This window comes from Streptomyces sp. NPDC048417 (assembly GCF_040651615.1).
In the GTDB taxonomy this organism is placed as follows: Bacteria; Actinomycetota; Actinomycetes; order Streptomycetales; family Streptomycetaceae; genus Streptomyces.
In genome coordinates this window covers 1-107,528 of record NZ_JBEZKI010000036.1, presented here as the reverse complement: position 1 = coordinate 107,528, position 107,528 = coordinate 1, and the positions used below count along the sequence as shown (strand labels likewise).

The window sequence follows — 107,528 nt, the reverse complement described above, 5'->3', positions numbered from 1 at the left end:
CGCGGGTGACCGCCTCTTCGGATCGCGGGTGACCGCCTCTTCGGATCGCGGGTGAGCCCGTCCCTGGCCGGGACGGGCTCACCCGCGATCACTTCGTCTCCGCCTCCCGTGCCATCGCGTCGATGGCCGCCAGCGACTTCCGGATCTGGTTACGGTCCGTGGTGTACCAGAAGTCGGGCAGTGACGACTTCAGATAGCCGCCGTACCGCGCGGTGGCCAACCGCTGATCGAGTACGGCGACCACACCCCGGTCCCCTGACGCCCGGACCAGCCGGCCCGCGCCCTGGGCCATCAGCAGCGCGGCGTGGGTGGCGGCGACCGCCATGAACCCATTGCCGCCGGCGTCCTCGACGGCCTTCTGCCGGGCGCTCATCAGCGGGTCGTCCGGGCGCGGGAACGGGATCTTGTCCATGACGACCAGCTGGCAGCTGGGGCCCGGGACGTCGACGCCCTGCCACAGCGACAGCGTGCCGAACAGACAGGTCTCGGGGTCCGCCGCGAAGTTCTTGATCAGTTCGCCGAGGGTCTCCTCGCCCTGGAGGAGTATCGGGAACTCGGGAATCCGGACACGCAGCTCCTCTGCGGCCTGCTGGGCGGCTCGCATCGAGGAGAAGAGGCCGAGGGTGCGGCCCCCGGCCGCCTGGATCAGTTCGGTCAGTTCGTCCAGCATGTCGGCACGGTCGCCGTCGCGCGCGGGGCGCGACAGGTGCTTGGCGACATAGAGGATGCCCTGCTTCGGGTAGTCGAAGGGGGAACCGACGTCGACACCCTTCCACTGCGGGAGGTCATCGCCCTCGATGCCCTCCGGAGCGAGGCCCAGGGAGGCTCCCACGCCGTTGAAGTCGCCGCCGAGCTTGAGAGTCGCCGAGGTGAGGGTGACCGAGCGGTCGGCGAAGAGCTTCTCCCGGAGCAGGCCCGACACGGACATCGGGGCGACCCGCACGGAGGCGCCGAAGCGGTCGTGGCGTTCGTACCAGACGACGTCCCACTCGGAGCCGTTCACGATCCGCTCCGCCACGTCGTGCACGGTCTCCACCGAGGCCAGCGCCTGTTTGCGGACCGCGTCCTCGTCCTGGACCGACTTGTCACGGGTCGTGCCGATCGCCGAGATCACGGTGCGGGCGGCGTCCCTGAGGGCCGCCAGGGCATAGCCGAGGTCTTCCGGGATCTCCTCCAGTCGGCCCGGCAGGGCCAGCTCCATCAGCCGCTCGAAACCCTCCGCGGCGGTCTGGAGCTGGTCGGCGGCCTTCTCGTCGACCAGCTTGGCGGCGCGCCGGACCGCGCGGTTGACCTGACCCGGGGTGAGCTCGCCGGTGGCCACGCCGGTGACCCGCGAGACCAGCTCGTGCGCCTCGTCCACGATCAGCACCTCGTGCTGCGGCAGCACCGGGGCACCCTCGATGGCGTCGATCGCGAGCAGCGCATGGTTCGTGACGACGACATCGGCGAGCTTCGCGCGCTCGCGGGCCGTCTCGGCGAAGCACTCGGCGCCGTAGGCGCACTTGGAGGCGCCGAGGCACTCCCGGGAGGAGACCGAGACCTGGGCCCAGGCCTTGTCGGAGACGCCCGGGGTGAGGCCGTCACGGTCACCGGTCTCGGTCTCGTCCGCCCAGTCACGCAGCCGCAGCAGATCCTGGCCGAGCTTGCTGCTCGGCGCCGCCGCCTCGAACTGGTCGAAGAGGCCCTCCTCCTCGTCCTGCGGCACGCCCTCGTGCAGCCGGTGCAGACACAGGTAGTTCGACCTGCCCTTGAGCATCGCGAACTCCGGGCGGCGGCGCAGCAGCGGGTGCAGGGCGTCGACGGTGCGCGGCAGATCCCGCTCCACCAGCTGTCTCTGCAGGGCAAGGGTCGCCGTCGCCACGACGACCCGCTCCCCGTGGGCCAGCGCGGGCACCAGATAGCCGAGCGACTTTCCGGTGCCGGTGCCGGCCTGGACCAGCAGATGGGATCCGTCGTCGATCGCTTCGGCGACCGATTCGGCCATGGTCACCTGGCCGGGGCGCTCCGTACCGCCGACAGCTGTGACAGCGGCATGCAGGAGTTCAGGGAGTGAGGGCTTCGTCATAGCGCGACCACCCTACGGCCCGGCACTGACAATCGGGCGATCAAGGCGGGGACGTGGGATGGGATCACGCCGGGTGCTCCTGGACAGGTGGGCTGAGGAGGGGATGAGGAAGGCGCACGGAGGAAAGGGCAGGCCCGGCGGTTCGACCGTGCCGATTTCTCCCGGGCGGCCGGGAACTGGAATCTTCCGAATTCTTCCGAGTGGCCGGGAACTTGATCGGCGGCCGCTTCGTACTACATGTGTACGCGCCATTACTCAGCGCTACATCAGATGACGTAGGGACCGGTCTCGAATCATGAGGGCGGCCCGTTTGGCAGGCAGGTCGACCTCGGCACCGTAGCGGAAGCCCGCGCCGAGGAAGGCGGCCACGGAGGGGGTGTTGCGAAGATCGGGCTCCGCGACGACGCGCGCGCAGGCGGGGCGGTGATCGAGTACGAGATCGGCCACGGCTCTGAGCAGGGCGGACCCCAGTCCCCGCCCCCGGTCGGCGGCATCGCCGATCAGGAGGTGGATCCCGGTGTCGTGCGGGCGGGCCGGATAGTGGCGGGCGAGCGGATCCAGGTCGGCCCGGTAGATCTCCCAGTAGCTCATCGGGGTGCCGTCGAGCCTGCCCAGGCAGGGCACGCTGCGGCCGTCTCCCGCGAGCTGGGCGTGCAGGTGGTCCTCCGTCTGCGCCCGTGAGCCGGCCAGCTGCCAGAACGCGGCCACGGCGGGGTCGTTCATCCAGCGGCTGATGATCGGCAGGTCGCGGTCGACATGGACCGGCACGAGGTGGAAGGCGCCGACGGGGGTCTCGGTGGGACCCCAGGTGGCGAGCTGATCAAGCAGGTCGAGCGGGCCGAGCGGGTCCAGTGGGTCGTGGTGGAGCTGGGTTGGTCTGTCGGGAGCGTGTGGAGTCCGACGGCCGGGAGCGAGCGGGGGCGGTCCGTCGGGAGCGTGTGGAGTCCGACGGCCGGGAGCGAGCGGGGGCGGTTGTTCGTGACTGAGGGCGGCCGCTCGTTCGTCGTCGAGTGCGGCTGCTCGTTCATGGGCGGGTGCGACCGCACGTTCGAGGTCGAGCGCGGGGGCCTGGACCTGGGTGGTCGGGGCGGTGCGGAGGCCGTCCGGTGCGGTCGGTGCGGGCAGTCCTCCGCCACCGCTGTCGGGGCCGGGCGTCCCGCCGACGTCGGTGTGGGCCGTCCCACCGGGATCGGGGCCGGTTGCCTTCCCGGCCAAGAGGGCGAGGAGTTCGGCGGGCAGGCGGAGGTCCAGGGTGTCCTCGCAGTCCCGGGTGTCCTCGGCGGGACCTGAGCGGCCGGGGTGGACGGGGTGGACCGGCACGGGGCCTGCGTCGGCGCTCGCGTCGGTGGGAGGCATGGTGCGCTCCTCTCAGGAGACGAGGTGGGTCATGTTCCTCGGTCGGTGAGGTGGATGGAGGTCGGCGAACGAAGGGCGGTGGAGTCGGTCAATGAAGGGCGGTGGAGGTCGGTCAATGACAGGTGGTGGAGGTCGGGCGGTGGTTGGAGGGCCGGTCATGATGTCGGCGTGGTCAGGGCGGTCGGGCGGTCAGGAGTGGAGGGGGTTGGCGATGGTGACGTAGACGGACTGGGTGTCGACCGGGCCGACGAGTTCGTCGAGGCCGTGCAGCCGGGTCAGCAGGTTGGCCTTGCAGCGCAGGACGGGTGAGTCGAGCAGGCGGCCGGGCAAGGAGGTGCGCAGCCGGGCGGGTCCGGAGGCCGCGTCGGTGAGGAAACGGCGGAAGGCCGCGAGCAGCAGGCGCTCGTCCGCAAGCCGCTGGGAGCCGAACGCGCCGATCAAACCGAGCACGTTGTTGATGCCGAGGTAGTAGGCGAAGCGTTCGTCGGTGACCTCGTCGGAGACGAAGGTGTCGCTGTGCTCACCGATGCCGGGCAGCCGGGCGTCGAGTTCTGCCCGCCGGGACTCGCGGAAGTAGTAGCCCTGGTTGTCGCGGTAGCGCCCGCCGGCGGGCCAGCCGTCGGCGTCCAGCAGGAGCAGGGTGTTCTGCTGGTGTGCCTCCAGGGCGACACCGGCCTCGCCGTCGAGCCAGAGCACCGGACGGACGACCTGCTCCAGGTAGCGCAGGAACCACTCGGCACTGACGGCGCCGACGGGGCGACCGGTGCGTTGGGCGAGCCGGGCGATCACCCGGGCCAGCCGGGACCGGTACGGCCGGGGACCGCCGTCGGCGGCAGGGACGTCGAGGGGGCGGGGTGCGACCAGCCCGGCGAGGCAGGACACGTCGTCGGCGGGGGTGAACGGGTTGTGCCGGATCACCACGTCGAGTCCGGGCACGGGCCGGCCGTCCTGGCCGTCCACGCCCAGCCAGGCGGGGTCGCGCACGATGTCGAAGCCGGGGTGGGCGGCCTGCCACTGCTTGGCGAGGCCGGTGCGCAGCAGGCGGTGCACCTCGACGCCTCGGTGGAGTTCCTTGCGGAGGTTCTCCCGGCGGGAGTTGGTGATGCGCAGGCCCAGCGACAGCTTGAGCATGGCGGGGGCGCCGGTGCGGTGAACGGTTCGCACGGAGGAGGTGGGATACCAGGGGGCGCCGAGGGGGCCCAGGTCGCGCAGGAGACCGGCATCGAGAAGGGCGGCGGTCGTCTCGCGGTGGCGGACCTCGCGGGCCTGCCAGGGGTGCAGGGGCAGGGCGGCGCCGTAGCCATCGGGCAGGGGCAGGGGCGCGCCGGCCAGGCTCTCCATGAGGTGCGGCGCGGGGACGGGGCGGCCGCGCTCGGTCCAGGCCGAGTCGGTGGCGAGCAGGGAGGAGGCGACCGCCATCCAGTGCAGGGGGAAGGAGCCGCGCAACTCCGGTGAGTAGAGCCGGGCTTCGGAGTCGGTCAGGCCCTCGCGGCTCTTCGGGGTCGGGTGCAGTGGATGCCCGAGAAGGAGAGCCTGCTCGGCGGCGAGGAAACGGTCGGGGCCGTCGGCGGGGTGGGCCCGCCGGTCCGTGATGAAGGTGACCGTGCGGCGCAGGGAGTCGGCGACCCGGGCCACGAGGTCGCAAGCGTCGGGAACGGCCTGAGTGCGGGGGGTGCCTTCGGCGAGGCGGGAGTGGCTTTCGGCGCGGACAGGACCTCGGTCAGGGTGGACAGAACCGCGGTCGGGGTGGACGGAACCGCCGTTGACCTCGACGGGACCGCCGTTGGCTTGGTCGGAACCGCCGTTGGCTTGGGGGGCGGTGCCCTCGGCCGGCCCTACGCTGCCGTCGGCTCGGCCGGCGTACCCATCGACGTGACCGAGAACGCGCTGGGCTCGGCCCACCGTGCATCCTGCGGCTCCGGCCGTCTCGCGGGTGAGCAGGGCCGCGAGGGTGAGCGCGTCGACGGGTGGGGCGGTGTCGGGGGCGCCCGCCAGGCGGGGTGGGCCGAATCGGTGCCAGCCGGTCGGGGACCAGTGGCGGACCGGGGTGAGCAGGGCCGTACCGCTGGCGGGCAGCGGGATGCGCAGGGTGCCGGTATCGGGCGTGGGGAGGTCCGTCTCGCGTACCCAGCAGCGGAGGAGGTTCTCCACGGCGGCGGCCTGGGCGGCGGCGTGCGGGTCGGGGTGTTCCAGAAGGTCCCCGGTGTCGTCGCGAGGCTGCTCGGGCTGGACAGCACGGCCACGTTGCTGGGGAACCGACTCGGCGAGCGGAACGGGGCGTCCCTGTGGGCCTTGGTCTCCGTGGTCGTCAGGGGCGGGGGTGGCGTTCAAGGGGGTTCCTCGGGGCTCGGGCGGTGCGGAGTGGCCGTTGGCGTTGGCCGTCGTACGCGGCGAACTCGGCTGATCAGGGGTGAATTGAGTGCTGACTGTCCTTACGAGAGAGGTGTGGACGATGTGGGGTCTCATGCACGGGTCGGCCGGGCCGGCCGGTCTCCTCCAGGCGCACCGGCCGACTGGTTCGGTTCGGCGCCGGGCGGCCGGCCTGCTGACGGCGGTTCGGCGACGCCGGGCGGCCGGCCTGCCGCCCTCGGCGGTACGGCGGGCAGGCGCCTGCCGGATGGTCCGGCGGGCCGGTTCCCTCCGGGCGATCCGCTCGGCTGGGTCATTGCGGGCGCGGTGGCCGGTCGGCCCGTTCCGGGTGAGTGGGCCGGCCGGCCGGCTCCTTGCGGCCGTCGGGTCGGCGAGACTGCCGGACGCCGTGGGCGGCCGGGTCGCGGGCCACCGCGGCCACGGCGTCGGCGAGGCGGTCCAGGACGGCGGTCGCCTGTTCGTCGGTGATGGTCAGCGGCGGCAGGAGTCGTACGACACCGGCATGGCGGCCGCCGAGCTCGACGATCAGGCCCCGTTCCAGGCAGGCGCGCTGCACGGCAGAGGCCAGTTCGGGAGCGGCGGGGTGCGGCCGGGGCCGACCCGCACCGCCCCACCCACCTACCGCGCCACCACCACTGGGGCCACCCCCACTCACCACGCCACCACCCCGGCCACCCCCACTCACCACGCCACCACCCCGGGCGCCCCGGCTCACCCCGCCACCACCCCGGGCGCCCCGGCTCACCCCGCCGCCGCTCCAGTCACCCCCGCCCACAGCGTCGCCGTCCCAGCCATCCCCGCCGATGGCACCACCGCACAAGCCACCCCCGCCGATGGCACCGGCATCCAAGGCGCCGCCCCGCATCTCCACCGCCTCACCGGAGCCCCTGACCTCGCCCTCTCCCGCAGCGCCCACCGCGCGCACGCGCCCCTGTCCCGCAACCCCCGCAAATCCCGCGGCCTCCGCCCACCCCTCCTCCGCTGCCCCCGCACACCCCTCCCCCTCCGGGTCCACCAGTTCCACCCCGATCATCAGCCCCCGCCCCCGCACATCACCCACGCACGCGAACTCCTCCTGAAGGAAACGCAGTTGGGAGAGCATTCGGGAGCCGAGGAGGCCCGCGCGTTCGGCGAGGCCGTTCTCGCGGACGTGGGCGAGGGTGGCCGTGCCGGCGGCCATGGCGAGTTGGTTGCCGCGGAAGGTGCCGGCGTGGGCGCCGGGTTCCCAGACGTCGAGGTCGTCGCGGTAGACGACGACGGCGAGGGGGAGGCTGCCGCCGATGGCCTTGGAGAGGACCATCACGTCGGGGGTGACCCCACTGTGCTCGACGGCCCAGAAGGCGCCGGTCCTGCCCACCCCGGTCTGGATCTCGTCCGCGATGAGGGGGATGGAGCGGTCGGCGGTGAGCCGGCGCATCCCGCGCAGCCAGTCGTCCGGTGCCGGGATCACCCCGCCCTCGCCCTGGACGGGTTCGAGGATCATCCCGGCGGGCAGTGGGACGCCGGACTTGGGGTCGTCGAGGACGGACTCGGTCCAGCGGGCGCCGAGTTCGGCGCCGCCCGGGCCGCCGACGCCGAACGGGCAGCGGTAGTCCTGGGGATAGGGCAGCCGGGCCACGCTGACGTCGCCGGCTCCGCCGGAGGCGGCCAGCGCGCCGGTGGTCATGCCGTGGTACGCGCCGGTGAAGGCGAGGATGCCGGTTCGGCCGGTCGCGGCCCGGACGAGTTTGAAGGCGGCCTCCACGGCGTCCGTACCGGCGGGCCCGCAGAACTGGACGCGGGCGCGGTCCGCGAGGCCGGGCGGCAGGGTGCGGAACAGTTCGGTGATGAAGGCGTCCTTGACGGGGGTCGCCAGGTCGAGGACGGAGAGCGGGGCGCCGGAGTCGAGGACCTTGCGGATCGCCTCCAGCACCACCGGGTGGTTGTGGCCGAGCGCGAGGGTACCGGCGCCGGAGAGGCAGTCCAGGTAACGGCGGCCGTCGGCGCCCTCGATGGTCAGGCCGCGGGCCCGCACCGGCACGATGGGGAGGGCGCGCGCGTAGGTCCGGGCCCGCGACTCGCGCGCCGACTGACGTCTCAGGATCCCTTCGTGCGCCGCGTGCGCTCCCCCGAACGTCCCCCCGGTCACCGACTCCGTCACGGCCACGGTTCGCTGTCCTCCCCGCTGTTCAGAGGCGAGTTGATCGCGGGCACCGGGCACAGGCAGCGGAACCCCCACCGCTACCAACCCCGGACCGCCCAGCGGGTTACGGGTTGCCTCAAAATCCTTGCCGCGCCCTTTCCCTGCTCCTTACCTGTTCGCCGCCGTCGTTCGGCCCGCCGGACAAGGGCCCACCAATCGACAGCCGGAGTTCGAGCCGCGGCTCCCGCGCTGGTGAGGGCGTCGTGCCGGCGGAGGGCGGTTGGGGCCGGAGGGGCAGGTGAGCGGGGTTGTCCGGGCGGAGGGCCCGTAGCGAAACCGTTGCCCTTCCATGGGAAGCCCCGCACAGCGAGCGCATAGTGTGTGGCGCTGAAGTTCCTTACCGACAGGGGGAGTCACCACCATGCGATCCATCCGGCCGTCGTTCACCCTTCGAAGGGGCGCGCCCCGGGCGCTGGCGGCCGTCGCCCTCGCCTCGACGCTGGCGCTGACCGCCACCGCCTGCGACAGCTCCGGCGACGACAACGCGGGCGGCCCGGCGTCCGCGTCCGCCACGGCCGACACCGGCGACGGCAAGATCAAGATCCCGGACGACATCAAGAACAAGCTCAAAGAGCACGGGATCGACATCGACAAGTGGAAGAACGGCGCCTGGAACAACTGGAACAAGGGCGACTGGCTGCGCGAGGCCAACGACTTCATCAACCCCATCATCAAGGGCCTGTGGGACCCGGACCGGATGCGGGACGCCAACGACCCGGACAAGGACAAGGGCGTCGACGACAACGACCTCTCCGGTGACCAGGGGGTGACCGACCCGACGCCGGACGCTGTCGAGGCGAAGGCCGTGCGGCCGACCTACCACGCCAACGCGGCCACCGCCGGGAAGGTCTTCTTCGACTCCCCCGAGGGCACGATGGTCTGCTCGGCGACGGTCGTCGAGGACCCCACGCACCCGGGCAAGTCCAACCTGGTGTGGACGGCGGGCCATTGTGTGCACGCCGGCAAGAACGGCGGCTGGTACCGCAACATCGCGTTCGTGCCGTCGTACAACGACCAGGGGCTGACCGGCACGGCGCTCACGCAGGCGACCCGCTCCCAGATCGCGCCGTACGGCGTCTGGTGGGGAGACGGGGCGCAGACCTCGCAGCAGTGGATCAACCAGGGCGGGGAGACGGGCGGCGACGGCGCGTCGTACGACTACGCCGTGATCCATGTGACACCGGAACAGGGCAGTGGCGGCAAGTCCCTTGAGGAGACGGTCGGTTCGGCACTTCCGGTGAACTTCGGCGCCCCGGCCGTTCCGAAGGTGTCGAGCATCACGGCCACCGGGTATCCGGCGGCGAAGCCGTACGACGGGTCGCTGCTGTACCAGTGCGCGGACAGGCCGGGGCGGCTGTCCATCGACGCGTCGGCGCCGACGATGTACCGGATCGGCTGCACGATGACCGGCGGGGCGTCCGGTGGCGGCTGGGTGGAGACAGGTGCCGACGGCAAGGCGGCGCTGGTGTCCAACACGTCGATCGGACCGGTGAGTTCGGGGTGGCTGGCCGGGCCGCGGTTCGGTGATGTGGCCAAGGGTGTGTATGAGGCGGTGAGCAAGGAGTTTGCTGATCAGTGAGGGTGGTGAGGGTCGCCGACTCGCCGTAGCACGCCGTGTGCACACCGGCGTAGGCGGGTACGCCGACCGCCGCCGCGACACCGGGCACGACCGGTGCTGGTGCTTGGGCGGCTGACTCGCCATCGTGGCTGATCGCGCTCACGCGGCGGAGCCGCATATCGACACTGCCCCGCGCCCCTCAAAGACAAAAGACGTGAGGCCCGCCCCCTTGAAAGGGGGCGGGCCTCACGTCAGCGGTCGTTACGCAGCCGGCGTCGGGACGTACGGCGTCAGTTCCGCCGCCAGTTCCTCGTGGACCCGGACCTTGAGCAGGGTGCCCTCGGCGGTGTGCTCCTCCGAGAGGACCTCGCCCTCGTTGTGGGCGCGGGCGACCAGCTTGCCGTGTGTGTAGGGGACCAGGGCCTCGATCTCGACCGACGGGCGGGGCAGCTCGTCGTCGATCAGGGCGAGGAGTTCCTGGATGCCCTGGCCGGTACGGGCCGAGACCGCGATCGAGCGCTTCTCGTTGCGCAGCAGCCGCTGGAGGACCAGCGGGTCGGCCGCGTCCGCCTTGTTGATCACCACGAACTCGGGTACGTCGGTGGCACCGACGTCCCTGATCACCTCGCGGACGGCGGCCAGCTGCTCCTCCGGCACCGGGTGCGAGCCGTCGACCACGTGCAGGATCAGGTCGGCTTCGCCGACCTCCTCCATGGTGGAACGGAACGCCTCGACCAGGTGGTGGGGCAGATGGCGCACGAAGCCGACGGTGTCGGCCAGCGTGTAGAGGCGGCCGCTCGGGGTCTCCGCGCGGCGGACCGTCGGGTCCAGGGTCGCGAACAGGGCGTTCTCGACCAGGACACCGGCGCCGGTGAGGCGGTTGAGCAGAGAGGACTTGCCGGCGTTGGTGTAGCCCGCGATGGCGACGGACGGCACCTTGTGGCGCTTGCGCTCCTGGCGCTTGATATCGCGGCCGGTCTTCATCTCCGCGATCTCCCGGCGCATCTTCGCCATCTTCTCGCGGATCCGCCGCCGGTCCGTCTCGATCTTGGTCTCACCGGGACCACGGGTGGCGAGGCCGCCGCCCGAGCCGCCGCCCATCTGCCGGGACAGCGACTGACCCCAGCCGCGCAGGCGCGGCAGCATGTACTGCATCTGTGCCAGCGCGACCTGCGCCTTGCCCTCTCGGGACTTGGCGTGCTGGGCGAAGATGTCCAGGATCAGGGCGGTCCGGTCGATGACCTTGACCTTGACGACGTCCTCCAGCTGGATCAGCTGGCCCGGGCTCAGCTCACCGTCGCAGATGACGGTGTCCGCCCCGGTTTCGACGACGATGTCGCGCAGCTCCAGGGCCTTGCCGGAACCGATGTAGGTGGCCGCGTCGGGCTTGTCGCGGCGCTGGATGACACCGTCGAGCACGAGCGCACCCGCCGTCTCGGCGAGGGCGGCCAGCTCCGCGAGGGAGTTGTCCGCGTCCTGCACGGTGCCCGTGGTCCACACCCCGACCAGCACGACCCGCTCCAGACGGAGCTGTCGGTACTCGACCTCGGTGACGTCCTCGAGCTCGGTGGAGAGGCCCACCACGCGGCGCAGGGCCGCGCGCTCGGAGCGGTCGAACTGGTCGCCGTCCCGCTCTCCGTCGATCTCGTGGCTCCAGGCGACGTCCTCTTCCATCAGGGCATCGGCCCGAAGACCTTCGGGGTAGTCCTGCGCGAGGCGCCTGGTGTCCTGGGAAGGGGAAGAAGAGGAGGTCATTGGGTCCTTACGTCGATGGGGATGCCGAAATCGGCGTTCACTGCTTCAACGTACGAGTACCCCGGGAGATTCCCCGTGACCCGTACCGCGCCGACCCCATGATGGTCGCACGGTACGACCCGTCACGGCACCGTGTTATTCCGGGGGCCGCGCCGCCGTCACCTCTTGGCCTGCTTGTCCGGGGCCGGGGTCTGCTTCCAGTCCGGGTGGCCGGGCATCGGCGGGGTCTTCTCGCCGTACAGCCAGGCGTGGAAGAAGCCGGTGAGGTCGCGGTTCGCGACCGCGGAGGCCAGCTTCACGTAGTCGGCGGTGGTGGCGGTGGCGTCCTTGTGGCGCTGCACCCAGATCCGCTCCAGGCGCTCGAAGGCGGGCTTGCCGATCTCCTGGCGCAGGGCGTAGAGGGCGAGGGCGGCGCCGTCGTAGATGTTGGGGCGGAAGATGCTGATCTTCTGGCCGGGGTCGGGCGCCTTGGGCAGGGCGGGCGGTCCGCCGGCGGCGCGCCAGCGGTCGGAGGCGCCGTAGGCGGCCTTCATCCGGTCGATCATGGGCCGCTTGCCCTTCTCCTGCGCGTACAGCGCCTCGTACCAGGTGGCGTGGCCCTCGTTCAGCCATACGTCCGACCAGACGTGCGGGCTGACGCTGTCGCCGAACCACTGGTGGGACAGCTCGTGCACCATGATCGACTCGATGTACCACTTGGGGTACGCGGGCTCGGTGAACAGTTTCTTCTCGAAGAGGGAGAGGGTCTGGGTCTCCAGCTCGAAGCCTGTGGACGCCTGTGCCATGAGCACGCCGTAGGTCTCGAAGGGGTACGTCCCGACCTTGCTCTCCAGCCAGGCGATCTGGTCCGGGGTCTTGGCCAGCCAGGGTTCGAGGGTCTTGGCGTCGGCGCTCGGGACGACGTCCCGGACGGGCAGGCCGTGCGGGCCGGTGCGGTGCAGTACGGCGGAGCGGCCGATGGAGACCTGGGCCAGTTCGGTGGCCATGGGGTGCTGGGTGCGGTAGGTCCAGGTGGTCTGCCGGCCGACCCGGGCGGAGTCGGTGGGGAGGCCGTTGGCGACGACGGTGTAGCCGTTCGGGGCGGTGATGTGGAAGGTGAACATCGCCTTGTCGGACGGGTGGTCGTTGCACGGGAAGACCAGGTGGGCGGCGTCGGCCTGGTTGGCCATGGCGAGCCCGTCGGTGGTGCGCACCCAGCCGCCGTCCTGGCCCTTGGCCGGCACCGGGTCGCTGGTGTGCTTCACGGTGATCCGCGTCCAGCTGCCCTGCCGCAGCGGCTGGTCCGGGGTGACGACCAGGTCGTCGCCGGTGCTGTCGAAGGCGGCGGCCCGGCCGTCGACCTCGACGGACTCGACCTTGCCGTGCGCGAAGTCCAGGTTGACCCGGTCCAGGTCGGTGGTGGCCCAGGCGTCGATGGTGGTGACGGCCTGGAGCGGTTTGTCGTTGTTGCCGGGATAGGTGAAGGAGAGGTCGTAGGACGCCACGTCGTACCCCGGGTTGCCGAGGTTCGGGAAGAGCCGGTCGCCGATGCCCAGCGAGGTCGGCGGAGCGCTCGCGCCGAGCAGGGCGACGGAGACGGCGGAGGCGAGCAGGGCGGCGTGCCGGCGCCTGGGCCGACGGGCGCGGAGGGTGAGCGACATGAACCACCGCTACCAGCGCGCTCCCGGCTGCCGGCGACGACGCGCGCCCGAACCACTCGAACGAGTAGCTCAGACGCGCCTGCCGTCGGCTCGGACGGCCGCCTTACTGGTGTTGCGCTCGGTCGACGTCGTACACCCCGGCCACGTTGCGCATCGCGCGCATCAGGGCGGGCAGGTGGGCCGCGTCGGGGAGCTCGACGGTGTAGGTGTGGCGGACGCGCTGCTGGCTGGGTGGTTCCACGGTGGCCGAGACGATCTCGGCGCCCTCCTGGGCCATCGCCTCGGTGAGGTCGGCGAGCAGATGGGGGCGGCCGAACGATTCGGCGACCAGGGTGACCCGGCAGGCGGTGCTGTCGCCCCAGCTCACGGCGGCCTCGGGGCGCCCGGTGCCCTTCATGTGCGCCACCGAGGCGCAGGCCACGCGGTGCACGGTGACCACTCCCCCGCGCACGGCGAAGCCGGTGACCTCGTCGGGCGGTACGGGGGTGCAGCAGCCGGCCAGCCGTACGGTCGCGTCGGGCCGGTCGACGACCACGGCGCTGGCGGTGCGGGGCGTGGCTGCCTGGGGCTCCGGGATCGGGCGGGTGGGTACGGCCACGGGGGCGTGCGGCTCCTCGGCGCTGTCCGGGTGGGTGGCGAGCCAGCGCTGGATGGCGATGCGCGCGGCGGGCGTGTGGGCGTGCTCCAGCCACTCCCGGGAGGGTTCGGAGGCCGGGTCCTGGCCCATCAGCAGCTGGACGGTGTCACCGTCCTTGAGGACGGTGCTGAGGGTGGCGAGTCGCCCGTTGACCCGGGCGCCGATGCAGGCGTGCGCGTCCTCGCCGTACTGGGCGTAGGCGGCGTCGACGCAGGTGGCGCCCTCGGGGAGGCCGAGGGTGCCGCCGTCGGGGCGGAAGACGGTGATCTCCCGGTCCTGGGCGAGGTCCTCGCGGAGGGTGGACCAGAAGGTGTCGGCGTCGGGCGCGGCCTTCTGCCAGTCGAGGAGGCGGGAGAGCCAGCCGGGGCGGGTCGGGTCGGCACGCTCGTCGTCGGCCGGGGCGTCGGAGCCGGGCGCGTCGGCGGCCGGGGCGTAGGGGTTGCCGAGGGCGACGACACCGGCCTCGGCGACCTTGTGCATCTGGTGGGTGCGGATGAGGACTTCGGCGACCTGCCCGTCGGCGCGGGCCACCGCCGTGTGGAGCGACTGGTACAGGTTGAACTTCGGTACGGCGATGAAGTCCTTGAACTCCGAGACCACCGGGGTCAGACAGGTGTGCAGTTCGCCGAGCACGGCGTAACAGTCCGCGTCCTCGTTGACCAGCACCAGCAGCCGGCCGAAGTCGGCGCCGCGCAGTTCGCCGCGTTTGCGGCTGACGCGGTGGACGGAGACGAAGTGGCGTGGCCGGATGAGGACTTCGGCGGGGATGTCGGCCTCGCGCAGTACCCCGCGCACCTCGTCGGAGATCTCCGCGAGGGGATCGTCCCCGCGGGCCGCGTTCTCGGCGATCAACTCCCGTGTGTGCGCGTACTCCTCGGGGTGCAGGATCGCGAAGACCAGGTCCTCCAGCTCGGTCTTCAGGGCCTGCACGCCGAGCCGTTCGGCGAGCGGGATGAGGACGTCACGGGTGACCTTGGCGATGCGGGCCTGTTTCTCGGGGCGCATCACGCCGAGGGTGCGCATGTTGTGCAGCCGGTCGGCGAGCTTGATCGACATCACGCGGACGTCGCTGCCGGTGGCGACGAGCATCTTCCGGAACGTCTCGGGTTCGGCGGCGGCCCCGTAGTCGACCTTCTCGAGTTTGGTCACCCCGTCGACCAGGTAACGGACCTCCTCGCCGAACTGTTCCCGCACCTGGTCGAGGGTCACATCGGTGTCCTCGACCGTGTCGTGGAGCAGAGACGCCGTCAGGGTCGTGGTCTCGGCGCCGAGTTCGGCGAGGATCAGGGTGACCGCGAGGGGGTGGGTGATGTACGGCTCGCCACTCTTGCGCATCTGGCCGCGGTGCGAGGACTCGGCCAGTACGTAGGCGCGGCGCAGGGGTTCGAGGTCGGCGTCGGGGTAGTGGGCGCGGTGCGCCTCGGCCACATGGCCGATGGCGTCGGGCAGCTTGCCGCGGGTCGCGTTGCCGAGGAGCGCGGCCCGGCCGAGCCGGCGCAGGTCGATCCGGGGGCGGGCCTTCCTGCGGGCCGCTGTGGGCACTACAGGTCCGGGCGTCGCAGGGTTCGTGGCCTCCGCACTCATGGGCACCTCCGGCTCGTGGACCGGCGGACGGGATCCCTGGGCATACAACGGCTCAGGGATTGGCGACATTCCCCCGTCCGTGCCGGTGCTTGATGCTACCGAGCCCAACACGCCCGACTGACCGCCTCCCGCCCAGCGTGAAACGGATCACCCATTCGAGCGACGACTTGGAGGTTTACGATTTTGCGCCACCTGTTCGGGGGGTGGTCGACGTTTCTCGCCACCGGAGGCAACGCGGGCCGTGGAATTGGATGTTGTACGACGCTCCCGACCACGGTTCACGACGTCCGGCCGGCTCAACGGGCGGCGTTTTCCAGCCAATCGGCGTCGATCTCGCCTTCGGCCACGATCACGGCGGGGCCCGTCATCTCGATCTCGCCGTCGGGTCGTTCGGTGATGACGAGGCGTCCGCCGGGCACGTCCACGGTGTACGTCGCCGAGGTTCCGGTGACGGCGGGGTCGGCGCCGTCGCGGCGGGCGGTGGCCACGGCGACCGCGCAGGCGCCGGTGCCGCAGGAGCGGGTCTCGCCGGAGCCGCGCTCGTGCACGCGCATCGCGACGTGGCCGGGGCCGCGGTCGACGACGAACTCGACGTTGACCCCTTCGGGGTAGGCCGCCGGGGGGCTGAAGGGGGGCGGGCTGTAGAGGTCGCCGGCGTGCGCGAGGTCCTCGACGAAGGCGACGGCGTGCGGGTTGCCCATGTTCACGTTCCGGGCGGGCCAGGTGCGGTCGCCGACACTCACCGTGACGTCGCTCTCGGGGAGGCGGGCGCTGCCCATGCCGACGGTGACGTCGCCGTCCTTGGCGATGTGGACGGTCTTCACGCCGCCGCGGGTGGCGACGGCGAGGTCGCCCTCCGTGACATGACCGGCGTACTGGAGGTAGCGGGCGAAGACGCGGACGCCGTTGCCGCACATCTCGGCGATCGAGCCGTCGCCGTTGCGGTAGTCCATGAACCACTCCGCGTCGGCGGCCATCCCCTCGGCCTCGGGGTGCGCGGCGGACCGGACGACGTGCAGCACGCCGTCCGCGCCGAGACCGGCACGGCGGTCGCAGAGGGCGGCTACGGCGGCCGGGGTGAGGTCCAGGGCGTTGTCCGGGTCCGGGACGATCACGAAGTCGTTCTCGGTGCCGTGGCCCTTGAGGAAGGGGATGCGCATTCTTCGAGGGTACGGGAGGGGTGCGTGGTGGTTCGGCCGCGGGATGGTGGGGCTGATCGCGCCCACGCGGCGAAGCCACAGATCGATCACGCTGCGGAGCCGCATATCGGCACACCGATCGATCACGCTGCGAAGTCGCATCTCGATACAGCCCATGATCACGCTTCGGAGCCGCATATCGGTACCGCCCCGTACCCCTACGGGGCCGCCCTGGCCCCGGGCGCTTTTCAGCGCAGTCGCGCCACTCGCCAGACAGCCAGGACGACCACGAGCGCAACCAGGACCACGTAACCGATCACCACGCGCCAGTCGGGCCTGCGCTCCGAGCCCCTCGCGGGGAAGCCCGGCAGGGTGTAGCCCACCCGGCGGGCCGCCATCATGCCCCAGCCTGCCGCGCAGGAGCAGATCAGCAGACCCAGCATCGCGATCACCGCGCCGCTGTCGCCGAAGTCGAAGGCCAGCGGGAAGGCGAACATCAGGGAGCCCACCGCGGCCAGGCCCACGATCGGGGCCAGCTGCCACAGGCGCAGACGACGCTGCGGGCGGAGCTCCACCTCGACTTCAGGACCGCTGGTGAACATCTCCTCCGGCTCGGGGCCGTCGGCGGTCACCCCGCCGCCCACCGTGTCGTCCGGACCGTCCGGCGTCAGTCGGTCCTCGCCCTCGTCCGGATCATCCGGTTCCACGGCGACATGCTCGGTGTCTCGTGCGGTGTCGCGAGGGCCGGCCTCCATCGCCACGCGCCCTCCCAACTAGGACTCCACTTGCGATCGAAGCTCGATGATGGCACGGCGCCGGAGGCCTCGATGACCGGTGGCGCATCCCGATGCCATGACGTGATCAGGCTGTGACCGGTCGTTCGAGCAACGCCAGGGCCAGCCGCGGAAGTTCCTCGCGGTCCGCCGCGGCCCCACTCAACCAGTGCACCCGGGGGTCGCGCCTGAACCATGAATCCTGACGGCGCGCGAAGCGCTTGGTGGCACGAACGGTCTCGGCGCGCGCTTCCGCTTCCGTGCACTCCCCGGCCAGCGCCGTGAGGACCTGCTGGTAGCCGAGCGCGCGCGACGCCGTACGGCCCTCGCGCAGCCCGTGCGCCTCCAGTGCGCGCACCTCGTCCACCAGCCCGGCCTCCCACATCCGGTCGACGCGCAGCGCGATGCGCTCGTCGAGCTCGGGGCGGCCCACGTCGACACCGATCTGGACGGTGTCGTACACCGAGTCATGGCCCGGCAGGTTGGCGGTGAAGGGCCGGCCGGTGATCTCGATCACCTCCAGGGCCCGGACGATACGCCGCCCGTTGCTGGGCAGGATCGCGCGGCCCGCGTCGGGGTCGGCGGCGCACAGCCGGGCGTGCAGGGCGCCGGCGCCGCGCAACGCGAGTTCCTCCTCCAGGCGGCCCCTGACCTCGGGGTCGGTGCCGGGGAACTCCAGGTTGTCGACGGCGCCGCGGATGTAGAGCCCGGAGCCGCCGACCAGGATCGGCCAGCGGCCCTCGGCGAGCAGGGCGTCGATACGGGCGCGGGCGAGCCGCTGGTACTCGGCGACGGAGGCCGTGACGGTCACGTCCCAGATGTCGAGCAGGTGGTGCGGGACGTCGGCGCGCTCCTCGGGCGTCAGCTTGGCGGTGCCGATGTCCATCCCCTGGTACAGCTGCATGGAGTCGGCGTTGACGACCTCCCCGCCGAGCCGTTGGGCCAGGAAGACGCCGAGGTCGGACTTTCCGGCCGCGGTGGGGCCGACGACGGCGATGACACGGGGGGCGGGGGGTGCGCTGCTCACCGCACCAGTCTCGCAAACCTCGGCGGCGGGTCTCGAACGAGTTACGTGACAGTCCGTGTCCGGCTTCGTTGCCCGTTGCGAGGTTCCCGCCGCCGGCGAGAGGCGGTGACCGGGGTGGCGCAAACGGACGCACCGGGTCACGCGGGATTTCGCTCACGCGAGTAACGTATGGAGTGGATATGGGCGTTTTTGCACGATTCCTCGGGAAGAAGTCGAAGGTCACGGAGGAGCCGGACACCGAGGCGCCGGTCGGCACCGAGCCGGCCGGGTCCACGGCGGAGGACGCGGTGGAGAGCGCAGCGGAGAACGCGGCGGAGGAGGCGGCCGGGGCGACGGCGGCGAAGGAGCCTGGCGAGGACGGCGGCGGGCGCACGGAGGTGCGGACGGAACCGGAGCCCGTCGCGGTCGCCGGCGACGAGAGCACCGAGATCCCCAAGCAGCAGTCCGCCAAGGAGGCCGCCGACAACGAGGTCGGCGAGGGCGCCCGCACATAGCGGCCCGCGAGGGAAGCCATAGGGAAGGTAGCCATGGGTCTTTTGGACAATTTGAAGGCCAAGCTCGCCCCGGCCAAGGACCGGGTCTCTGACCTCGCGCAGCAGCACGAGGACAAGATCGACAAGCTCCAGCACGGCATCGACAAGGCCGCGCGGGTCGTCGACGAGAAGACCAAGGGCAAGTACAGCGACAAGATCCAGACGGGTACGGGCAGGGCCAAGGGCGCCATGGACCGGTTTGTACACCCGGACGCGACCGACCCCACCGCGCCGACCCGGCCGGAGGGCCCGCCGCCGGCTTCCTGAGCCGGGCGGACCACGGAGATCGGCGGACGGCCGAGAGTCACCCGACTCCCGGCCGTCCGCCGTTTCGCGAAGTGGTCAGGACCAGGTCGCCACGAGGTAGCAGACGCCGTAGGGCGCGTCGTCGTGGAGCAGCGCCCCGACGAGGCCCGCGTCCTCGGCCGCGCCGGCCAGCACCTGCCAGGGGGCCCGGCCCGAGGCCTTGAGCTGGTACGCCAGGTCGGCGTCGAGGTCCGTGATCGCCGCGAGGTCGGCGGTGCCGAGCGCGCGGGCCGCCTCGGCGTCGAAGGGGGCCGCCCGCTCGTCGAGGTAGCCGGGCGCCTTGAGGGTGCGGCAGGCACTGGCGTCGCCCATGACCAGCATCGCCACCCGCGCGGCCCGGCCGGCGATCTCCCGGCCGGTACGGACGCACCGTTCGGCCTCCAGGGGCTCGCCCACGCCCAGCCCCTCGATCGGCGCGTCGGCCCAGCCGGTGCGCTCCAGCAGCCAGGCGCCGACGGCGAGCGAGGCCGGCAGCTCACGCTCACCGGCCTCGCCGCTCCCGAGCCGTACGTCGACGTCGACGCCGAAGCCGCGGAAGGAGCCCCGGCTGCCCTGCGGGAACACGCCTCGCCCGGGCTTCTCCGCGGGCCCGACCACCACCAGCAGGTCGGGCCGTGCGGCGGCGAGCACGCCCAGCGCGTCGGCGCAGGCGGCACGGGCGACGTCCAGCTCGGGGGCGGCACCCGCGGCGACCTCGGGCACGAGGAGCGGCGGGCAGGGGCAGACTGCGGCGGCGACAAGCATGATCGGCAGGGTAGCGGCGACGGCCGCCGAAGGTCAGTCAGCGGCGGCCGCCCATGGTCAGTCCTCGATCAGCACGTCGGTCAGGTCGATCAACGTGAGCACCAACACGACGAGCTTGCCGTCGCTGATCACGTACTCGATGAAGAGGTTGCGCGAGAGGGCGATCTCCCGCGTCGTCTCGTCGCCGCGGACGGGGTGGGAGAGCTTGTGCCGCGGGTCGGTCACCAGTATGGCCAGGCCGCGTTCCAGCACGTCACGCCGGTCGGCGGGCAGGCTGTCGCGCACGTGGGCGGCCTCTTCGGTGAACGCGACTCGGTACGGCAACATGTGATGCTCCTTTCCGCCCGTATTGTGGCAGGCCGTCAGTCGCACCCGCAGCCGCTTCCCGAGGCCACCGGCAGCGGCTCCGGTACCCCGATCTTCGGCAGCCCGAGCAGTACGCCCGCCGGCTTGGCCGCCTCGGCGGCGTTGCGCTTCTCCCAGGCGTCGCCCGCGCGGGTCCGGCGCACGTCCAGTACGGCGCCCTCGGCGAGGAGGTGGTGCGGGGCGGCGTAGGTGATCTCGACCGTGACGACGTCGCCGGGGCGGACCTCCTGGTCGGGCTTGGTGAAGTGGACCAGACGGTTGTCGGGGGCCCGGCCGGAGAGGCGGTGGGTGGCGCCGTCCTTGCGGCCCTCGCCCTCGGCGACCATCAGCTCCAGGGTGCGGCCGACCTGCTTCTTGTTCTCGTCCCAGGAGATCTCCTCCTGAAGGGCGACGAGACGCTCGTAACGCGCCTGGACGACCTCCTTGGGGATCTGGTTCTCCATGGTCGCGGCCGGGGTGCCGGGCCGCTTGGAGTACTGGAAGGTGAAGGCCTGGGTGAAGCGGGCCTCGCGGACCGCGTGCATGGTCTGCTCGAAGTCCTCCTCGGTCTCGCCGGGGAAGCCCACGATGATGTCCGTCGTGATCGCGGCGTGCGGGATGGCGGCCCGGACCTTCTCGATGATCCCGAGGTATCGGTCCTGCCGGTACGAGCGGCGCATCGCCTTCAGGACGGTGTCCGAGCCGGACTGGAGCGGCATGTGGAGCTGAGGCATGACGTTCGGGGTCTCCGCCATGGCCGCGATCACGTCGTCCGTGAAGTCACGGGGGTGCGGGGAGGTGAAACGGACCCGCTCCAGGCCGTCGATGGTGCCGCAGGCGCGCAGCAGCTTGCTGAAGGCCTCGCGGTCGCCGATGTCGGAGCCGTACGCGTTGACGTTCTGGCCGAGCAGGGTGATCTCGGAGACGCCCTCGGCGACCAGGGCCTCGATCTCGGCGAGGATGTCGCCGGTGCGGCGGTCCTTCTCCTTGCCGCGCAGAGCCGGGACGATGCAGAAGGTGCAGGTGTTGTTGCAGCCGACGGAGATCGAGACCCAGGCCGCGTACGCGCTCTCGCGCCGGGTCGGCAGCGTGGAGGGGAACGCCTCCAGCGACTCGGCGATCTCGACCTGCGCCTCTTCCTGCACCCGGGCGCGCTCCAGCAGGACCGGCAGCTTGCCGATGTTGTGCGTGCCGAAGACGACGTCGACCCAGGGGGCCTTCTTCACGATGGTGTCGCGGTCCTTCTGCGCGAGGCAGCCGCCGACCGCGATCTGCATGCCGGGGCGCTTCGTCTTCATCGGGGCGAGGCGGCCGAGATTGCCGTAGAGGCGGTTGTCGGCGTTCTCCCGGACGGCGCAGGTGTTGAAGACGACGACATCCGCGTCGCCGTCGGAGCCCTCGGGGGCGCGGACGTATCCGGCCTCCTCCAGCAGCCCGGACAATCGCTCGGAGTCGTGGACGTTCATCTGGCACCCGTAGGTGCGGATTTCATAGCTCTTAGATCCTTGAACGTCCACTGCGGGGCTCCGGTCGCTGCTGCTGGTCATGAGCCAAGGGTATGTGCTCCTGAGAGACCCGTGCTCAGCGCTTCCTGCACGGGCACCCACGACCACCGCACCGCTGGGCTCTCTGTATACAGGGCGCAGCCGATGCCGCCGCCCACTGCGTCGCCCCCCGTTACCGCCGATCAGAGGCGGGGTCACTTCTGACACGACGAGACCGGCAGTGCCAAGAGACTGTCGGGCCGACCGTGGCTGGCCGTCCTGGTCTCGCGAACGGCCGGCGAGGAGGTTGGGGGAGGTCGGTGAGTACCGTTGTCTTCGGGAGTCGTGCGACCAGGGGGGAGCGAATGGACGCAGAGATGGAGAACCTGGCGGTCTGGGCCGCACAGGTTCTCTTACAGGCGTCGTCAGAAGAGGTGCGGGCGGGAATTCTGCGCAGTCTCGAGTCCCTTCGCGGGGCCGAGCAGTTGGCCGCGCGACTGCGGTTGTACGAGCCGTACCAACAGGAGCTGGTCACCGACCTGCTCCGTCTCCTGGATCAAGACGGGGCGTTCGCCGCGGACCTTCGCTCGCTCATCGCCGACTACGGCCCTCCGGGCGTAGGCGACGCGGGGGCCACCGAGGCGGAGGAAGCCGAGGACACGGGCGAGCCGGATACGTCTGCCATCTCGGACAGCGGAAGTGCCCCCTCCGCACGCTCCTCCAGCGATCGGCACGGGCTGCGCGGAGGCTGGGCCCTACCCAGCGATGCCCAGTCCGACGCAGAGTCCGCCATGTCCTCGGCGCCGAGGTCGCCCCAGTACACCGGATGCATCTCGATGCCCGAGGCTGCTTGGAGGGACGCGACGGCCGTGGTGAAGCCCGAGGGATCACGGTTGGCGACACCGTGGATGACGAAGACAGGGTCGATCACGTGCCTTGCTCCTTCATGCCTGCGTGTGGGCGGTGACGGCGGGGTTGCCGTGGATGGCGTAAGCCAGCCAGGTGGGATCGCCGTCCTGGACGTGGATGGCCTTGCGGGCCGTCAACGATGCGTGGCCGAGCGGTTTGCGGTGGGTGATGAGCTGGTCGTAGAAGGTGTCTGCGAATTGGAGGGCGGTCTGGGAGCGCACCGGCCAGAGGGTGCCGATGGACGCCGCTGCTCCGGCTTGGAGGAACTCCGGAGCCCAGCCGAGCGTGGCGCCGAACCAGCCGATTTCACCCGAGCTGCTGCAGGCGTTGAAGAAGACCAGTGGACGATCCGCGCGCAGGCTGCGGCGCTGCGCGGCGACAGCGAGGTCGATCGGGGCAAACGACCCGTCGGCCATGGACTCCTTTGAACCCGCGGCGGTGAAGGTGTCGTGGCGGGCGAAGTACAGGATTCCGCCCTGGCCGCATTCGTCGGACCTTGGGGCCTCAGTGACCGAAGGGGCTACGGGAGCGGCGACAAATAACTTTGCTCGCTGACTGGGGTTCGGCAGCGCGCTGGCCAACCGACCCCCGAGGATTTGTGATTTGACAACAGGCTTGCCCTGCTCAATGGCGCGGATGATTGCCACGGGCACCAGGTGTATTGACCTGAAGCGTTGTTCACACGGGTGATCGGTGGGTGGCCGCCGAGTGCGGTGTGGCAGCGGTGGTGGTTGTAGGTGTGGAGGAAGTCTGCCAGGGCTTCGACCCGTTCTTGGTTGGTGGTGTAGGGCCGTAGGTAGACCCGTTCGTCGAGCAGGGTGCGGTTGAACGCGCGCTTCCACTGCGGGAGCCGACCACCGGCCGAGCGTGTGGTGGCCGGGGCTACCGGCCCACCACACGCTCGATGCCACTCTGCGTCGGCGCCGGCTTGAGGTCTATCTGCACTCGGTGCACCGAGTCACGGCTCACCGCGCCGCCGAGGCGCGCCTCCACGACGCCCAGGCGCAACCCCGCACCGCCCTCACCGGCCCGGTGGAACTGCACCGAGAACTCCACGCTCACCTGCTCGACGGTGAACCGCCAGTCACTGCCCACGCCGTCGCGCTCCGCCTGCGCCAGTTCCGTGCGGATCGAGTCGATGGCCTGGGCGAGACCGATCGGCTCTGACTGATTGTTCGTCAAGTCTTTTCCCTAGTACGGCGCTTGGCTGACACTGACGGGAGCACAAGTCTAGTCCCGGCGGGCCGTGGTGCGTAGCGTGAGGGGATGGCCGGATTGGCTGCGGACTGGCGGGTGCGCCTGCGGTCGGGGGACGCGGCGGGCGCGATACGGGGCGCCGGCGTTCTCATCGACGCGCGGACTGTGCTCACTTGCGCGCATGTGGTCCGGGACCCGGACGCGGTGATATGGGTCGAGTTCGTCGAGAACACGCGCGTCGAGCCGGTCGCCGCGCGCGTCGCCGACGGCGGCTGGCTGCCGGACCTGCCGGACGGGGACCGTGAGGACGTCGCGGTGCTGCGCCTGGACAGCCCGCGCCCGCAAGCCCGCCCGGCCTCCCTGTCGACCGAGCTCACCGCCGGTCTCGCGGTCACCGTCACCGGGTACCCGGAGCGCTTCGACGACGGAATGGTGCTCATCGGGACCGTGCGCGGCCTGAGCGGGCGCCGGGTGGAGCTCGATGCGCGCCACCGTAGGGAAGTGGTACGCGGCGGGTTCAGCGGGGCCGGGGTGTGGGCCGTGCCCGCGGACGGAGGGGGGCCGGTCGTGGTGGGGATCGTGGTCAGCTGGCGGGGTGACCTGGACAAACCGCAGGCGCAGGACAACGTGCTGGCGTTCTCGTACATGATCCCCGTCGCGCGCATGGCCGAACTCAGCTCTGTGGTAAGCGAGTTGGCGCATCCCGACGCATGGGACCGGGGCTTCGACGAACGTGCGCGGCGTTGGCTGGCCGACCCGTCCGGCCCTCCGGTCAAGATCAGCGTGATCGCGCGCGAGGGCGGCCGGGAGCGGACCCTGCGCCACTTGGAGCATCTCGCCGACAGGGTGCACCGGCCTGCCGACGCCTCCCGGGCCGAGCTGGTCGACCGGCTCCTGGGCGGGGCGCTCGCCTTCGCGCCCGGCGGCTACCCCGCTTGCCGGGAATGGCTGCTCGGCCGGGGTACCCGCCCAGCCGGTGGCTTGCCGGTAGCCGAGCCCGGCATCACCCTCCTCGTAGACGGCGTGGACGAGGCCCCCAGCCCCGCCCGCCTCGCCGCGCTGCTAGCGCGGCTCGCCGAGTGCGGCGTGCGGCTGCTGCTGGTCTTCCGCGACAGCGGCGGCCCCGGATGGCGGGAGGTGCGCGAGATGGTGCTGGAGCCCGCCCTGTTCGCCTACGTCGATGACCTGCTCGTCCGTGCGAAGGAGTGGGAGGCCCGCCGGGCGCGCGAGAAAGGGATGGTCGACGCGGAGTCCCTGCGCCACGCGGCCGCCGCGACCGCGGACCTGATGGCACGCCGCGAAGAGATCACGGTCATGGTCGACCCGACGGAGCGGCTCGGTGCCCTGCGGGTGTTGGCGGATCGGCTGCGGGCGACGTATGCGGAGGGCCAGGGGTAGCGGGTGAGTGAAAGGAGGATGGGGTGATGTTGGCAGTCGTCGGACGGGAGCGGACAGCGGGCGTCTCATGGGAGTTGGCGGGTGGGCTGCGGGAGGCGTGTCCCGCAGACGGGGGCGCGGCTGAGCGGCGCGATCCGCCGTCGTGACATCGGCGTGCCGACGGCCGTCGAAGGAAACGGGGAAGGAACATGCGGGTGAATACGGAGCCGTGCCGTCAGCGGCGGCTCAGGGGAGGGCTCTGCGGCGGGGAGATCCTGCCGACCGGGTACTGCGGCCGGTGCGGCCGACGCCGGGACGCGCAGCCGCTGCCGGAGCTGGGCGACGGGCTGCGGGGCCCCTGGCAGTTGCTGGAACTGCCGTCCCGGATGCCGCGCCCATCCGAGGAACGGCTCGCCGCCGGCGCCCATATCGCGGAGCAGGCTCAGCGCTGCCGCACACTGGACTGCGGTGCCACGATCCCCGTCCTCGCCGACAACCCCGACCGACAGTACTGCCCGCGCTGCGGCCACCCGCACGCCGTGCGGCCCGACTTCACCCAGGGCGCCACACTCAGCGACCACTACCACATCAAGGGACCTGTCGCCCGTGGCGGTCAGGGCTGGGTCTATCTCGCCGAGGACACCCACCTCGGCGACCTCGTCGCCGTCAAGACCCTGCGCGACCGCTACGGCGCGGACGGCGCCGCCCTCGCTGACCTGGAGCGCCGCACCCTCGTCGCCACCCGGCACCCGTACATCGTGCAGATCCGCGACTTCCTCCCCTACGAGGCTCCCAGATCGGGGGACGACAGCGCAACGCACCCCGAACTCGAGGTCAGGGGCGGCCACATCGTCATGGAGGACGTCGGTGACCACACCCTTCAGTCCGTCATCGACGAGGTCCGCTGCGGACGCGAGACACTCGACATCGAGCACGTCGCCACGTACGGCATCCAGATCCTGACGGCGCTGTCCCACCTGCACCAGCAGGACCTCCTGTACGGCGACATGAAGCCGTCGAACGTCGTCCACTTCGGCGACCACGTCAAGGTCATCGACCTGGGCAGTGTGCGCAAGGTCCACCAGACCGAGCCGCGGCCCCATGTGACGCCCGGTTTCCACGCGCCGGAACTGGCCGACGAACTCACCCTCGAGAACGACCTGCACACCGTCGGCGTGACCCTGCGCTGCCTCGCCGCCGCTGCCGTCCGCGACAACGTGCCCGGCCTCGGCACACGTTCGCTCGACGCGGTCATCGCCCGTGCCACGCGCACGGTGGATCAAGGACCGCGGTTCAAGGACGCGGAGGAGATGGCCGACCAACTCCGCGGCGCCCTGCGGGAGATCAGGGCGCTGCGCGGCAAGGGCGGCTCGCCCGAACCGTCCGGCTACTTCGACCCGTCGCCGGACTGGCTGGGCGAGCGCCTCGGCGACGTACCCACGACGTCCGACCTCGCGCGTCGCGACGGGAACCGCCCGCGCCGCGGCACCCCGCCCGTCCTGCGGATTCTGGATCCCGGGCGGCCCACGCCGGTCGAGATCGCCCAGCGGCTCCCGGTGCCCAAGCCGTTCTCCGACGACCCGCGCACCCCGGAGTTCGGCGTCACCGGCGGCTACGCCCGCACGGTGCGGCTCCAGCAGATCACTGGCGGCGAGCCCTCCGCCGAAATCTGCCTGCACAACATCCGCGTCGCCCTCGCCACCGATCCCACACCCCCCGACATCGCGGCGGCGGAGGCTGAGCTGGCCCGCGCCGAGGAGATCCCGGGGCCCGAGGAGGTCCGGCGCTGGCGCCTGGAGTGGCACCGCGGGCTGATCGCGCTCGCCCGGTACGGCGCAGGTGCCCGGCGGCGGCCTGCGGGCAGGGCGGCGGACCTGGCCGAGGCGCGCGAGAGTTTCGAGCGGGTCCGCGCCGACCTGCCGGGGGAGTACGCGCCCAAGCTCGCCATCGCCTACGTCCACGAGTGCACCGCCCATACCGATTCAGGGGCAGCGGAGGCCGCCGCAGCACGGGCCCTGGCCCGCGACCTGTTCCACGCGGTGCATCTGCGCAATCCGGCGCACTGCGGGGCCGCCCTGGGCCTGGCCCGCCTCGCCCTCGAGGAGCACGACCGCGTCCAGGCGCTCGCCGTCCTGGAACGGGTGCCGCCCGGCACCCGCGGCCGTACTCTCGCGCAGCGGGCCGCCACCCGGATCCGGGCCGCCTGCCTGGGCTCCGGCCCCGACGACCTGCCCCCGCCGGACGCCGCCGAGTCCGTGCTCGCCGCGCACGCCGTCGACCGGATCCGCCCGTCGCAGGAACGGGAACTGGTGCTCGCGCCGCTCGACGAACTGCGGCTGCGCATCGAGGTCAACGAGTGCCAGCTCGCCGCGCTGCACCTGGCCCACGGTGTCACCGGCGAGGGCGAAGCCACCTTGTGGCGCCGCCTGCGCCGCTGGTGGCGCCCCGCGCGCGAACCGAGCACCGTCGAACGCCGGGCGGTGGAAGTCCGCGCCCAACTGGAACGCGACTACCTGGAACTCGCCGCAAACGACGCGGGCTTCAGCGAGGCCCTGGTGGAGCGCGCGCATGCCGTCCGCCCGACGACGTGGACGTGAGAGGGCGCGTTGTCCGTGCCGCCGTACCGCAGCACCCAGCAGGAGGCCCTGGTGAGAACTCCGTCCGAGCAGGTCCCGACGCCCCCCTCGGGCGGTGCCGGGACCGCGGCGCCGTACACCACCTCGCTCGTCGTCCATGTCGACGAGCCCGATCTCGTGCCGGACATACGCGTACCGGGCGAGTCGGTCAGGCTGCTCGCGCAGGTGGAGGTGACCATCTCGGACCGAGCGGGGGGCGATAACGCCGACCCCGGACAACTCGTCCTGATCATCGCCCTCGACCTCGCCGAACACCGCCGGGAGCGCATGGTGGCCGCGATGCGCGATGCGCTCGCGGCCATGCCCTCGGAAGTGTCGTTCGCCGTGGTCACGGCGGGCAGAGGGCACGGCGACGGGCCGGTGCGCTACTACCCGGCCGGGCCCGGCTCGTGGGCGCCGGCCGACCGGCACCACCGGATCAACGCCGCCTTCGCGGTGGGCGCGGCTCCGCTGGCCGCCGACGGCTCACCGAGATCCTTCGGCTACGACGGATGGCTGGCCGAGGCACAGCGCCTGTTCGCGAGTTGCGACCGGCCGCTGTGCCGGCTGCTGCTGGTCACCGACGGGAGCACCGGATACGAGGAGGCGTCGCTCACCGCCCAACTGGAGTCTTGCGGAGCCGAGTTCGCTTGCGAGGTGATCGCCGTCGGCGAGCACTGGGACTACCGGCCACTGGAACGGATCGCCGGCCGTCTGCGGGGGACGGCCGACGCCGCGGGCCAGGACTTCGCCGCCGCGCTCGCCGCGGCGGTCCGCAGGGCCTGCCGCCGGGCCGTGCCCGCACTGCCGCTGGAGATCACCGTGCGCCCTGGTGTGAGCGTCGAGTCCTTCGTCCAGTTCACGCCCGAGCACCTCGAACTCGCCGCCGACCCGCCGTCCGGACCGCACCGTCACGTGTTCCCTGCCCTGCCGTGGGATCCGGCGGGCGCCACCAGCGAGTTCCTGCTCAACCTGCGCGCCGACGGCGCCGAGGATCCGCTCGGCGAGGAGCTCCAGTTCGCCATGGTGTCGCTGGGGTCCCTGCACGAAGCCGTCACCGCCTGCTGGCGTGACCCCCGCCTCCCACCCGCACGGACCGTCCTGCGCACGAACGCCGAGACGACCGGCGGCAGCAGCCGCGTCCTCGACTCACGGCACCAGATGATCGTGCACCTCAGAAAGGGGCTCGAAGCCCTCGGAGGCGGTCGACGGGCCGACGCGGAACGCCACTTGGGACAGGCCGCCGCGGTGGCACACCGGCTCGGTGAGGGCTGGGTGCTCGACGAGATCGGGGTCTGGGGCGAAATCAGTGACGCCGCCGCCGGATCCGTCAGCGTGCGTCTGCCCGCCGACTCCCACCGGGTCAGTGTGACCCTGCTGCACCTCGGCGCCCGGTCGGCCGCGCGGACCACGAGGCGCACGGCAGACCGGCAGCGCCCCACCGGCCCCTGCCCGACCTGCAAGGAACCGTCCGTTCCCGGGGCCCTGTACTGCGTGCGCTGCGGAAGGGAGCTGTCATGAGGCGGGGGCGCGAACGGCCCGGGAACGCCTGGAGTGTTCCGAGCACGCGTCGGCTGTTGCTGCGTCACCTGTGGGTGTTCCTGGGCTGTGCCGCCTTCGGCGTCTCTCTGCTCACCGTCGTGGCCGTGCCACAACTCGACGCAAGAACCAGGGAGTTGCGCGAAGAGGTCGCGCCGTCCGTGCGGGGCGCGGCGGCCGTCAGACTCGCCGTGCTGCGCGCCGACGAGGCGGCCCGGGACTCGATCCAGCGCAATGTCGCCGGCACGGTCGGCGCGGGCGAGACGGCCCAGAGCCAGCTCGCCGCCGCGGACCAGGGCCTCACCCAGCTCGCGGACCACGTCGGCAGCGGCATCGACCAGGACATCTCGGCGGTCAACGGCCTGCTCGCCGCATACAACAACGCCATCACGCTCGCCACGGTCAAGTACCAGGCGGACGACGAGATGCGGGGAGAGAAACTCGCCGAGGCCCATGCCCTTCTGGAGCGCCCCAACACCGGCCTCCTCGCCCGTCTCGACTCGGTCGCCACCACCGAACGGCGCCGGGCTGATCAACTCGCCGACCTGGGTGTTCTGTTGACCGCCACCTGGGTGGCGGTGGCGGCCGCGCTTGTCGCCGCCGCCGTCGCGGCGGGTCTCGCGTGCCGGACCATCAGTCGGCGCTGCGGCCGGCTGCTCGCCCCCTGGATCCTGGTCGGCGTCATCGGCTCCGTGGCCCTGGCTGCCATGCCGGCCTTCCTGGCATGGCGTACCGCGGGGAACCTGAACACCGCCCGCACCCACCTCACGAAAATCCTGAGCACCGCCCTGCAGGACTCGCGGCACAGAGACGCCCAGGCCCTCACCGACGCACAGCAGAAGGTCGCCGCCATCAGCCTGCCCGACCTGTCCGCGTTCGGCTGGTGGAACGTCGTCTACGTCGTCGCGGGTGTGGCCGTCACCTGCGCCGCCGTCGCCGGCCTCGTCGTCCGGCTCACCACCGACTACCCGGAGCGCCCGGTCGACTGGTCATGGGCGCGCGGCCGTTGGCACCGCATGACCCGCACCAAGCGGCGTCGCCGGAGCGCGGCGGCAGCGGTCGCGCTGGCCGTGGTGGCGGCGATCGTCACCCCCCAGGTCCTGAAGCGCGATTCCGTCGTCACCGTCCTCGGCCCGTGGACGGGCAGTGAGGAACAGCGCTTCCTCGACCTCATGAAGGCCGAGGGCATCCGCATCAGCTACCAGGGCACCCCCGCTCAGCGCGAGGTCCTGCTCTCCCGTGTGCAGGCCGGCGACCCGCCCGACATCGCGATCATGCCGGGCATCGGCGAACTGGCCGAGTACCGCGCCGAGAACCACCTGAAGCCGCTCGACGGCCTGGTCAAGGGCTTGCGATATGCGGGCCCCTGGCGCCCGGAAGGCAAGAGCCCCACCTACTGGTGGCCGGTCAACGCCAACCTCAAGAGCATCGTGTGGCAGACCCGCAGCAACGTCCGTCCCGCCGTCCTGTCCTCCTGGTGCCTCGGCATGGGCGAGGACGGCGCCGCCGGCTGGCCCGGCACCGACTGGATCGAGGACATCCTGCTCCAGCGGGCGGGACCGGACGTCTACGCGGACTGGGCCCGCGGCACCGGCAAGGACGCCCGCACCGTGTGGACGAAGGGGCCGGTCCGGGAGGCATGGCGGCAGTGGGTCGGGTTCCTCGCCACGAACGGCAAAGGTGCGAAGCACGCACTGATCACGGACTGGCGCGGCCCCGCCGCGCTGCAACCGCGCAACCGCACCGCCTTCCGCAAGGACATCAAGTGCGCCCTCGAACACCAGGGCTCCTTTGCAAAGGGTGACGACGGCGCCCGCCTCACCGACGCGGCACCGCTGCTTCCGGGCGGGCCCTACCGGACCCGCGCCTACGAGGTGTCCGGCGATTTCGCCGCCCTCTTCAATGACCGGGAACCGGCCCGCAAGGCGCTGCGCGCCCTCTTCTCCGAGGCCGGGCAGCAGAGGTGGGCGGACCAGGGAACCATGTACTCGGCGATGACCCCGGTCATGACGGAGGTCGCCGGCCACGGCAGAGTGGATGCCACCGCACGCGCGATCTACCAGAGGTTCCGGCAGACCGAGGTGCCGCGCTGCCTCGACGCCTCCGACGTCATGCGCCCCGCCGTGCGGGACGCGTTCTACGAGGCGGTGCTACGGACCGTCGCCGCCGTGGCCGGAGGCGGACTGTCCGACGCGGACCTCCATGACATCCTCCAGGGCGTCCAGAACGTCCAGAACATCCAGGAGGTACCGGGGCAGGAGGCGGGGACTGCGCACCTTCAGGTGTGCAGCGAGGCCGGGGCGTAGGTTGGGCTCCATAGGTTCCGCACCATGCGAGACCACGCGGACGCAGGAGCCGATTCAGGGGGCGAGAAGCCGCTCGGTGAGTAAAGCGGCGTAGGCAGGGCGGGGAGCACCTGAAGGTGGAGTGATCCCAGAGCCTTCGACGGCACGTCGTGGAACGCCATCGGCCCTGTCCAGATCGGCCGCCGTATCGCCCTGGGCAACTACGGCGAATACGCCAACAGCTCGATCAGCGACATCCACATCTACAACACCGCCCTCCTCCACTACCACCGGTGCTTCTGGGGCCTGGGAGGCTCTTCGTAACCGTCCGCCACACACCTGGTCTCCAACAGCTACCCGGGGGGCGTACAAGAGGGGCACCACCTGGAAGCCGCTCTGCGGCGGCTCACCCAGCCTCCGCTTCAAGCCCCGCTCCAGCACCCACCCCTACGTCTGCGAGCCGGACACTGACAGACACGGCCACCTCATCGGCATGGTGACCGCCGAACGGGACGGCACCTGGGCCCTCGTCGTCAACCGCCAGACCGGAGACCACTACCTCAGAAACGCCCGGGTCACCGACTGCGTCGACGCCCGCTGATTCGCATCACAGCTGGTCAGGAACCTACAGGCCGTTTGTGGAAGCCATCACCCGTAGGTGCGGATTTCATAGGTTTGAGATGAAAGAACGTCAAACTGCCGCGCTCCGGTCACTGCTGCTGGTCATGGGTCAAGAGTAGGCGGTCGTGATCGGGGCCTGTCGCGGCCGCCGCCGCTTCGCCGACGGACCAGGGACGACGAACACCTCCGCCCCGTACGGGGGTGGCTCCAGGCGCGGCCCTGAAGACGGAGCCCGAGCCGGCCCCCGGACGCACAGCCCAGCCGCACACGCCGAAGGCGGGGAGTCGACGACAGCGCCCGGCACCAGGACGGCCTCGCACGCACGTCGTCGTCGGCGCCGGCCGCTCCTGCCCCCTGCGGCCTTGCCGCCGTCCTTCTCAGCGCCGCCCGAACGGCGCCCTGCGCCGCTCTCGCGGACAGCCACGCCTGCCGCGGGTCCCTCCGGCGGGCCGCCCGCGGGACCGCGAACAGCGCACGGGCACATCTCGACCGCGTCCCTGGGCGCAGCGCGACCAGCCTCGGTCCCGGTCACGCCTGGGGACACCGCACGACCTGCTCGTGATCCCCCCGGGCGGCGACATGACAGCACGGAAAGGTCCGTACCGGTCGCGTCAAGGGTTGTAGAAGCGGGTTGACTGGGGCCGTCCAAACGGTCGGAAGCTGAAGGCTGCGGACGCGTTGCGCGCGATACCGGCGCCGGGATCAGCGCCGTGTCGTCTGCGGGGTCGCAACCCGACTGATTTCGGCTTCAGTTGTTGACGGCGGACATCGGCGGGACTACAACCCGAGGGAGCGGTCTGCTGTTGCTCCATCCCCACGCACGCCGAACCGGCTTGAGGAGACTCCGCATGCAGAGTTCCGCCAGCGCACCCACCCGCAGACAACCGGCCGGCGCCGTACGCCCACGCGCGGCTCTCGGCCTGGTGGTCGTCCTGATCGCCGCCTTCTTCGCGGTCCTCGCACCGTCGCCCGCGCACGCCGCCGACCAGTTGCTGTCCCAGGGCAGGCCCGCCACCGCCTCCTCGACCGAGAACGGTTCCTTCCCCGCGAGCGCGGCGGTCGACGGCAACACCGGCACCCGCTGGTCCTCGGCCTTCTCCGACCCGCAGTGGCTCCAGGTCGACCTCGGGTCCGTCCAGCAGCTCAGCCGGGTCACCCTGACCTGGGAGGCCGCCTACGCGACCGCCTTCCAGATCCAGACCTCCACCGACGCCAGCACCTGGACCACCGTCTACTCCACCACCACCGCCACCGGCGGAACCCAGAACCCGACCATCACCGGCAGTGGCCGCTTCGTCCGCCTCTACGGCACCGCGCGCGGCACCCCGTACGGCTACTCCCTGTGGGAGTTCCAGGTCTACGGCCCCGGGTCGACCACCCCGCCGGACGACTTCTGGGGCAGCACCAGCGACATCCCCGCCGCGAACAACGCCGTCGAGGTGAAGATCCTCAACCGCACCAACGGCAAGTACCCCGACAGCCAGGTGTACTGGAGCTTCAACGGCCAGACGCACTCCATCGCCGAGCAGCCCTACCTCGACATGCCGGCCAACTCCGCGGGCCGCATGTACTTCTACCTGGGCTCGCCCACCAGCTCGTACTACGACTTCATCGAGTTCACGGTCGGCAACAACGTCTTCAACGGCAACACCACCCGGGTCGACGCCTTCGGCCTGAAGCTGGCCATGCGCCTGCACACCAAGGACGGTTATGACGTCGAGGTCGGCGAGAACCGCCAGACCTTCGCCGAGGACCGCGCCACCACCTTCCAGCGCTTCACCGACGCGGTGCCCAGTCAGTTCAAGGTGCTGGCCCAGACCCAGGCCCCGTACCGGATCATCGCGCCCGGCAGCGACCCGAGCTTCCGCGCGGGCGGCGCCAACGCGAACTACTTCACCTCGTACGCCCAGTCAGTGGGCGTGACCGCGGCCACCTCCGACATCTTCGGCTGCGCGGCCGCACTGGCGGGCAACCCGAACATGTGCGCCGCCCTCAACCGCCACGTCGCCACCCTGCCGGCCTCCCAGCAGTCCGACCCCGCCCAGTTCTACACGGCGGCACCGGCGAACTACTACGCCAAGTTCTGGCACGACAACGCCATCAACCACCTCGCCTACGGCTTCCCCTACGACGACGTGGCGGGCCAGTCCTCCTTCGTCTCCCACGCCAACCCGCAATGGCTCCTGGTCGCCGTCGGCTGGTAGCCGATCCGGTGGCACGGACGCCGAACCCGCGCTGATCCCCCGACCGGCGGGTCCGGCCAGGTCGCACCCGACCCGGCCGGACCCCTCGGCTGACCGCACCGCGAGCCGACCACGACCACGACCGGGACAGCCCCGGCGCCTCCGCCGCCAGGAAGGCGCGGCGGCCGCATGGCGCAGGTCTCGGCGCGTCGGTCAGGGGCCGGGGGTGGGTGTTCCCGGCGGAACACCGGCCCGCGCCGCCCTCGGCATGTCCGGCGCGCCGGTGTCCTCGCGCAGCCCGACGCGGTCGTGGAGGCGGCGCAGCGGGGCCGGGGCCCACCAGTTGGCGCGGCCCGCCAGCCGCATGAACGACGGGACGAGCACGGCCCTCACCAGCGTCGCGTCCAGCACCACCGCCAGGGCCAGGCCGACCCCCAGGAGCTTCAGCATGGTCACTCCGGAGACGGAGAAGACGAACAGCACCGCGGCGACCAGGACGGCCGCGGCGGTGATGATGCGGCCGGTGTGCTGGAGGCCGAAGGCGACGGACTCCGTGTTGTCGCCGGTGAGCAGGTAGCGCTCGCGGATGCGGGCGAGCAGGAAGACCTCGTAGTCCATGGAGAGCCCGAAGGCCACGCAGAAGGTCAGGATCGGGATGGTGGCGTCCAGTGTGCCGGTGTGCGCCGGGCTGCCCACGAGGAACGACAGATGCCCCTCCTGGAACACGTACACCATCGCCCCGAACGTGGCGCTGAGACTGAGGGTGTTGAGCACCAGTGCCTTCACCGGCATCAGGACGCTCCCGGTGAACAGGAAGAGCAGCAGCAGGGAGGCGCCCACCACGATGCCGATCGCGGCCGGGGTGGCCCGGGCGACGGCGGCGGTGCTGTCCTGGACCTCGGCGGCCCGGCCGCCCACCGACACCGTGGCTCCGGCGGGCGCGGCCACCCCCCGCAGCCCGCGGACCAGCCGGGTGCCCGCCGGGGAGTCCGGTTCGGCCCCGGAGACCACGGTGACGAGTGTGACGCGGGAGACGCGGGAGACGCGGGAGACGCGGGTGTCACGGGTGACGCGGGTGACGCGGGTGTCACGGGAAACGCGCGTGTCACGGGAGACGCGCGTGCTGTCGCCGTCCGCCGACGCCGCCGGGCCCGGTCCCCGGACCCGGTGCCCGGCGACATAGCTCCCGGACACCGCGGTCACCCGGCGGACGTCGGGCACCGCGGAGAGCGCGCGGGCGTAGGGCTCCACCGCCCGGGGCCGTACGCCCTGGACGACCACGGGGACGGTGCCCAGCGCGTCGGCGTCGAACCGGTCGCGCAGCAGTTGCGTGGCCCGGTGCACCTGGGCGGAGGCGGGCAGCGAGCGGTCGTCGAACAGGCCCGCGCAGACCCGGGGGAACGGGGACGCGAGGACCGCCAGCAGCAGCACCGCGCCACCGCCGTAGAGCAGTGGGCGGCGCGTCACCGCCAGCGCGAACCGGTACCAGCGTCCGTTCTCCCAGGGCCCTGTCGGGCCTGCCGGGCCGCGCAGCCGGGCGAACACGTCGTAGCGGTCGACCCGATGGCCCACGACGGCGAGCAGCGCGGGCAGGACGAGGACCGCGCCCGCCGCCGCGGAGAGCACGACGGCGATGCCGCCGTAGGCGAAGGATCGCAGGAAGAACTGCGGGAAGACCAGCAGGGCGACCAGGGACAGAGCCACGGTGAGCGCGGAGAACGCGACCGTCCGCCCGGCCCGGCGCACGGTGGGGCCGAGCGCCTCCCGCACGGTGGCGCCGCCGCGCAGTTCCTCCCGGAAGCGGGCGAGGACGAACAGGCTGTAGTCGATGGCGAGTCCGAGGCCGAGCGAGGTGGTGGAGTTCATCGAGTACACCGAGATCGGCACCACGCCCGCGAGCGCGTTGAGCACCGCCCGGCTCATCAGGACCGACAGCAGCGCGATGACCAGTGGCAGGGTGGCGGCCACCGCGCCGCCGAAGACCAGCAGGAGCAGGACCAGGGTGATCGGCGCGGCGATCGCCTCGGCGAGCAGCAGGTCGTGAGCGGTACGCGCGCCGACCTCCGACTGCACCTGCGCGGGGCCGGCCGCCAGGACCGTCAGCCCCCGGGCGTGCCGCCGGACGTCCGGCAGGACCCGGCCGGCGGTCTTCGCCCGGTCGTCCTCGTCGCCGCGGAGGGAGAGCGTGACCAGCCCGATGGCACCGTCGCGGGAGCGCAGCGCGGGCGCGCGGCCCGCCGTCCAGTACGAGGTGGCCAGCCGGACGCCCCGGATCCGCGCCGCGCGCCGGGTCAGGGCCGTACCCAGGGAGGTCATCTCCGCCGAGTCGACGGACGTCGTGCCGCTGAGCAGCAGCACCAGGTCGTCGCCGGCGGCCGGGAAGTGCTCGGCCACCAGCCGTTCGGCGCGGGCGGACTGCGCACCGGGGTCGGAGAAACCCCCGTGGACCAGGCGGTGTTCCACGCCCAGGCCACCGATCCAGGCGAGCACGACGGCGACCGCGCTCACCCACAGCACGGCGACGCGCCGCCGGTACAGCACCGCGCTGACGCGGTCCAGCATGACAGGGCCTCCCTGAGGCGCTCCGGGCAACGGAGGGGCGGTGTAGTGAACTGCCGCCCGCCGTCAGCCAGTTCGATTGATGGACGGACTCCGAGCTGGCGATACTGGCCCGACCGAGCACTGTCGCCGGCGAGCGAAGCGAGGCCCATGCACCAGGAACCCGCACTGCTGGAACTGCTCGGCCTCCTCGATCCGGCCCCCGCACCCGGCCGCGACGACGCGGAGCACGGCGAACACGGGGAACACGGGGAACACAGAGCACACGGGCAGCACCGGGAGCACGAGGAGTGCTTTGTGGGGCGCCCTCCCCTGGAGCGCACCTCCCCGGTGTACGGCGGGCTGGTGGCCGCCCAGGCACTGGCCGCCGCCGGCCGTACGGTGCCCGGCGGGCTGCCGGTGCACGCGGTGCACTGCTCCTTCGTACGGGCCGGCCTGCCGACGGCCCCCTTCGACCACCGGGTCGACCGGGTGAAGACCACCCCGTCCTTCGCCACCCGGCGGGTCCGTACCACCCAGCGCGACCGTGAGGTGTTCGCGCTGACCGCCTCCTTCCACCGCCCGGAGCCGGGCCTCACCCATCAGGAGCCGATGCCGGCCGTACCGGACCCGGAGGGCCTGCCGACCTATGAGGAACGGCTGACGAAGGCGTTCGGCGAGGCGGTCGCCCCGCTCGGGAAGCCGTACGAGACCCGCTTCGTGGGGCCGTTGAGCTTCGACGCCGAGCAGGACCCGGCGCTGGTGTCCGCCCGGACCAGGGTGTGGGTCCGGATCCGGGGCGAGGTGCCGGACGGCGGCGAACCGCTGCTCCAGGCCTGTCTGTTGGTGTACGTGTGCGACGTGACCATGCTGGAGACGGTGGCGGTCCGGCACGGGGTGTCGTGGTTCCGTGCCACCGCCCGGAGCCTCGACTACACCGTGTGGATCCACCGGCCCTTCCGCGCGGACGACTGGCTGCTGTGCGCCCACGAGACCCCGGTGGCCGCCGGCGGCCGGGGACTGGTCCTCGGCCGGGTCTTCACCCGCGACGGGGTGCTGGTCGCCACCCTCGCCCAGGAGGGCCTGCTGCGCGTGAGCGGCGACCGTGCGGAGACAGGCTGAGGGGACTGGAGGGGGCTATACGACCAGGCCGCCGGAGATCTCGACGGCCTGCCCGGTGATGTAGCGGGCCCGGTCGGAGGCCAGGAAGCACACCAGGTGGGCCACGTCCTGCGGGGAGCCGAACGCCTGGCCGGGGATCAGGGATCTGAGGAACTCGGCCCTGTCTCCGGGTATGGCGGCGGTCATGTCGGTCTCGATGAGTCCGGGCGCGACGGCGTTGACGGTGACGCCCCGGCTGCCGATCTCCTTGGCCAGTGCCTTGGTGAAGCCGATGATCCCGGCCTTGGCGGCGGAGTAGGCGGTCTGGCCGGGGGTGCCGTGCAGTCCGGCGGAGGAGGCGATGTTGACGATGGCACCGCTGCGCTGCTTCACCAGGGGCATCAGCAGCGGTCTGGTGATGGTGTACATGCTGTCGAGGTTGGTGCCGATGACCTGGTGCCACTGTTCGGGGGCCATCCGTGCGAACAGGGTGTCGCGGGTGATGCCCGCGTTGTTGACGAGGATGTCGAAGCGGTCCAGCCGGTCCAGCGCCGCGGCGGCGAACCGTGCCGCCGCCCCGGTGTCGGCGACGTCGGCGTACAGCGGGGTGCAGCGCCGCTCCGGGTGGGCGGCGCACAACTCGTCGGCGAGGGCGCGGGCCTGCTTCTCGTCGCTGTGGTAGCCGAAGACGACGTCGGCGCCCTGCGCCAGTGCCAGCCGGACGACGGCGGCGCCGATGCCCCGCGAGCCCCCGGTGACCACGCAGCCGCGGCCCGCCAGCGGGAGGTCAGCCGTCACTGCCCGCCTCCGGTGTCACGGCGGCGGGCCGGCGCGACTCCTGCTTGCGCCGGGCCGCCTCCTCGCGCAGTTCGCGGTAGCGCTCCTCGGCGATCAGCGTGGAGATCATGGGCACGTAGAACGCGCCGTCGCCGACCAGCCTGATCCGCTCCGGCGTGATCTCCGCGTACCCGCGCTCGGCGAGCGCGTCCCAGACGGTGGCGAACTTCTCGTACACGTCGACGCCGAAGCCCGTGCGGTACTGGGCCCGGTCGATCCGCGTGCTGATGAGACCGCGGAAGAGGGCCAGCAGCAACAGGTCGTCGGGGGTGTGGCGGAAGCCCCGCTCGACCGGGAACCGGCCGGCGTCGACCGCCGCCTTGTACTGCGGCAGGCTGCGGTGGTTGATGAACGACCACGAACGGCCCGAGGGGAGCGTGGGGTTGCCGAAGAAGGTGATCGCCGCGTAACCGAGTCCGAGGCTGTCGACCTGTTCGACGCGGCTGGTGTAGCCCTCCCGGAAGTCCTTGACCGCGGGGTCCCCGGGGCGGCGGAAGTTGTACGTCGACAGCTGCTCGTAGCCCTGGTCGAGCAGGAAGTCGCGGCCCGCCCGGTACATCTCCAGGTTGGCCAGGGTGCTGGGCAGTTCGTGGAAGCGGTTGAGCGCGAAGTCGGTGGGTCCGCCGACGTTCAGCTCGTAGTGGGTGATGTCGTGGACCTCCCAGGAGACCAGGGTCCGCAGGTCCTCCAGCATGGTGTCGACGGTCTGCTGGGGCCAGCCGAAGATGATGTCGACGTTGGCGGCCAGGCCGAGTTCGCGGGCCCACTCCAGGCTCTGGATGACGTGTTTGGTCGTCTGCTTGCGGCCGCTGAAGCCGTTGAGCCGCTCGTTGACCTGCTGGACGCCCATGCTGATCCGGTTCATCCCGGAGTCCCTGATGGCCGCCATCTTCTCCCGGGAGAAGAGCTGCGGGATGCCCTCCAGGGTGAGGTCCGCCCCGTCATCGATCTCGGGGAAGAGGCGGCGCACCATGTCCATCAGCCGGTGGTAGACGGGGGCCCGGTAGAGGTTGGAGGTGCCCCCGCCGAAGTAGGCTCCGACGAGGACGGAGCCCGCCATCTGCTCCCGGTACATCTCCGCTTCGCGTTCCACGTAGCCGTAGTAGTCCTCCAGCGCGGCGTTGCCCTGGAACTCCTCGACGGGGAACAGGCAGTAGCCGCACTTCCCGGGGTCGGTCTGGATGCAGTACGGGACGCCGACGTAGAGGAACACGTGGGACTGCTCGCCGGTGGCGCGCAGGTGCCGGCGGTCCGCGCCGACCTCGTCCAGAGGTACGGACAGCTCGTTCCAGTACCGCGGGGACGGGAAGCCGTGCTGGATCTTGTTGACCTGGCGTTCGGTGAGATGGCTGTCGAGGTAGTCGTTGACGTGGTCGGGGCTCAACACGGTGGCCGGCACTTCCCCTCTGGGTGGGATCGGCGACAGGGTGGAGGTCAGGAGCCCTGGCGGGCGGTGGCCGCCGGGTCCGCCAGGATCACGCGCTGGAGGAGGTACTCCGCCAGTTCCTCGATGCTCTGGTATTCCAGTGCCTCCATCGCCTGGAAGCGGAAGTCGAGCTTCTCCTGGATGCGGCGCTGGAGTTCGGTGATGCTCAGTGAGTCGAGACCGATCTCCAGCAGGGCCAGGGACGGGTCGAGGTCGTGCAGGTCGATCTCCATCTCCGCCGACATCCGGCCGAGGGTGTCGGCGATCTCGTCGGCGAGCCAGCCGATGACCACCTGGCGGCGCTCGGCGGCCGGGAGGGGCTCGACGCGAGCCCGCAGTTGGGCCCGTGAGTCGCCGCCGTCCCGGGGGCGGCCGTCGGCCGGTGCGGCGGGGACGACCGAGGTGCCGGTCAGCGAGGCGATGCGCCGGAACTCGATGTCGTCGAGGTCCGCGAGAAGGTGCCCGGCGTCGTCCAGCACGCTCAACCGCGCCGAGAACGCGCTCCCGTCGGGGTTCGGGCGCAGCCGGAGGTGGCCCCAGATCTGGTCGGGCAACGGTCCGTGCAGGGCCATCCGGCCGATGCCGACCGGGACGTGGGCGCCCCTGGCGGCGCCCTCCCGTGCCGCGGCGGCGGTCAGATGCAGACAGCCGTCGAGCATGGTGGCGAAGCGGTGCGCGTGGCTGACGGGTGAGGCGCCGTCGGGTGCGGCCGTGATCCGGCCGAGTGCCTGCCCGCTCGGCTCGTCGAGCCACAGCTCGCGGACGGTGGAGAAGCTCGCCCCGTACTCCATGCCGTCCTCGCGGAGCAGCCCGTAGAGCCGGCCGGGCGGCAGTGCCGTGGGCATCGCCGCGCGCAGCTGCTCCGGTGGTGTCACGGGGGCGTCCCGCCGGTCGGCCGGACCGGCCTTCCCCTGGCAGTAGCGGGGCTCGCCGTCCCCGTCGCCGGCCACCGTGAACCGGTAGCCGCCCGTGGCCGAGGAGTCCTCCAGATCGACCCGGACGGTGCTGGGTCGCGTGGGGGCCAGGATCAGCGGGCGCAGGAAGTCGACGTCGGTGAACTCGACGGCCGTGTCCGCCGCGTAGGCGTCGAGGGCCAGTTCCAGATAGCCGGTGGCCGGGAAGACGGTCGCTCCGAGGACCCGGTGGTCGGCCCATGGCGTGCCCGCCCGCACCTCGTGCCGGCGCACGATCCGGGGGGCGGCCTGCCGCGGTGCGGGCACCGGCGCCACGGCCGGCTCCTGCGGCTGCGGTGTCGCCACGGCCGCCGGCTCGCCGGGTCCGGCGTCCGGCGCGGGCCGTACCCAGTACCGGTCCTTGCGGAACGGGTAGCGCGGGGCGGCGGAGGTACGGCGGTGGCGTGGGCCCGGGTAGAGGGCGGGCAGGTCGACCGCGGCCCCCGCCGTGAACAGGGCACCCGCGGCGGTGAGAAGGTCACGGGTGTCCCGTCCGTCGCGGCGCAGGGTCGGGATCACCGTCACGCCGGTGTCGCCGAAGGCCTCGGGGATGTACGACCCCAGAGCGGGATGTGGGCCGATCTCCAGGACCACGCCGCAGCCCAGCGCGGCCACCGCACGCATGCCGTCGTGGAACCGGACCGGTCGGCGCGCCTGCTGGCTCCAGTACTCCGGCCCCTCCGCGCCGGTCAGCGCCTCGCCCGTGACATTGGAGAACACCGGGACGGCCGGGGCGGTGGTGCGCAGCCCGGCGGCCGCCTTGCCCAGCTCGGCCAGGACCGGGTCCATCAGCGGCGAGTGGAAGGCGTGCGAGGTACGCAGCCGGGTGGTACGGCTGCCCGCGTCCTCGGCACGGCGTGCCACCTCGTCGACGGCCGCCGCCCGCCCGGAGACGACCACGGCGCGCGGGCCGTTGACGGCGGCGACGCAGACGTCCGCCTCCCGTCCCGACAGCCAGCCCCGCACGGTCTCCGGGTCGGCGGCCACGGCCAGCATCACTCCGTCGCGCGGCAGTTCGCCCATCAGCCGGCCGCGCACCGCGCTGAACCGGGCGGCGTCCTCCAGGGGGAGCATGCCGGCGACACACGCGGCGACGACCTCGCCGATGCTGTGCCCGACCACCGCGTCCGGGACGACTCCCCAGGACCGCAGCAGGGTGGCGAGCGCGTATTCGACGGCGAACAGCGCTGGCTGGGCGAGGCGGGTGTCGTCGAGCGCCTGCGGTGCCCGGTCCTCGAAGAGCAACCGCCGCAGCGGTACGGGCAGTTCGGGGTCGAGCAGTTCGGCGCAGCGGTCGAGGGCGGCGGCGAAGGCCGGTTCGCCGCCGTACAGTTCGCGGGCCATGCCCGGGTACTGCGCGCCCTGGCCGGTGAAGACGAAGGCGGTCCTGGCGGGCTTCGCGGGGTGCCCGCCGCTGACCGACGGCGAGGTCCGGCGGGTCCGCCACAGCCGCAGGTCGTTGGCGATCTCGATACCGCCCCGCCCGGTCACCGCGATGCGGTGGCGGTGCGCGGCGCGTCCGGTGGCGGCGGTGAAGACGGCCGCCGGCAGGGTCTCCCGGTCGGTCCTGGACAGGTACTCCGCCCAGCGCTCGGCCAGTGCGTCCAGGCTCTCGGGGGACTTGGCGGACAGCACCAGCAGCTCGGCCGGGCGCGGCTTCGCGGCGACCGCCCCGGCCTGCGGCTTCGGCTGCGGTGCCTCCCGCAGGATGGCATGGGCGTTGGTGCCGCTGTAGCCGAAGGAGTTGACGGCGGCCAACCGCGGGACGTCCGTCCGGGGCCAGGGCACCGCCTCGGTGGGGACCTCCACCGGGGCGCCGTCGAGGTCGATCCTGGGGTTCAGCCGGTCGAGGTGGAGGCTGGCGTAGATGGTCTCGCGGTGCAGCGAGAGGGCGGCCTTGACGACGCCGAGGAGTCCGGCGGCGGCCTCGGTGTGGCCGAAGTTGCTCTTCGCCGAGCCGACGTACAGGGGGCGGTCGGCGGTGCGCGAACGGGCGTAGGCCCGGGAGATGGCACCCATCTCGATGGGGTCGCCGACCGGGGTCCCGGTGCCGTGCGCCTCGACGTAGTCGACCTCGGCGGGGTCGACGCCGCTGCGGGCGAGCGCGGTGCGCATCACCTGCTCCTGGGTACGGCCGTTGGGGGCGGTCAGCGCGGGCGTGTGCCCGTCGTGGTTGATCGCGCTGCCGACGACGGTGGCCAGGATGGGGTCGCCCCGTTCCTCCGCGACCGACTGCCGGCGCAGCAGTACGGCCACGCAGCCCTCGCTGCGGACGTAGCCGTCCGCCTTGGCGTCGAACGCCCGGCACTGCCCGCTGCGGGAGAACAGCCCCAGTTTGCAGAAGGCGACATGGACGTCGGGGTGGAGGATCAGGTTGACGCCGGCGACGACGGCCGATTCGCACTCGCCGGTGAGGAGGGACTGCCGGGCCAGGTGCAGGGCGACCAGCGAACCGGAGCAGGCGGTGTCGACCGCGAAACAGGGCCCTTTCACATCGAGGAAGTGAGCGACTCGGCCGGCGCTGATGCTGTTCGCGTCACTCATCGCGTCGTAGGCCGAGACGCCCTTCAGCCCCTCGATGTCGCGCTTGAGGGTGCCGTAGTTGTTGGTGTTCATCAGGGCGAGAAACACGCCGGTGTCGGTGCCCCGCATTTCCGTGGGGTCCTGTCCGGCGTTTTCGAGGGCGTGCCACACGGTCTGCAGAAGCAGGCGGTGCTGCGGATCCATTCGGACCGCCTCGGCGTCCGAGATCCCGAAGAACGCCGCGTCGAAGCGGTCGACGTCGTCCACGAATCCGCCGTGCCGGATGTAGGTCTTGCCCGGAGCCAGCGGGTCGGGGTCATAGAGTCTGTCCACGTCCCAGCGGCTGGCGGGGATCTCCTCGACGCAGTCCCGCCCCTCCCGCAGCACTGTGTACAGGTCGTCCGGCCCGTGCACTCGACCGGGGAGTGTGCACCCGATCCCTACCAACGCGATGGGCTCGACATCCATGCAGGATTTCTCCTTCGAAGGACGGGAAAAGGCAGTGCCGTGGCGCCGGGACATACGCGTCAGGGTTCTTCCGCTCGGCGGCGAACGACAACTCCGTACGCACACATCGGCCGAGTTCCCTTTCGGCGCACCCGTGTAAGGCTAGGTGCGCGGCCGATAAGGGAACAAGCGGCGCAATTGGGGCGGGCGATGCCCGTGAAGGGCGTGCGGGGACCGAGGGCGCGTGACGGCGACCGCGTGCCCACACCATGTTCCTGCCGGGACATGAGGGACGAGCCACAGGCACCGCGAACAACCGCACACCGCCACCGGCAGACCCCTCCCCCACCGCCCTCCCGCGCCGGGCCCAGGGCCACGCCGGGCTCCGGCGGCGGGCTCCCTCGCGGCCTCCCGCGCCGGTCTGAGGGCCGCACCGGGCTCCGGCGGCGGGCCCCGCACGGAATCCCGCGCCGGGATCGAGGTTTGGGCCCGGCCTCCCGCGCCGGGTTCAGGGGCGTGTCGGGCCGGCCGCGGTGATGGCCGCGGCCACGTCGTCCGTGGCGTGGCCGGACGCGATCGCCTCGTCCCAGCGCTTCAGCAGCGCCTCGGTGAGCGGCAGTTCGAGCCCGCGCTGGTCGGCGGCCGCCAGTGCGAGGGCCGCGTCCTTGCCCGCGTGGTGCAGCGGGAAACCCGGGGCGAAGTCGTGCTCGACCATGGCCCGGCCCTTGGCCGTCGCATACGCGGATCCCAGCGGGCTCTCGGCGAGGGTGCCGAGCACCAGATCGGGTTCCAGCCCGAGCGCGCCGACCAGGCTGACGGTCTCGGCCATCCCTTCGACCAGGACCGCGAGCCAGTTGTTCAGCACCAGCTTGAAGCGGCTGCCGTCGCCGAGGCGGTCCAGCCACAGCGTCCGGTGGCCCAGAGCGTCGAACAGCGGCTGCACGCGGGGGCGCAGTGCCGAATCCCCGGAGGCGAGGACGAGCAGCTCACCCCGTTCCGCGGGCCCGGAACTCCCGGAGACGGGGGCGTCGACGAACGCGGCGATCCCCTCGGCGAGTTCCGCCAGCCGCCGGGTGGCGTGGACGCCGACCGTGCTCATCTGGATCCAGACCGTGCCCGGGGCGAGCGCGGTCAGGGCGCCGTCGGCCCCGGTCATCGCGCTCTCCACGGCGGCGCCGTCGGTGAGCATGGTGATCAGGAACCCGGCCTCCGCGGCCGCCCCGGCCGGGGTACCGGCGACCCGAGCGCCAGAGCCGGCCAGTGCCTCGGCCCGCTGCCGGGTCCGGTTCCACACCGTCACGTCGAACCCGGCGCGCAGCAGATTGCGCGCGATGGGGGCACCCATGACACCGGTGCCGAGAACCCCGACCCGGGTCCTTCCTGTTCGTTCGGCCCGTTCGGCCCGTTCGGTCGATGTGGTCATCACACACTCTCCGGGGAAGGTCCGGCGACCGAGGTGGCCGCCGTCATGATCGAGTCGATGTCCTTGAGGTCGACCTCGTCGAGCGTGAGGTCCGCGGCCGCGAGGCTGTCCTCGACGTGGTGGACGCGCCGCGCGCCGACGATCGCCGCGTCCACGCCCGGCCGGGCCAGGGTCCAGGCGATGGCCAGTTGGCTGACCGTCATGTCGCGGAAGGCCGCGAACTCCTCCAGTGCGCGGACGACCCCGAGATTGCGCCGGTAGGTCTCGCCGCGGAAGACCTCGCTCTTCGCCCGCCAGTCGTCGGCGGGGAAGACGGTGTCCTCGCCGAGGGTGCCGGTCAGCAGGCCGTGCGCGAGCGGGCCGTAGACCAGGACGCCGATGCCGTGCCGGCGGGTGTAGGGCAGGACGGTGTCCTCGACCCCGCGGCGAAAGAGGTGATACGGCGGCTGCAGCGTCTCCACCGGCAGGGTGCGGGAGAACTCGGCCATCTGCTCGGCGGAGTAGTTGGACACGCCGACGTGCCGGATCTTGCCGGCCGCGACCAGCTCCTTCAGCGCGCCGGCGGTCTCGGCGAGCGGCACCTCCGGGTCGGGCCAGTGGACCTGGTAGAGGTCGATGTGGTCGACGCCGAGCGCGGTCAGGCTGGCGTCGACGCCGGCGCGCAGGGCGGCGGGGCTCGCGTCCCGGGCGACACCGGCGTCGGTGCGGCGCAGGCCGCCCTTGGTGGCGATCACCACCTCGTCGCGGTGTTCGCGGAGTTCGTCCCGCAGGGCGGCTCCGAGCAGGCGTTCCGAGGCGCCGAAGCCGTACCCCTGGGCGGTGTCGAAGAAGTTCACCCCGAGCTCACGGGCCCGACGGATGGCACTTTTGGCGTCGTCCTCGGCGAAGGTGCCCCAGTCCCCGCCGAGTTGCCAGGTACCGAAGGCGATGCGGGAGACCTGCAGTCCGGTCGATCCCAGTGCGGTGCTGCGCATGGTTGTCCTCCGTGCGTGATGAGTTCGTTCGGTTGTGCTGCCGGTCGCGGTCAGCCGACTCTGGCGCCGATCACATGCCCGATCCCGAAGACGGCCGCGACGGCGAGGGCGCCGACGAAGAGCTGGCGGACCCCGGAGCGCAGCGGCGCCCGGCCGTTGAGCAGGCCGATCGCACCGCCGACGGCGAACAGGGCGCTGCCCGCCAGGACGACGGCGAGGAGCAGCGCGGCCGTACCCGAGAGGAAGAGGAAGGGCAGTACGGCGGTCAGGGCGCCGACGGCGAACGAGGCGAGGCTGGAGAACGCCGCCGACCACGGCGAACCCAACTCGTCCGGGTCCAGTCCGAGTTCCTCGCGGACCATGGTGTTCAGGGCGGTGTCGTGGTCCCGCATGATGGTCGTCGCGACATGCCGGGCGTCGTCGGCGTCCAGCCCCTTGTCCCGGTAGACCTGGACGAGTTCCGCCTCATGGACGCCCGGGTCGGCGCGCAGCTGATCGGCGGCGACCGCTATCTCGCGCTCGTAGGCCTCGCGTTGGCTGCGCATGGAGATGTACTCGCCGGCGGCCATGGAGAAGGCCCCGGCCAGCAGTCCGGCGACTCCGGCGAACAGGACGGCCGTACCGGAGACGCCGGATCCGGCGAAGCCCATCACCAGGGCCGTGTTGGAGACCAGGCCGTCGTTGACGCCGAACACCGCGGCGCGCAGGGCGCCCGAGCGGTCGCCGTGCCGCGCTCGCTCGCCGCGCTCGGTGGGGCTCCTGGTCTCGGCGTTCACCGTGCCCGCGCGAGCGGCGTACGGCAGTTCGGACGACGTCAACGACATCGCGGCACTCCGATCCTCGATGGTGGTTTCCATCGGCGGCGAATACAGAGCTTCCGGTTATTCGCCGTCGTACATACCAACGAGCGGAGTGCACCCATGTTTCCCATTTGGGCTAGATAGTCGGAGATAAGTGTTATCGACATAAAAGATAGGCCGCGTGAGAATTATGTAAGCGCGTGACTCCCATCGGCGGGCGTGATGGCATGGGCGGCATGGAGTTGCGGGAGCTGCGGGCGTTCGTGGCGGTGGTGGAGGAGGGCGGGCTGTCCGCCGCCGCGCGGCGGCTGCATGTGAGTCAGCCCGCCCTGTCCCAGACGATCAGCGGGCTGGAGCGGCAGCTGGGTGTGCGGCTGCTGGTGCGCGGGCGCAGCGGGGTGCGGGCGACCGAAGCGGGGACCGCGCTGACCGGCGAGGCCCGGGCGGTGCTCGCCCGGCACGATCAGGCGCTGCGGGTGATGGCCGGGTACGCCGGTCCGGGCGGCGGGGCGCTGCGCATCGGGATCCCCCTGGAGCTGCCGTCCGGGCTGCTCGACCCGGCGCTCGCCGAACTGGCCGCGGCGTATCCGGAGACACGGGTGCAGGCCCGGCATCTGTCCACGGCGGAGCAGCTGACCGCGCTGCGCGCCGCCGACCTCGACGTCGGCCTTCTCCGGGAGCGGCCGTCGGGGCCGGAGTTCGACGCACTGCTCGTCGTACGGGAGAGACTCGGTGTGCTGGTCGCCGCCGAACAGGCCGCCGAACTGGCCGGGCCCGACGGCATCCCGCTCGAAGCGCTCGGCACGTTGCGGTGGGTCGGGTTCCCGCGGGCCGGAAGCCCCGCCTGGTACGACGAGCTGACCGCGATCCTGCGCGGGCACGGCCTCGATCTCGGTCCCGAGGCGCCCGAGGGGCAGGCGCTGATCGCCGACGTCAAGCTGGCCGCGGTCGCCTCCGGGCAGGCCTTCGCACTGGCTCCGCCGGGCTGGCAGCAGCCGTTGCCCGACCATGTGACCTGGTCACCGCTGATCGGCCACCCGCTGGTACGGCGCACGTGGGCGGTATGGCCGTCCGACTCCCGCCGCCGCGACCTGGGCCACTTCATCGCAACCCTGGACCGTCCGCCAGGGGCCTGAACCCGCGCGCCCCCGACCCGACACCGACCGACCGCGCCCGCAGGGGGCCCGCCGCACACAGCCGACGCATCACCGAAGCCAGCCGAGGCACCACCGACACGACCCGAACACCGCCAGGGCACCACCGGCCGCGGCCGAAACACCGCCAGGGCACCACCGCCCACCACCCGAACACCACCCAGGCACCACCGACCACCACCCGAACACCACCCAGGCACCACCGACCACGGCCGGAACGCCGCCAAGGCACCACCGGCCGCAGCCGAGACCTCGCCAGGGGCACCACCGGCCGCGGCCGAGACACCGCCGCCGACACAGTTGACCGACTCGCCGGAGACGGCCGGGGCACTGCCCGAGGCGCCCGGCGCTTCAGCCGGGCGCCCGCCGTAGGTCGCCGGACACGGCCGGGGCGCCGGGCGGTGGGACCGGCGCCCCCCGATGCGTCAGACGGCCGTGCGGCCGCCGTCGACCGGCAGGATCGCACCCTGCACGAAGCTCGCCGCGTCGCTCGCCAGGTAGGCGATCGCCTCGGCGATCTCCCGTGCCTCGCCGGGCCGGCCGGCGGGCGCCTGGGCGGCCAGGACGTCCAGGTCCTCGCCCATGGCGGCCGTGCCCTCGGTACGGGTCGGGCCGGGCTCCACGGCGTTCACCCGCACGCCCCGCGGGCCGAACTCGGCGGCCCAGGCCTTGGTCAGCAGATTGACCGCCGCCTTGCTCGACCCGTACAGCGCCATGCCCACGACCCCGTACTCGGCGACCATCGTGCTGACGTTCACGATCGCCCCCTGCCCGCGCTCGGCCATGCCCGGTGCCAGCTCGGCGACCAGGTAGAACGGCGCCTTCACGTTCAGGTCGTAGACGGCGTCCACATCGCTGGACGGCGTCTCGGCCGTCGCCCCGAACGGGAAGATGCCGGCGTTGTTGACGATGATGTCCACGCGGCCGCCGCCCAGCTCGGTGGCCCGCCTGGCCAGCTGCCGCACCGAGTCGGCGTCCCGCAGCTCGGCCGCCAGGAAGTCGGCCTTGCCGCCGCGCTCCCGGACGGCCGCGACCACCTTGTCGCCGCGCTCCGCGTCCCGTCCCGCGACCAGTACATGGGCGCCCCGTTCGGCGAACAGGCTCGCGGTCGCGGCGCCGATACCGCTGGTGGCGCCCGTCAGCAGGGCCACGCGTCCGGTCAGATCAACAGTTCCCATGAGATGTCCTCAGGTGTGAAAAGCAGGGGACGAACCGGTCGCCCCGTCACCTCGTGCGTGAGGTGACGGGAGTCCACAAGCGCCCGGTCCCGCCGCGGATTCCGGTCCCGCCATCGGCGGATCCGATGGCCCCCATAAGCGCGCCGACCGGTGTGCCGTCCCGGCCGCCACCGCCCCCTCCGTGCCGCGTCTGGGCCGGTCGGGGGAGCCGGGCGGCCAGAGGTTGCGCTTATGGCGGGTCTTTGTGAGGCGTATGGGCGTAGGGCGATCAACTCCGCGCGTCTCGCGGTTACATGACTCGTACGGCACAGGCAGTCACCGCCGCCGAGGTGGTGACCCCACCACCCGGACCGGTACCGACCGTCATGTGAGGCAGCAATGAGCACACCGCACCAAACCGATACAAACGGTACTTACGACCTTATCGTCCTGGGCGCCGGACCGGTCGGGCAGAACGTCGCCGACCGGGCCCGGGCCGCCGGCCTCTCCGTGGCCGTCGTGGAGCGGGAGCTCGTCGGCGGCGAGTGCTCCTACTGGGCCTGTGTCCCCAGCAAGGCGCTGCTGCGTCCGGTCATCGCGGTCGCCGACGCCCGCCGCGTGGACGGCGCCCGGCAGGCCGTCACCGGCCGGCTCGACAACGATGCCGTCTTCGCCCGCCGCAACCGTTACGTCACCGACTGGGACGACAGCGGGCAGGCGCTGTGGGTCAAGTCCATCGGCGCCGACCTCTTCCGCGGCCACGGCCGGCTCGACGGGCCGCGCCGGGTCACCGTCACCCGGGACGACGGCGCCCGGCAGACCCTCGTCGCCCGGCACGCGGTGGCCGTCGCCACCGGCAGCCGGCCGGTACTGCCCCGCATCCCCGGCATGGAAGAGGCCCGGCCCTGGACGAACCGGCACGGCACCGACTCCAGCACCGTGCCCGCCCGGCTGATCGTGGTCGGCGGCGGCGGGGTCGGCGTGGAGATGGCCACGCTGTGGCAGGGGCTGGGGTCACAGGTCACCCTGCTCGCCCGGCGCCGGCTGCTCCCCCGTTTGGAGGCCTTCGCCGGCGAGCTGGTCGCCCAGGGGCTGACCGAGGCGGGCGCGGACGTGCGGACCGGCGTCCACGTGACCGCCCTGCGCCGCCCGGACCCCGCCGGACCGGTGACCGTCACGCTCGACGACGGGAGCGAGCTGGAAGCCGACGAGGTCCTGTTCGCCACCGGACGGACCCCCGGCACCGACGACATCGGCCTGGAGACCGTGGGCCTGGCCCCCGGCTCCTGGCTGGACGTGGACACGACCTGCCTGGTCGACGGGGTCGAGGGCGAGTGGCTGTACGGCCTCGGGGACGTCAACCACCGCGCGCTCCTCACCCATCAGGGCAAGTACCAGGCGCGGACGGCGGGGGACGCCATCGGCGCCCGGGCCGCCGGGCGGCCGCTGGACGACGGGGACTGGGGCGATCACGCCACCACCGCCGACCGGCACGCCGTCGCCCAGGTCTTCTTCACCGACCCGGAGGCGGGCGCGGTGGGCCTGACCGCCGAGCAGGCGGCCGCCGCCGGGCACCACGTCGAGACGGTCGACCTCGACTTCAACGCCGCCCAGGGCGCCAACCTCTACGCCGACGGCTACACCGGCCATGCCCGGCTGGTCGTGGACGTGGACCGGGATGTGCTGCTCGGGGTGACCATGGTCGGCTCCGGGGTCAGCGAGCTGTTGCACTCGGCCACGATCGCGGTCGCCGGCGAGGTCCCGCTGAAGCGGCTCCGGCACGCCATCGCGCCGTTCCCCACGGTCAGCGAGATCTGGGTGTTCCTCGTCGGCGCGTACCGACGCCAGCGGCAGGAACGCGACGCCGGGTGAGTTCCTGAGAGATGCGTACCGGCTGAGCCGACCGGTCGGCTCAGCCCGCCTCGGGCTTGTGCCGGAAGAGCTCGTTCAGTTCCGGCTGCGGGATCTGGTGCTCGGCGTAGGAGAAGGTGCCCCGGTCCGCCAGCTCCTTCGCCGCGTCGAGCAGCCGCGCGTACATCGCCCGGGCGATGCTGCCGCCCACCGTGACCCGGCGCACCCCGAGGTCGCGCAGGTCGGCCAGGGACAGGGCGTTACCGGTCAGGCCCATCACCACGTTCAGCGGGCCGTCGATCTCGCGCACCAGTGTGCCGATCGTCCCGGCGTCGGCCGCACCCGGCACGAACGCGCAGTCCGCGCCCGCCGCCAGATACGCGTTGGCCCGCCGGACGGCCTCGTCGAGCGGTCCTCCGGTCAGCAGCACGTCGGTGCGGCCGACCAGGACGAACGGCTCGTCGGCCGTGTCGACCGCCTCCCGGGCGGCACGGATACGGTCCGCCGAATGCTCCGGGTCGTAGAGCGGCCGGGAGCGGTCGCCGGTGAAGTCCTCGATGTTGCCGCCGGCGGCTCCGGCCGCGAGGGTCATCGAGATCGTCTCGGCCACGGTGTCGGGCGCCGCGCCGAACCCGTCCTCCAGGTCCGCGCTGACCGGGATCCGCACCTCGGCGGCGATCTCGCCGATCCGGCGGATCATGGTCGTACGGTCGACCCGGTCGCCGCCGGACGAGGTGTCTGCGTAGTCGTGGTCCGGGCGGCCCAGGGAGAAGGCCACCCCCGCGCTGGTGGTGGCCACGGCCGGGAAGCCGGCCGACTCCAGGACCCGGGCGCTTCCCGCGTCCCAGGCGTTGGGGAGCAGGAAGCAGCCCTCCCGGTGCAATGCGACGAAGCGTGCGGCCAGTTCCCGGCGTCGAGTGTCCACGCCGCCCAGTCTGGCAGCCGGCAGTGACAACGGGGCCGCCGTTCGCGGCGCGTCCGCCGGCCCGGAGATCGAGGCCGCCTCTCGCCGTGGGTCAGCGTGCATCGAGGCCGCCCGTCACCGTGGGTCAGCGTGCATCGAGGCCGCCCGTCACCGTGGGTCAGCGTGCGGCGAGGTCCAGGGCGATGTCCGTGATCATGTCCTCCTGCCCGCCGACCAGCTTGCGGCGGCCCACCTCGACCAGGATCGCCCGGGTGTCCAGCCCGTGCCTGCGGGCGGCGGCCTCGGCGTGCCGCAGGAAACTGGAGTACACACCGGCGTAGCCGAGGGTGAGCGTCTCGCGGTCCACCCGCACCGCACGGTCCTGCAGCGGTCGTACGACGTCGTCGGCCGCGTCCATCAGCGGGAACAGCGCGCAGCCGTGCTCCCAGCCCATCAGGTCGGCGACCGCGACGAAGGCCTCCAGCGGGCAGTTGCCCGCCCCGGCGCCCTGGCCGGCGAGGGAGGCGTCGACGCGGGTGACGCCGTTCTCGACGGCGACGACCGAGTTGGCGACCCCCAGGCCCAGGTTGTGGTGGGCGTGGATGCCCAGCTCCGTCGCCGGGTCCAGGACCTCGCGGTAGGCCCGCACCCGGTCCCGGACGCCGTCCATGGTCAGCCGGCCGCCGGAGTCGGTGACGTACACGCAGTGCGCGCCGTACGACTCCATCAGCTTCGCCTGGCGGGCTAGTTCGGCGGGCTCGGCGAGGTGGGACATCATCAGGAAGCCCGCCACGTCCATACCCAGCTCCCGGGCGGCGGCGATGTGCTGCGCCGAGATGTCGGCCTCGGTGCAGTGGGTGGCCACCCGGACCGAGCGGATGCCCAGCGAGTGGGCCCGCCTGAGGTCGTGGACCGTACCGATGCCCGGCAGCAGCAGGGTGGTCGGGATCGCCTGGCGGACGGCGCCCACGACCGCCTCGATCCACTCCCAGTCGGTGTGCGCGCCCACGCCGTAGGTGACGCTGGAGCCGGACAGGCCGTCGCCGTGCGCGACCTCGATCGCGCGGACCCCGGCCGCGTCGAGGGCGCCGGCGATGGTGCGGGCCTGGTCGACGGTGTAGCGGTGGCGGACGGCGTGCATGCCGTCCCGCAGGGTGACGTCCTGGACGTACAGACGGGTCATCGGGACGCCACCTCCGGGGCGATGGGGGTCCCCCCGCTCGAGCGAAGCCGAGAGTGGGGGCGGGCGGCGATGCGCTCGGCGGTGCGCAGTGCGGCCGAGGTCATGATGTCGAGGTTGCCGGCGTAGGCGGGCAGGTAGTGGGCGGCGCCCTCCACCTCCAGGAAGACGGACACCTTCACGGCGTCGCCGGGCGCCAGGGTGCGCAGCGGGTCGTCGGCGGCCACCCGCTCGAACTGCACCTTCTGCTTGAGGCGGTAGCCGGGGACGTACGCCTGCACGCGGGCGACCATCTCCTGCACCGAGGCCGTCACCGCCGCGTCGTCGCAGTCGCCGACCAGGCAGTGCACGGTGTCCCGCATGATCAGCGGCGGTTCGGCCGGGTTGAGCACGATGATCGCCTTGCCGCGGGCCGCGCCGCCGACCTTCTCGACGGCGGAGGCCGTGGTCTCCGTGAACTCGTCGATGTTGGCCCGGGTGCCGGGACCGGCGGAGCGGGAGGAGATGGAGGCGACGATCTCGCCATAGTGGACCGGGGTGACCGCGTGCACGGCGGCGACGATCGGGATGGTGGCCTGGCCGCCGCAGGTGACCATGTTGACGTTCGGGGCGTCCAGATGGGCGTCGCCGTTCACGGGCGGGACGACGTACGGGCCGAGCGCGGCCGGGGTGAGGTCGACGACCGTACGGCCGAGCGCGCGCAGTACCTCGTCGTGGCGGCGGTGGGCGCCGGCGGAGGTGGCGTCGAAGACGATCGACACGTCCTCGAACGCGTCGAGGGCGACCAGCCCCGCCACCCCCTCGTGGGTCGTGGCCACCTTGAGGCGGCGGGCCCGGGCCAGGCCCTCGGAGTCCGGGTCGATCCCGGCCATGGCGGCGATCTCCAGGGTCTCGGAGAGCCGGAGGATCTTGATCATCAGGTCGGTGCCGATGTTCCCGGACCCGATGACGGCGGCCTTCGTGGTCATGCGCCGGCCCCTTCCGTGGCGAACGCGGCCTCGACCGTGCCGAGACCCTCGATGTGCGCGGTGAACTCGTCGCCCGCGGCGGCGGCCGCCATCGGGCCGAGCGCGCCGGTCAGGACGATGTCCCCGGCCCGCAGCGGGTCGCCAAGACCGGCCAGGGTGGCGGCCAGCCAGCGGGCGGCGGTGAGCGGGCTGCCCAGGCAGTCGGCGCCGGTGCCCCGCGAGACGGTCTCGCCGTTCCTGGCCAGGGTCATCCGGACGCCCCGGAGGTCGACCCGGTCCAGCGGGACCGGGGTACCGCCGAGGACGAACAGTCCGCAGGAGGCGTTGTCGGCGACGGTGTCGACGATGGTGATGTCCCAGTCGGCGATCCGGCTGTCCACGATCTCCAGCGCGGGCAGTGCGAAGGAGGTCGCCCGCAACAGGTCGGCGACGGTCGGCTCGCGATGAGGGAGATCCGCGCCCAGCACCAGGGCGACCTCGGCCTCCACCTTGGGCTGGAGCAGCCGACCGGGCGCGATCGGCTCCCCCTCGCTGACCGCCATGTCCGCGAACAGCGCACCGAAGTCGGGCTGCCCGACCCCGAGTTGACGCTGCACGGCGGGCGAGGTCAGCCCGATCTTGCGGCCCACGAGGCGGCGGCCGGCGGCGATGCCCCGCTCGACGTACCGCCGCTGCACCTCGTAGGCGGTCTCGATGTCGCCCTCGGGGAGGAGGGCGCGGACGGGGGCGCAGGGGGTGCCGGTGCGGGTGGCCTCGTCGAGGACGTCGGCCACCTTGGTCACGAGGTCGGGGCTCATGCCGACAGGTATAGGCGGGCGTCGGGAGACCTGGCAAAATATGTTCCGTGACACGGAACAGCGGTCAGGGGAACATGCTCCACAAGGCGGTGGTGGTCCTGGACTGCTATCGCCCGGACGGCGGCACGTTCCGCCTGACGGAACTGACCGAGCGGTCCGGGCTGCCCAAGACCACGGTGTTCCGGCTCTGCGCCGAACTGGTCCGGCTCGGTCTGCTGGAACGGGACGGGGAGACCTACCGGCTCGGCGGCGCCCTCTTCGAACTGGGCTCGCTGGTGCCGCGCCGGCACGATCTCCGCGAGGCGGCACTGCCGTTCCTCCAGGACCTCTTCGAGGCCACGCACGAGACCGTGCACCTGGGCGTGCGCGAGGGCCACGAGGTGGTCTACGTCGAGCGCATCCACGGCCACGACGTGCTGCGGCTGCCGTCCCGCATCGGCGGCCGGCTCCCGCTGACCTGCACGGGGGTCGGCAAGGCACTGCTGGCGTTCTCGGGCCCCGACCTGGTCGAGGAGGTGCTCGCCGGGCCGCTCCCCCGCCTCACCCCGCACTCCCTCACCGACCCCGACCGGCTGCGCACGGCTGTCGAGCAGGCCCAGGTCGCGGGGCTGGCCTACGAGGAGGAAGAGGCCGCACCCGGCGTCAGCTGCATCGCGGCCCCCGTCTTCGCCGGCCCCACGGCGGTGGCGGCCCTCTCGGTGGCGGTACCGTGCGACCGTTTCCGCCCCGCGCAACTGGCCCCAGCGGTACGCACAGCGGCCCTGGGCCTGTCCCGGGCACTGCGCTCCGGCCGGTGACGCCGAAGTCAGCGGTATCGGTGCGAACATCGCCGGCTCCTGATCGGGGGTCAGGGCGCGGTGGCGCGGCCGGTACGCCGGGCGCCGGACGGCGTACTGTCGTGCGCGTCCGGCCCCCGTACCCGATGGACGCCCCAGGAGGAACCGCCCCGTGACCTGCCGAGTCATCCTGATAGCCCCGGCGATCACCCCCTCGCTGCGGCGGGCCCGCTTCGACGACGGCGACTCCATCGAGAACCCGGAGGCGGTGGCGCTGTCGCTGCCCGTCGGCCGGGCGGTCAGCTCCCCCAGCGTGCGCTGCCGTGAGACGGCGGCCGCGCTGGGCCTGGACGCCTCGGCGGAGCCCGGCCTGGCGGGCCTGGACGCGGGCCGCTGGCGGGGCCGGACGCTGGAGGAGGTCAGCGCCGCCGAGCCCGAGGCGCTGGTCCAGTGGCTGTCCGAGCCGGGAGCCGCGCCGCACGGAGGCGAATCGGTACGGGAGTTCTGCGCGCGGGTCACCGAGTGGCTGGCGGCGACGGGCCGCACGACCGGCCGGACGATCGCGGTGGTGGAGCCGGAGGTGGTTCGGGCCGTGGCGCTGCACGCGCTCGGAGCGCCCGAGACGGCGTTCTGGCGCGTGGACGTCCCGCCGCTGGCCGCGACGGAGGTCACCGGCGGCCCCGGCCGCTGGAACCTGCGGCTCGGCCAGGTCGGCGGCTGAGGGGCAGGCCGCCGGAACCTCCCGCTAGGCCAGGGGGCCGGCAGGGTGCCGTAAATCCGCTGGAACGGCGCGCCGTGACCTGCCTAGGGTCGCGGAATGACCACCCGCACCTTCCGCGTCACCGTCCGCGGTGTCTTCGACGGCCTCAGCGCCGAGCAGCGCGCCGAACTGCTGTCCCGGGCCGCCGACCACGATGTGCTGCGCGCGGCCTTCACCCCCGAGGGCCATCTGAGTTACGACATCGCCGCACGGGCCGCCTTCACCTTCCGTTTCCTGGACACCGGGGAGGAAGAGGAGGACATCCTGGAGGCCACCGAACGCGCCGAGGAGGCGGCCAGGGCGTGGCTCGGCGAGCGCGGCTACGGCCACAAGAACCTCCGGTCCAAGGCTGAGGACCTCTCCCAGGCTCCCCTCAGCAAGCGGCAGCGCCGGGCGGCCGCGCAGCAGGGCTGACCTTCCGCGGGTCGACTTCCCCTACGGCGGGGCGGGCACCGGCAACGCGTCCGGCTCCGCCCACACCGGTGTGTCCGGCGACTGGGACTCGCCCCCGGCGGTCAGGGGCAGGGGCGCGGCCGACACGGCCACTCCGCTGCGCGTCCCCTTGGCCAAGCTGCACGCCGATCCCGTCCTCCGGGTCGGCCCGGTCCCCGTCGTGGTCGACCTCGACCTGGCCTGCCCTCTCCAGATCACCGGCGACGGCAAGGTCACCGTCGACACCGCGAGTGCAAGACGGCGGGCGGCACACTCTGAGCCCGGGTCAGTCCGCGTCGCCCGGTATCCAGCCCTGGCGGCGCAGTTCGGCCGAGACGTCCGGCGCCCGGTAGTGCTCGCCCTTCAGCACCTTTCCGTCGGCCCGGCGGGCGACCTGCCCGTCGGGCCCCAGCTTGCTCATGTTGGACCGGTGGATCTCGGCGATCACCGCGTCGAGGTCGATGCCGTGCACCAGCGCGGTGCCGTACGCCACGTAGACCACGTCCGCCAGTTCGTGCGCGAGTCGGTCCAGGGGCCCGTCGACCGCCACCTCGGCGACCTCCGCGGCCTCCTCGGCGAGCAACTCCCCCCGGTGTGCGGCCAGCTCGGGAGACACCTCGGTCGGCGTGGTGCGGGCGTCCAGGCCGAAGGCGTGGTGGAACTCCCGGACGAGGCGGGCGGGCGAGGAGCTGGTCATGCGAACGACTCTAGCCGCCGCCACTGACACTCCCGGTCCGCCGTCCTGGGCCGGCCCTGGTCAGGAGCGGGACCGGCTGGCAGGATCGCGCGCATGTCAAAGGTGTTCCCCCGTATCGGCAGGCGCCGCGCGCTCCAGGGCTCGGCCGCCGGCTTCGTCGCGTTCGGCCTGCTGCTGTGGTGGCTGCTGCCGCTGGGCGAGAAGCCGCCGACCGGGACGATCACCTTCAGCACCGGCACGCTGCGCGGGGTCTACCAGGAGTACGGCGAGCGGCTGCGCACCGAGCTGAGTCGGGACATGCCGGGCCTGAAGGTGAAACTGGTCCAGAGCGCGGGGTCGTACGAGAACGTGCGGCGGGTGGCGACCGGCCAGGCCGACTTCACCATCGCGGCGGCCGACGCGGTGGAGACCTACCGACTGAACGACGGCCGGGGCGCCGACCGGATGCGCGGGGTGGCGCGGCTCTACGACGACTACGTCCAGCTCGTCGTGGGGCGCGACTCGGGCATCACCGGCATCGCGCAGCTGCGGCACAAGCGGGTGGCGATAGGACTGCCCAACTCGGGTGTGCGGCTGATCGCCAACCGGGTGCTCAGGGCCGCCGGAATCGACCCCGCGAAGGACGTCACCCCGGTGGCAGAAGGCATCGACACCGGCCCGGACCAGCTGCGGCAGGGCAAGATCGACGCGTTCTTCTGGTCGGGCGGGCTGCCCACCAAGGGACTGCTGGACCTCGCGAAGAAGTTCCGCTTCACGTTCGTGCCGATAGACGACAGCCTCGTCAACAAGCTGCACTCCGAAGGCGAGGCCGCGCTCTACTACCGGGCGACCAACATGCCCGAGTCGGCGTACCCGTCGGTGCAGCAGGGCACGACGGTGGCGACGATCGCGGTCTCCAACCTCCTCATGACCCGCAAGGACATGGACCCACGCCTCACCGAGTGGGTGACCCGCACGGTCATCAAGAGCCGCGACGACATCGGTGCCCACGTCCACTCGGCCCAACTGGTGGACCTACGCACAGCGATCTACACGGACCCCCTGCCCTTGCAGGAGGGCGCACGACGCTACTACCGCTCGGTGAAGCCCTGAAGGACCGCGAAAGGGAACGCCCCTTGGGGACGGCGCCTTTCCGACAGGCCTCAGCGGCAGCGGCCCTGAAAGGGGCGCGGGGCTGTATTGGACATGCGGCTACCGCCGCGTGGGCGCGACCAGCCCCCACCGGCCCGCACCCGATCCACAACCGCACCCACCCGTCTCTCACCGACTCCGCGGCACCGACACGGTCACCCGCAGCCCCCGCGGCTCACCGTGCTCGTACGACAGCGAACCCCCGCCCGTCGCCAGCAACGCCCGCGTGATCGACAGCCCCAGCCCCGACCCCTTCACGTTCTGATGCCGCCCGCTCCGCCAGAACCGGTCCCCCACGCGTGCGAGTTCCTCATCCGTCAACCCCGGCCCCGTGTCGGTCACCACGATCGTCGACACGTCACCGTCGGCAGTCACGGTCACCTCCACCACGCCTCCCTCCGGCGTGAACTTCACCGCGTTGTCGATCACCGCGTCCAGCGCGCTGGACAGCGTGATCGGGTCGGCCCACCCGGTGGTCGCCGGGCACTCCCCGCTCAGCCGGACCCCCTTCGCCGCCGCGGCCGGCGCCCACGCGGCGACCCGCTCCGCCGCCAGCCGTCCGACGTCCGTCAGCATCAGGTCCGCCTCGGCGTGCTCGGCCAGCGCGAGGTCGAGCAGGTCGTCCAGGACCTGGGCGAGCCGCTTGCCCTCGGTGCGGACCGAGGCGATCTCCTCGTTGTCCTCGGGGAGTTCGAGGGCGAGCAGTTCGATGCGCAGCAGCAGCGCGGCCAGCGGGTTGCGCAGCTGGTGGGAGGCGTCGGCGACGAACGCCCGCTGCTGCTCCAGCACGTCCTCGACGTTGTCCGCCATCTCGTTGAACGCCCGGACCAGCCGTCTGAGTTCCGGCGGACCGCCGGCCGCAGCGACCCGGGACTTGAGCCGGCCGCTGGTGATCTCGTGGGTGGTGGCGTCGAGCACCCGTACGGGCCGCAGCACCCATCCGGTCAGCCGCAGCGCCGCGCCGATGGCGAGCAGCGTCGCGGCGATCTCGCCGGCGCCGATGAACAGCCAGCCGCGCAGGGTCCGTGAACGCATCGGCCCGGTGGGCGAGTCGGTGACCACCACGGCGACCACGTCACCGTCACGGATCACCGGCGAGGCCACCACTAGCCGGGTGCGCTGCCAGGGCCACACCTGCCGCGGGTCATGGCTGCGCCGGCTGAGCAGCGCCTCGTCGTAGGCCTCGCGTACCTCGCCCGTCTTCGGCAGGACCCAGTCGTCGGGCGCGTTGGCCATGGAGGACGCGTTGCGGTAGAAGACACCCGCGCGGATGCCGTAGACGCCGTAGTAGCTGGCGAGTTCGCGGCGGAGCGTCTCCTGGCGCTCGTCGGTCCCCATGGGGCGTGACGTGGTGGACGCGTCGGTGACGAACTGGGCGAGGGCCGCGAACCGCGCGGTGTCGTCGATCCGGTCCACGACGACCTTCTGCTGCTGGGCGGCGGCCACGCTGGCGGCGAGGGGGATGCCGAGCGCGAGCAGGACGGCCGCCAGCAGGACGATGAGCAGCGGGAGGAGACGTGTGCGCACCCGTCCCCGCTACGCGGCCGGGGCGACGAGCCGGTAACCCACGCCGCGTACGGTCTCGATGAGCGCGGGCATGCGCAGCTTCGCGCGCAGGGAGGCGACATGCACCTCCAGGGTGCGTCCGGTCCCCTCCCAGCTGGTACGCCAGACCTCGCTGATGATCTGTTCCCGGCGGAAGACCACACCGGGCCGCTGGGCGAGCAGCGCCAGCAGGTCGAACTCCTTGCGGGTGAGCTGGACGACCGTGCCGTCCACACTGACCTGGCGGGTGGGCAGTTCGATGCGGACGGGGCCGAGCCGGAGCGCGTCGTCGCCGCCGGCCGGGCCGTCCTCGTGGTGGGTGCGCCGGCTGACGGCGTGGATCCGGGCGAGCAGTTCCCCGGTGTCGTACGGCTTCACCACGTAGTCGTCGGCGCCCAGGTTGAGGCCGTGGATCCGGGAACGGACGTCGGCGCGGGCGGTGACCATGATGACCGGGGTGCTGGTGCGTTTGCGGATCTTGCCGCAGACCTCGTAGCCGTCCTGGTCGGGCAGTCCGAGGTCGAGCAGGACGACGTCGTAGCCGTCGCCCTCGGGGACGAGCGCCTGGAGGGCCTCCTCGCCGCTGCGGGCGTGCGTGACGGAGAACCCGTGCCGGGCCAGGACCGCGGAGAGTGCGGCGGCGACGTGGTTGTCGTCCTCGACGAGCAGCAGTCTCATCCCGGCCCCCTCCGGTTCAGCGGTCGTATCGTCCTGGTTCGTTCTCCGCTTGCCCGCGGAGAACCTGTGCCTTGTAGAAAACGCGTGCACGCGCGCGTGCACGATGGCAGTCACGCTGATGGACGACGACGGCGTCAAGTGGGTTTCGGCGGCGCGCGGGTTCCGTTACCCGGCCGATACGCGCACAGGCCACAGCTGCTACGACATGTGCCCGAATGCTATCGGATCGTGATGCTCAGATCTCCCTCAGATGTAATGACGCTGGTCATGCGCGGTAACTACATTCCTCCGCAACCGAGGAGGACGGAGCCCGATAGCGATGACCGAAGTATCGGTGGCCAAGGAAGATGTGGCCGCGACCGGCGAACTGGTCGTCCTGAAGAGCGTCAACAAGCACTTCGGCGCGTTGCACGTGCTCCAGGACATCGACCTGACGATCGCCCGCGGCGAGGTCGTCGTGGTGATCGGGCCCTCCGGGTCCGGTAAGTCGACCCTGTGCCGCACCGTCAACCGTCTGGAGACCATCGACTCCGGAACGATCACGATCGACGGCAAGGCGCTGCCCCAGGAGGGCAAGGAGCTGGCCCGGCTGCGCGCCGACGTCGGCATGGTTTTCCAGTCCTTCAATCTCTTCGCGCACAAGACGGTGCTCGAAAATGTGATGCTCGGTCAGGTGAAGGTCCGCAGGGCGGGCAGGAAGCAGGCCGAGGAGAAGGCCCGCGCCCTGCTCGACCGGGTCGGTGTGGGCACCCAGGCCGACAAGTACCCCGCACAGCTCTCCGGCGGCCAGCAGCAGCGCGTGGCGATCGCGCGGGCGCTGGCGATGGACCCGAAGGTCATGCTCTTCGACGAGCCGACCTCGGCCCTCGACCCCGAGATGATCAACGAGGTCCTTGAGGTCATGCAGCAGCTGGCCCGGGACGGCATGACGATGATCGTCGTCACCCACGAGATGGGCTTCGCACGGTCGGCCGCGAACCGGGTGGTCTTCATGGCCGACGGCCGGATCGTCGAACAGGCCACGCCCGACCAGTTCTTCAGCAACCCGCGCAGCGACCGGGCCAAGGACTTCCTGTCGAAGATCCTGCACCACTGAGGCGTAGCAGGACCCGCTTCCTTTCCCAGACGTCTTCACCAAAACGAGGGATGTTCATCATGCAGCTCCGCAAGGTCACCGCCGCCTCGGCCGCCGTGCTCGCGCTCGCCCTGTCCGCCACGGCGTGTGGCGGCAGCGACAAGGACGGCGACAGCGGTTCGTCGGGCGGCGGCAAGATCAAGATCGGCATCAAGTACGACCAGCCCGGTCTGGGCCTCCAGGAGCCCGACGGCTCCTTCTCGGGCTTCGACGTGGACGTGGCGACGTACGTCGCCGGACAGCTCGGTTACAAGCCGAACCAGATCGAGTTCGTGCAGACCAAGAGCGCCGACCGCGAGAACGCCCTCGCGCGCGGTGACGTGAAGTTCATCGCGGCCACCTACTCGATCACCGACGAGCGCAAGCAGAAGGTGGACTTCGCCGGCCCGTACCTGCTGGCCCACCAGGACCTGCTGGTCAAGAAGGCCTCGACCATCGCCAAGGGCACCGACCTCAACGGCAAGAACCTGTGTTCCGTGACCGGTTCGACCTCGGCGCAGAACGTCCAGAAGACGATCGCCCCGAAGGCCAACCTCAAGGAGGTCAGCACCTACTCGGAGTGCATCGCCGGCCTGCAGAGCGGCTCCGTCGACGCCGTGACCACGGACGACTCGATCCTCGCGGGCTTCGCCGCACAGGACAAGTACAAGGGCCAGTTCAAGCTCGCGGGCCTGAAGCTGAGCAACGAGAACTACGGCGTCGGCGTCAAGAAGGGCGACTCCGCGACCCTCGACAAGATCAACAAGGCGCTGGAGAAGATGGTCAGCGACGGCTCCTGGCAGAAGGCGGTCGACGCCAACTTCGGCCCGGCCCAGTACAAGAACGAGCCCGCCCCGAAGATCGGCGTGATCGTCAAGTAAGGCACGGTTCCGCGCGCCCCGCGGAACTGAGTCGACGCAGGGATCCGGCAGGTCGCACGGTTCCTCGGGCGCGCCGCCGCCACCGCTTCCCCTGGCGGCGGCGCGCCATGCCCTTCACCTACGCCACACACCCGGAAGCGCGGGAAATCGTGTTCGACTTTCTTCAAGGCTACGACGTCCTAGGGGCGTTCTGGACGACGGTGAAACTGACCGTCTTCTCCGCCGTGGGCTCCCTTGTCTGGGGCACCCTGCTGGCCGCGATGCGGGTCAGCCCGGTCCCGCTGATGCGCGGGTTCGGCACGGCCTACGTCAACATCGTCCGGAACATCCCCCTGACGGTCATCATCATCTTCACCTCGCTCGGTCTCGCCGACATCTTCGGCGTCACCCTGGGCGCCCACGACTTCAAGGTCCAGGGCTTCCGGCTGGCCGTGCTCGGTCTCAGCGCCTACACCGCGGCCTTCGTCTGCGAGGCGATCCGCTCCGGCATCAACACCGTGCCCGTCGGACAGGCCGAGGCGGCCCGCGCGATCGGGCTGAACTTCTCACAGACCCTGCGGCTGATCGTGCTGCCGCAGGCCTTCCGCGCGGTGATCAACCCGCTGGCCAACGTCCTGATCGCCCTGACCAAGAACACCACCGTGGCCGCCGCGATCAGCGTCGTCGAGGCCGCCGCCCTGATGAAGACGATGATCGAGAACGAGGCCCAGACGGTGCCCATCGGCGCGGTCTTCGCCTTCGGCTTCGTGGTCCTGACCCTCCCGACCGGCCTGTTCCTCGGCTGGCTCGCCAAGCGCCTGGCGGTGAAGCGATGAGCTCGGTTCTGTACGACGCCCCCGGGCCCAGGGCCAAGCGGCGCAACGTCCTCCTCTCCGTCGTCTTCGTCCTGCTGCTCGCCCTCCTGCTCTGGTGGGTCTGGCAGAAGATGGACGACAAGGGCCAGCTGAAATGGGCCCTGTGGCAGCCGTTCACCACCTCCGAGGCGTGGACCACGTATCTGCTGCCCGGCCTCGGCAACACCCTCAAGGCCGCGGCGCTCGCCATGGTCATCGCCCTTCCGCTGGGCGCGCTCTTCGGCATAGCCCGGATGTCCGACCACGCGTGGATACGCATCCCGGCCGGCGCCGTCGTGGAGTTCTTCCGCGCGATCCCGGTCCTGCTGCTGATGCTGTTCGCCATGGAGTTCTACGTCCGCTCCACCGACGTCGGCAGCGACGAACGGCCGCTGTACGCGGTCGTCACCGGCCTGGTGCTCTACAACGCCTCGGTGCTCGCCGAGGTCGTACGGGCCGGTGTCCTGGCCCTGCCCAAGGGGCAGACGGAGGCGGCGTACGCGATCGGTCTGCGCAAGGGGCAGACCATGACCGGCATCCTGCTGCCGCAGGCGGTCACCGTGATGCTGCCGGCCATCGTCAGCCAGCTCGTGGTGATCGTGAAGGACACCGCGCTGGGTGGTGTGATGCTCCAGTTCACCGATCTGCTCAACGCCCGCGGCACCCTGGCCGCCAACTACGCCAACGTCATCCCGAGCTTCATCGTCGTGGGGGTCATCTTCATCGTCCTGAACCTCATCCTCACCACCTTCGCCTCCTGGCTGGAACGTAGGTTGCGGCGCAGCAAGCGCGGCACGGGCGCGATCCTCGGCCCCGACATCGAGGACATCAACGCGGGCGAGGTCGCCGGCACCTTCGCCGCGGGGGCGGGCGGCGCCAACCCCTGACGCCGAGTCAACCCGGGTGACAGACACTGAGGCAGCGGCTGCCCGGCCGCTGCCTCCCCCTTTTTCACCCGGGTTCCGGGGCCCGCGCGCCCGCCATGCTGACGTGTCCCCGGGTGCGCCGCTTGACCGGGTGGCGCCCAGTCTGTTGCATACGTTCTGTGATCGTGCACCCTGCTCCACCAACCTGTTCATCCGTCTCCGTCGGGACTTGCGTACGGGCAGGGGGCGCCGCGCCGTGGACCCGGTGATCATCGTCGGAGCGGGGCCCGTCGGGCTTACGCTCGCCCTGGCGCTGGCGCGTCAGGAGGTGCCGTCCGTCGTCCTGGACGAGGGCCCGGGCAAGGACGAGCCGCGTCCGGCGCGCACGGTGATGCTGCGCGAGGACACCGCCGCCCTGCTGGCACGGCTGTCCGGTGCCCCGCTCGACGAGCTGGGCACCCGCTGGACCGGCTGGCGCTCGATGCGCCGCAAGCAGGTGATGCGCGAGGTCGTCTTCGACGACGCCGGCGAACCGTCCCCGCTGCACATCGCCCAGCACACACTCACCAACGCCCTGCGCGCCGCGATCACCGACCAGCCGCTGGTCAAGGTCGCCACGGACAGCCGGCTGGACACGGTGGAACAGGAGCGCTCCGGTGTCACCGCGCACACCCGCGGCCCCAAGGGCACCTGGTGGCGCGGCAGTTATCTGGTGGGCTGCGACGGCCCCCGCTCGACCGTGCGCAAGCTCCTGGACATCCGCTTCCCGGGCCGTACGGCGGTGGAGCGGCACGCGGTCGCCGCGCTGCGCACGGAACTTCCGTGGCCCGGTCAGGCGTTGCTCCATCGGACACCGCCGTGGCGGATGTCCGGGCCCTCGGCCGGGGAGGTGACCGCCCGCCCCCTCCCGGACGGCGCCTGGCGCCTGGACTGGCTGCTGCCGCCCGGCAAGGACCTGGTCACCCCCGAGCTCCTGGTGAACCGGATCCGTGAGACCCTCGCGGGCTGGACGGACGGCACCACACCGCCGTACGACCTGCTCGACACCGGGGTGCACACCGTCCACCACCGTCTCGCCCGCCGGTGGCGGGTGGGCCGGGTGTTCGTCGCCGGGGACGCGGCGCATCTCCTCGGCGCGTTCGGTACGCACGGGCTGGAGGAGGGCCTGCGGGACGTGGACAACCTCGCCTGGAAGCTGGCCCCGGCCTGGCACCACGGCCCGCACGAGTCGCTGCTGGACAGCTACCAGACCGAGCGCCGGGCGGTGGTCGCCGCCCGGCTGCGCGCCGCCGACCAGGTGCTGCCGGTGCTGCGCGGCGGTGGCGGGCTGCGCGGGATCGTGCTCGGCACGGCCCGGGGCCACGACGCGCTCCTCACCGACGGTCACCTGGGGCACGGCCCGCTCGGCGCGCCGGGGGCGTACGCCGACTCGCCGCTCGCACCCCGGCACCTGGAACACGAGATCCCGGTCGACACCCCGCCGGGGGCGCCGGTCACCGACGTCCGGGTCACCGCGGAGGACGGCACCTTCGTACAGCTTCGCTCGCGGCTCGGCCGCGGTGCGCTGCTCGTCGTCCTCATCGCGCCTGGTACGGGCGTGTGGGACCGCAAGCACTGGGTCTCCGCCGGGATCATGCCCCGGCTCGCCGCGGCCGTGACCGCGCTGCCGCACCCCGCCGAGCTGCTGGTCGCCGAGGCCTACCCGGGCGCACCGGCGCACTCCGTGTTGCTCGTGCGCCCCGACGGCCATCTGGTCACCGCCCTCAACGGTGTCCGCCCGGCCGATCTGTACGCGGCCGCCGAGGCGACGCTGGGCGGCAAGGACCCGGAGAAGACGGAAGCGGAGGCGAAGGCACAGGCCGGTTCCGGCGCGCGGTGATCGCGCGGTCCACATTCTGACGGTGAGTTGACCCGCCCGCACCGGCGTGGTGTACTCCGCAACGTGAACGACACCACTGTGCGCCTGTGGCGGAAGGTCCATGTTGACCTGGTCCGCTACGCGGGCTGCGTGTGTCTTCCGTCCTGCTGAATTCGCTTCTTCTCCTCCTTCTCCCGGGGCGCCGTCTGCGCCCCCTTCGGCGAATCTTCATCAGGAACGGTGCACGTGTCTGCTTCTCTCTCCACCCCGTCCTCCCCCGCCTCTCCGTCCGCCTCCGCGCCCACCCAGGCGGACCTCCTCGACTTCGTCCGGCGTACGGCCGCCGACACCGCGCTGATCTCCTCGCTCCCGCTCGACCCGGAGGGCCGCACCTGGGTACGGCTCGACGGTCCCGGCGGCAGCGAGGCCTGGCTGATCGGCTGGCCGCCCGGCTCCGGCACCGGCTGGCACGACCACGCCGAGTCGGTCGGCGCCTTCCTCACCGCCACCGGTGAGCTGAAGGAGTACTCGCTCGCCACCCGGCTGCCCACCGACGGCTGGAAGACCCTGGAGCTCTCCGAGGACGTCGACCGAGAGCGTCGGCTGCCCGCCGGAAAGGGCCGCTCCTTCGGCCGCGACCACGTCCACGAGGTGCTCAACGAGTCCACCGAGCACCATGCCGTCTCCGTCCACGCCTACTACCCGCCGCTGCCGCGGATCCGCCGCTACAGCCGCAGCGGACCGGTGCTCCGCCTGGAGCAGGTCGAACGCCCGGAGGACTGGCAGTGAGCGGCTCCGGACACCCTCCCGTGGGCATCGACGAGTTGCTGGAGCGGGTACGGACCGGCTACCGGCGCGTGGCAGCGCACGAGGCGTACGAGGCGGCGCGGACCGGAGACGCCCTGCTGGTCGACATCCGGTACGCGGCGCTGCGCGAGCGGGACGGGGTGATCCCCGGCGCCCTCGTCATAGAGCGCAACGAGCTGGAGTGGCGCCTGGACCCCCAGGGCAGCCACAAGGCCCCCGAGGCCACCGGCCACGACCTCCGGATAGTCGTGATCTGCAACGAGGGCTACGCCTCCAGCCTGGCCGCCGCCTCCCTGCACCAGCTGGGCCTGCACCGCGCGACAGACCTGATCGGCGGCTTCCAGGCCTGGAAGGCAGCGGGCCTACCGGTCACACCCTGACGACGACGGCGATCTCTAGTCCTTCGCCGTCGCCACCGTCACCGCCGGCACCCGCAGCGCCACCCGGCCGGGAAGGGCAGCGGCCACCAGCGCGAGCAGCGCGGCGGTCGCGACGACGGTCACGTACAGCAACGGCGTGACCGTCGGTGCGGCCCGGCCCGTCATGCCCACGCTGAACGCGGTCAGTACGGCGAGCGCGATGCCGCTGCCGAGGGCCGTCGCCAATGCCAGTACGGACAGCACCTCGGTCCGCAGCATCCGGAGCACCTGACGGCGAGTGGCACCGGCCAGCCTGAGCAGCGCGAACTCGCGGACACGTGCGGCGACCGACATGGCGAGCGTGTTGACGACGGCGATGGCGGTGAAGGCCAGGACCAGCCCCATGGCCAGGTAGTTGACCTCGGCGTTGTCCTGTTGACGGTCGGCTTGGAGGGAATCGGCGGCGGCCGACGAAAGAATCCGCAGACCCGGGAACTCACGGAGCGTAGTCGCGAGTTGTGTTTGTGTATGGGCTGTGCTGACGAGGACAGAGGAGGCGAGTGGGTTGTCCACGTGGTGCGAGACGAGGTCGTGGGCGAAGGTGAGATCGCCGAAGCCCAGACCCCGGGCGTAGACGGCGGCGACGGTGAGCGTGGCGGGCGTGCCGTCGCCGAGGGTGAGTCTCAGGGTGCTGCCTGGCGCCAAGTGGTGCTGTTCGGCGGCCAGTTCACTGACGGCGACGGTGCGGTCGGTGAGGCGGGCGAGGGAGCCCGCAGTGACCTCGGGGTCCCAGGTGCGGGTGAGGCCCTCGGGGGTGACGCCCTGGGCCGGGTACTTGTCGAGTCCGACGCGGACGGTCGTACGGACCACTTCGGTGACGGCGTCGTGGTGGGTACGCAACCGCTGTGCGGCTTCGGCCGGGACCCCCGGTCCCCGGGCGGCGACGACCCAGTCGGCGGTGACCCCTGCGCGGGCCTGGGCTCGGGCGGCGTCGCCGAGGGTGGACTGGACGAACAGCACGGTGCAGGTCATTCCGACGAGCAGGGTGAGAGGGGTGACGACGGAGGCCATCCGGGCGGCGTTGCCGCGCAGGTTGGCGGTGGCGAGCCGACCGCCGTGACCGGTGAGCCGCAGCGGTCCGGCGAGCAGCAGGGCGGCCGCCTTGACCAGCAGCGGGCCGAGCAGGGCGACGGAGGTGGAGAGGACCACGACAGCGAGGAAGGCGACGGGAGTCGATGCGGGTTCGGTGCGCAGGGAGGTGAGCAGGACGACGAGCACGACTCCGCCGGCGAGCAGCAGCAGACCGGCGGCGATCCGCCCCCGGGCGGGCCGGGCGGGCTCGGTCCGGGACTCGGCCAGCGCCTCGGTCGGCCGGATCCGGGTGATGCGCCGGGAGGCGATACGGGCGGCGGCCCAGGCGCCGATCAGGGTCGCGACGAGCGCGGCGAACGGCGGGAAGACACCGGTGGTGTGCTGAAGCGTGGCCGGTACGGCGCCCAGGGCGACGAACCTGGTGTGCAGCCAGACGCCGAGCGGAAGCCCCAGGAGCGCGCCTACGGTGCCGGCGACGGCGCCGACGATCAGTGCCTCGCGGCCGAGCAGCCGACGGATCTGGCCGGGGGTGGCGGCGATGGCCCGCAACAGGGCGAGTTCGCGGTGGCGCTGCTGGACGGTGAGCGCGAAGGTGCCGACGACCACCAGGATCGCCACGAGCAGCGCGGTGCCGCCCATGGCACCGCCCATGCTGACCAGCCGGACCCTGGCGGCGGCCGCGTCCAAGAACTCGACGGGGCCACGGGCGTCCCCGGCGGAGACCTGGGCGGTGGTGCCGCGCAGTGCCCGTGTCACGGCCCGCTTCAGCCGGCCCGGGTCGGTGCCGTGGGCGGGCAGCACGCCGAACGCGGTGACCTGCCCGGGGTGGGCGGCCAGCCGGTGGGCCTCGGCGGTGGAGAAGAAGAGGGACGTCTGGTGGCGTACTTCGGTGGCCGGGGCGGCGATTCCGGTGATCCGGTAGGCGCGCGGGGCCTGCGTCGACTGCACGGTGAGTGTGTCGCCGGGGCGCAGCCGGGCGCGTGCGGCGAGGTCGCGGTCGACGACCAGGTCGGTGGCGGCCTTCGGGGCGGTGCCGGTGACCAGCCGGTACGGGGTGAGCGGGGCTGACTCCCAGGCGTGTCCGTAGGCGGTACGGCCGCCGGTGCCGGCCGGGGTCAGCGGCTGGGCGAGGAAGGTCAGTTCGGGCACGACCCGGGCGACGCCGGGCGTGTGGGCGAGCCGGACTTCCAGGTTCGCGGGCAGCCAGGCGCGCTCGGCGATGGGTTTCGCCTTGTGCTTGACCTTGGTCTTGCCGTGCTTGTGCTTGACGGTGGTCCGGTGGACGTACTGGTCGCCGGAGACCACGATGGGGGTCGCCGCGTAGCGCTCGGTGCGGATCGTGCCGCGCAGACCGGTGTCGAGGAGGGTGCCGCAGGCGGAGATCAGCGCCGCCGCGCACAGCAGGGCGAGGAAGGCGCCGAGGAACCCGGCCTTGCGGGCGCGGATGGTTCTGAGGGCGTAACGCAGCATCATGGCGTACACGGTTGTTCACACATGGGTCCTCGGGCACTGCGGTGGCCCGGTGTCCTGGGAGGGGGTTAACCCCACCACCCCGACAGGCCGGTGCCGTCTTCGAACTGACCGCCCGTCAGGCCTGCCAGGCCGTCAGAAGTCCCCGCTCTCAAGGAAATCCGTGTCCTCGCCCTCCTCCTCCAGGGCTCGCCGGACGACCCTGAGGGCCATGCCCTCGGGGTATCCCTTGCGGGCGAGCATGCCGGCGAGGCGGCGGATGCGCTTGTCCCGGTCGAGGCCCCGGGTGGAGCGGAGCTTGCGGGCGACGAGTTCGCGGGCCGTCTCCTCCTCCTGCTCGGAGTCGAGCTGGGCCACGGCCTCGTCGACGATCGCCGAGTCGACGCCCTTGGTCCGCAGTTCCTGGGCGAGCGCGCGCCGGGCCAGCCCCCGGCCGTGGTGCCGGGACTCCACCCACGCGTCCGCGAACGCGCTGTCGTTGATCAGCCCGACCTCCTCGAACCGCGACAGCACCTCCTCGGCGACGTCGTCCGGGATCTCCCGCTTGCGCAGAGCGTCCGCGAGCTGTTTCCGGGTGCGCGGGGTCCCGGTGAGCAGGCGCAGACAGATCGCCCGCGCCCGCTCAGCCGGGTCCGCCGGAGGCTCCCCCTGCTCGGCCCTCGACGAGGAGGAGGAACCTCCGTCCTCACCTGACGGCTCCCCGGAGCCACGCCGACGGCGCGTCCCGGGCCGCCGCGAGCCACGGCCGGGTGATCCGTGTCCCCGGGGCCCGGCCGGGCCGTCGTGCGTGCCGTCCTCGTACGCGCTGTACGAGTCGGGCGGGCCGTCGTCCTCGTACGAGCCGTCACGCCCGTATGAGCCATCACTCCCCCGTGTCGCACCCCCGTCCCGGTGCCGGCGTGCCACCGGGTGTCCCTCGCCCTCGCCCCCATACCCGTCGCCGCCCGTGCCGTAGGGCCCGGTACCGTCCCCGGTGCCCCTCCCCCGTGGGGCACCGGGGGACATGTACTCGTAGTCGGCCCAGTCGGTTCGTCGTGTCACGGCGTCAGCTCTTGGCGGTGGCGGCCTTGGGCTTGGTGACCTTGGCGGCGGCCGGAGCGGGCACCGTCTTCGCCGGGTCGCCCGTGGCCGCCGTGACGACCGCCGCGTCCGCGCCCGGCTCGGCGGCGGGCTCCTCCGGACGGACACCGACGCCCAGCTTCTCCTTGATCTTCTTCTCGATCTCGTCGGCCAGGTCGGGGTTGTCCTTGAGGAAGTTGCGCGCGTTCTCCTTGCCCTGGCCGAGCTGGTCGCCCTCGTACGTGTACCAGGCGCCGGCCTTGCGGACGAAGCCGTTCTCCACGCCCATGTCGATCAGGCCGCCCTCGCGGCTGATGCCGTGGCCGTAGAGGATGTCGAACTCGGCCTGCTTGAAGGGCGGCGCGACCTTGTTCTTGACGACCTTGACGCGGGTGCGGTTGCCGACCGCGTCCGTGCCGTCCTTCAGGGTCTCGATGCGGCGGATGTCGAGTCGCACCGAGGCGTAGAACTTCAGCGCGCGGCCACCGGTCGTGGTCTCCGGCGAGCCGAACATCACGCCGATCTTCTCGCGGAGCTGGTTGATGAAGATCGCGGTGGTCTTGGACTGGTTGAGCGCGCTGGTGATCTTCCGCAGCGCCTGGCTCATCAGGCGGGCCTGGAGACCGACGTGGCTGTCGCCCATCTCGCCCTCGATCTCCGCGCGCGGGACGAGCGCGGCGACGGAGTCGATGACGATGAGGTCGAGGGCGCCGGAGCGGACCAGCATGTCCACGATCTCGAGGGCCTGCTCGCCGTTGTCGGGCTGGGAGAGGATCAGGTTGTCGATGTCGACGCCGAGCTTCTGCGCGTACTCGGGGTCGAGGGCGTGCTCCGCGTCCACGAACGCGACCTGGCCGCCGGCCTTCTGCGCGTTGGCCACGGCGTGCAGGGTCAGGGTCGTCTTACCGGAGGACTCCGGTCCGTAGATCTCCACGACCCTGCCGCGCGGCAGGCCACCGACGCCCAGGGCGACGTCGAGCGCGGTCGACCCGGTCGAGATGACCTCGATGGGCTCCTTCGTCCGGTCGCCCATGCGCATGACCGCGCCCTTGCCGAACTGCCGTTCAATCTGTGCGAGAGCGGCTTCGAGAGCCTTCTCGCGGTCGGTACCTGCCATGGGTTCCACCCGGTTTGCTTGAGTCGATCGCTTCACGTCAAAGACGCTAACGCCTGCCACTGACAATGCGCCCCGACGCCGGTCCGACCTGTGGATAACCCAGGGACTTCTCCGCCGAAACCATGCCGAACTGCCGCTGGAGTCCCCGTCGAGAACCCCGCCGGAGCCTCCATAAGAATGGATGTTCGATTTTCGTGTCAAGCGCACCACGCGGTACTCCTGTACTTCCCCGACTTCCCCGCAGGGTGCTCACCCACCGCTCACCCACGGACTCCGAGCGGTGCGCGGACAGGGACGGGGCGCGGTGCGCGGGGAGGGAGTGCGCGGGACGCGGGGAGGGGGTGCGCGGGGCGGGGACGGGCGACGGCCGGAAATCCGGCGTACGCGGCACGCGGGCGGGAGCGCGCGGCACGCTGGGGGCGGCCGGCGGAAGCGGAAGCGCGGCACGGCGATCCGCACCACCCGGCAAGTCGTTCACCCGATCGTGAGTTTCCGCATGCCCGCGCCCGTCGTGCCGCGATCCTCGAAGAGGCGGCCGGTAGGCGGCGCCCCTGTGTGCCGTGGGTGGGGAGAGCGCGTGACACGTGAGACAGGACGACGCGGCCTGGACGAGCAGGCCGTGCTGCTGGCGGCGGGGCTGGCCGATCTGGCGGTGAGCACCCTGGGCACCGCCGTCGGCACGGTCCGGGGGCTGCTGCGCCGCTCGGACACCGGAGCGCTTGCGGCGGAGGCCGAGCACGACCTCACCGCGCGCGGACGCCTGGTCCTGGACCGGTACGCGACCGTGCCCCCGGCCCATCTGGAGATCCTCGCCCGGCACGCCCTCGTCCGGCGGACCGTCGGCGATGACTGACCGGTGGGATCCGGGCGCCTTCAAGAACCGCGTCGACGAGGTACTGCGCCGGTTCGTCGCCCAGGAGGCCGACCTGTTCGCGGCGGTCGATCCGCTCCTGGCCCCGGTGGCCGAACAGCTGGAGGCGGCGGTCGCGGACGGCAAACGGCTGCGGGCGGCGTTCTGCTACTGGGGCTGGCGTGGGGTGGGACAGCCGGACAGCGACGCACTGGTGCGGGCGGCGGCCTCCATGGAGCTGGTGCACGCCGCCGCCGTCGTGCACGACGACCTCATCGACGACAGCCCGCTGCGGCACGGGCGCCCCACGGCACACATCGCCCTGCGTAGCGCCGTACCGGCACATCCGTGCGCCGACGGCACCGCGCGGTCGCTGGCGATGCTCGTGGGCGATCTGCTGATGTCGCTGGCCGGGCAGCTGTTCGCGACCTGCGGTCTGCCCGCCGCCTATGTCTCCCGGGCCCGCCCCCTGTGGTCGCTGCTGGCCCGGGATCTGATCGCGGGCGAGTGCCTGGAGATCCTTCGCACCGGGACCGGCCCGGACACCACGGCCTCGCTGAAGGTGATCCGCTACAAGACCGCCAAGTACACCGTCGAGCAGCCCCTGTTGATCGGCGGCGCCCTGGCCGGGGCGGCCGAGGGGCTTCGGGAGGGGTACTCCGCGTACGGGCTGCCGCTGGGCGAGGCGTTCCAGCTGCGCGACGACCTGCTCGGCCTGTTCGGAAAGCCGGAGCACACCGGCAAGGCCAACGCCGACGATGTACGCGGCCACCGGCCCACCGCGCTGCTCGCGGAGACCTGGCGGCTCGCCCGTGAAGAGGACCGGGAGCGGCTCGGCGCGTTGCTCGGCAGACGCGATCTGGGTGCGGAGGGCCTGGACGCGGTCCGCGAGGTGATGTGCCGGCTCGGGGCGCCCGACCGGATCGAGCACATGATCGGCGCGCGGGTCACGGAAGCACTCGATGCCCTCCACGCACTGGACGTGCCGGCCCCCGCCGCCGGTGCCCTGACCACTCTGGCCCACTCGGCGGCGGTCCGCCTGTCCTGACGCCCGCCCGGTGGCACGGACGCGCACGGACGGCACCCACGAAGAGACCCGCGAGAGACCCGCGAAGACAAGGAGCCCTGCCGTGACCCACACCGAGGCGTCGTTGGACGCCCTCCGGCACGCCGGTGACGAACTCGCCGACGCCACGGTCGCCGCACTCTTCGAGCGCGGGGAGGTGGGCACGTTCAACACCTTGATGCGCTACGTCTCCACCGCCGGCGCTCCCCTGCCGGACGGGCTGCCCGACGTCGCACGGGAGTATCTGGAGGCCACCCGGGTCCCGCCGTCGTGGGTGGACTGGGGCGAGATGGAGAAGGCCCGGCTGTTCTTCATCGACAACAACGTGCACATCGCGACCGCGCTCTCCTTCGCCTCCATGCCCGCCTGTTACGTGGTCCCGCGCGTGGCGAAGCTGCTGTCGGCCACGCACGGGCTCAGCTACCCCTCCAAGCGCATGGCGGAGACCGGCCAGTTCACCGTCTATCTGATGCAGCCCGACGCCTTCGAGGCCGGTGGCCGCTTCGTCCCCGCCGCCCAGAAGGTGCGTCTGCTGCACGCCTCCATCCGGCACCACCTCAAGCGCGAGAACCGCTGGGACACCGAGGCGCTGGGGACGCCGATCTGCCAGGAGGACATGATCGGCGGGCAGATGTTCTTCTCGCTGCTGGTCCTCGACAGCCTGCACCGGCTGGGCATCCATCTGTCCACGGAGGGCGCGGAGGCGTACTACTACGCGTGGCGGGTGGTCGGCGCCATGCTCGGCGTCGACCAGGAGGCCGTGCCCAAGACCCTCGACGAGGCCCGCGCCTTCCTCGACCTGTACATGATCCGGTACATGGGTCCCTCCGAGGAGGGCGCCCGGCTGACCCTGCAGCTCATCGAGCTCTACGAGGAGGTCGTCCCCGGCACCTTCTTCGACCCGATCGTCTCGGCCCTCGTCCGCCACCTGGTCGGCGACACCTGCGCGGACTGGCTGGAGGTGCCGCGCACCCCGTGGGACACCGTCGTCAAGGCCGTACCGCACCTCCTCGGCGTCCTGGAGACCATCGAGGACCGCTCCCCGCTGGGCGCGTGGGCACTGGACCGGCTCGGCCACCTCACCGCCGTCTTCGAGCTGTCCTCCCTCACCCGTGGCCGCGTCATGCACTACGCCATCCCCGAACACCTCAGGAAGGACTACGGCGTCCCGGGCACGGTGCCCCGCACCCGGCGGTGGACCCCGCCGGCCGCCACGGTCTCCTGACCGTCCGCCCGCCTACTCCCCACGGCGTACGGCGGGTGTCTTCGGCCGGACGACGACCGCGCGGACGGCCCCCGCAAGGGTGGGCGCATGCCCTCCCCCCTGGAAAGTCCGTCCGCCGCGGAAACTCCGGCCTCCCTGGAAAGTCCGCACCGGAATCCACCGGCGAGCCCCCTGCGTGGGGTCCGTCCCGCCGAGCGTCTGTGTCACGCGACCGGGGTGCTCCTCGTCCTCTCCGGCCTGGTACACCTGGTGGTGTTCGCGGTGGACGGCGGCCCCTGGTACGGCCCGGTCTCCTGGCGCAAACCGGTCACGTTCGGGCTCTCCTTCGGGCTGACGCTGATCGCGGTCACCTGGGTCACCTCGTACCTGAGGATCGGGGAGCGGCTGCGGACCGTGCTGCTCGTCGTGTTCGCCGCCGACTGTGTGGTGGAGGTCGGCGGGATCACCCTGCAGGCGTGGCGCCGGGTGCCCTCGCACCTCGACATGGAGACGCCGTTCGACACGGCGGTGTCGATGACGCTCGCGGTGGGCGGCGGGGTCCTGGTGGTCCTGCTCACCGTCTTCGCCGTGGTGTCGTTCCGGCGGCGGCCGGCCGGTCCCGTGGGCATGGCGCTCGCCGTGCGCTCCGGGTTCGCGGTCCTGCTCGTGGCGCTGGCCTCGGGAGCCGCGATGATCGCGCGCGGGGTGGTGCTCGTCCGGACCGGTCACCAGGAGGCGGCGTACGACTCGACGGCCCCGCTCAAGCCGCTGCACGGAGTGAGTCTGCACGCGGTGCTGGTCCTGCCCGCCCTGGCCTGGCTGCTGTCCTGCACCGCCTGGAGCGAACAGGTCCGGTGGCGTGTCGTGGCCACGGCGGTGGGCTGCTACGCGGCCGCCGTGGCCGCCGCCGGGGTGTGGGCGGTGCTCACCTACTGATCACGGTGGCTGCCGCTGATCGTGGCGGCGGTCTCCGATCCCGGTGACCCGCCACTGATCGCAGTGGCCGTCACTGATCGCGATGACCCGCCACCGATCCCGGTGGCCGCCGCTGGTCCCGATGACCCGCCGGCTGATCCCGGTGACCGGCCACTGATCGTGGCGGCCGTCAGACCGAGCCCTCCCGTGAGTCCTCGGCCGGCCGCTGCCATATCAGCCGCCGCACGCGCGTGAACAGCCCGGGGCCGCCCGTGCCGCGTCGGGGGTGGCCGTGCACCCGCGGGTCGTCCGTGACGTCGTAGCGCTTCACATAGGCGCTCAGGAACGCCTGGAGCGTGGCGACCGCCGGGATGGCGATCAGCGCGCCGACCGCGCCGAGCAGTGCGGTACCCGCGATGACCGAGCCGAAGGCGACCGCCGGGTGGATGTCGACGGACTTGGAGGTCAGCTTGGGCTGGAGCATGTAGTTCTCGAACTGCTGGTAGATCACGACGAACACCAGCACCCACACCGCGTACAGGGGGTTGACGGTGAACGCGATCAGCATCGGCAGCGCGCCCGCGAGATAGGTGCCGATGGTGGGGATGAACTGCGAGACCAGGCCCACCCAGACACCGAGCACCGGCGCGTACGGCACACCCAGGGCCTCCAGCAGGATGTAGTGGGCGATGCCGGAGATCAGCGCCATCACACCGCGCGAGTACAGGTAGCCGCCGGTCTTGTCCACGGCGATCTCCCAGGCGCGCAGCACCTCGGCCTGGCGGGCGGGCGGCAGGACGGAGCACAGAGTGCGGCGCAGCCGTGGGCCGTCGGCGGCGAAGTAGAAGGCGAACAGCGTGATCGTCAGCAGCTGGAAGAGGCCGCCGAGCACCTGCCCGGAGACGTCGAGCACGCCGGCCGCGCTGTTCTGCGCGTACTTGCGCAGCCAGTCGGAGTGCAGCAGGCCCTCCTGGACGTCGACCCGCTTCACGTCGGTGTGGAAGGTGTGGTTGACCCAGTTGATGACCGAATCCAGGTAGTCCGGGAAGTCTTCGACGATCTTGATGATCTGGCCGGCCAGCATCGAGCCGAGCAGCGTGACGAATCCCGCAGCGGCGATGGCCAGGCCGAGGAAGACCAGGAAGGTCGCGACCCCCCGGCGCGTTCCGCGCGAGGCCATCCAGCTCACCGCGGGCTCGATGGCGAGCGCCAGGAAGAACGCGATGAGGATGTTGATCAGCAGGCCGGTGAGCTGGTGGAAGGCCCAGCTGCCCAGCTGGAAGGCGGCGATGAGGGCGAGCGCCAGCACCATGGCGCGCGGCAGCCAGCGCGGCATGCGGGCGCCCGGTGCCGCGGCGCCGGCGGCCGGGGGTCCGGCGGGCGGCGTCGTGTCGACCGGGTATGTGTCCTGGGCGGTCCGCCCGTCGTCGTCAGTGGGTGCCACGGTGCAAGTCTCGCCGACGGCACTGACAACGCGTGGCCGGTATCCGATCTTTGTGCACGCTCAGCGCTTCTCCCCGGGAACGTTCATGACCGTGCAGACCACGCGCCACACTTCCTTGGCCTCCCAGCCGGCGTCCAGCGCCTCGTGCACCGTGAGTCCGCCGAGCTCCGTCATCACATGATCGCGCGCGAAGGTGTCGGCGTACCCGGAACCGAAGTGTTCCGCCATCCGCTGCCAGAAGACCGTCAACCGCATGACACCAGTATCCCGCCCCTGAGAGTGGGCCCTGCCCGGGACCGCTTGCCGAGACCGCTTTCCGCCCTACGGTCTGACGCATGGCCGAAACCGGAGCTTCCCCACTCCCCCCTACGCCCCCGGCGCACTCCCCGCTCTTCCGCGCCGAACAGTTCGTGTGGCTCACCGCGCGCGTGCTGGAGCAGCGCCTCTTCGCGTACCACTTCCTGAACGGCAGCCCCGATCCGGTGGAGACGGCCCTGGACGCCTACCGCAACGAGGACGGCGGGTACGGCCATGCGCTGGAGCCCGATCTGCGCGGTCCGGTGAGCCAGCCGCTGCACACCGGGCACGCGCTGGCCGTCCTGGACGCCGTCGGGCGCTGCGGCGGGCAGCGGGTGGAGCGGGTGTGCCGCTATCTGACGTCCGTCTCCACGGCGGACGGGGCGCTGCCGGCGATCCATCCGAGCCAGCGCGGCTATCCGGCCGCCCCGTTCGTCCCGATCACCGACGACCCGCCCAGTGAGCTGCTCGCCACCGGCCCTGTGGTGGGGCTGCTGCACCGCAACGAGGTGTGGCACGCCTGGCTGTTCCGGGCCACCGACTTCTGCTGGGAGGCCGTGGAGTCCCTGGAGAAGTCGCATCCCTACGAGATCGAGGCCGCCGTCGCCTTCCTGGACGCGGTACCCGACCGCGGCCGCGCGGAGGCGGCCGCCGACCGGCTGGGCCGCCTGGTGCGCGAGCACCGGCTGGCCGCGCTGGACCCGGAGCACCTGGACGGGTACCCGGTGGCGACCGGCTACGCCCCGGGCGAGCACCACTTCCCGCACCACTTCGCGAAGTCCCCGCACTCGCTCGCGCGCGCGTGGTTCACCGACGAGGAGATGGCCCGCTCGCTGGACCACCTCGCCGCCGAGCAGCAGGAGGACGGCGGCTGGCCGATCGGCTGGCTCCAGTGGGCACCGACCACCGCCCTGGAGGCCCGCCCGAGGGTGACGATCGAGGCGCTGCGCACCCTCAAGGCGTACGGCCACTTCGTGGGGTGACCCGTGCTCAGCCGCCAGCCACCCCGCTCAGCCCCGCTCAGCCCCGCTCAGCCCGCGATGGCCCGTACCCCCGCCGTCACCAGCACGGCCGCGCCGACGACGACCAGGAAGGGCGCGCGCAGCACCAGCGCCAGGGCGGCCGCCCCGAGCCCCGCGGCCCGGGCGTCCAGCACGAGCGCGTGCCCGTCGGCGAACGTCTGCTGGGCCGTGAGGGCGGCGAGCAGGGCCACCGGCAGCAGGGCGGCCAGCCTCCGCACCATCGACCGCTCCAGGACGCCCGCGGGCACCAGCAGCCCGGCGAGCTTGACGGCGTAGCAGCCGAGGACGGTCGCGGCGATCGCGATCCAGGTGTTCAACGGGTCTCCTCGGAAGCGTCGTCGCGGGTACGGCCGGATCGGCGGCCGGAGACGTACAGGGCGGCAGGCGCCGCCAGCGCGGCCGCCAGGACCGGCATCCCGGCGGGCAGCACGGGCAGCAGGCCGAGCCCCAGCAGCACCGCGAGCGCGGCGACCGCGCGGTCGGTCGTGGTCTTCAGCATGGGGGCGAGCAGCGCCAGGAAGACGGCGGGTCCGGCCGCGTCCAGGCCCCAGGCGTCGGTGTCCCCGACGGCCTTGGCGCCGAGCGCGCCGAGCAGGGTGGTGAGATTCCACAGCACGTACAGGCTGAGTCCGGTGACGGTGAAGCCGATCCGCGCGGCGCGCCGTGTCGGCTGGGCGAGCGTCACGGCGGTGGTCTCGTCGATCACCCACTGGGCGGCCAGCGGCCGTAGCGCGCGCGGAAGGGCCAGTACCTGCGACAGACGCAGCCCGTAGAACGCGTTGCGCACCCCCAGGAAGAAGGCGCCGGCCGCCGCGGTGAGCGGGTTGCCGCCGGCCGCGAGTGCCCCGACCAGGGCGAACTGGGAGGCGCCGGTGAACACCAGGAGGCTGAGTACGCAGGTCTGGAGCAGGCCGAGCCCGCTGCCGGCCGAGGTCACCCCGAAGGCGAACCCGGAGAGTCCCACGGCGACGCCGACCCCGAGGGCGTCCCGGACGACGGCGGAGTCCGGTTTCGGCTTGTCTGCGCCATGTATGTCTGCGAGTGCTGTCTGCTGTGCCACGCCCAGGACGCTACGTACCGGCGTCCCGCGCGTCTTGTACGTTCTTGCGCCCGCGCGGGCGCGCCGCGGGACCGGGCTCGCGCGGGCGCGCCGCGGGACCAGGCTCGCGCGGGCGCGCCGCGGGACCGCGGCCGCGCGGGTCCGCTCCGGGACCGCGCTCGCGCTGGTAGGCACCCGGCGGAACGCCGACGATCCGGGCGAAGTGCCGGTTGAGGTGTGGCTGGTCGGTGAAGCCGACGGCGACGGCCGTCTCGGCGGGTGCCGTGCCCGCGTCCAGCAGCAGCCGGGCGCGGCGCACCCGGGCGTCGGTCAGCCAGGTGTGCGGGGGCATGCCGTAGACGTCGCGGAACGCCCGCAGCAGCGCGAAGGGGCTGGTGCCGAGGTCGGTGGCGAGCCGCTCCAGGGTCGGCGGCTCGGCCATCCGCTCCTCCAGCACGGCACGCGCGCGTGCGGCGAGGTGCGCGCCGGCGGTGCGGACCTGCCGCTGTGGCAGCGGGCCGCCGTTCGACCGCAGCAGCCGGGTCACCGCCACCCGCAGCAGGGTGTCGGCGGCGAGTGCGTTGCCCTCGTCGGCGGCGCGCAGCACCCGGTGCACCAGGGCGACGCAGTACGGATCGTCGAGCATCGGGCTGACGAAGCCGGGGGTGCCCCGGATCGCGGTGGTCTCCGCGGCGATCGCCGCCACCAGTTCCGGGGACGGGTAGACCGCCCCGTACCGCCAGCCCTCGGGAACCGCGGCCCGGCCGGTGTGCGCGGTGTCGGGATTGACGAGCGCGAGCGCCCCGGCGCCGACGGTCACGTCGGACCCCCGGTGCCGGAAGACCTCGACCCCGTCCACGATCCCGGCGATCACGAAGTGCTCGTGAGTGTGCCGGACAAACGTCTTCCGGACATATCGGGCCCGCAGCAGATCGACATCGGGCAGCGCCTCGTACCGCCAGTGCCGTGCCCGCTCCCCGGATCCCGCCATGCGGCCATTGTCCACCCTGCCCGACTCCGTCCGCATCCCTGTTTTCGCAGGTCAGGCTTGTTGTCAGTGGCCGGGTGCAGGATTGACCCATGGCGAAATCCGCGCACCGGGCCCTCGACGGCTTCTCCCCCGCGACCCGCGGCTGGTTCACGGGGGCGTTTTCCGCGCCCACCGCGGCCCAGGCGGGCGCGTGGCAGGCCATCGGGGCGGGCTCGGACGTGCTGGTGGTCGCCCCGACCGGCTCCGGCAAGACGTTGGCCGCCTTCCTCGCCGCCCTGGACCAGCTGGCCTCGACCCCGCCCCCGGCCGACCCCAGGAAGCGCTGCCGGGTGCTGTACGTGTCTCCGCTCAAGGCCCTCGCGGTCGACGTCGAGCGGAACCTGCGCAGTCCGCTGACCGGCATCCGCCAGGAGTCCGTGCGCCTCGGTCAGCCCGAGCCGGAGGTCAGGGTCGGCATCCGCTCCGGCGACACCCCGCCCGCCGAGCGCCGCGCCCTGTCCACCCGCCCGCCGGACATCCTGATCACCACCCCGGAGTCCCTGTTCCTGATGCTGACGTCGGCCGCGCGTGACGCGCTGACCGGCATCGAGACGGTGATCCTGGACGAGGTGCACGCGGTCGCCGGCACCAAGCGCGGCGCGCATCTCGCGCTCTCCCTGGAGCGGCTGGACGAGCTGCTGCCGAAGCCGGCCCGCCGCATCGGTCTGTCGGCGACCGTCCGTCCGGTCGACGAGGTGGCCCGCTATCTCTCGCCACGCCGCAAGGTGGAGATCGTCCAGCCCGAGTCCGGCAAGGAGTTCGACCTCTCCGTCGTCGTACCCGTGGAGGACATGGGCGAGCTGGGCGGCTCCCCGGCGACCGACGCCAAGGAGGGCGGGGACCGGCCGTCGATCTGGCCGCATGTGGAGGAGCGGATCGCCGACCTGGTGCAGGCCCACCGCTCGACGATCGTCTTCGCCAACTCGCGCCGACTGGCGGAGCGGCTGTGCAACCGGCTCAACGAGATCGCGTACGAGCGCGTGACCGGCGAGCCGCTGGACGAGCACCACTCCCCCGCCGAGCTGATGGGCGGCTCGGGCGCGGCCCAGGGCGCCCCGCCGGTCATCGCACGCGCGCACCACGGCTCGGTCTCCAAGGAGCAGCGGGCCCTGGTCGAGGAGGACCTGAAGGCCGGCCGGCTGCCCGCCGTGGTGGCCACCTCCAGCCTTGAGCTGGGCATCGACATGGGCGCGGTGGACCTGGTCGTCCAGGTCGAGTCGCCACCCTCGGTGGCCTCCGGCCTGCAGCGCGTCGGCCGCGCGGGACACCAGGTCGGCGCGGTCTCCACCGGCGTGGTCTTCCCCAAGTACCGTGGCGACCTGGTGCAGGCGGCCGTGGTCACCGAGCGGATGCGCACCGGCTCCATCGAGTCCCTGAGGGTCCCGGCCAACCCCCTCGACGTGCTGGCACAGCAGTTGGTCGCGATGACCTCGCTGGACACCTGGCAGTTCGACGACCTGCTGGCCATGGTCCGTCGCGCGGCTCCCTTCGCCTCGCTCCCGGAGTCGGCGTTCACCGCGGTCCTCGACATGCTCGCGGGCCGCTATCCGTCCGACGCCTTCGCCGAGCTGCGCCCGCGCGTGGTCTGGGACCGGGTCGCGGGCACGGTCACCGGCCGCCCGGGCGCCCAGCGCCTCGCCGTCACCTCCGGCGGCACGATCCCCGACCGCGGCCTCTTCGGCGTCTTCCTCGCCGGCGCCGACCCCAAGAAGGGCGGCGGCCGGGTCGGTGAGCTGGACGAGGAGATGGTGTACGAGTCCCGGGTGGGCGATGTCTTCACCCTGGGCACCAGCTCCTGGCGCATCGAGGACATCACGCGCGACCGCGTCCTGGTCTCCCCCGCCCCCGGGGTGCCGGGCCGCCTGCCCTTCTGGAAGGGCGACCAGCTGGGCCGCCCGCTCGAACTGGGCCGCGCGGTGGGCGCGTTCCTGCGCGAGGTCGGCTCGCTCGCCAAGGACGACGCCCGGCTGCGCCTGCTCGCGGCGGGCCTGGACGCCTGGGCGGCGGACAACGTGCTGTCGTACCTCGACGAACAGCGCGAGGCCTGCGGCCATGTCCCCGACGACCGGACGATCGTCGTGGAGCGCTTCCGCGACGAACTGGGCGACTGGCGGGTCGTCGTCCACTCCCCCTTCGGCGCGCAGGTCCACGCTCCCTGGGCGCTGGCCCTCGGCGCCCGGCTGTCCGAGCGGTACGGCATGGACGCCCAGGTCATGCACGCCGACGACGGCATCGTGCTGCGCCTGCCGGACGCCGACCTGATGGGCCTGGACCTGCTCGACCAGGCCCCCACGAAAGCGGGCACCGAATACGACGCCGAGCAGGCGCCCGTCGGCGCGGCGGACGTCGCCTTCGACAAGGGCGAGGTCGACCAGATCGTCACCGACCAGGTCGGCGGCTCGGCCCTGTTCGCCGCCCGGTTCCGCGAATGCGCGGCCCGCGCGCTGCTGCTGCCCCGCCGCAACCCCGGCAAGCGCACCCCGCTGTGGCAGCAGCGCCAGCGTGCCGCCCAACTGCTCCAGGTGGCGAGCGAGTTCGGGTCCTTCCCGATCGTCCTGGAAGCGGTCCGTGAGTGCCTCCAGGACGTCTTCGACGTGCCGGGCCTGGTCGAGCTGATGGGTGACCTGGAGTCCCGGAAGGTCCGCCTCGTCGAGGTCACCACCCCGGAGCCGTCCCCCTTCGCCCGGTCCCTCCTGTTCGGCTACGTCGCCCAGTTCCTGTACGAGGGGGACTCCCCGCTCGCCGAGCGCCGCGCGGCCGCGCTCTCCCTGGACTCCCGGCTGCTGGCCGAGTTGCTGGGTCAGGCGGAGCTGCGCGAGCTGCTCGACGCGGACGTGCTGACCGAGCTGGAGCGCGAGCTGCAGTGGCTCACCGAGGACCGCCGGATCAAGGACCCGGAGGGCGTCGCCGACGTACTGCGGCTGCTCGGGCCGCTCACGGACGCCGAGTTGGCCGAGCGGGGCGCCGAACCGCGGTGGGCCGGGGAGCTGGCCGGTGCCCGCCGGGCGATCAAGGTCCGGATCGCCGGCACCGACCACTGGGCGGCGATCGAGGACGCGGGCCGGCTACGCGACGCCCTCGGCACCGCCTTGCCGGTCGGTGTCCCCGAGGCGTTCACCGAGCCGGTGAAGGACCCGCTCGGCGACCTCCTCGCCCGGTACGCGCGCACGCACGGCCCGTTCACGTCGGCCACGGCGGCGGCCCGGTTCGGGCTCGGAGCCGCGGTCACGGACGGCGCGTTGCAGCGGCTCGCCGCGGGCGGCCGGGTGGTGCAGGGCGAGTTCCATCCGGCGGGCATCGGCCAGGAGTGGTGCGACGCGGCCGTGCTGCGCAGGCTGCGCCGCCGCTCCCTGGCCGCGCTCCGGCACGAGCTGGAGCCGGTGGCACCGGCCGCGCTCGCACAGTTCCTGCCCCAGTGGCAGCACATCGGCAAGGGGCACGGGCTGCGTGGCGTCGACGGACTGGTGCGCGCCGTCGAGCAGTTGCAGGGCGCGTCGGTGCCGGCGTCGGCCCTGGAGAAGCTGGTCCTGCCGTCCCGGGTGACCAACTACACGCCCTCGATGCTCGACGAACTCACCGCCGCCGGAGAGATCGTGTGGGCCGGCGCGGGCGCCCTGCCGGGCAAGGACGGCTGGGTCTCGCTGTATCTGGCGGACGCGGCACCGCTGCTCCTGCCACCGCCGCACCCCTTGGAGCTGACGGCCCTCCACCAGTCCGTCCTGGACACCCTCTCCGGCGGCTACGGCCTGTTCTTCCGCCAGATCGCCGACCAGGTCCGCGCCACCACCCACCCCGACGCCACCGACCCCCAACTGGCCGACGCCGTCTGGGACCTGGCCTGGTCCGGCCGGCTCACCAACGACACACTGGCCCCGATGCGCGCCCTGCTGGGCTCGGGCCGTACCGCGGGTGCCACGGCCCACCGCGCCAAGCGCGCCGTCCCGCGCGGCCGCTACGGGTCCCTGACGGCCGCCGCCCGCACCGCCTCCCGTACCGGTCCGCCGACCGTCGCCGGCCGCTGGTCCCTGCTCCCGCAGCGCGAGCCGGACACCACCGTGCGCGCCCACGCCTTGGCCCGCACCCTGCTCGACCGGCACGGCGTGGTCACCCGGGGAGCGGTCGCGGCGGAGGGCGTCGAGGGCGGTTTCTCGGCGGTGTACCGCATCCTGTCGGCGTTCGAGGAGAGCGGGCAGGCCCGCCGGGGTTACGTCGTCGAGGGGCTCGGCGCGGCCCAGTTCGCGATGGACGGGGCGGTCGACCGGCTGCGCGCCGCGTCCAACGCCCGCGAGCGGGGCGAGACACTGCCGGGCACCGCCTTCGGAAACGGCGGCCCCGTCGGACCGGCGGCTCACGCGGCCTTCGGGAACGGCGGCTCAGTCACCTCCGCCGCGTTCGGCACCGAGGCTCCCCTCGGCCCCATCGACGAAGCCGACTTTCCCGGCCTGGACGGCGACTTCACCTGGCCCCCCGAGCCCGCCACCGCGCCCGGCGACTATGTCTCCCCCAAGGACCTCGCCCCGTCCGACCCCTTCGCCACCCCCGGCTACGGCGGCCCCCGCGGCGGCAGCCCCGCGAACCCGTACACCTACGGCAACCACCACACCCGCACCCCGGCCGCCCCCGACCCCAGAGCCGTGGTGCTCGCCGCCGCCGACCCCGCGAACGCCTATGGCGCCGCCCTCCCCTGGCCCGAGCCGCCGACCGGCGCCGGTCACAAGCCGGGCCGTAAGGCGGGCTCGCTGGTCGTCCTGGTGGACGGCGAGCTGACCCTCTACATGGAGCGCGGCGGCAAGACCCTGCTGGCCTGGCCGTCCGCCCCGGACACGGACGCCGTAGACGACCCCCGCCTGCGTACGGCAGCCGAGGCACTCGCGGCCGCCGCCCGCGCCGGCACCCTCGGCACGGTGACGGTGGAGCGCGTCAACGGCGCCACGGCCCTGACCTCGCCCCTGGGCACCCTGCTGGAAGGAGCGGGCTTCATCGCGACCCCGCGCGGCCTGCGCCTGCGGGCGTGACCCACCAGGAACATGAACGCCACACCCCCAGTGCGCCGCACGCGCCACCGCCACCCGCGCCCGTGCCCCCGCCGCGCGCTCCAGGCCCCCGTGTCACCCTTGGCCCATGCCCGAAGGTGACACGGTGTGGCAGGCCGCGCGACGCCTGCACGACGCGCTCGCGGGCAAGGTGCTGACCCGCAGCGACTTCCGGGTGCCCAAGTACGCCACCGTCGACCTCACCGGCCGTACCGTCCTCGGCACCACCCCGCGCGGCAAGCACCTGCTCACCCGCTTCGAGGGCGGCCTGACCCTGCACACGCATCTGCGGATGGAGGGCGCGTGGAAGGTCTACGGGAGCGGTGAGCGCTGGAAGGGCGGTCCCGCCCACCAGATCAGGGCCGTCCTCGGTGCCGCCGACCGCACGGCCGTGGGCTACCGCCTCCAGGTTCTGGAGTTCCTGCGCACCGGCGAGGAGGAACGCGCCGTGGGCCACCTCGGCCCCGACCTGCTGGGCCCCGACTGGAACCCCGACCGCGCCCTCGCCAACCTGCTCGCCGACCCCGCCCGCCCGCTCGGCGAGGCCCTGCTCGACCAGCGCAACCTCGCCGGCATCGGCAACATCTACAAGAGCGAGCTCTGCTTCCTGATCGGCGCGACTCCCTGGCTCCCGGTCGGCGCGCTCCCCGCCGACCGTGCCGCGAAACTCCCCGGCCTCGCCAAGCGCCTCCTGGAGGCCAACCGCGACCGCCCGGTCCGCCAGACCACGGGCCTGCGCAACCAGGACCTGTTCGTCTACGGCCGAGCCCCCCGCCCCTGTCTGCGCTGCGGCACCCCGATCCGGGTGGCCGACCAGGGCGACGGCTCCCGTGAGCGCCCGACCTACTGGTGTCCCGCCTGCCAGACCGGCCCCGCCCCCGGCTCGCGAGGCACCCCGAGAAGCCGCCCCCGCCCGACTGATTGACGACCCGTCAGAAACGCTCGTACCGTCCCCTCATGTCCCTCAAGGCGTACGACCTCACCGGACGCACCGCATTCGTCACCGGGGCCGCCGGCGGTATCGGGCGGGCTTCCGCCGTGCTGCTCGCCGGGGCGGGCGCGACCGTGCACTGTGCCGACCGGGACGCGGACGGCCTGCACGAGACGGCCGCATTGATCAAGGACGCCGGCGGCACCGCCCGCACCCACACCGTCGACGTCACCGACCGGGCGCAGCTCGGGCATGCCGTCCGGTCCTGCGAGCGGCTGGACGTCATGGCGGCGATCGCCGGAATCATGCACCGCAGCCCGGTGCTGGAGACCCGAGACGAGGACCTCGACCGGGTGCTGGACGTCAACTTCAAGGGCGTCCTGCACTCCTGCCAGGAGGCGGCACGCCTGATGCTCGACCGGCAGACCGGGGGCAGCATCATCACCATGGCGTCCGGTGCGATCGACACCGGCGGCCCCGGCCTGCTCTGCTACGGCGCGGCCAAGGCGGCCGTGGTCCAGCTGACCAAGACGCTCGCGAACGAGGTCGGTCGGCAGGGCATCCGCGTCAACGCGGTCGCCCCGGGCTGGACCCGGACCCCCATGACCGACCGCGACGACGGCGAGGAGCAGCGGCAGACGGAGGCGTGGATGGCCCGGATGTCGCCCCTGGGCCGGGTCGGCGAGGCGGTGGACGTCGCTCACGCCGTGCTGTATCTGGCGTCCGACGCCTCCTCGTTCATGACGGGCCAGATCCTGCGCCCGAACGGAGGGGTCGCGATGCCCTGGTAGCGCCCGGTGTCCGCCAGGCGGCCCGCCACCGCCCAGGGCCCAGGGCCCCAGCCGCCCGGGACCTCGGCACACAGTTGACCGGCAGCAGGCTCAGTCCCCATCCCCCGGCGGCCACAGTTCCCTCCAGGGCCCCCGCGCCGTCGGCGAAGGTGATCCGCAGCACGGCCCACCACCACACCGCCGCGCATCCCAGGGCAACCCCCCAGCGCACTATCCGTCCCACCATGGCCGACACCTCCAGCCGGACGCTAGAACGCCGCCCGGTCCACCGGGGAGGCGCACCGAGGGCTCACCGATGCAACGGCCGTCGGCCGGCGTCGGCCACAGCTACGCGTTCTCCGCCTGGAACATCCAGTGATGTTTCTCCAGATCCGCCGTGATCCCGATGAAGATGTCCTGGGAGACCGGATCCGGCTCCGCGGTGGCCATGACCCGCCCCCGCATCCGGGTGATCACCGCGCCCAGCGCGTCCACCAGGGCACCCACCGCGTCCGAGTCCTTGACCCAGCCCCCGGGGGCGGTGGCGATGCCACTGCCGGCGGCCACCGTGACCGCGCGTCCGTCCGGCGAGACGCCCAGCGCCGAGGCCCGCTCGGCGACCGTGTCGGAGTGTGTCCTGGCCGTGCCGACGACCTCGTCCAACTGCAGGTGGACGGTCCGAAAGCGGGGGCCGACCACGTTCCAGTGGATCTGCTTGGCGATCAGTGCCAGGTCCACGAGATCGACGAGGGCGCCCTGGAGCGCCTCGGCCACGGTCTTCAGGTCCGCGTCGGACAGCGGGCTCTTCACGACGTACATGCGTCTCTCCGGTCGTCTCGCCCCCTGTCGGTCCCTCCACCATGACCGCACCACCGGACACCGGCAAATGGACGCACACCGCCGGCAGACATACGAAGGCCCCGGCCGCGCCTCCCCAGGTCTTCCTGGAGAAGCCCCGGCCAGGGCCTCGCACACTTCTTCTTCGACGCCGGGTCGGCGCCGCGTCGGTCTACACCCGCACAGGCGTCATGCGGCGACCACGTCCACTGCCTCGGCGGGCGCCTTGATGGTCACCCGTTCCGGTGGCACACCGGTCACCGAGACGCTTCCCAGCATCGGGCGAACCGACGCGGGCACGGACTCGGTGGCCTGAGCGGACTGGGCCAGCTCGGCGAGGGCGAGTTCGTCGCTCACTTCTCGCATGAGCTCGGACATCCGTACGTCCAGCGCGTCGCAGATGGCGGAGAGCAGCTCGGAGGAAGCCTCCTTCTGCCCCCGCTCCACCTCGGAGAGATAGCCGAGTGAGACTCGGGCGGACGAGGAGACTTCGCGCAGAGTACGGCCCTGGCGCTGGCGCTGCCGACGCAGCACGTCACCCAGCAGGCGACGGAGCAGAATCATCGGTGGCTCCCTCCTCGGACCGCGTAGCCGCATCCTTCACGCCCCACCGTACCGCCTTGCGCCGCGGCCGTGCGGGGAGCGATGTCGTGTTCACTCAGGGCTGCAAACATCAAAACCCCCCGTTCTGTTCCGTATCCTGTGTCCGCTCATTCCCGGTCTGTTCGCTCGCAAGCTCCCTCAGAAGCAGTGCGAGTACGCTCCGTACACTCTCTCTACGAATTTCCGCACGGTCGCCGTTCAACCGCAGGGCCTCCACTTTTCCGCCAGCGGCAGAACCGGAACCGGCGCCGGAAGGGCCGTCGACGGCCACGAAGACCGTGCCGACCGGGCGGCCGTCCTGGGGTTCGGGGCCGGCGACGCCAGTGGTCGCGAGGCCCCAGTCGGCACCCAGCGCCTTCCGCACTCCGGCCGCCATCTGGGCCGCGACCTGCGGATCCACCGCGCCGCGCTGGGCCAGCAGGGTGGCGTCGACACCCAGCACGTCGTGCTTGAGCTCGGTGGCGTAGGCGGTGACCGAACCCCGGAACGTCTTGGACGCCCCAGGGACCGCTGTGATCTCCGCCGCTACCAGGCCGCCGGTCAGCGACTCGGCGACAGCCAGGGTCTGACCCCTCACCGTCAGTAGTCGCACCAGTTCGGCGGCCCTGGAATTCACGCTTCCGTCTCCTCCAGCGCCGCTGCGCGCTCGGCGATTCCCTGCCGCCGCAGCACAATGGCCTGTCTCACATAGTCGAGACCCGTCACGACCGTCAGGACGACGGCCGCGGCCATCACCCAGAACCGCAGGGTGGCCAGCCACCCCGTCAGTGCCAGTACGTACATCCCCACGGCCACGCCCTGGGTGAGGGTCTTGAGCTTGCCGCCGCGGCTGGCCGGGATCACGCCGTAGCGGATGACCAGGAAACGCAGCAGGGTGATCCCGAGTTCCCGGCCGAGGATGACGACCGTCACCCACCAGGGCAGATCGCCGAGCGACGAGAGACAGATCAGCGCCGCCCCCATGATCGCCTTGTCGGCGATGGGGTCGGCGATCTTCCCGAAGTCGGTGACCAGGTTGTACGTGCGCGCCAGATGCCCGTCGAACAGGTCGGTGATCATGGCGATGGCGAAGGCGGCCCAGGCGAGCGAGCGCCAGGCCGGGTCGTATCCGCCGCCGGCCAGCATCAGGGCGACGAAGCCGGGGACCAGGAGCAGCCGGAGCATGGTCAGCAGATTGGCGACGTTCCACAGGCTGGCCTGGTTGACGGCGGCAGCGGCGATCTTCCTCCCGCCGCGCACAGGCCTCTCCCCGTCACCGGAACCGGAATCCTCGGCCCCGATGCTCCCGCCACCGGCGTTCTCGCCACCGATGTGCCCGGCACCTGCCTTGTCGGCACCGCCGCTCTCGGCACCGAAGTCCTCCGCACCGGATTCCTCCGCACCAGTGGCCTGCGGACCAGCGTTCTGCGGACCGGAGAGATCCGGAGCGGCACCGGAGGTGGCGGCGGAGCCCGGGGCGCCCTGTGCGCCGGAGGAGCCGCCCGCGGCGGACGCCGGGACTCCGGTCATCTGCCGGCCTCCTCACTCCACGCGGGCACGCCCTGCAGCGGCTCGGCCACCAGGTCGACGCCCTCCGTGCCGACCACCTTCGCCTCGACGATACGGCCGACGCGCAGCCCTTCGCCGCTCGTGAGCAGCACCTGCCCGTCCGTCTCCGGCGCCTGGTGGGCCGCCCGGCCGTAGACGCCGTCCTCGTCGTCCACGGACTCCACGAGGACGTGCACGGTCTCGCCGACGCGCTCCTCGGCCCGCTGCGAGACGAGTTCCTCGGCGAGCCGGGAGACCCGGGCGAGACGCTCGGCGACGACGTCCTCGTCAAGCTTGTTCTCGTATGTCGCCGCCTCGGTGCCCTCCTCGTCGGAGTACCCGAAGACGCCGATCGCGTCGAGCCGCGCGCCGTTCAGGAAGCGCTCCAGCTCGGCCAGGTCGGACGCGGACTCGCCGGGGAAGCCGACGATGAAGTTGGAGCGGACGCCGGCCTGCGGAGCCTTGGCCCGGATGGTGTCGAGCAGCTCCAGGAAGCGGTCGGTGTCGCCGAAGCGGCGCATGGCCCGCAGCACGCCCGGGGCGGAGTGCTGGAAGGACAGGTCGAAGTACGGCACGACGTTCGGTGTGGAGGTCAGTACGTCGATCAGGCCGGGGCGCATCTCGGCCGGCTGGAGGTAGCTGACGCGTACCCGCTCGATGCCGTCGACCTCGGCCAGCTCCGGCAGCAGCGACTCCAGGAGGCGGATGTCGCCCAGGTCCTTGCCGTAGGAGGTGTTGTTCTCGGAGACCAGCATGACCTCCTTCACGCCCTGTTCGGCCAGCCAGCGGGTCTCGTTCAGCACGTCGCTGGGGCGGCGCGAGATGAAGGAGCCGCGGAAGGAGGGGATGGCGCAGAAGGAGCAACGCCGGTCGCAGCCGGAGGCGAGCTTGACCGAGGCGACCGGAGCGCCGTCCAGCCGGCGGCGCAGGGGCGCACGGGGGCCGGAGGCGGGCGCCAGGCCCTCCGGGAGGTCGGACGGGCCGTGCCCGGGCAGTGCCACCGACGCGGCCGAGTCCTGCCGCTCGGCCGGGCTGATGGGCAGCAGCTTGCGCCGGTCGCGCGGGGTGTGCGAGGCGTGGATGCCGCCGTTGAGGATGGTCCCCAGCCGGTCGGAGATGTCGGCGTAGTCGTCGAAGCCGAGCACGCCGTCCGCCTCGGGGAGCGCCTGGGCGAGTTCCTTGCCGTACCGCTCGGCCATGCAGCCCACCGCCACGACGGCCTGGGTTCTGCCGTGGCCCTTGAGGTCGTTGGCCTCGAGGAGGGCGTCGACGGAGTCCTTCTTGGCGGCCTCGACGAATCCACAGGTGTTGACCACGGCGACATCCGCGTCCTGGGCATCCTCGACGAGCTGCCAGCCGTCCGCCTCCAAACGGCCTGCGAGCTCCTCCGAGTCCACCTCGTTACGGGCGCAGCCGAGAGTGACTAGTGCGACGGTACGGCGTTCAGGCATGGGCTCAAGACTACTTCGTCTCACCGACAGCCCACGTCGAAGGGGCTGGCCGATCATGGCCAACCCCTTGGGTACGTGTTCGATCCGAACGGTTATCCGACTTCCGGGTCGCCCTTGGTGTAGGTGAGACGCTCCACGGCTCCGGGCCGGAACTGGTCCTCGATCTTCTTGCCGTTCACGTAGAGCTGGATGGCTCCGGCGTCACCGAGGATCAGGTTGATCTTGGAGCTGTCCTGGAAGGTCTTGGAGTCGCCCTTCTTCAGAAGCCCGTCGAACAGCATCCGGCCGTTGTGGTCCTTGGCCGAGATCCAGCTGCGTCCGTTCACCGCGCTGACCTGGACGGTGACCTTGTCCTGGGGTGCGGCGGCGATCGCGCTGTCGGAGGGCTCGGGGGTCTTCTCGGGCTTGCTTTCCTTGGGGGTCGGCGAGGCCGGCTTGCTGGTCGTCGGGGCGGCTCCCCCGGCGACCGACTGCTTGGCGTCGTCGCCGTCGCCGCCCTTGAAGGCGGTGAAGCCGACGAAACCGATCACGACGACGATGGCGGCGACCATGGCCGCCGTCCAGTTGGGTCCTCGGCGCTCGGGGCGGATACGTTCCGCCTCGAACAGCGGGGCGGCGGGCGTCGGCGCGGGCCGCCCACCACCGTGCTCGGCCGCGAACTGCGCCAGCAGCGGCTCGGGGTCCAGGCCGACGGCCTTGGCCAGGGTCCTGATGTGCCCGCGGGCGTAGACGTCGCCGCCGCAGGGGGCGAAGTCGTCGGCCTCGATGGCATGCACGATGGCGATGCGGACCCGGGTGCTCCCGCTGATCTCGTCGACGGTCAGCCCGGCGGCGATGCGGGCCTGCTTGAGGGCTCGGCCTACGGAGGGGCGGTTTTCCTCGGACACGTCTGGGAACGGACGCTCGTCTTCAGGGGAGTTGCTGCCGATGGACACGGGGGCGCCTTTCGAGCGTGTAGCCACCTGTGCTGGAAGTTCAGTCTATGGGGGGTACGAAAGGGTGGGGCAACCGGGCGGTGGGACTTTGTACGCCATCGGTATGGCCGGGCATCCCGATGACGGGTCAGGCGTGCGCCCCAGGGTGGGGTACCCACCTTTCCTCTCGCTCAACTTGACGTACGTCAAAGGGAAACGGTTGCCCGACGATCTCTAACGGGTGGATCACGACAGCCTCCACCCGGTCTACAGGCGCCCGTAGCCCTGAGACAGACCTACCCCTCAGACTCCCCACGGATCACAGCAAGCACTCCGTCCAGCTCATCGGGTTTCACCAGAACGTCGCGCGCCTTGGACCCCTCGCTCGGCCCGACCACCCCGCGCGACTCCATGAGATCCATGAGCCGGCCCGCCTTGGCGAAGCCCACGCGCAGCTTGCGCTGGAGCATGGAGGTGGAGCCGAACTGTGTGGAAACGACCAGTTCGGCCGCCTGGCACAGCAGGTCGAGGTCGTCGCCGATGTCCTCGTCGATCTCCTTCTTCTGCTTGGTGCCCACGGTGACGTCGTCCCGGAAGACCGGCGCCATCTGGTCCTTGCAGTGCTGGACGATCACCGCGACCTCTTCTTCGGTGACGAACGCGCCCTGCATACGGGTCGGCTTGTTCGCCCCCATCGGCAGGAAGAGACCATCGCCCTTGCCGATGAGTTTCTCGGCGCCTGGCTGGTCGAGGATGACGCGGCTGTCGGCGAGCGAGGAGGTGGCGAAGGCGAGCCGGGAGGGCACGTTCGCCTTGATGAGGCCGGTGACCACGTCGACCGACGGACGCTGGGTGGCCAGCACCAGGTGGATGCCGGCCGCCCGCGCGAGCTGCGTGATGCGCACGATCGAGTCCTCGACGTCCCGGGGCGCGACCATCATCAGGTCGGCGAGCTCGTCGACGATCACCAGGAGATACGGATAGGTCTTGAGCTCCCGCTCGCTGCCCTCCGGCGTCTTCAGCTTGCCGTCGCGGATGGCCTGGTTGAAGTCGTCGATGTGCCGGTACCCGAACGCCGCCAGGTCGTCGTAGCGCAGGTCCATCTCGCGTACGACCCACTGGAGCGCCTCGGCGGCCCGCTTCGGGTTGGTGATGATCGGCGTGATCAGGTGCGGGATGCCCTCGTAGGCGGTCAGCTCGACCCGCTTGGGGTCCACCAGGACCATCCGGACGTCCTCCGGGGTCGCCCGCATCATGACCGAGGTGATCAGACAGTTGATGCAGGACGACTTGCCGGAGCCGGTGGCGCCCGCGACGAGCACGTGCGGCATCTTGGCCAGCGAGTGCATGACGTAGCCGCCCTCGACGTCCTTGCCGAAGGCGACCAGCATCGGGTCGTCGTCCTCGGCGGACTCGGCGAGCCGCAGCACGTCACCCAGGTTGACCATCTCGCGGTCGGTGTTGGGGATCTCGATGCCGACCGCGGACTTGCCGGGGATCGGGCTGATGATCCGCACGTCCGGGCTGGCGACGGCGTACGCGATGTTCTTGGTGAGGGCGGTGATCCGCTCGACCTTCACGGCGGGGCCGAGCTCGACCTCGTACCGGGTGACCGTCGGACCGCGGGTGAAGCCGGTGACGCGCGCGTCGACCTTGAACTCGGAGAAGACGTTGGAGAGCGAGGCGACGACCTTGTCGTTGGCCTCGCTGCGCGACTTGCCCGGCCCGCCCCGGGTGAGCAGGTCCAGGGAGGGCAGCGAGTAGGTGATGTCGCCGGAGAGCTGGAGCTGCTCGGCGCGCGGGGGCAGGTCGCGGGGCTCTTCGGGGGCCGGCTTGGTCAGGTCTGCGACGACCGGTTCGACCTTGAGCTGCTCCTGCTTGGGCCGCGCGGCCGGGACCGGACTGGGACTCGGGCTGGGGCTGGGAGCCGGCACGGGCGTGGGCGTGGTGTCCTCGCGGTCGCCGACGCTGACGCCCTGGGTGAGGTCGGCGACGAGCGGCGAGGGCGGCATGCCGTGCATGACCGCGCCGTCGAGGGCGGCAGCGGCGGCCGCGGCGACGTCCACGGCGTCCATCTGACGGCCCATCTCGGGCTGCGGCACGGCGGAGCGCCGCGGACGGCCCCGGCGCTTGGCGAGGGCCTCCTGCTCGGCGACGTCCGGGTCGTAGTCCTGGGGGGCGCTGGAGCGCCTGCGGGAGCGTGCGGGCAGCGCCTGGCGCCACTGCTCGTCGTAGCGCTCGTCGTCGCCGTGCTCGTCGTACTCGCCGTACTCGTCCGGATCGGGGTCGTGCAGCAGCCCGAGGCGGATGCCGAGCGCGCGCAGCCGCTGCGGGATCGCGTTCACCGGGGTCGCGGTGACCACGAGCAGCCCGAAGACCGTGAGCAGCGCCAGCAGCGGTACGGCGAGGACCTCGGTCATGGTGTACGTCAGCGGGGTCGCCGCCGCCCAGCCGATGAGGCCGCCGGCGTCCCTTATGCCCTGCATGCCCTCGCTGCGGGCGGGCGAGCCGCAGGCGATGTGGACCTGGCCGAGCACGCCGATGACGAGCGCGGACAGGCCGATCACGATCCGGCCGTTGGCCTCCGGCTGCTCGGGGTGGCGCATGAACCGCAGGGCGATCACCGCGAGCAGGATCGGCACCAGCAGGTCGAGGCGGCCGAAGGCGCCGGTGACCAGGATCTCCACCAGGTCGCCGACCGGGCCGCGCAGGTCGGCCCAGGTGCCGGCGGCGACGATCAGGGCGATACCGAGCAGGAGCAGCGCGACGCCGTCCTTGCGGTGGGCCGGATCCAGGTTCTTGGCTCCCTGTCCTATGCCGCGGAAGACCGCGCCGACGGCGTGCGCGAGGCCGAGCCAGAGGGCGCGCACCAGGCGGTAGACGCCCCCGGTCGGGCTGGGCGCCGGCTTGGGCGCCGGCGCGGACTTCTTCGCCGCGGCCCTCTTGGCGGGCGCCTTCTTGGCCGGGGCTTTCTTCGCGGCGGCCTTTTTCGCCGGCGCCTTCGAGGGAGCGGCCTTCTTCGGGGGCTGCTTCTTGGCTGCCGAGGGACGTGAGGCCATGGGTGTGAGGTTACCGGGGGATGCGACAGGGGACACGTGTGCCCACTGCTTCACCCGTTCGTGTCGCCCTTGTGGGGGCGCGGAACTGACGCGCGCTCATCGGCAACTCTGGCCGCCCTCGCGGTCAGTTCTGCGAGGGAAGCGGTGAAGCGCCGCCACCGGTGCCCGGCTCCAGGGCGTCCAGCGCCCGGCGCAGGCCGGTGAGTTTGCGCTCCAGATGGGCCGCCGTGGCCACCGCCGCCGCGTCCGCGGACTCGTCGTCCAGCTGCTTGGACAGCGCCTCGGCCTGCTCCTCGACGGCCGCGAGCCGCGCCGACAGCTCGGCGAGCAGCCCCGCGGACTCCTTGCCGGCGACCGCGCCCTTGCCGCCGCCCTCCAACTGGAGCCGAAGCAGCGCCGCCTGCTCACGGAGCTGGCAGTTCTTCATGTACAGCTCGACGAAGACCGAGACCTTGGCGCGCAGCACCCACGGGTCGAAGGGCTTGGAGATGTAGTCCACCGCGCCCGCCGCGTACCCCCGGAAGGTGTGGTGCGGGCCGTGGTTGATGGCGGTGAGGAAGATGATCGGGATGTCCCGGGTCCGCTCCCGCCGCTTGATGTGTGCCGCGGTCTCGAAACCGTCCATGCCCGGCATCTGGACGTCCAGCAGAATGACCGCGAAGTCGTCCGTGAGCAGTGCCTTGAGCGCTTCCTCCCCGGACGATGCCCGCACCAGTGTCTGATCGAGCGCAGAGAGGATGGCCTCCAGCGCCAGCAGATTCTCCGGCCGGTCATCGACCAGGAGGATCTTGGCCTTCTGCACCATGGCCCGCCCTCCTCGCCCCGGATGTGCACCGGGCGCCGCCCCAGGGGACGACTCCCTTTCGCCGCCCGTCCTTGTGCCGGTCATGGTAGCCGCACCCCGCCTGTCGCCACACCCTGTCACCGCGATGTCACTGTGCACGTAGCAGAAACGCAGCCGGGGACCAGAAGGTTCCCCCAATCCCGCACTTCTACACGGGTTCCGCAACCCTGAGTCAGCAACTCCCCGTGCACACGGAAGGTTCCCGAAACGTTCACATCACATCCGTCCGTTCCGGTCACTCCTCGCGCATCCACTTCGCCATCACCGCCAGCAGGTGATCGGGGTCGACCGGCTTGGTGACGTAGTCGGAGGCGCCGGACTCGATCGCCTTCTCCCGGTCGCCCTTCATCGCCTTGGCGGTCAGCGCGATGATCGGCAGCCCGGCGAACTGCGGCATCCGACGGATCGCCGTGGTCGTCGCATAGCCGTCCATCTCGGGCATCATGATGTCCATCAGGACCACCGCGACGTCGTCGTGCTGCTCCAGGACCTCGATGCCCTCACGGCCGTTCTCCGCGTACAGCACCGACAGACCGTGCTGCTCGAGGACGCTGGTGAGGGCGAAGACGTTGCGGATGTCGTCGTCGACGATCAGCACCTTCTCCCCGCCGAACCGTACGCCCCGGCGCGGCGCCGGGGCCGTCGCATCCTGCTCGGCCAGCACCGGCCACGACTCGGCGATCTGCGGGATGGCCCGGCGACGGCGACGGAAGAGCGCGGCGGCACCGTTCTGGGTCTCCTGGTACGACTTCACCTCGGCGGGCGTCTCGATCTCCGCGCCGGACAGCTCGGAGCCGTGGTTCTGCGAGGCGACCAGGTCCCCGGCCTCCAGCGCGGGCACGGACTGCTGGTAGCCCTGCGGCGGCAGCTCGCTGGGGTGCAGCGGCAGATACAGCGTGAACGTCGAACCGCGGCCCGGCTCGCTCTGCGCATAGATCTCACCGCCGAGCAGCTGCGCGATCTCCCGCGAGATCGACAGACCAAGGCCCGTACCGCCGTACTTGCGGCTGGTCGTGCCGTCGGCCTGCTTGAACGCCTCGAAGATGACCCGCATCTTGCTGGCCGCGATACCGATGCCGGTGTCGGTCACCGAGAAGGCGATCAGCGGCGCGTCCGGATCGCTGAGCGAACCGGCCTCGAGCAGCTGCTCCCTGATCCCCAGCGGCACGTCGCCGCTCGCCGGGCGGATCACCAGCTCCACCGAGCCGGAGTCGGTGAACTTCACCGCGTTGGACAGCAGGTTGCGCAGCACCTGCAGCAGCCGCTGTTCGTCGGTGTGCAGGGTGGCGGGCAGCTCCGGGGAGACCCGTACCGACAGGTCGAGGCCCTTCTCCGCGGTCAGCGGCCGGAAGGTGGCCTCCACGTAGTCCACGAGCTGGACCAGCGCGATACGCGTCGGGGAGACGTCCATCTTGCCCGCCTCGACCTTCGACAGGTCGAGGATGTCGTTGATCAGCTGGAGCAGGTCGGAGCCGGCGCCGTGGATGGTCTCGGCGAACTCCACCTGCTTCGGGGAGAGGTTGCCCTCGGCGTTGTCGGCGAGCAGCTTCGCCAGGATCAGCAGCGAGTTGAGCGGGGTGCGCAGCTCGTGCGACATGTTGGCGAGGAACTCGCTCTTGTAGCGCATGGAGACCGCGAGTTGCTCGGCACGCTCCTCCAGGACCTGCCTGGCCTCCTCGATCTCCGTGTTCTTCACCTCGATGTCGCGGTTCTGCTGGGCCAGCAGCTCGGCCTTCTCCTCCAGTTCGGCGTTGGACGCCTGGAGGGCCTTCTGCCGGTTCTCCAGCTCCGCCGACCGCTCCCGCAGCTGCTCGGTCAGTTCCTGCGACTGCTTCAGCAGCACCTCGGTCTTGGTGTTGACGGAGATGGTGTTGACGCTGGTCGCGATCATCTCGGCGATCTGGTTGAGGAAGTCCTTCTGGATGTGCGTGAACGGCGTGAAGGACGCCAGCTCGATCACACCGAGGACATTGCCCTCGAACAGCACCGGAAGCACGATCACCTGCGCCGGCGGGGCCTCGCCGAGCCCGGAGGAGATCTTCAGATAGCCCGTGGGCGCCTTCTCCACCAGGATCGTGCGCTTCTCCTGGGCCGCCGTGCCGATCAGCGCCTCACCGGGCCGGAACGACGTCGGCATGGAGCCCATCGAGTAGCCGTACGACCCCTGCATGCGCAGCTCGTAGGCGTCCTCGGTCTCGGCGCCCAGGTCCTTGCCGTCGACCAGGGGCATCGCCATGAAGAACGCGCCGTGCTGCGCGGAGACCACCGGTGTCAGCTCGCTCATGATCAGCGAGGCCACGTCCGCCAGGTCGCGGCGGCCCTGCATCAACGCGGAGATACGCGCCAGGTTGCCCTTGAGCCAGTCCTGCTCCTGGTTGGCGACCGTGGTGTCGCGCAGGTTGGCGATCATCTTGTTGATGTAGTCCTGGAGTTCCTGGATCTCGCCGGAGGCGTCCACGTCGATCTTCAGGTTCAGGTCGCCGCGGGTCACCGCGGTCGCCACGCGCGCGATGGCACGCACCTGCCGGGTCAGGTTCCCGGCCATCTCGTTCACCGACTCGGTGAGGTCCCGCCAGGTGCCGTCGACGTCACGCACGCGTGCCTGACCGCCCAGCTGCCCCTCGGTACCCACCTCGCGGGCCACCCGGGTGACCTCCTCGGCGAAGCTGGACAGCTGGTCGACCATCGTGTTGATCGTCGTCTTGAGTTCGAGGATCTCGCCGCGGGCGTCGATGTCGATCTTCTTGGTGAGGTCGCCCTTGGCGATGGCCGTGGTGACCATCGCGATGTTGCGCACCTGGCCGGTCAGGTTGGACGCCATGCCGTTCACCGACTCGGTGAGGTCCTTCCACGTACCCGCCACACCCGGTACGTGCGCCTGACCGCCGAGGATGCCGTCCGTGCCCACCTCACGGGCCACCTTGGTGACCTGGTCGGCGAACGAACTCAGCGTCCTCACCATCGTGTTGATGGTGTCCGCGAGCTGGGCCACCTCACCGCTCGCCTCGATGGTGACCTGCCGGGTCAGGTCGCCGTTGGCGACGGCCGCCGAGACCTGGGAGATGTTGCGCACCTGCATGGTCAGGTTGTTGGCCATCAGGTTCACGTTGTTGCTGAGGTCCTTCCAGATGCCCGTGACACCCGGAACGTGCGCCTGACCGCCCAGGATGCCCTCGGTACCCACCTCACGGGCCACCCGGGTCACCTGCTCGGCGAAGCTGGACAGCTGGTCGACCATGGTGTTGACCGTCGTGACGAGCTCGAGAATCTCGCCCTTCGCGTCAACAGTGATCTTCTTCGACAGGTCGCCCTTGGCGACCCCCGTCGTGACCTCGGCGATGTTGCGGACCTGGATGGTCAGGTTGTTCGCCATGAAGTTCACGGACTGGGTGAGGTCCTTCCAGGTGCCCGCCACCCCCTGCACCTCGGCCTGGCCGCCGAGGATGCCCTCGGTGCCCACCTCGCGCGCGACGCGCGTGACCTCCTGGGCGAACGACGACAGCTGGTCGACCATCGTGTTCAGGGTGTTCTTCAGCTCCTGGATCTCACCGCGCGCGTCCACGGTGATCTTCTGCGAGAGGTCACCCCGGGCCACCGCGGTCGCCACCTGGGCGATGTTGCGCACCTGGGCGGTGAGGTTGCCGGCCATGCCGTTCACCGAGTCCGTCAGGTCCCGCCACACACCGGCCACACCGGGCACCTGCGCCTGACCGCCGAGCCGGCCCTCCGTGCCCACCTCTCGGGCCACCTTGGTGACCTGGTCGGCGAAGGCGGAGAGCTGATCGACCATCGTGTTGATGGTGCTCTTCAGTTCGAGGATCTCGCCGCGCGCGTCGACGTCGATCTTCTGGGACAGGTCACCCCGCGCCACCGCCGTCGTCACCTGGGCGATCTGCCGCACCTGCGAGGTGAGGTTGCCGGCCATGAAGTTGACGGAGTCCGTGAGCTCCTTCCAGGTACCCGAGACGCCGTCCACGCGGGCCTGACCGCCGAGACGGCCCTCCGTGCCCACGTCCCTGGCCATCCGCGTCACCTGGTCGGCGAAGCTGGAGAGCTGGTCCACCATCGTGTTCACGGTGTTCTTCAGCTGGAGCATCTCGCCGGAGACGTCGACCGTGACCTTCTGCGACAGGTCGCCGTTGGCCACCGCCGTCGTCACCTGGGCGATGTTGCGCACCTGCCCGGTGAGGTTGCGGAACGCGGTGTTGACGGAGTCGGTCAGGTCCTTCCAGGTACCGGCGGCCCCGGCCACCTGCGCCTGGCCGCCCAGTTCACCCTCGACACCGATCTCCCGGGCCACGCGGGTGACCTCGGCACCGAACGACGACAGCTGGTCGACCATGCCGTTGACGGTGTTCTTCAGCTCCAGCATCTCGCCGGCCACGTCCACGGTGACCTTCTGCGAGAGGTCACCGTTGGCCACCGCCGTCGTCACCGCGGCGATGTCCCGCACCTGGGTGGTCAGGTTCCGGAAGACCGTGTTGACGGAGTCCGTCAGGTCCTTCCAGGTGCCCGCCGCGCCCGGCACGTTAGCCTGCCCGCCGAGCTGCCCCTCGGCACCGACCTCGTTGGCCACACGCGTGACCTCGTCCGCGAAGATCCGCAGCGTCTCGGTCATCTGGTTGATCGTCTCGGCGAGCTGCGCGACCTCACCACGGGCCGGAACGGTCACCTTGCGCGAGAGGTCACCGTTGGCGACCGCGGTGGTCACCTCGGAGATCCCGCGCACCTGGGCCGTCAGATTGCCGGCCATGGTGTTGACGGAATCGGTGAGTTCCTTCCACGTACCGGCGACCCCGGGCACATGCGCCTGGCCGCCCAGGATGCCGTCCGTACCCACCTCACGGGCGACTCGGGTCACCTCGGAGGAGAAGGCCGACAGCTGGTCCACCATCGTGTTGACGGTTTCCTTCAGCTCCAGCATCTCGCCGGCGACCTGAACCGTGACCTTCCGGGACAGATCACCCTTGGCGACCGCGGTCGTCACCAGCGCGATGTCCCGCACCTGGGCCGTCAGCCGGTACGCCATCGTGTTGACCGAGTCCGTCAGATCCCGCCACGAACCGGACATACCGCGCACCCGGGCCTGTCCGCCCAGCTTGCCCTCGGTACCCACCTCGCTGGCCACGCGTGTGACCTCGTCGGTGAACGTCGACAGCTGGTCCACCAGGTTGTTGACGGTCCTGCCGACCTTCAGGAACTCACCGCGCAGCGGATGCCCGGCCCCGTCCGCCGACGGCGACCGCAGATCCATCCGCGGCGACAGATCACCCTCGGCCACCGCCGTCAGGACCCGGCCCACCTCGGAGACCGGCCGTACGAGGTCGTCGACGAGGGCGTTGGAGTTGTCCACGGCGGCCGCCCAGGAGCCTTCGCAGGCGCCCGTTTCCAGCCGTTCCGTGAGTTTTCCCTCACGTCCGACCACTCGCCGTACCCGTGACAGCTCACCCGTGAGGTGGAGATTGCGGTCGGCGACCTCGTTGAAGACCGCCGCGATCTCCGACATCACGCCGTCCCCGGACACCGTGAGCCGCTTCCGGAAGTTCCCGTCGCGCATCGCCGCGAGAGCCACCAGCAGCCGGTTCAGGGCAGCCGTGTCCACCGTGGTGGTCCCGTCACCGCCCCGCTGCCTGCTCAGGGACGGTCCGCCTTTCGCGCGCGCCTTAGTGCCCCGCGCCGCTGCGCCAGACTCCACTGTGTCCCTCCCGCAGGGGTCGACCGTTACCACTGTGCCCGTACCACTGTGCTCGGATACCGCCGTAGTCGGCGTACCGCTTACTTCGGCGTACCCGTTACTGCTGCGTCCTTCTGCCAGATCGGATCCGGCCACACCAGGGGCTGCTGCCCGCAGTACATGCAACGCATTCAGCCTGCCCGTACCTTCATCAGAAGCCTGCCCAGTGTTTCACCCCGGCCGAACCAGGCCATAACAGTTCGGCAGCTTCGCACATCGTCCGCACACCCTGGGGACGTAAACACTGGCGACCGGCATCCGCTCGGACGGCGAAGGTAAGTAACCTTGCATGCGGCTGTCCAGCCGCGCCGGTTTGTTCGGCCTGGGCGGTGGCACGAGAACGAGCGGGCATTCGGAGGGGCGGCCGCAGACCATGACCACCGGAGTGATCCCCGGGGGACACACCCCGGAGCCACGGCCCACGGGCGAACGGATGCCGCAGCAGCGGCACGAGTCGGCCGACCAGGGAAGCCCGTATGTCGAGAACCGGTCGAGGAGTTCTGTGATCACCGCGCGCGCGGCCGCCAGCTTCGAGCCCGTCGGGCGATCGGTCGCGACCGCCCGGGCCTTCGTCCGCGACACGCTCCAGGGCTGGGGCTTCGCGGACGTCATCGACGACGCCGTGGTCCTCACCAGCGAACTGGTGACCAACGCGGTCGTACACGCGGGCACCCACGCCGACGTCCTGTGCCTGCGCTCGGACGACGGGGTGCGCATCGAGGTCGCCGACCGCTACCCGGAACGCGAGGTCCCGCTCCAGGGCTCCGCCGTCAACATGGGCAGCCCCGACCGCGAGGGCGGCCGCGGCCTCCAGCTCTGCGCGGCCCTCGCCGCCCGCTGGGGTGTCGAGTACACGCCCACGTACAAGAATGTCTGGTTCCAGCTCGATCTGCCCGAGCGCCCGGTGGGCACCCGCGCGGCCGGCCCGTCCCTCCCCGCCGACCTGCTGCCCCTCGCCGACGGCCGGGTCCGGGTCGCGGTCGTCCAGATCGACCGCAAGGGCTCCGTCACGGCCTGGAACGAGGACGCCGAGGAACTCTTCGGCCACACCGCCTCCGAGGTCACCGGCAAGCCGCTCACCGACCTCGCCGCCTGGCCGCACACCCCGGGCACCGGTACCGGCGTCGCCGAGGCCCTCCAGCTCTCTCGCTGGGAGGGCAGTTACGGCATCCGCGGCGCCGACGGCCGGGTCACTTCCGTCTACGCCTCGCACCTGAGGGTCCGCGACACCGGCGGCGAGCCCTCCACCGTCTGCCTGCTGGTACGCGACCACGAACGCGCCGTCCTCCAGACCCCGTTGCGCCTGCCCGCCTCCGACGCCGGCGGCGGCTCCGACGGCCAGAGCACCGACCCCTTCGAGGTGTTCATCGGCTCGCCGGCCCCGGACGACCTCGACGGCCTCCTCCAGCGCACGGTCGAGCGCGCCCGCGACATGCTCGACGGCGACTCCGCGTTCCTGCTCCTGGCGACCGACGACGAGACCGAGTTGGAGGTCCGCGCCTCCACGGGGCTGCCGTCCGCCCGTCAGCGCTTCGCGCGCGTGCCCGTCGAAGCCGGCCCCGGCCGCTACGGCTCGGCCCGTATGCCGGCCGTCCACGACGATCTGACGGCCGTTCCGGGCGCGGTCCCCCTCCTGGGCGGCACCGGCATGCGCTCGGTCGTCACGGTCCCGCTGAAGGTCGAGGGCCGTCTGACGGGCTCCCTGGGCGTCGCCGCGGAGGCCCCGGGCAGATACTCCAACGAGGAGGCGCTGCGCCTCCAGTTCGCCGCCGACCGCATCGCCCTGGCCGTCGAGTCGGCCCGCCTGGGCGAGTTGGAGCGGCTGCGCCGCGGCTCGCTCAGCTTCCTGGTCGAGGCCTCCGACCTGCTCGCCGGCACCCTGGACCGCGACCAGACCCTCGCCCTGATGGCACAGATGACGGTCCCGACCCTCGCCACCTGGTGCGCGGTCTACACGATCGCCGACCAGGCCTCCGAGCCGTACCTGTCGTACGTCCTGCACGAGGACGAGGAACTGATCGACGGCATCAAGTCGTTGCTCTCCAAGGTGCCCCCGCCGGACCCGGTACCCACCCCGGGCGCCCGGGTCTGGACAACCCCCGGCGAGCGCGCCCACCAGGCCGCCCTGCGCAGTTCCATGCGCAGCCTGGGCCTGACCGGTGGCCCCGCCCGCCAGGTCTCCTCCGCCATCGGCCCGACGCTCGCCACGGCCTCCGCCGTGGGCGGCGAGACCGTGGTCCTCCCCCTGGTCGCCCGCAACCGCGTCATCGGCATGCTCACCCTGGGCAAGCCCACCGACGAACACTTCCGCCAGGAAATCCTGGAACTGGCCGAGGACCTGTCCCGCCGGGCAGCCCTGGCCCTGGACAACGCCCGCCTGTACTCGGAGCGCACGGCCATCAGCCAGGCCCTCCAGCGCAGCCTGCTGCCCCCGGGCACCCCGCACATCGAGGGCGTCGAGGTCGAGGTCATCTACCGCGCGGCCGGCGAGGGCAACGAGGTCGGCGGCGACTTCTACGACGTCTTCCCCATCTCCGACGGCACGTACGGCTTCGCCATCGGCGACGTCTGCGGTACGGGCCCCAACGCGGCCGCCGTGACGGGCCTGGCGCGGCACGCGCTCCGGCTCCTGGCCCGGGAGGGCCTCAGCGGCCCCGCGGTCCTGGAGCGCCTCAACTCGGCCATCCTGGACGAGGGCGCCCGCAGCCGATTCCTGACCCTCCTGTACGGCGAGATGCGCCCGCAGGAGGACGGCAGCGCGGAGATGAAGGTGGTGTGCGCCGGCCATCCGCTGCCGTTGCGCCTGCGCCAGGACGGCACGGTGGAGGCCGCCGCCGAACCCCAGCCGCTGCTCGGTGTCATCGAGGAACTGGAGCTCTACGAGCAGACGATCACCCTCGACCCGGGTGATGTCCTGCTGTGCGTCACCGACGGCGTGACGGAGCGCCGGGAGGGCACTCGCATGCTCGGCGACGACGGCCTCGCCGATGTCCTCACGACCTGCACGGGTCTGACGGCGGGCGCGGTCGCCGCACGCATCATGCGCGCGGTGGAGCGCTTCGCCTCGGACGCTCCGTCGGACGACATGGCGATTCTGGCGATGCGGGTCCCCGGCCTTCAGAAGGACTGAGGGCGGGGAAGGACTGAGGGCGGCGACGGAAGAGGAAACAAAAAAAGTCCCGCCCTTTCGGGTGGGACTTTTCCTGTCGGAGCCCCCAAACGGAATCGAACCGTTGACCTTCTCCTTACCATGGAGACGCTCTGCCGACTGAGCTATAGGGGCCTGTTGCCTTTTCGAGGTTTCCCCCGCGGCAACGGAATAGATCATACCCTGAACGGACCCGGGTTCCCAAACTCGTTCAGAAAGCGGGCTGCAGCAGTCCGCCGAGGGCGTTGCAGGCAGAGACGATCCGCTGCATCTCCCGCTTCGTCAACGAGGCGTCCACGGGCAGCGCCAGCGTCACGTCGGCGGCGTGCTCGGTCTCCGGCAGCGAGACACAGCGCCGGAATTCCGGCAGCCGGTGCACGGGCGTCTTCACCGGCACCCGGCAGTCGACTCCCTTGCCCCGCAAGGCCCGTGCGAAGGCGTCCCGGTCGGGCCGGCCGTTCCCCGGCACCCGCACGACGTACTGCTGGTAGGTGTGCCCGTCGCCACCGTCCGGCGTCCGCACCCCGCGCAGCTTCGCATCGAGGTAGGCGGCCCGCTGCCGCCGCTGAGCGACCTCGTCGTACGGCGCCTCGGACTCGCCCTGCTCCAGCACCAGCAGCCCGTGCCGCCGCCCCTGCGCGTGCAACTCCCGGATGTCGGCCCACCGTCCGAAGCGGTGTACGACAACCACGGCCGCGGTGCGGGCAGTTACCGCCGCCTCCACCGCGGAGACGTCGAGGCAGTAGGTCACCGGATCTATGTCGGCGAACACCGGAAGCGCACCGGCGAGTGTCACCGCCTCGGCGATTTCCACGTTCCCGAAGGCCGGCACGATGACCTCGTCACCGACTCCGACGCCGGCGGCCCTGAGCATTGCAGCAGTACCCATGCTGGGATGCTCTGCGCGCAACGTGAACTTTGCGTTACGCATACCGAAAAAGGGCTGGACCCGGAACGGAAGTTCCGGGTCCAGCCCTTTGAATGATTGTTCGGCGGTGTCCTACTCTCCCACAGGGTCCCCCCTGCAGTACCATCGGCGCTGTAAGGCTTAGCTTCCGGGTTCGGAATGTAACCGGGC

The 107,528-nt window shown here is 71.7% G+C and carries 82 protein-coding genes, 1 tRNA gene, 1 rRNA gene and 1 pseudogene; 32 read left to right on the top strand and 53 right to left on the bottom strand.

Annotated features, from left to right (window positions below; genetic code table 11):
* Positions 1 to 88 precede the first annotated feature (88 nt).
* The 4 genes from AB0D59_RS42040 to AB0D59_RS42025 form a co-directional block, all read right to left on the bottom strand.
* Positions 89 to 2,065, bottom strand: coding sequence for an ATP-dependent DNA helicase (locus AB0D59_RS42040; RefSeq protein ID WP_362576557.1), 1,977 nt, complete (start codon positions 2,063 to 2,065; stop codon positions 89 to 91).
* Positions 2,066 to 2,326: 261 nt separating this feature from the next.
* Positions 2,327 to 3,190, bottom strand: a complete 864-nt coding sequence (locus AB0D59_RS42035; protein ID WP_362576563.1) for a GNAT family N-acetyltransferase — start codon at positions 3,188 to 3,190, stop codon at positions 2,327 to 2,329.
* A gap of 420 nt (positions 3,191 to 3,610) precedes the next feature.
* Positions 3,611 to 5,752 (bottom strand): IucA/IucC family protein, encoded by a 2,142-nt coding sequence (locus AB0D59_RS42030; protein ID WP_362576556.1) that lies wholly within the window; start codon positions 5,750 to 5,752, stop codon positions 3,611 to 3,613.
* Positions 5,753 to 6,083: 331 nt separating this feature from the next.
* Positions 6,084 to 7,937, bottom strand: coding sequence for a diaminobutyrate--2-oxoglutarate transaminase family protein (locus AB0D59_RS42025; protein WP_362576555.1), 1,854 nt, complete (start codon positions 7,935 to 7,937; stop codon positions 6,084 to 6,086).
* Positions 7,938 to 8,334: 397 nt separating this feature from the next.
* On the opposite strand from AB0D59_RS42025, the gene AB0D59_RS42020 reads away from it, so the two are divergent.
* Positions 8,335 to 9,552, top strand: a complete 1,218-nt coding sequence (locus AB0D59_RS42020) for a hypothetical protein (RefSeq protein WP_362576554.1) — start codon at positions 8,335 to 8,337, stop codon at positions 9,550 to 9,552.
* 240 nt (positions 9,553 to 9,792) lie between these two features.
* On the opposite strand, the gene hflX is transcribed toward AB0D59_RS42020, so the two are convergent.
* From hflX to miaA, 6 genes are all read right to left on the bottom strand, one after another.
* Positions 9,793 to 11,286 carry a GTPase HflX gene (gene hflX / locus AB0D59_RS42015; protein ID WP_362576553.1) on the bottom strand — a complete coding sequence of 498 codons (1,494 nt, stop codon included), beginning with the start codon at positions 11,284 to 11,286 and terminating at the stop codon, positions 9,793 to 9,795.
* A 158-nt stretch (positions 11,287 to 11,444) separates the two neighbouring features.
* Positions 11,445 to 12,926 carry a M1 family metallopeptidase gene (locus AB0D59_RS42010; RefSeq protein WP_362576552.1) on the bottom strand — a complete coding sequence of 494 codons (1,482 nt, stop codon included), beginning with the start codon at positions 12,924 to 12,926 and terminating at the stop codon, positions 11,445 to 11,447.
* Between the two features lie 103 nt (positions 12,927 to 13,029).
* Complete coding sequence (locus AB0D59_RS42005) at positions 13,030 to 15,147, bottom strand: HD domain-containing protein (protein WP_362576551.1); 2,118 nt, start codon at positions 15,145 to 15,147, stop codon at positions 13,030 to 13,032.
* 296 nt (positions 15,148 to 15,443) lie between these two features.
* Positions 15,444 to 16,307: a diaminopimelate epimerase gene (gene dapF, locus AB0D59_RS42000; protein WP_362576550.1), complete on the bottom strand. Its 864-nt coding sequence runs from the start codon at positions 16,305 to 16,307 to the stop codon at positions 15,444 to 15,446.
* 227 nt (positions 16,308 to 16,534) lie between these two features.
* Positions 16,535 to 17,041 (bottom strand): hypothetical protein, encoded by a 507-nt coding sequence (locus AB0D59_RS41995; protein WP_362576562.1) that lies wholly within the window; start codon positions 17,039 to 17,041, stop codon positions 16,535 to 16,537.
* Positions 17,042 to 17,147: 106 nt separating this feature from the next.
* Positions 17,148 to 18,086, bottom strand: a complete 939-nt coding sequence (gene miaA / locus AB0D59_RS41990; RefSeq protein WP_362576549.1) for a tRNA (adenosine(37)-N6)-dimethylallyltransferase MiaA — start codon at positions 18,084 to 18,086, stop codon at positions 17,148 to 17,150.
* A gap of 179 nt (positions 18,087 to 18,265) precedes the next feature.
* Between miaA and AB0D59_RS41985 the strand changes: the two genes are divergently transcribed.
* Both AB0D59_RS41985 and AB0D59_RS41980 read left to right on the top strand, forming a co-directional pair.
* The gene (locus AB0D59_RS41985; RefSeq protein ID WP_362576548.1) at positions 18,266 to 18,580 is read left to right on the top strand and encodes a hypothetical protein; all 315 of its coding nucleotides are present in this window, start codon (positions 18,266 to 18,268) and stop codon (positions 18,578 to 18,580) included.
* A 33-nt stretch (positions 18,581 to 18,613) separates the two neighbouring features.
* Positions 18,614 to 18,886, top strand: a complete 273-nt coding sequence (locus AB0D59_RS41980; protein ID WP_362576547.1) for an antitoxin — start codon at positions 18,614 to 18,616, stop codon at positions 18,884 to 18,886.
* 75 nt (positions 18,887 to 18,961) lie between these two features.
* On the opposite strand, the gene AB0D59_RS41975 is transcribed toward AB0D59_RS41980, so the two are convergent.
* From AB0D59_RS41975 to AB0D59_RS41945, 7 genes and pseudogenes are all read right to left on the bottom strand, one after another.
* On the bottom strand, positions 18,962 to 19,669 hold the full coding sequence (locus AB0D59_RS41975; protein ID WP_362576546.1) for a class III extradiol dioxygenase subunit B-like domain-containing protein: 708 nt from the start codon (positions 19,667 to 19,669) through the stop codon (positions 18,962 to 18,964).
* A gap of 57 nt (positions 19,670 to 19,726) precedes the next feature.
* A complete protein-coding gene (locus tag AB0D59_RS41970; protein WP_362576545.1) occupies positions 19,727 to 19,996 on the bottom strand; it encodes a hypothetical protein in 270 nt (89 codons plus the stop codon).
* A gap of 35 nt (positions 19,997 to 20,031) precedes the next feature.
* Positions 20,032 to 21,561: a tRNA (N6-isopentenyl adenosine(37)-C2)-methylthiotransferase MiaB gene (gene miaB, locus AB0D59_RS41965; protein WP_362576544.1), complete on the bottom strand. Its 1,530-nt coding sequence runs from the start codon at positions 21,559 to 21,561 to the stop codon at positions 20,032 to 20,034.
* A gap of 538 nt (positions 21,562 to 22,099) precedes the next feature.
* Entirely contained in the window at positions 22,100 to 22,429 is a 330-nt protein-coding gene (locus tag AB0D59_RS41960) for a hypothetical protein (protein WP_362576543.1), read from the bottom strand.
* Between the two features lie 13 nt (positions 22,430 to 22,442).
* Entirely contained in the window at positions 22,443 to 23,054 is a 612-nt protein-coding gene (locus AB0D59_RS41955) for a CHAT domain-containing protein (RefSeq protein ID WP_362576542.1), read from the bottom strand.
* Between the two features lie 11 nt (positions 23,055 to 23,065).
* Positions 23,066 to 23,236 (bottom strand): annotated as a pseudogene (locus AB0D59_RS41950) (integrase core domain-containing protein); the annotation flags it as partial.
* A gap of 53 nt (positions 23,237 to 23,289) precedes the next feature.
* The gene (locus AB0D59_RS41945) at positions 23,290 to 23,589 is read right to left on the bottom strand and encodes a trypco2 family protein (protein ID WP_362576541.1); all 300 of its coding nucleotides are present in this window, start codon (positions 23,587 to 23,589) and stop codon (positions 23,290 to 23,292) included.
* 84 nt (positions 23,590 to 23,673) lie between these two features.
* Between AB0D59_RS41945 and AB0D59_RS41940 the strand changes: the two genes are divergently transcribed.
* The 5 genes from AB0D59_RS41940 (at position 23,674) to AB0D59_RS41920 (ending at position 34,245) form a co-directional block, all read left to right on the top strand.
* Positions 23,674 to 25,002, top strand: coding sequence for a serine protease (locus tag AB0D59_RS41940; RefSeq protein ID WP_362576540.1), 1,329 nt, complete (start codon positions 23,674 to 23,676; stop codon positions 25,000 to 25,002).
* A 188-nt stretch (positions 25,003 to 25,190) separates the two neighbouring features.
* Positions 25,191 to 27,578 (top strand): tetratricopeptide repeat protein, encoded by a 2,388-nt coding sequence (locus AB0D59_RS41935; RefSeq protein WP_362576539.1) that lies wholly within the window; start codon positions 25,191 to 25,193, stop codon positions 27,576 to 27,578.
* Between the two features lie 51 nt (positions 27,579 to 27,629).
* Complete coding sequence (locus tag AB0D59_RS41930) at positions 27,630 to 29,117, top strand: hypothetical protein (protein ID WP_362576538.1); 1,488 nt, start codon at positions 27,630 to 27,632, stop codon at positions 29,115 to 29,117.
* The gene (locus tag AB0D59_RS41925; protein WP_362576537.1) at positions 29,114 to 31,441 is read left to right on the top strand and encodes an extracellular solute-binding protein; all 2,328 of its coding nucleotides are present in this window, start codon (positions 29,114 to 29,116) and stop codon (positions 31,439 to 31,441) included. Before AB0D59_RS41930 ends, AB0D59_RS41925 begins: the two co-directional genes overlap by 4 nt.
* A 1,448-nt stretch (positions 31,442 to 32,889) precedes the next feature.
* Positions 32,890 to 34,245: a beta-1,3-glucanase family protein gene (locus AB0D59_RS41920; RefSeq protein WP_362576536.1), complete on the top strand. Its 1,356-nt coding sequence runs from the start codon at positions 32,890 to 32,892 to the stop codon at positions 34,243 to 34,245.
* A 192-nt stretch (positions 34,246 to 34,437) separates the two neighbouring features.
* Here the strand turns inward: AB0D59_RS41920 and AB0D59_RS41915 are convergent, their stop codons facing one another.
* Positions 34,438 to 36,786: an MMPL family transporter gene (locus AB0D59_RS41915; RefSeq protein ID WP_362576535.1), complete on the bottom strand. Its 2,349-nt coding sequence runs from the start codon at positions 36,784 to 36,786 to the stop codon at positions 34,438 to 34,440.
* Between the two features lie 147 nt (positions 36,787 to 36,933).
* Here AB0D59_RS41915 and AB0D59_RS41910 point away from each other — a divergent pair, with 147 nt between their 5' ends.
* Positions 36,934 to 37,884 carry an acyl-CoA thioesterase domain-containing protein gene (locus AB0D59_RS41910; RefSeq protein ID WP_362576534.1) on the top strand — a complete coding sequence of 317 codons (951 nt, stop codon included), beginning with the start codon at positions 36,934 to 36,936 and terminating at the stop codon, positions 37,882 to 37,884.
* 15 nt (positions 37,885 to 37,899) lie between these two features.
* Here AB0D59_RS41910 and AB0D59_RS41905 read toward each other — a convergent pair whose 3' ends face one another.
* From AB0D59_RS41905 to AB0D59_RS41880, 6 genes are all read right to left on the bottom strand, one after another.
* Positions 37,900 to 38,661, bottom strand: a complete 762-nt coding sequence (locus tag AB0D59_RS41905) for an SDR family NAD(P)-dependent oxidoreductase (RefSeq protein ID WP_362576533.1) — start codon at positions 38,659 to 38,661, stop codon at positions 37,900 to 37,902.
* Complete coding sequence (locus tag AB0D59_RS41900) at positions 38,651 to 40,099, bottom strand: radical SAM protein (RefSeq protein WP_362576532.1); 1,449 nt, start codon at positions 40,097 to 40,099, stop codon at positions 38,651 to 38,653. The genes AB0D59_RS41905 and AB0D59_RS41900 overlap by 11 nt, the downstream gene beginning before the upstream one ends.
* Positions 40,100 to 40,134: 35 nt before the next feature.
* Positions 40,135 to 44,070: a beta-ketoacyl synthase N-terminal-like domain-containing protein gene (locus tag AB0D59_RS41895; protein WP_362576531.1), complete on the bottom strand. Its 3,936-nt coding sequence runs from the start codon at positions 44,068 to 44,070 to the stop codon at positions 40,135 to 40,137.
* 487 nt (positions 44,071 to 44,557) lie between these two features.
* The gene (locus tag AB0D59_RS41890) at positions 44,558 to 45,472 is read right to left on the bottom strand and encodes an NAD(P)-dependent oxidoreductase (protein ID WP_362576530.1); all 915 of its coding nucleotides are present in this window, start codon (positions 45,470 to 45,472) and stop codon (positions 44,558 to 44,560) included.
* Positions 45,472 to 46,446: an aldo/keto reductase gene (locus AB0D59_RS41885; protein WP_362576529.1), complete on the bottom strand. Its 975-nt coding sequence runs from the start codon at positions 46,444 to 46,446 to the stop codon at positions 45,472 to 45,474. The genes AB0D59_RS41890 and AB0D59_RS41885 overlap by 1 nt, the downstream gene beginning before the upstream one ends.
* 50 nt (positions 46,447 to 46,496) lie before the next feature.
* Positions 46,497 to 47,303: a VIT1/CCC1 transporter family protein gene (locus AB0D59_RS41880; RefSeq protein WP_362576528.1), complete on the bottom strand. Its 807-nt coding sequence runs from the start codon at positions 47,301 to 47,303 to the stop codon at positions 46,497 to 46,499.
* 143 nt (positions 47,304 to 47,446) lie between these two features.
* On the opposite strand from AB0D59_RS41880, the gene AB0D59_RS41875 reads away from it, so the two are divergent.
* Positions 47,447 to 48,382, top strand: a complete 936-nt coding sequence (locus AB0D59_RS41875; protein ID WP_362576527.1) for a LysR substrate-binding domain-containing protein — start codon at positions 47,447 to 47,449, stop codon at positions 48,380 to 48,382.
* 443 nt (positions 48,383 to 48,825) lie between these two features.
* Here the strand turns inward: AB0D59_RS41875 and AB0D59_RS41870 are convergent, their stop codons facing one another.
* Positions 48,826 to 49,578 (bottom strand): SDR family NAD(P)-dependent oxidoreductase, encoded by a 753-nt coding sequence (locus AB0D59_RS41870; RefSeq protein WP_362576526.1) that lies wholly within the window; start codon positions 49,576 to 49,578, stop codon positions 48,826 to 48,828.
* 378 nt (positions 49,579 to 49,956) lie between these two features.
* Here AB0D59_RS41870 and AB0D59_RS41865 point away from each other — a divergent pair, with 378 nt between their 5' ends.
* Positions 49,957 to 51,429: an NAD(P)/FAD-dependent oxidoreductase gene (locus AB0D59_RS41865; protein ID WP_362576525.1), complete on the top strand. Its 1,473-nt coding sequence runs from the start codon at positions 49,957 to 49,959 to the stop codon at positions 51,427 to 51,429.
* Positions 51,430 to 51,469: 40 nt separating this feature from the next.
* Here the strand turns inward: AB0D59_RS41865 and AB0D59_RS41860 are convergent, their stop codons facing one another.
* From AB0D59_RS41860 to AB0D59_RS41845, 4 genes are all read right to left on the bottom strand, one after another.
* Positions 51,470 to 52,333: an isocitrate lyase/phosphoenolpyruvate mutase family protein gene (locus tag AB0D59_RS41860; protein WP_362576524.1), complete on the bottom strand. Its 864-nt coding sequence runs from the start codon at positions 52,331 to 52,333 to the stop codon at positions 51,470 to 51,472.
* A 157-nt stretch (positions 52,334 to 52,490) separates the two neighbouring features.
* Positions 52,491 to 53,495, bottom strand: a complete 1,005-nt coding sequence (gene dmpG, locus AB0D59_RS41855) for a 4-hydroxy-2-oxovalerate aldolase (protein WP_362576523.1) — start codon at positions 53,493 to 53,495, stop codon at positions 52,491 to 52,493.
* The gene (locus tag AB0D59_RS41850) at positions 53,492 to 54,460 is read right to left on the bottom strand and encodes an acetaldehyde dehydrogenase (acetylating) (protein WP_362576522.1); all 969 of its coding nucleotides are present in this window, start codon (positions 54,458 to 54,460) and stop codon (positions 53,492 to 53,494) included. Before AB0D59_RS41850 ends, dmpG begins: the two co-directional genes overlap by 4 nt.
* On the bottom strand, positions 54,457 to 55,257 hold the full coding sequence (locus AB0D59_RS41845) for a fumarylacetoacetate hydrolase family protein (RefSeq protein WP_362576521.1): 801 nt from the start codon (positions 55,255 to 55,257) through the stop codon (positions 54,457 to 54,459). Before AB0D59_RS41845 ends, AB0D59_RS41850 begins: the two co-directional genes overlap by 4 nt.
* Before the next feature lie 74 nt (positions 55,258 to 55,331).
* On the opposite strand from AB0D59_RS41845, the gene AB0D59_RS41840 reads away from it, so the two are divergent.
* From AB0D59_RS41840 to AB0D59_RS41830, 3 genes are all read left to right on the top strand, one after another.
* Positions 55,332 to 56,054 carry an IclR family transcriptional regulator gene (locus AB0D59_RS41840; RefSeq protein WP_362576561.1) on the top strand — a complete coding sequence of 241 codons (723 nt, stop codon included), beginning with the start codon at positions 55,332 to 55,334 and terminating at the stop codon, positions 56,052 to 56,054.
* A gap of 151 nt (positions 56,055 to 56,205) precedes the next feature.
* Entirely contained in the window at positions 56,206 to 56,754 is a 549-nt protein-coding gene (locus AB0D59_RS41835) for a histidine phosphatase family protein (RefSeq protein WP_362576520.1), read from the top strand.
* A 96-nt stretch (positions 56,755 to 56,850) separates the two neighbouring features.
* Entirely contained in the window at positions 56,851 to 57,207 is a 357-nt protein-coding gene (locus AB0D59_RS41830) for a DUF6204 family protein (RefSeq protein ID WP_362576519.1), read from the top strand.
* Between the two features lie 304 nt (positions 57,208 to 57,511).
* Here the strand turns inward: AB0D59_RS41830 and AB0D59_RS41825 are convergent, their stop codons facing one another.
* A complete protein-coding gene (locus AB0D59_RS41825; RefSeq protein ID WP_362576518.1) occupies positions 57,512 to 57,922 on the bottom strand; it encodes a MazG nucleotide pyrophosphohydrolase domain-containing protein in 411 nt (136 codons plus the stop codon).
* A 93-nt stretch (positions 57,923 to 58,015) separates the two neighbouring features.
* Here AB0D59_RS41825 and AB0D59_RS41820 point away from each other — a divergent pair, with 93 nt between their 5' ends.
* On the top strand, positions 58,016 to 59,014 hold the full coding sequence (locus AB0D59_RS41820) for a TAXI family TRAP transporter solute-binding subunit (protein WP_362576517.1): 999 nt from the start codon (positions 58,016 to 58,018) through the stop codon (positions 59,012 to 59,014).
* 168 nt (positions 59,015 to 59,182) lie between these two features.
* On the opposite strand, the gene AB0D59_RS41815 is transcribed toward AB0D59_RS41820, so the two are convergent.
* A complete protein-coding gene (locus AB0D59_RS41815; RefSeq protein WP_362576516.1) occupies positions 59,183 to 60,580 on the bottom strand; it encodes a HAMP domain-containing sensor histidine kinase in 1,398 nt (465 codons plus the stop codon).
* Between the two features lie 9 nt (positions 60,581 to 60,589).
* Positions 60,590 to 61,276, bottom strand: a complete 687-nt coding sequence (locus AB0D59_RS41810) for a response regulator transcription factor (RefSeq protein WP_362576515.1) — start codon at positions 61,274 to 61,276, stop codon at positions 60,590 to 60,592.
* 319 nt (positions 61,277 to 61,595) lie between these two features.
* Here AB0D59_RS41810 and AB0D59_RS41805 point away from each other — a divergent pair, with 319 nt between their 5' ends.
* The 8 genes from AB0D59_RS41805 (at position 61,596) to AB0D59_RS41770 (ending at position 68,015) form a co-directional block, all read left to right on the top strand.
* Positions 61,596 to 62,372, top strand: coding sequence for an amino acid ABC transporter ATP-binding protein (locus AB0D59_RS41805; protein ID WP_362576514.1), 777 nt, complete (start codon positions 61,596 to 61,598; stop codon positions 62,370 to 62,372).
* Between the two features lie 59 nt (positions 62,373 to 62,431).
* On the top strand, positions 62,432 to 63,271 hold the full coding sequence (locus AB0D59_RS41800; protein ID WP_362576513.1) for a glutamate ABC transporter substrate-binding protein: 840 nt from the start codon (positions 62,432 to 62,434) through the stop codon (positions 63,269 to 63,271).
* 149 nt (positions 63,272 to 63,420) lie between these two features.
* Positions 63,421 to 64,086: an amino acid ABC transporter permease gene (locus AB0D59_RS41795; protein WP_362576560.1), complete on the top strand. Its 666-nt coding sequence runs from the start codon at positions 63,421 to 63,423 to the stop codon at positions 64,084 to 64,086.
* The gene (locus AB0D59_RS41790; RefSeq protein WP_362576512.1) at positions 64,083 to 64,991 is read left to right on the top strand and encodes an amino acid ABC transporter permease; all 909 of its coding nucleotides are present in this window, start codon (positions 64,083 to 64,085) and stop codon (positions 64,989 to 64,991) included. The genes AB0D59_RS41795 and AB0D59_RS41790 overlap by 4 nt, the downstream gene beginning before the upstream one ends.
* 235 nt (positions 64,992 to 65,226) lie before the next feature.
* A complete protein-coding gene (locus AB0D59_RS41785; protein WP_362576511.1) occupies positions 65,227 to 66,849 on the top strand; it encodes an FAD-dependent monooxygenase in 1,623 nt (540 codons plus the stop codon).
* Positions 66,850 to 66,912: 63 nt separating this feature from the next.
* Positions 66,913 to 66,999, top strand: a complete 87-nt coding sequence (locus AB0D59_RS41780; RefSeq protein ID WP_350779852.1) for a putative leader peptide — start codon at positions 66,913 to 66,915, stop codon at positions 66,997 to 66,999.
* Positions 67,000 to 67,068: 69 nt separating this feature from the next.
* Positions 67,069 to 67,617, top strand: a complete 549-nt coding sequence (locus tag AB0D59_RS41775) for a cysteine dioxygenase (RefSeq protein WP_362576510.1) — start codon at positions 67,069 to 67,071, stop codon at positions 67,615 to 67,617.
* A complete protein-coding gene (locus tag AB0D59_RS41770; RefSeq protein WP_362576509.1) occupies positions 67,614 to 68,015 on the top strand; it encodes a rhodanese-like domain-containing protein in 402 nt (133 codons plus the stop codon). The genes AB0D59_RS41775 and AB0D59_RS41770 overlap by 4 nt, the downstream gene beginning before the upstream one ends.
* Positions 68,016 to 68,030: 15 nt before the next feature.
* On the opposite strand, the gene AB0D59_RS41765 is transcribed toward AB0D59_RS41770, so the two are convergent.
* From AB0D59_RS41765 to recA, 3 genes are all read right to left on the bottom strand, one after another.
* Positions 68,031 to 70,559 carry an ABC transporter permease gene (locus AB0D59_RS41765; protein ID WP_362576508.1) on the bottom strand — a complete coding sequence of 843 codons (2,529 nt, stop codon included), beginning with the start codon at positions 70,557 to 70,559 and terminating at the stop codon, positions 68,031 to 68,033.
* Positions 70,560 to 70,691: 132 nt separating this feature from the next.
* Complete coding sequence (recX, locus tag AB0D59_RS41760; protein WP_362576507.1) at positions 70,692 to 71,597, bottom strand: recombination regulator RecX; 906 nt, start codon at positions 71,595 to 71,597, stop codon at positions 70,692 to 70,694.
* Between the two features lie 4 nt (positions 71,598 to 71,601).
* Positions 71,602 to 72,732, bottom strand: coding sequence for a recombinase RecA (gene recA / locus AB0D59_RS41755; protein WP_362576506.1), 1,131 nt, complete (start codon positions 72,730 to 72,732; stop codon positions 71,602 to 71,604).
* 577 nt (positions 72,733 to 73,309) lie between these two features.
* On the opposite strand from recA, the gene AB0D59_RS41750 reads away from it, so the two are divergent.
* The 4 genes from AB0D59_RS41750 (at position 73,310) to AB0D59_RS41735 (ending at position 76,788) form a co-directional block, all read left to right on the top strand.
* Positions 73,310 to 73,585: a polyprenyl synthetase gene (locus AB0D59_RS41750; RefSeq protein WP_362576505.1), complete on the top strand. Its 276-nt coding sequence runs from the start codon at positions 73,310 to 73,312 to the stop codon at positions 73,583 to 73,585.
* Positions 73,578 to 74,630: a polyprenyl synthetase family protein gene (locus AB0D59_RS41745; RefSeq protein ID WP_362576504.1), complete on the top strand. Its 1,053-nt coding sequence runs from the start codon at positions 73,578 to 73,580 to the stop codon at positions 74,628 to 74,630. The genes AB0D59_RS41750 and AB0D59_RS41745 overlap by 8 nt, the downstream gene beginning before the upstream one ends.
* 82 nt (positions 74,631 to 74,712) lie before the next feature.
* Positions 74,713 to 75,873, top strand: a complete 1,161-nt coding sequence (locus AB0D59_RS41740; protein ID WP_362576503.1) for an oxygenase MpaB family protein — start codon at positions 74,713 to 74,715, stop codon at positions 75,871 to 75,873.
* Positions 75,874 to 76,044: 171 nt separating this feature from the next.
* Positions 76,045 to 76,788: a hypothetical protein gene (locus AB0D59_RS41735; protein WP_362576559.1), complete on the top strand. Its 744-nt coding sequence runs from the start codon at positions 76,045 to 76,047 to the stop codon at positions 76,786 to 76,788.
* 169 nt (positions 76,789 to 76,957) lie between these two features.
* Here the strand turns inward: AB0D59_RS41735 and AB0D59_RS41730 are convergent, their stop codons facing one another.
* Together AB0D59_RS41730 and AB0D59_RS41725 are read right to left on the bottom strand one after the other, a co-directional pair.
* A complete protein-coding gene (locus AB0D59_RS41730; RefSeq protein ID WP_362576502.1) occupies positions 76,958 to 78,211 on the bottom strand; it encodes an AI-2E family transporter in 1,254 nt (417 codons plus the stop codon).
* A 60-nt stretch (positions 78,212 to 78,271) separates the two neighbouring features.
* Positions 78,272 to 78,466 (bottom strand): DUF3046 domain-containing protein, encoded by a 195-nt coding sequence (locus AB0D59_RS41725; protein ID WP_362576501.1) that lies wholly within the window; start codon positions 78,464 to 78,466, stop codon positions 78,272 to 78,274.
* A gap of 80 nt (positions 78,467 to 78,546) precedes the next feature.
* Between AB0D59_RS41725 and AB0D59_RS41720 the strand changes: the two genes are divergently transcribed.
* Entirely contained in the window at positions 78,547 to 79,491 is a 945-nt protein-coding gene (locus tag AB0D59_RS41720) for a hypothetical protein (RefSeq protein WP_362576500.1), read from the top strand.
* Positions 79,492 to 79,538: 47 nt separating this feature from the next.
* Here the strand turns inward: AB0D59_RS41720 and AB0D59_RS41715 are convergent, their stop codons facing one another.
* Genes AB0D59_RS41715 through AB0D59_RS41705 form a run of 3 tightly spaced genes read right to left on the bottom strand, consistent with a single transcriptional unit; the run spans position 79,539 to position 81,560 of the window.
* Complete coding sequence (locus AB0D59_RS41715; protein ID WP_362576499.1) at positions 79,539 to 79,847, bottom strand: AzlD domain-containing protein; 309 nt, start codon at positions 79,845 to 79,847, stop codon at positions 79,539 to 79,541.
* A complete protein-coding gene (locus AB0D59_RS41710) occupies positions 79,844 to 80,590 on the bottom strand; it encodes an AzlC family ABC transporter permease (RefSeq protein WP_362576498.1) in 747 nt (248 codons plus the stop codon). The genes AB0D59_RS41715 and AB0D59_RS41710 overlap by 4 nt, the downstream gene beginning before the upstream one ends.
* Positions 80,591 to 80,600: 10 nt before the next feature.
* Positions 80,601 to 81,560: an AraC family transcriptional regulator gene (locus tag AB0D59_RS41705; RefSeq protein ID WP_362576497.1), complete on the bottom strand. Its 960-nt coding sequence runs from the start codon at positions 81,558 to 81,560 to the stop codon at positions 80,601 to 80,603.
* Positions 81,561 to 81,649: 89 nt separating this feature from the next.
* Here AB0D59_RS41705 and AB0D59_RS41700 point away from each other — a divergent pair, with 89 nt between their 5' ends.
* The 3 genes from AB0D59_RS41700 (at position 81,650) to AB0D59_RS41690 (ending at position 88,354) form a co-directional block, all read left to right on the top strand.
* On the top strand, positions 81,650 to 86,614 hold the full coding sequence (locus AB0D59_RS41700) for an ATP-dependent helicase (protein ID WP_362576496.1): 4,965 nt from the start codon (positions 81,650 to 81,652) through the stop codon (positions 86,612 to 86,614).
* A 106-nt stretch (positions 86,615 to 86,720) separates the two neighbouring features.
* The gene (locus AB0D59_RS41695; RefSeq protein WP_362576495.1) at positions 86,721 to 87,557 is read left to right on the top strand and encodes a DNA-formamidopyrimidine glycosylase family protein; all 837 of its coding nucleotides are present in this window, start codon (positions 86,721 to 86,723) and stop codon (positions 87,555 to 87,557) included.
* A gap of 32 nt (positions 87,558 to 87,589) precedes the next feature.
* The gene (locus AB0D59_RS41690) at positions 87,590 to 88,354 is read left to right on the top strand and encodes an SDR family NAD(P)-dependent oxidoreductase (RefSeq protein WP_362576494.1); all 765 of its coding nucleotides are present in this window, start codon (positions 87,590 to 87,592) and stop codon (positions 88,352 to 88,354) included.
* Here the strand turns inward: AB0D59_RS41690 and AB0D59_RS41685 are convergent.
* From AB0D59_RS41685 to AB0D59_RS41640, 10 genes are all read right to left on the bottom strand, one after another.
* Positions 88,302 to 88,580 carry a hypothetical protein gene (locus AB0D59_RS41685; RefSeq protein ID WP_362576493.1) on the bottom strand — a complete coding sequence of 93 codons (279 nt, stop codon included), beginning with the start codon at positions 88,578 to 88,580 and terminating at the stop codon, positions 88,302 to 88,304. The two genes, AB0D59_RS41690 and AB0D59_RS41685, sit on opposite strands and share 53 nt — an antisense overlap.
* Positions 88,581 to 88,681: 101 nt before the next feature.
* Positions 88,682 to 89,152 carry a DNA starvation/stationary phase protection protein gene (locus AB0D59_RS41680; RefSeq protein ID WP_362576492.1) on the bottom strand — a complete coding sequence of 157 codons (471 nt, stop codon included), beginning with the start codon at positions 89,150 to 89,152 and terminating at the stop codon, positions 88,682 to 88,684.
* Positions 89,153 to 89,359: 207 nt separating this feature from the next.
* A complete protein-coding gene (locus AB0D59_RS41675; RefSeq protein WP_362576491.1) occupies positions 89,360 to 89,734 on the bottom strand; it encodes a helix-turn-helix transcriptional regulator in 375 nt (124 codons plus the stop codon).
* 109 nt (positions 89,735 to 89,843) lie between these two features.
* On the bottom strand, positions 89,844 to 90,389 hold the full coding sequence (locus AB0D59_RS41670; RefSeq protein ID WP_362576490.1) for a CinA family protein: 546 nt from the start codon (positions 90,387 to 90,389) through the stop codon (positions 89,844 to 89,846).
* The gene (gene pgsA / locus AB0D59_RS41665; protein ID WP_362576489.1) at positions 90,386 to 91,282 is read right to left on the bottom strand and encodes a CDP-diacylglycerol--glycerol-3-phosphate 3-phosphatidyltransferase; all 897 of its coding nucleotides are present in this window, start codon (positions 91,280 to 91,282) and stop codon (positions 90,386 to 90,388) included. Before pgsA ends, AB0D59_RS41670 begins: the two co-directional genes overlap by 4 nt.
* Positions 91,279 to 92,751 carry a 30S ribosomal protein S12 methylthiotransferase RimO gene (gene rimO, locus AB0D59_RS41660; RefSeq protein WP_362576488.1) on the bottom strand — a complete coding sequence of 491 codons (1,473 nt, stop codon included), beginning with the start codon at positions 92,749 to 92,751 and terminating at the stop codon, positions 91,279 to 91,281. The genes pgsA and rimO overlap by 4 nt, the downstream gene beginning before the upstream one ends.
* 92 nt (positions 92,752 to 92,843) lie before the next feature.
* On the bottom strand, positions 92,844 to 93,686 hold the full coding sequence (locus tag AB0D59_RS41655) for a RodZ domain-containing protein (protein ID WP_362576487.1): 843 nt from the start codon (positions 93,684 to 93,686) through the stop codon (positions 92,844 to 92,846).
* 275 nt (positions 93,687 to 93,961) lie between these two features.
* Positions 93,962 to 96,724: a DNA translocase FtsK gene (locus AB0D59_RS41650; protein ID WP_362576486.1), complete on the bottom strand. Its 2,763-nt coding sequence runs from the start codon at positions 96,722 to 96,724 to the stop codon at positions 93,962 to 93,964.
* Between the two features lie 124 nt (positions 96,725 to 96,848).
* The gene (locus AB0D59_RS41645; protein WP_362576485.1) at positions 96,849 to 97,529 is read right to left on the bottom strand and encodes a response regulator; all 681 of its coding nucleotides are present in this window, start codon (positions 97,527 to 97,529) and stop codon (positions 96,849 to 96,851) included.
* Between the two features lie 274 nt (positions 97,530 to 97,803).
* Positions 97,804 to 103,263, bottom strand: a complete 5,460-nt coding sequence (locus tag AB0D59_RS41640; protein WP_362576484.1) for a HAMP domain-containing protein — start codon at positions 103,261 to 103,263, stop codon at positions 97,804 to 97,806.
* 412 nt (positions 103,264 to 103,675) lie between these two features.
* On the opposite strand from AB0D59_RS41640, the gene AB0D59_RS41635 reads away from it, so the two are divergent.
* Entirely contained in the window at positions 103,676 to 106,432 is a 2,757-nt protein-coding gene (locus AB0D59_RS41635; protein WP_362576483.1) for a SpoIIE family protein phosphatase, read from the top strand.
* 80 nt (positions 106,433 to 106,512) lie between these two features.
* On the opposite strand, the gene AB0D59_RS41630 is transcribed toward AB0D59_RS41635, so the two are convergent.
* The 3 genes from AB0D59_RS41630 to rrf all read right to left on the bottom strand — a co-directional run.
* Positions 106,513 to 106,585 (bottom strand) — tRNA-Thr (locus AB0D59_RS41630).
* 76 nt (positions 106,586 to 106,661) lie between these two features.
* The gene (locus AB0D59_RS41625; protein WP_362576558.1) at positions 106,662 to 107,324 is read right to left on the bottom strand and encodes a DegT/DnrJ/EryC1/StrS family aminotransferase; all 663 of its coding nucleotides are present in this window, start codon (positions 107,322 to 107,324) and stop codon (positions 106,662 to 106,664) included.
* Between the two features lie 113 nt (positions 107,325 to 107,437).
* A 5S ribosomal RNA gene (gene rrf, locus AB0D59_RS41620) occupies positions 107,438 to 107,528 on the bottom strand; the annotation flags it as partial.

Bases quoted from the DNA above. Each gene is read 5' to 3' on its own strand.
- hflX (WP_362576553.1), bottom strand. From the start codon at position 11,286: ATGACCTCCTCTTCTTCCCCTTCCCAGGACACCAGGCGCCTCGCGCAG.
- AB0D59_RS41910 (WP_362576534.1), top strand. From the start codon at position 36,934: ATGCACCAGGAACCCGCACTGCTGGAACTGCTCGGCCTCCTCGATCCG.
- AB0D59_RS41800 (WP_362576513.1), top strand. From the start codon at position 62,432: ATGCAGCTCCGCAAGGTCACCGCCGCCTCGGCCGCCGTGCTCGCGCTC.
- recA (WP_362576506.1), bottom strand. From the start codon at position 72,732: ATGGCAGGTACCGACCGCGAGAAGGCTCTCGAAGCCGCTCTCGCACAG.
- AB0D59_RS41825 (WP_362576518.1), bottom strand. From the start codon at position 57,922: ATGACCAGCTCCTCGCCCGCCCGCCTCGTCCGGGAGTTCCACCACGCC.
- AB0D59_RS41890 (WP_362576530.1), bottom strand. From the start codon at position 45,472: ATGACCACATCGACCGAACGGGCCGAACGGGCCGAACGAACAGGAAGG.
- AB0D59_RS41705 (WP_362576497.1), bottom strand. From the start codon at position 81,560: ATGGCGGGATCCGGGGAGCGGGCACGGCACTGGCGGTACGAGGCGCTG.
- AB0D59_RS41725 (WP_362576501.1), bottom strand. From the start codon at position 78,466: ATGCGGTTGACGGTCTTCTGGCAGCGGATGGCGGAACACTTCGGTTCC.
- AB0D59_RS41995 (WP_362576562.1), bottom strand. From the start codon at position 17,041: ATGGAGGCCGGCCCTCGCGACACCGCACGAGACACCGAGCATGTCGCC.
- AB0D59_RS41790 (WP_362576512.1), top strand. From the start codon at position 64,083: ATGAGCTCGGTTCTGTACGACGCCCCCGGGCCCAGGGCCAAGCGGCGC.
- AB0D59_RS41650 (WP_362576486.1), bottom strand. From the start codon at position 96,724: ATGGCCTCACGTCCCTCGGCAGCCAAGAAGCAGCCCCCGAAGAAGGCC.
- AB0D59_RS41805 (WP_362576514.1), top strand. From the start codon at position 61,596: ATGACCGAAGTATCGGTGGCCAAGGAAGATGTGGCCGCGACCGGCGAA.
- AB0D59_RS41820 (WP_362576517.1), top strand. From the start codon at position 58,016: ATGTCAAAGGTGTTCCCCCGTATCGGCAGGCGCCGCGCGCTCCAGGGC.
- AB0D59_RS41625 (WP_362576558.1), bottom strand. From the start codon at position 107,324: ATGCTCAGGGCCGCCGGCGTCGGAGTCGGTGACGAGGTCATCGTGCCG.
- AB0D59_RS41695 (WP_362576495.1), top strand. From the start codon at position 86,721: ATGCCCGAAGGTGACACGGTGTGGCAGGCCGCGCGACGCCTGCACGAC.
- AB0D59_RS41810 (WP_362576515.1), bottom strand. From the start codon at position 61,276: ATGAGACTGCTGCTCGTCGAGGACGACAACCACGTCGCCGCCGCACTC.
- AB0D59_RS41745 (WP_362576504.1), top strand. From the start codon at position 73,578: ATGACTGACCGGTGGGATCCGGGCGCCTTCAAGAACCGCGTCGACGAG.
- AB0D59_RS42040 (WP_362576557.1), bottom strand. From the start codon at position 2,065: ATGACGAAGCCCTCACTCCCTGAACTCCTGCATGCCGCTGTCACAGCT.
- dapF (WP_362576550.1), bottom strand. From the start codon at position 16,307: ATGCGCATCCCCTTCCTCAAGGGCCACGGCACCGAGAACGACTTCGTG.
- AB0D59_RS42020 (WP_362576554.1), top strand. From the start codon at position 8,335: ATGCGATCCATCCGGCCGTCGTTCACCCTTCGAAGGGGCGCGCCCCGG.
- AB0D59_RS42010 (WP_362576552.1), bottom strand. From the start codon at position 12,926: ATGTCGCTCACCCTCCGCGCCCGTCGGCCCAGGCGCCGGCACGCCGCC.
- AB0D59_RS41975 (WP_362576546.1), bottom strand. From the start codon at position 19,669: ATGCTTGTCGCCGCCGCAGTCTGCCCCTGCCCGCCGCTCCTCGTGCCC.
- rimO (WP_362576488.1), bottom strand. From the start codon at position 92,751: ATGCCTGAACGCCGTACCGTCGCACTAGTCACTCTCGGCTGCGCCCGT.
- AB0D59_RS41895 (WP_362576531.1), bottom strand. From the start codon at position 44,070: ATGGATGTCGAGCCCATCGCGTTGGTAGGGATCGGGTGCACACTCCCC.
- AB0D59_RS41765 (WP_362576508.1), bottom strand. From the start codon at position 70,559: ATGATGCTGCGTTACGCCCTCAGAACCATCCGCGCCCGCAAGGCCGGG.
- AB0D59_RS41840 (WP_362576561.1), top strand. From the start codon at position 55,332: ATGCTCCACAAGGCGGTGGTGGTCCTGGACTGCTATCGCCCGGACGGC.
- AB0D59_RS41700 (WP_362576496.1), top strand. From the start codon at position 81,650: ATGGCGAAATCCGCGCACCGGGCCCTCGACGGCTTCTCCCCCGCGACC.
- AB0D59_RS41850 (WP_362576522.1), bottom strand. From the start codon at position 54,460: ATGACCACGAAGGCCGCCGTCATCGGGTCCGGGAACATCGGCACCGAC.
- miaB (WP_362576544.1), bottom strand. From the start codon at position 21,561: ATGACCAGCAGCAGCGACCGGAGCCCCGCAGTGGACGTTCAAGGATCT.
- AB0D59_RS41940 (WP_362576540.1), top strand. From the start codon at position 23,674: ATGGCCGGATTGGCTGCGGACTGGCGGGTGCGCCTGCGGTCGGGGGAC.
- dmpG (WP_362576523.1), bottom strand. From the start codon at position 53,495: ATGACCCGTCTGTACGTCCAGGACGTCACCCTGCGGGACGGCATGCAC.
- AB0D59_RS41980 (WP_362576547.1), top strand. From the start codon at position 18,614: ATGGGTCTTTTGGACAATTTGAAGGCCAAGCTCGCCCCGGCCAAGGAC.
- AB0D59_RS41870 (WP_362576526.1), bottom strand. From the start codon at position 49,578: ATGGGAACTGTTGATCTGACCGGACGCGTGGCCCTGCTGACGGGCGCC.
- AB0D59_RS41680 (WP_362576492.1), bottom strand. From the start codon at position 89,152: ATGTACGTCGTGAAGAGCCCGCTGTCCGACGCGGACCTGAAGACCGTG.
- AB0D59_RS41830 (WP_362576519.1), top strand. From the start codon at position 56,851: ATGACCACCCGCACCTTCCGCGTCACCGTCCGCGGTGTCTTCGACGGC.
- AB0D59_RS41645 (WP_362576485.1), bottom strand. From the start codon at position 97,529: ATGGTGCAGAAGGCCAAGATCCTCCTGGTCGATGACCGGCCGGAGAAT.
- AB0D59_RS41865 (WP_362576525.1), top strand. From the start codon at position 49,957: ATGAGCACACCGCACCAAACCGATACAAACGGTACTTACGACCTTATC.
- AB0D59_RS41985 (WP_362576548.1), top strand. From the start codon at position 18,266: ATGGGCGTTTTTGCACGATTCCTCGGGAAGAAGTCGAAGGTCACGGAG.
- pgsA (WP_362576489.1), bottom strand. From the start codon at position 91,282: ATGACCGGAGTCCCGGCGTCCGCCGCGGGCGGCTCCTCCGGCGCACAG.
- AB0D59_RS41690 (WP_362576494.1), top strand. From the start codon at position 87,590: ATGTCCCTCAAGGCGTACGACCTCACCGGACGCACCGCATTCGTCACC.
- AB0D59_RS41720 (WP_362576500.1), top strand. From the start codon at position 78,547: ATGGCCGAAACCGGAGCTTCCCCACTCCCCCCTACGCCCCCGGCGCAC.
- AB0D59_RS41885 (WP_362576529.1), bottom strand. From the start codon at position 46,446: ATGCGCAGCACCGCACTGGGATCGACCGGACTGCAGGTCTCCCGCATC.
- AB0D59_RS41935 (WP_362576539.1), top strand. From the start codon at position 25,191: ATGCGGGTGAATACGGAGCCGTGCCGTCAGCGGCGGCTCAGGGGAGGG.
- AB0D59_RS41970 (WP_362576545.1), bottom strand. From the start codon at position 19,996: ATGTTGCCGTACCGAGTCGCGTTCACCGAAGAGGCCGCCCACGTGCGC.
- AB0D59_RS41915 (WP_362576535.1), bottom strand. From the start codon at position 36,786: ATGCTGGACCGCGTCAGCGCGGTGCTGTACCGGCGGCGCGTCGCCGTG.
- AB0D59_RS41920 (WP_362576536.1), top strand. From the start codon at position 32,890: ATGCAGAGTTCCGCCAGCGCACCCACCCGCAGACAACCGGCCGGCGCC.
- AB0D59_RS42005 (WP_362576551.1), bottom strand. From the start codon at position 15,147: ATGAGTGCGGAGGCCACGAACCCTGCGACGCCCGGACCTGTAGTGCCC.
- AB0D59_RS41675 (WP_362576491.1), bottom strand. From the start codon at position 89,734: ATGATTCTGCTCCGTCGCCTGCTGGGTGACGTGCTGCGTCGGCAGCGC.
- AB0D59_RS41880 (WP_362576528.1), bottom strand. From the start codon at position 47,303: ATGGAAACCACCATCGAGGATCGGAGTGCCGCGATGTCGTTGACGTCG.
- AB0D59_RS41925 (WP_362576537.1), top strand. From the start codon at position 29,114: ATGAGGCGGGGGCGCGAACGGCCCGGGAACGCCTGGAGTGTTCCGAGC.
- AB0D59_RS41845 (WP_362576521.1), bottom strand. From the start codon at position 55,257: ATGAGCCCCGACCTCGTGACCAAGGTGGCCGACGTCCTCGACGAGGCC.
- AB0D59_RS41635 (WP_362576483.1), top strand. From the start codon at position 103,676: ATGACCACCGGAGTGATCCCCGGGGGACACACCCCGGAGCCACGGCCC.
- AB0D59_RS41685 (WP_362576493.1), bottom strand. From the start codon at position 88,580: ATGGTGGGACGGATAGTGCGCTGGGGGGTTGCCCTGGGATGCGCGGCG.